85 protein-coding genes, 2 tRNA genes and 2 pseudogenes (1 of these 89 cut by a window edge) are annotated in these 115,343 nt (G+C 57.2%); 38 read left to right on the plus strand and 51 right to left on the minus strand.

Features of this window, described 5'->3' with window-relative positions; genetic code table 11:
* Positions 1 to 63: 63 nt before the first annotated feature.
* The 4 genes from O77CONTIG1_RS18695 to O77CONTIG1_RS24875 form a co-directional block, all read right to left on the minus strand.
* Positions 64 to 897 (minus strand): DUF2232 domain-containing protein, encoded by an 834-nt coding sequence (locus O77CONTIG1_RS18695; RefSeq protein WP_084782837.1) that lies wholly within the window; start codon positions 895 to 897, stop codon positions 64 to 66.
* A gap of 478 nt (positions 898 to 1,375) precedes the next feature.
* Entirely contained in the window at positions 1,376 to 2,440 is a 1,065-nt protein-coding gene (locus O77CONTIG1_RS18700; protein WP_068513693.1) for a polysaccharide biosynthesis/export family protein, read from the minus strand.
* Positions 2,441 to 2,637: 197 nt separating this feature from the next.
* A complete protein-coding gene (locus tag O77CONTIG1_RS18705; protein WP_068513696.1) occupies positions 2,638 to 5,496 on the minus strand; it encodes an EAL domain-containing protein in 2,859 nt (952 codons plus the stop codon).
* A gap of 173 nt (positions 5,497 to 5,669) precedes the next feature.
* On the minus strand, positions 5,670 to 5,948 hold the full coding sequence (locus O77CONTIG1_RS24875) for a hypothetical protein (RefSeq protein WP_156435462.1): 279 nt from the start codon (positions 5,946 to 5,948) through the stop codon (positions 5,670 to 5,672).
* Between the two features lie 923 nt (positions 5,949 to 6,871).
* On the opposite strand from O77CONTIG1_RS24875, the gene O77CONTIG1_RS18715 reads away from it, so the two are divergent.
* Positions 6,872 to 9,565 (plus strand): DEAD/DEAH box helicase, encoded by a 2,694-nt coding sequence (locus tag O77CONTIG1_RS18715; RefSeq protein WP_068513702.1) that lies wholly within the window; start codon positions 6,872 to 6,874, stop codon positions 9,563 to 9,565.
* Between the two features lie 896 nt (positions 9,566 to 10,461).
* Positions 10,462 to 12,501, plus strand: coding sequence for an elongation factor G (locus O77CONTIG1_RS18725; RefSeq protein ID WP_068513708.1), 2,040 nt, complete (start codon positions 10,462 to 10,464; stop codon positions 12,499 to 12,501).
* Positions 12,502 to 12,561: 60 nt separating this feature from the next.
* Here O77CONTIG1_RS18725 and leuS read toward each other — a convergent pair whose 3' ends face one another.
* From leuS to O77CONTIG1_RS18760, 8 genes are all read right to left on the minus strand, one after another.
* Positions 12,562 to 15,132, minus strand: a complete 2,571-nt coding sequence (gene leuS, locus O77CONTIG1_RS18730) for a leucine--tRNA ligase (RefSeq protein WP_068513712.1) — start codon at positions 15,130 to 15,132, stop codon at positions 12,562 to 12,564.
* A gap of 151 nt (positions 15,133 to 15,283) precedes the next feature.
* Positions 15,284 to 15,835 (minus strand): cyclin-dependent kinase inhibitor 3 family protein, encoded by a 552-nt coding sequence (locus O77CONTIG1_RS18735; RefSeq protein WP_068513715.1) that lies wholly within the window; start codon positions 15,833 to 15,835, stop codon positions 15,284 to 15,286.
* On the minus strand, positions 15,832 to 16,986 hold the full coding sequence (arsB, locus tag O77CONTIG1_RS18740; RefSeq protein WP_068513719.1) for an ACR3 family arsenite efflux transporter: 1,155 nt from the start codon (positions 16,984 to 16,986) through the stop codon (positions 15,832 to 15,834). Before arsB ends, O77CONTIG1_RS18735 begins: the two co-directional genes overlap by 4 nt.
* Before the next feature lie 119 nt (positions 16,987 to 17,105).
* Positions 17,106 to 18,362: an organoarsenical effux MFS transporter ArsJ gene (arsJ, locus tag O77CONTIG1_RS18745; RefSeq protein WP_068513722.1), complete on the minus strand. Its 1,257-nt coding sequence runs from the start codon at positions 18,360 to 18,362 to the stop codon at positions 17,106 to 17,108.
* 71 nt (positions 18,363 to 18,433) lie between these two features.
* Positions 18,434 to 19,465 (minus strand): ArsJ-associated glyceraldehyde-3-phosphate dehydrogenase, encoded by a 1,032-nt coding sequence (locus O77CONTIG1_RS18750; RefSeq protein ID WP_068513725.1) that lies wholly within the window; start codon positions 19,463 to 19,465, stop codon positions 18,434 to 18,436.
* A gap of 101 nt (positions 19,466 to 19,566) precedes the next feature.
* On the minus strand, positions 19,567 to 20,202 hold the full coding sequence (locus tag O77CONTIG1_RS18755) for a substrate-binding domain-containing protein (RefSeq protein WP_410503474.1): 636 nt from the start codon (positions 20,200 to 20,202) through the stop codon (positions 19,567 to 19,569).
* Positions 20,156 to 20,671 carry a substrate-binding domain-containing protein gene (locus O77CONTIG1_RS27200; RefSeq protein ID WP_286132405.1) on the minus strand — a complete coding sequence of 172 codons (516 nt, stop codon included), beginning with the start codon at positions 20,669 to 20,671 and terminating at the stop codon, positions 20,156 to 20,158. Before O77CONTIG1_RS27200 ends, O77CONTIG1_RS18755 begins: the two co-directional genes overlap by 47 nt.
* Before the next feature lie 404 nt (positions 20,672 to 21,075).
* On the minus strand, positions 21,076 to 21,396 hold the full coding sequence (locus tag O77CONTIG1_RS18760) for an ArsR/SmtB family transcription factor (protein WP_068513728.1): 321 nt from the start codon (positions 21,394 to 21,396) through the stop codon (positions 21,076 to 21,078).
* 471 nt (positions 21,397 to 21,867) lie between these two features.
* On the opposite strand from O77CONTIG1_RS18760, the gene O77CONTIG1_RS23845 reads away from it, so the two are divergent.
* A complete protein-coding gene (locus tag O77CONTIG1_RS23845; RefSeq protein ID WP_084782838.1) occupies positions 21,868 to 23,409 on the plus strand; it encodes a DEAD/DEAH box helicase in 1,542 nt (513 codons plus the stop codon).
* On the opposite strand, the gene O77CONTIG1_RS18770 is transcribed toward O77CONTIG1_RS23845, so the two are convergent.
* From O77CONTIG1_RS18770 to O77CONTIG1_RS18780, 3 genes are all read right to left on the minus strand, one after another.
* Positions 23,294 to 24,559 carry a murein hydrolase activator EnvC family protein gene (locus O77CONTIG1_RS18770; protein WP_225894618.1) on the minus strand — a complete coding sequence of 422 codons (1,266 nt, stop codon included), beginning with the start codon at positions 24,557 to 24,559 and terminating at the stop codon, positions 23,294 to 23,296. The two genes, O77CONTIG1_RS23845 and O77CONTIG1_RS18770, sit on opposite strands and share 116 nt — an antisense overlap.
* A complete protein-coding gene (locus tag O77CONTIG1_RS18775) occupies positions 24,484 to 25,119 on the minus strand; it encodes a LysE/ArgO family amino acid transporter (RefSeq protein WP_068513737.1) in 636 nt (211 codons plus the stop codon). The genes O77CONTIG1_RS18770 and O77CONTIG1_RS18775 overlap by 76 nt, the downstream gene beginning before the upstream one ends.
* 64 nt (positions 25,120 to 25,183) lie before the next feature.
* Positions 25,184 to 25,645: an Lrp/AsnC family transcriptional regulator gene (locus O77CONTIG1_RS18780; protein ID WP_068513740.1), complete on the minus strand. Its 462-nt coding sequence runs from the start codon at positions 25,643 to 25,645 to the stop codon at positions 25,184 to 25,186.
* 460 nt (positions 25,646 to 26,105) lie between these two features.
* Between O77CONTIG1_RS18780 and O77CONTIG1_RS23850 the strand changes: the two genes are divergently transcribed.
* From O77CONTIG1_RS23850 to O77CONTIG1_RS18810, 5 genes are all read left to right on the plus strand, one after another.
* Entirely contained in the window at positions 26,106 to 26,981 is an 876-nt protein-coding gene (locus O77CONTIG1_RS23850) for a M48 family metallopeptidase (RefSeq protein WP_084782839.1), read from the plus strand.
* Positions 26,960 to 27,041: transfer RNA gene (locus O77CONTIG1_RS18795), tRNA-Leu, on the plus strand. Before O77CONTIG1_RS23850 ends, O77CONTIG1_RS18795 begins: the two co-directional genes overlap by 22 nt.
* A gap of 196 nt (positions 27,042 to 27,237) precedes the next feature.
* Entirely contained in the window at positions 27,238 to 27,897 is a 660-nt protein-coding gene (locus O77CONTIG1_RS18800) for a Uma2 family endonuclease (protein ID WP_068513747.1), read from the plus strand.
* Positions 27,898 to 27,920: 23 nt separating this feature from the next.
* Positions 27,921 to 28,517: a Uma2 family endonuclease gene (locus O77CONTIG1_RS18805; protein ID WP_068513750.1), complete on the plus strand. Its 597-nt coding sequence runs from the start codon at positions 27,921 to 27,923 to the stop codon at positions 28,515 to 28,517.
* Between the two features lie 196 nt (positions 28,518 to 28,713).
* Complete coding sequence (locus O77CONTIG1_RS18810) at positions 28,714 to 28,959, plus strand: hypothetical protein (protein ID WP_068513753.1); 246 nt, start codon at positions 28,714 to 28,716, stop codon at positions 28,957 to 28,959.
* Between the two features lie 489 nt (positions 28,960 to 29,448).
* Here O77CONTIG1_RS18810 and dusB read toward each other — a convergent pair whose 3' ends face one another.
* The 9 genes from dusB to O77CONTIG1_RS18855 all read right to left on the minus strand — a co-directional run bounded on the left by dusB (position 29,449) and on the right by O77CONTIG1_RS18855 (position 37,645).
* Positions 29,449 to 30,507: a tRNA dihydrouridine synthase DusB gene (gene dusB, locus O77CONTIG1_RS18815; protein ID WP_068513756.1), complete on the minus strand. Its 1,059-nt coding sequence runs from the start codon at positions 30,505 to 30,507 to the stop codon at positions 29,449 to 29,451.
* 95 nt (positions 30,508 to 30,602) lie between these two features.
* Complete coding sequence (locus O77CONTIG1_RS26380) at positions 30,603 to 31,310, minus strand: hypothetical protein (RefSeq protein ID WP_225894619.1); 708 nt, start codon at positions 31,308 to 31,310, stop codon at positions 30,603 to 30,605.
* A gap of 55 nt (positions 31,311 to 31,365) precedes the next feature.
* Positions 31,366 to 32,820: a glutamate--tRNA ligase gene (gene gltX, locus O77CONTIG1_RS18825; RefSeq protein ID WP_068513759.1), complete on the minus strand. Its 1,455-nt coding sequence runs from the start codon at positions 32,818 to 32,820 to the stop codon at positions 31,366 to 31,368.
* Positions 32,821 to 32,992: 172 nt separating this feature from the next.
* A complete protein-coding gene (locus tag O77CONTIG1_RS18830) occupies positions 32,993 to 33,379 on the minus strand; it encodes a HEPN domain-containing protein (RefSeq protein WP_068513762.1) in 387 nt (128 codons plus the stop codon).
* Positions 33,376 to 33,729, minus strand: a complete 354-nt coding sequence (locus O77CONTIG1_RS18835; protein ID WP_068513767.1) for a nucleotidyltransferase family protein — start codon at positions 33,727 to 33,729, stop codon at positions 33,376 to 33,378. Before O77CONTIG1_RS18835 ends, O77CONTIG1_RS18830 begins: the two co-directional genes overlap by 4 nt.
* A gap of 55 nt (positions 33,730 to 33,784) precedes the next feature.
* Positions 33,785 to 33,858: transfer RNA gene (locus tag O77CONTIG1_RS18840), tRNA-Asp, on the minus strand.
* Between the two features lie 117 nt (positions 33,859 to 33,975).
* Positions 33,976 to 35,688, minus strand: coding sequence for a TM0106 family RecB-like putative nuclease (locus O77CONTIG1_RS18845; RefSeq protein ID WP_286132408.1), 1,713 nt, complete (start codon positions 35,686 to 35,688; stop codon positions 33,976 to 33,978).
* 388 nt (positions 35,689 to 36,076) lie between these two features.
* Positions 36,077 to 37,027 (minus strand): sulfotransferase, encoded by a 951-nt coding sequence (locus O77CONTIG1_RS18850; protein WP_068513769.1) that lies wholly within the window; start codon positions 37,025 to 37,027, stop codon positions 36,077 to 36,079.
* A 24-nt stretch (positions 37,028 to 37,051) separates the two neighbouring features.
* Positions 37,052 to 37,645, minus strand: a complete 594-nt coding sequence (locus O77CONTIG1_RS18855; RefSeq protein WP_068513772.1) for a DUF3177 family protein — start codon at positions 37,643 to 37,645, stop codon at positions 37,052 to 37,054.
* A 701-nt stretch (positions 37,646 to 38,346) separates the two neighbouring features.
* Here O77CONTIG1_RS18855 and O77CONTIG1_RS18860 point away from each other — a divergent pair.
* Positions 38,347 to 39,183 carry a phosphate ABC transporter permease gene (locus O77CONTIG1_RS18860; protein WP_197673242.1) on the plus strand — a complete coding sequence of 279 codons (837 nt, stop codon included), beginning with the start codon at positions 38,347 to 38,349 and terminating at the stop codon, positions 39,181 to 39,183.
* Positions 39,184 to 39,308: 125 nt separating this feature from the next.
* On the opposite strand, the gene O77CONTIG1_RS18865 is transcribed toward O77CONTIG1_RS18860, so the two are convergent.
* Entirely contained in the window at positions 39,309 to 39,608 is a 300-nt protein-coding gene (locus O77CONTIG1_RS18865) for a 30S ribosomal protein PSRP-3 (protein ID WP_068513776.1), read from the minus strand.
* 145 nt (positions 39,609 to 39,753) lie between these two features.
* Between O77CONTIG1_RS18865 and O77CONTIG1_RS18870 the strand changes: the two genes are divergently transcribed.
* Positions 39,754 to 40,572, plus strand: coding sequence for a TIGR01548 family HAD-type hydrolase (locus tag O77CONTIG1_RS18870; RefSeq protein WP_068513778.1), 819 nt, complete (start codon positions 39,754 to 39,756; stop codon positions 40,570 to 40,572).
* Here O77CONTIG1_RS18870 and O77CONTIG1_RS18875 read toward each other — a convergent pair.
* Entirely contained in the window at positions 40,554 to 41,804 is a 1,251-nt protein-coding gene (locus O77CONTIG1_RS18875; protein WP_068513783.1) for a hypothetical protein, read from the minus strand. The genes O77CONTIG1_RS18870 and O77CONTIG1_RS18875 overlap by 19 nt on opposite strands.
* 34 nt (positions 41,805 to 41,838) lie before the next feature.
* Here O77CONTIG1_RS18875 and O77CONTIG1_RS26385 point away from each other — a divergent pair, with 34 nt between their 5' ends.
* Positions 41,839 to 41,997 (plus strand): hypothetical protein, encoded by a 159-nt coding sequence (locus O77CONTIG1_RS26385; RefSeq protein ID WP_225894620.1) that lies wholly within the window; start codon positions 41,839 to 41,841, stop codon positions 41,995 to 41,997.
* A 44-nt stretch (positions 41,998 to 42,041) separates the two neighbouring features.
* Here O77CONTIG1_RS26385 and O77CONTIG1_RS18880 read toward each other — a convergent pair whose 3' ends face one another.
* The 5 genes from O77CONTIG1_RS18880 to O77CONTIG1_RS18900 all read right to left on the minus strand — a co-directional run bounded on the left by O77CONTIG1_RS18880 (position 42,042) and on the right by O77CONTIG1_RS18900 (position 48,289).
* Positions 42,042 to 43,166, minus strand: a complete 1,125-nt coding sequence (locus O77CONTIG1_RS18880) for a hypothetical protein (RefSeq protein ID WP_068513784.1) — start codon at positions 43,164 to 43,166, stop codon at positions 42,042 to 42,044.
* A gap of 180 nt (positions 43,167 to 43,346) precedes the next feature.
* The gene (locus O77CONTIG1_RS18885) at positions 43,347 to 45,062 is read right to left on the minus strand and encodes a hypothetical protein (RefSeq protein ID WP_068513787.1); all 1,716 of its coding nucleotides are present in this window, start codon (positions 45,060 to 45,062) and stop codon (positions 43,347 to 43,349) included.
* Between the two features lie 6 nt (positions 45,063 to 45,068).
* Positions 45,069 to 46,430, minus strand: coding sequence for a hypothetical protein (locus O77CONTIG1_RS18890; protein WP_197673243.1), 1,362 nt, complete (start codon positions 46,428 to 46,430; stop codon positions 45,069 to 45,071).
* Positions 46,431 to 46,508: 78 nt separating this feature from the next.
* Positions 46,509 to 47,342, minus strand: a complete 834-nt coding sequence (locus tag O77CONTIG1_RS18895; RefSeq protein ID WP_068513790.1) for a hypothetical protein — start codon at positions 47,340 to 47,342, stop codon at positions 46,509 to 46,511.
* A gap of 71 nt (positions 47,343 to 47,413) precedes the next feature.
* Complete coding sequence (locus tag O77CONTIG1_RS18900; protein WP_068513792.1) at positions 47,414 to 48,289, minus strand: hypothetical protein; 876 nt, start codon at positions 48,287 to 48,289, stop codon at positions 47,414 to 47,416.
* 425 nt (positions 48,290 to 48,714) lie between these two features.
* Between O77CONTIG1_RS18900 and O77CONTIG1_RS18905 the strand changes: the two genes are divergently transcribed.
* On the plus strand, positions 48,715 to 49,137 hold the full coding sequence (locus O77CONTIG1_RS18905; protein ID WP_084782840.1) for a response regulator transcription factor: 423 nt from the start codon (positions 48,715 to 48,717) through the stop codon (positions 49,135 to 49,137).
* A gap of 4 nt (positions 49,138 to 49,141) precedes the next feature.
* On the opposite strand, the gene mdh is transcribed toward O77CONTIG1_RS18905, so the two are convergent.
* Together mdh and O77CONTIG1_RS18915 are read right to left on the minus strand one after the other, a co-directional pair.
* Positions 49,142 to 50,107: a malate dehydrogenase gene (gene mdh / locus O77CONTIG1_RS18910; protein WP_068513795.1), complete on the minus strand. Its 966-nt coding sequence runs from the start codon at positions 50,105 to 50,107 to the stop codon at positions 49,142 to 49,144.
* A 139-nt stretch (positions 50,108 to 50,246) separates the two neighbouring features.
* Positions 50,247 to 50,462, minus strand: a complete 216-nt coding sequence (locus O77CONTIG1_RS18915; protein WP_068513798.1) for an NAD(P)H-quinone oxidoreductase subunit O — start codon at positions 50,460 to 50,462, stop codon at positions 50,247 to 50,249.
* Positions 50,463 to 51,533: 1,071 nt separating this feature from the next.
* Here O77CONTIG1_RS18915 and O77CONTIG1_RS28155 point away from each other — a divergent pair.
* The 8 genes from O77CONTIG1_RS28155 (at position 51,534) to O77CONTIG1_RS18950 (ending at position 64,540) form a co-directional block, all read left to right on the plus strand.
* Positions 51,534 to 51,779 carry a hypothetical protein gene (locus O77CONTIG1_RS28155; protein ID WP_286132409.1) on the plus strand — a complete coding sequence of 82 codons (246 nt, stop codon included), beginning with the start codon at positions 51,534 to 51,536 and terminating at the stop codon, positions 51,777 to 51,779.
* Positions 51,766 to 53,796: an FdhF/YdeP family oxidoreductase gene (locus O77CONTIG1_RS18920; protein WP_286132410.1), complete on the plus strand. Its 2,031-nt coding sequence runs from the start codon at positions 51,766 to 51,768 to the stop codon at positions 53,794 to 53,796. The genes O77CONTIG1_RS28155 and O77CONTIG1_RS18920 overlap by 14 nt, the downstream gene beginning before the upstream one ends.
* A gap of 120 nt (positions 53,797 to 53,916) precedes the next feature.
* Complete coding sequence (locus O77CONTIG1_RS18925) at positions 53,917 to 56,640, plus strand: CHAT domain-containing tetratricopeptide repeat protein (protein WP_084782841.1); 2,724 nt, start codon at positions 53,917 to 53,919, stop codon at positions 56,638 to 56,640.
* A 225-nt stretch (positions 56,641 to 56,865) separates the two neighbouring features.
* Positions 56,866 to 57,582 (plus strand): Mo-dependent nitrogenase C-terminal domain-containing protein, encoded by a 717-nt coding sequence (locus tag O77CONTIG1_RS18930; RefSeq protein WP_286132412.1) that lies wholly within the window; start codon positions 56,866 to 56,868, stop codon positions 57,580 to 57,582.
* Positions 57,583 to 57,690: 108 nt separating this feature from the next.
* Entirely contained in the window at positions 57,691 to 58,713 is a 1,023-nt protein-coding gene (purM, locus tag O77CONTIG1_RS18935; RefSeq protein WP_068513805.1) for a phosphoribosylformylglycinamidine cyclo-ligase, read from the plus strand.
* A 274-nt stretch (positions 58,714 to 58,987) separates the two neighbouring features.
* Positions 58,988 to 61,555: a mannose-1-phosphate guanyltransferase gene (locus O77CONTIG1_RS18940; RefSeq protein WP_068513808.1), complete on the plus strand. Its 2,568-nt coding sequence runs from the start codon at positions 58,988 to 58,990 to the stop codon at positions 61,553 to 61,555.
* 86 nt (positions 61,556 to 61,641) lie between these two features.
* Entirely contained in the window at positions 61,642 to 62,937 is a 1,296-nt protein-coding gene (gene purB, locus O77CONTIG1_RS18945) for an adenylosuccinate lyase (protein WP_068513811.1), read from the plus strand.
* Positions 62,938 to 63,460: 523 nt separating this feature from the next.
* Positions 63,461 to 64,540 carry a hypothetical protein gene (locus O77CONTIG1_RS18950; protein ID WP_172799727.1) on the plus strand — a complete coding sequence of 360 codons (1,080 nt, stop codon included), beginning with the start codon at positions 63,461 to 63,463 and terminating at the stop codon, positions 64,538 to 64,540.
* A gap of 144 nt (positions 64,541 to 64,684) precedes the next feature.
* Here O77CONTIG1_RS18950 and O77CONTIG1_RS18955 read toward each other — a convergent pair whose 3' ends face one another.
* Entirely contained in the window at positions 64,685 to 66,880 is a 2,196-nt protein-coding gene (locus tag O77CONTIG1_RS18955; protein WP_068513816.1) for a transketolase, read from the minus strand.
* Between the two features lie 257 nt (positions 66,881 to 67,137).
* Here O77CONTIG1_RS18955 and O77CONTIG1_RS18960 point away from each other — a divergent pair, with 257 nt between their 5' ends.
* From O77CONTIG1_RS18960 to O77CONTIG1_RS18970, 3 genes are all read left to right on the plus strand, one after another.
* The gene (locus O77CONTIG1_RS18960) at positions 67,138 to 67,356 is read left to right on the plus strand and encodes a hypothetical protein (protein ID WP_068513819.1); all 219 of its coding nucleotides are present in this window, start codon (positions 67,138 to 67,140) and stop codon (positions 67,354 to 67,356) included.
* A gap of 105 nt (positions 67,357 to 67,461) precedes the next feature.
* Entirely contained in the window at positions 67,462 to 68,121 is a 660-nt protein-coding gene (locus O77CONTIG1_RS18965) for a Uma2 family endonuclease (RefSeq protein ID WP_068513823.1), read from the plus strand.
* Positions 68,122 to 68,402: 281 nt separating this feature from the next.
* A complete protein-coding gene (locus tag O77CONTIG1_RS18970; protein ID WP_068516830.1) occupies positions 68,403 to 69,140 on the plus strand; it encodes an SIMPL domain-containing protein in 738 nt (245 codons plus the stop codon).
* Between the two features lie 248 nt (positions 69,141 to 69,388).
* Here O77CONTIG1_RS18970 and O77CONTIG1_RS18975 read toward each other — a convergent pair whose 3' ends face one another.
* The 3 genes from O77CONTIG1_RS18975 to O77CONTIG1_RS18985 form a co-directional block, all read right to left on the minus strand.
* Positions 69,389 to 70,072, minus strand: a complete 684-nt coding sequence (locus tag O77CONTIG1_RS18975) for a hypothetical protein (RefSeq protein ID WP_156435465.1) — start codon at positions 70,070 to 70,072, stop codon at positions 69,389 to 69,391.
* Between the two features lie 275 nt (positions 70,073 to 70,347).
* The gene (locus O77CONTIG1_RS18980) at positions 70,348 to 71,139 is read right to left on the minus strand and encodes a YoaK family protein (protein WP_068513829.1); all 792 of its coding nucleotides are present in this window, start codon (positions 71,137 to 71,139) and stop codon (positions 70,348 to 70,350) included.
* Positions 71,140 to 71,494: 355 nt separating this feature from the next.
* Positions 71,495 to 74,113, minus strand: a complete 2,619-nt coding sequence (locus O77CONTIG1_RS18985; RefSeq protein ID WP_068513830.1) for a PAS domain S-box protein — start codon at positions 74,111 to 74,113, stop codon at positions 71,495 to 71,497.
* Positions 74,114 to 74,432: 319 nt separating this feature from the next.
* Here O77CONTIG1_RS18985 and O77CONTIG1_RS18990 point away from each other — a divergent pair, with 319 nt between their 5' ends.
* From O77CONTIG1_RS18990 to O77CONTIG1_RS19000, 3 genes are read left to right on the plus strand one after another with little or no spacing between them, the layout of a single operon-like run.
* Positions 74,433 to 75,962, plus strand: coding sequence for a sensor histidine kinase (locus O77CONTIG1_RS18990; protein ID WP_084782843.1), 1,530 nt, complete (start codon positions 74,433 to 74,435; stop codon positions 75,960 to 75,962).
* The gene (locus tag O77CONTIG1_RS18995) at positions 75,940 to 77,262 is read left to right on the plus strand and encodes a sigma-54-dependent transcriptional regulator (RefSeq protein WP_068513834.1); all 1,323 of its coding nucleotides are present in this window, start codon (positions 75,940 to 75,942) and stop codon (positions 77,260 to 77,262) included. The genes O77CONTIG1_RS18990 and O77CONTIG1_RS18995 overlap by 23 nt, the downstream gene beginning before the upstream one ends.
* Positions 77,250 to 78,605 (plus strand): hypothetical protein, encoded by a 1,356-nt coding sequence (locus O77CONTIG1_RS19000; RefSeq protein ID WP_197673244.1) that lies wholly within the window; start codon positions 77,250 to 77,252, stop codon positions 78,603 to 78,605. Before O77CONTIG1_RS18995 ends, O77CONTIG1_RS19000 begins: the two co-directional genes overlap by 13 nt.
* A 151-nt stretch (positions 78,606 to 78,756) precedes the next feature.
* Here the strand turns inward: O77CONTIG1_RS19000 and O77CONTIG1_RS19005 are convergent, their stop codons facing one another.
* Complete coding sequence (locus O77CONTIG1_RS19005; RefSeq protein WP_156435467.1) at positions 78,757 to 79,521, minus strand: hypothetical protein; 765 nt, start codon at positions 79,519 to 79,521, stop codon at positions 78,757 to 78,759.
* Positions 79,522 to 79,789: 268 nt separating this feature from the next.
* On the opposite strand from O77CONTIG1_RS19005, the gene O77CONTIG1_RS24880 reads away from it, so the two are divergent.
* From O77CONTIG1_RS24880 to O77CONTIG1_RS19020, 5 genes are all read left to right on the plus strand, one after another.
* A complete protein-coding gene (locus O77CONTIG1_RS24880; protein WP_156435469.1) occupies positions 79,790 to 80,233 on the plus strand; it encodes a hypothetical protein in 444 nt (147 codons plus the stop codon).
* A 625-nt stretch (positions 80,234 to 80,858) separates the two neighbouring features.
* Positions 80,859 to 82,160 carry a class I SAM-dependent methyltransferase gene (locus tag O77CONTIG1_RS19010; protein WP_068513840.1) on the plus strand — a complete coding sequence of 434 codons (1,302 nt, stop codon included), beginning with the start codon at positions 80,859 to 80,861 and terminating at the stop codon, positions 82,158 to 82,160.
* A 127-nt stretch (positions 82,161 to 82,287) separates the two neighbouring features.
* Positions 82,288 to 83,442 carry a S8 family serine peptidase gene (locus O77CONTIG1_RS19015; RefSeq protein ID WP_156435471.1) on the plus strand — a complete coding sequence of 385 codons (1,155 nt, stop codon included), beginning with the start codon at positions 82,288 to 82,290 and terminating at the stop codon, positions 83,440 to 83,442.
* Positions 83,424 to 83,654 carry a S8 family serine peptidase gene (locus O77CONTIG1_RS27210; RefSeq protein WP_286132416.1) on the plus strand — a complete coding sequence of 77 codons (231 nt, stop codon included), beginning with the start codon at positions 83,424 to 83,426 and terminating at the stop codon, positions 83,652 to 83,654. The genes O77CONTIG1_RS19015 and O77CONTIG1_RS27210 overlap by 19 nt, the downstream gene beginning before the upstream one ends.
* Positions 83,655 to 84,056 carry a hypothetical protein gene (locus O77CONTIG1_RS19020; protein ID WP_068513843.1) on the plus strand — a complete coding sequence of 134 codons (402 nt, stop codon included), beginning with the start codon at positions 83,655 to 83,657 and terminating at the stop codon, positions 84,054 to 84,056.
* Between the two features lie 3 nt (positions 84,057 to 84,059).
* Here the strand turns inward: O77CONTIG1_RS19020 and O77CONTIG1_RS19025 are convergent.
* The 3 genes and pseudogenes from O77CONTIG1_RS19025 to O77CONTIG1_RS19035 all read right to left on the minus strand — a co-directional run bounded on the left by O77CONTIG1_RS19025 (position 84,060) and on the right by O77CONTIG1_RS19035 (position 87,777).
* Positions 84,060 to 85,309 (minus strand): annotated as a pseudogene (locus O77CONTIG1_RS19025) (IS256 family transposase).
* Positions 85,310 to 85,459: 150 nt separating this feature from the next.
* A complete protein-coding gene (locus O77CONTIG1_RS19030) occupies positions 85,460 to 87,493 on the minus strand; it encodes a serine/threonine-protein kinase (protein ID WP_068513847.1) in 2,034 nt (677 codons plus the stop codon).
* A 29-nt stretch (positions 87,494 to 87,522) separates the two neighbouring features.
* On the minus strand, positions 87,523 to 87,777 hold the full coding sequence (locus O77CONTIG1_RS19035) for a Ycf34 family protein (protein ID WP_068513850.1): 255 nt from the start codon (positions 87,775 to 87,777) through the stop codon (positions 87,523 to 87,525).
* Positions 87,778 to 88,068: 291 nt separating this feature from the next.
* Between O77CONTIG1_RS19035 and O77CONTIG1_RS19040 the strand changes: the two genes are divergently transcribed.
* From O77CONTIG1_RS19040 to dxs, 4 genes are all read left to right on the plus strand, one after another.
* Complete coding sequence (locus O77CONTIG1_RS19040; RefSeq protein ID WP_068516832.1) at positions 88,069 to 89,385, plus strand: CCA tRNA nucleotidyltransferase; 1,317 nt, start codon at positions 88,069 to 88,071, stop codon at positions 89,383 to 89,385.
* Positions 89,386 to 89,763: 378 nt separating this feature from the next.
* Positions 89,764 to 90,396, plus strand: coding sequence for a DUF6629 family protein (locus O77CONTIG1_RS19045; RefSeq protein ID WP_156435476.1), 633 nt, complete (start codon positions 89,764 to 89,766; stop codon positions 90,394 to 90,396).
* 147 nt (positions 90,397 to 90,543) lie between these two features.
* Positions 90,544 to 91,086, plus strand: coding sequence for a CIA30 family protein (locus O77CONTIG1_RS19050; protein WP_068513855.1), 543 nt, complete (start codon positions 90,544 to 90,546; stop codon positions 91,084 to 91,086).
* 250 nt (positions 91,087 to 91,336) lie between these two features.
* Positions 91,337 to 93,247 carry a 1-deoxy-D-xylulose-5-phosphate synthase gene (gene dxs / locus O77CONTIG1_RS19055; RefSeq protein ID WP_068513858.1) on the plus strand — a complete coding sequence of 637 codons (1,911 nt, stop codon included), beginning with the start codon at positions 91,337 to 91,339 and terminating at the stop codon, positions 93,245 to 93,247.
* Between the two features lie 344 nt (positions 93,248 to 93,591).
* Here dxs and ald read toward each other — a convergent pair whose 3' ends face one another.
* Positions 93,592 to 94,677, minus strand: coding sequence for an alanine dehydrogenase (gene ald / locus O77CONTIG1_RS19060; protein WP_068513859.1), 1,086 nt, complete (start codon positions 94,675 to 94,677; stop codon positions 93,592 to 93,594).
* A gap of 237 nt (positions 94,678 to 94,914) precedes the next feature.
* Between ald and O77CONTIG1_RS25240 the strand changes: the two genes are divergently transcribed.
* Positions 94,915 to 95,064, plus strand: a complete 150-nt coding sequence (locus O77CONTIG1_RS25240; RefSeq protein WP_172799609.1) for a hypothetical protein — start codon at positions 94,915 to 94,917, stop codon at positions 95,062 to 95,064.
* A 76-nt stretch (positions 95,065 to 95,140) separates the two neighbouring features.
* Here O77CONTIG1_RS25240 and O77CONTIG1_RS19065 read toward each other — a convergent pair whose 3' ends face one another.
* The gene (locus O77CONTIG1_RS19065; RefSeq protein WP_156435478.1) at positions 95,141 to 95,572 is read right to left on the minus strand and encodes a hypothetical protein; all 432 of its coding nucleotides are present in this window, start codon (positions 95,570 to 95,572) and stop codon (positions 95,141 to 95,143) included.
* Between the two features lie 297 nt (positions 95,573 to 95,869).
* On the opposite strand from O77CONTIG1_RS19065, the gene O77CONTIG1_RS19070 reads away from it, so the two are divergent.
* A complete protein-coding gene (locus tag O77CONTIG1_RS19070; RefSeq protein ID WP_068513866.1) occupies positions 95,870 to 97,510 on the plus strand; it encodes a 2-isopropylmalate synthase in 1,641 nt (546 codons plus the stop codon).
* 215 nt (positions 97,511 to 97,725) lie between these two features.
* On the opposite strand, the gene O77CONTIG1_RS19075 is transcribed toward O77CONTIG1_RS19070, so the two are convergent.
* The 8 genes and pseudogenes from O77CONTIG1_RS19075 to O77CONTIG1_RS26390 all read right to left on the minus strand — a co-directional run.
* On the minus strand, positions 97,726 to 100,260 hold the full coding sequence (locus O77CONTIG1_RS19075; RefSeq protein WP_084782845.1) for an AAA family ATPase: 2,535 nt from the start codon (positions 100,258 to 100,260) through the stop codon (positions 97,726 to 97,728).
* Between the two features lie 66 nt (positions 100,261 to 100,326).
* Positions 100,327 to 102,108, minus strand: a complete 1,782-nt coding sequence (locus O77CONTIG1_RS19080) for a hypothetical protein (RefSeq protein ID WP_156435480.1) — start codon at positions 102,106 to 102,108, stop codon at positions 100,327 to 100,329.
* Positions 102,105 to 102,920 carry an SDR family oxidoreductase gene (locus tag O77CONTIG1_RS19085; RefSeq protein ID WP_068513874.1) on the minus strand — a complete coding sequence of 272 codons (816 nt, stop codon included), beginning with the start codon at positions 102,918 to 102,920 and terminating at the stop codon, positions 102,105 to 102,107. Before O77CONTIG1_RS19085 ends, O77CONTIG1_RS19080 begins: the two co-directional genes overlap by 4 nt.
* Entirely contained in the window at positions 102,917 to 103,576 is a 660-nt protein-coding gene (locus O77CONTIG1_RS19090; RefSeq protein WP_068513877.1) for an SRPBCC family protein, read from the minus strand. The genes O77CONTIG1_RS19085 and O77CONTIG1_RS19090 overlap by 4 nt, the downstream gene beginning before the upstream one ends.
* A gap of 70 nt (positions 103,577 to 103,646) precedes the next feature.
* Positions 103,647 to 104,222: a ketoacyl-synthetase C-terminal extension domain-containing protein gene (locus tag O77CONTIG1_RS27215; protein WP_068513879.1), complete on the minus strand. Its 576-nt coding sequence runs from the start codon at positions 104,220 to 104,222 to the stop codon at positions 103,647 to 103,649.
* Positions 104,219 to 105,544: a type I polyketide synthase gene (locus tag O77CONTIG1_RS19100; RefSeq protein ID WP_068513882.1), complete on the minus strand. Its 1,326-nt coding sequence runs from the start codon at positions 105,542 to 105,544 to the stop codon at positions 104,219 to 104,221. The genes O77CONTIG1_RS27215 and O77CONTIG1_RS19100 overlap by 4 nt, the downstream gene beginning before the upstream one ends.
* 28 nt (positions 105,545 to 105,572) lie before the next feature.
* Complete coding sequence (locus O77CONTIG1_RS19105; protein WP_156435482.1) at positions 105,573 to 110,504, minus strand: SDR family NAD(P)-dependent oxidoreductase; 4,932 nt, start codon at positions 110,502 to 110,504, stop codon at positions 105,573 to 105,575.
* 91 nt (positions 110,505 to 110,595) lie between these two features.
* Positions 110,596 to 114,177, minus strand: a pseudogene (locus O77CONTIG1_RS26390) (beta-ketoacyl synthase N-terminal-like domain-containing protein); the annotation flags it as partial.
* A 457-nt stretch (positions 114,178 to 114,634) separates the two neighbouring features.
* Here O77CONTIG1_RS26390 and O77CONTIG1_RS19110 point away from each other — a divergent pair.
* A protein-coding gene (locus O77CONTIG1_RS19110; RefSeq protein ID WP_068513888.1) for a 2-isopropylmalate synthase crosses the window boundary here: on the plus strand, positions 114,635 to 115,343 show its 5' portion. It continues 485 nt past the right edge of the window; 709 of the gene's 1,194 nt are visible here — the first part of the coding sequence; its start codon is at positions 114,635 to 114,637; its stop codon lies beyond the right edge, outside the window.

Consider the following 115,343-nt stretch of genomic DNA (forward strand, 5'->3'; position numbering starts at 1 on the left):
GTTTAGTCAATATCAATTCTTGGTATCACTTCTGTACTACATAGCCGTGCTGTGCGCCCCTGTCTATTCCTCTTCCAGCAAGAGTCTTACCCAGCGTGGCGGTTCAGGAATGGCGTTGCCTAGTCGCCCCAGCAAGAGCCATCCCGCCAGGTGAATCGTAAACACATACACCAAATCGCTCAGCAAAAAGGCTCCTACCGTCAGCGCCTGCACAGCGGGCAGATTGATCTGTCCTAGTGCGCCTACACCCAGCAGCCCCCAATCCACGAGCCGCGTCACCAGCCACTCCAGCAAATCGGCGATGCGCCGCGTTAGATAAACCCACAGGTCTTCGCCTACAAAGGCCGACGTTAGCGCGACTCGCGCAAACAAACCCAGCGTCGCCAGCACTGCACCCATGCTAATTGAGATCGGCCAGCCCGCGCCCCGCCGCCACAAAAAGCCAAGCTGCACGCCTAGCAGGCCGTAGGGAATGATGAACAAAATGCTGAGAAATGGGCCCATCAGCACCGACAGCAGCAGCCCCGTCACCAGCAGCGACATCCAGGCAGCCCGCGCTCCCCAGCGCAAATACACCAGGGCGATTGGCAGCGGAAACACAATCCGCATCCAGGGCACCAGGCTAAGATAGTAGCTCACCAGCCACAGCAACCCCGCCGTGCTAGACAAAAACGCCGTTTCCACGAGCTTGAGCGGAGCCGGAGCCACATTGACCTGCACAGGCAGAGGCTCGGGAGAATCGGCGATCGCTAGTTCGGGTTCCTCGCCCATTGCCCGCAGTGCTGCGTCCCATTCGGTATCGCTAGACGAAGAGGGGCAATCGGAGGGCGATCGCCCTTTGCCTTGCCACCCTTGGGCATCATCTTCTGCTGGCACATCATCTCGCAAGTGGCTCATTCAAGTTTCAAACCGCAGCTTTTCTAATATACTTGTGGAGCTGCTCTAATACACTTGTAGAGCTGCCTGCTGCGCTTGTAGTCTGCCTGGGTAGCCCAAAAGGCATCAGGATGGATGGCTTACCTCTGCCATCCACCCTGACCATCGAAGCTGTCGAAACCAATTACAAGCTCAGAACTTAACAAGACTTATCTAACTAGCCACTGTCGCCCGTGTTCCCTACTGGGCACGCTTGATTGATTTCCAGCCTAAGCAGAACGACTCAAGCTAGCTCAACCATAGCAAACCTGGCTTAGGCACATTTGACTCAAGTTAGACCGTGCCGCTCGCCGAGCTTGTAGCGCCTCAGCCCTAATTGCTATCTAGCTGCTGCAATTGCAGTGTCACGGTTGAGTTTTAGGGCGATGCCTTGTCCCATAGTTAGCGCCTCAGCGCTGAAGCGCTGACTACTAGCCTAAGCTCTAGCGGTAACGTAGTACTAGTTATTATTATCGTCTTGCAGCAGTCCATCCAGCCCTTCTATGATGCCAATAATAGAACCGAGGGGATTTAGCACTCGCCCCACCATTTGTAGGAAACTGGTGTCTCGCCGTCTGGGTACAATAACCACATCGCCATCCTGAATCTCGTTGGCATCGCTGAGGTTCCGCAGGTCAAGCATGCGTCGCTCGACAATCCCCTGCTCGTTCATGCGGATAAAGGCGACGCGACTGAGGCGGGCATCTTCGGTCGGGCCCCCAGCGATCGCCACTGCACTAGACACCGAGCTACCGGGCGGCACCTGCACTTCACCGGGCTTGGTCACTTCGCCCACCACGCGCACGCGCACTGTTGCAGGCGAGAAACTAGAGCGGGCCAGCAGTTGGCGATCCAAAACTTCGCCCTGGCCGAGTGGAGGGATGTAAATGCTATCGCCATCTTGAATCAACGGGTCAGCCCCAGCACTATCACTGCTGATGGCTTCCCACAGATTGATTGTGTAAGACTGGTTGCCGCCATTGGGGCCAACGCGACGCAGATAGACTTGGCGGATATCCGCATTTCGCGTAACGCCACCCGCCGAGATCAGCGCGGCGCTGAGCGTGGGCGTGCCTTGCAGGTCTGTTCCTCGCACAGGGCCAGGGCGCATCACTTCGCCAGCGACGTTGACCACGATTGGGCGGGGAGTTAGCACGGTCACTGTGGCTGCTGGATTAACCAGAATCGCTCGCAGCCGCTCGGTCAGGTCTTGCTTAAATTGCTCTGTGGTCTTCCCCGCTGCCTGAATTGGCCCAATCAGCGGCAGGGTGATGGTGCCGTCTGGCAGGATCGAAGTAGTCAGGGTGTATTCGTCATACCCATAGACGGCAATGCTCAGTTCGTCGCCCGTGCCGAGAATGTAGGCAGGTTGCAGGAGTGGAGAGGCAGCGCTGACGGCGGTTACATTCGACACATTCTGCCCGGTCACCGTTTGGGCGGGCGTAAGGCTGGGCGAGGCGATCAGGATCGCTGCCGAGGTGACAGCCGAGTAGCCAATGCGCTTGACAATTTTCCAGGTCAGCATGGGTTGATAGAGAGTAAGAAGGACGGAAAAGCTGGCGATCGCCCCCAGCCCGCCAGGGTGCAGGAGATCCCATTCGGCAATCCAGTAAGGCTTTCAGCGGTATCTCTAGTATTGCGATCGCGCCCTTATGCTGGCTAGACCATTCAGTAAAGTTTCGGTGAGGGTTGACCGGAATTTTACGGGTTTCCAGGTCAAGATTACGTAAAGTCCTGAATTAGCTCCGTCTGGCTGAGCAGGGCCTCTGCCGCTTCCGCATCGATCGCCTTGCTAAACAAAAATCCTTGACCGCATTCGCAGTTCATCTCTTTCAGGCGGGTCACCTGTTCGGGATCTTCCACCCCCTCAGCGGTGACATCCAGCCCCAGGCTATGGGCCAGGTTGATAATCGTGCGGACGATAGCGGCGCTGTCCTTATCGGTATGCATCTTGGTGATAAAGGAGCGATCGATTTTCAGCGTGTTGATGGGAAAACGATAGAGGTAGCTGAGGGAGGAATAGCCCGTGCCAAAGTCGTCGATAGCAAGCTGGATGCCGAGCGATCGCAGTTGATAGAGCATGTCGATGACGGCTCGACCGTTTTCCATAATCGTGCCTTCCGTAATTTCCAGCTTCAGGCTGGAGGCATCCAGCCCCGTTTCGTAGAGGATGCCCTGGATTTGCTGGGTCAGGTCGGGCAGGGAAAACTGGCGGCTGGAAAGGTTGACGTTGATCGTCAGCGGCGGCAAGTCGGGAAACTGCATCTGCCAGCGGTTCATCTGGCGGCAGGCCTGGCGCAAAATCCACCAGCCGAGGGGAATGATTTGCCCGGTTTCCTCTGCCATCGGGATAAACTTTCCGGGTGGTAAAAATCCTGTGCTGGGATGATACCAGCGGATCAGCGCCTCAAAGCCCACAATGCGGCGGGTGTCGAGTTGCACCAGCGGCTGATAGTGCAAAAATAGCTCTGGTTCTGGATTATCTGCGCCGATCATGGCGTAGCGCTCTTCCTGAGCGATCGCCCGCCGCAGGTCATTTTCTAGCTTGAGCCAGGCCAACATGCGGTTGTGCATGGCCGGGTCAAACACCTGGTGGCGAGCCTTGCCGCTGGCCTTGGCGCGGTGCAACGCCGTGTCAGCATCTTGCAGCATGTGTTCTGCCTGGGTATAGCGGGCAGAGCTAATGGCAATTCCAATACTGATGGTGATATAAACCTCTTGATCGCCAACGTTGAATGGCCGAGCCAGGATTTGCTGAAGCTGTTCGGCTGTGCGCGTAGCTTCGCGCTCGTCTTCAATGTTGGGCAGCAGGATAGCAAACTCATCCCCCGGCAGCCGAGACACCACGGCTTCGCTGGGCAAAAACCCCTTCAGGCGATGCGCCGTGGCAATCAAAAGCTGGTCGCCAACGCTGTTCCCCAGGCTGTTGTTGACGACCTGAAACCGATCCAGGTCAATCAGCAGGACAGCATGAAAGCAGAGCGGATATTCCTGGGAAAAGGCGATCGCCTGCCGCAGCCGATCCAGGAAAAAGGCGCGATTGGGCAGCCCAGTCAAATCGTCGTAGTAGGCGTTGTGCCAAAGCTGGTCTTCGGCCTCTTTACGCTGGGTAATGTCGCTTTGGGAACCCGCCATGCGGTAAGCCGTGCCGTCGCGATGCTTGATAGCCACGCCCCGTGTCAGCATCCAGCGATAGCTGCCCTCGCGATGAATCATGCGATGCTCATGCTCGAAATGGGCCGTGTGCCCGTCGAGATGCTCTTGGAGGGCGGCCTTAAGCGAATCTAGGTCATCGGGATGCACCCGCTCGTACCATTCCTCAAGGCGATCGCCCACCTCCGACTCCTCCCAGCCCAGCATCTCCTTCCACCGAGGAGAATAGTAGACCTGATTCGTCATCAGGTTCCAGTCCCACAGACCCTCGTTCGACCCCTGCACTGCCAGGGCATAGCGCTCCTCGCTCTGACGCAGCAGCAGATTCGTTCGCGACTGTTCCCGCAGCGCCACTGCCGCACCCGTCAGCGTCACCAGCAGCACGGGCATTGCCACCGGAATCCAATACTGGTAATGAAACAACAGCACCGACAGCCCCAGCCAGCCCAAACACAGCCCCAGCCACGCCATCAGCCGCCGCTCAAACGACCACCCCATCAGCCCAAAGCTCAGCACCGGCCCGCCCAAAAGCAGCAGCAATCCCTGCCAACCGCTGCCCAACCGCCGCAGATCATTCTGCTGAAGCAGGTTGCTAATCGCAGCCGCTTGCAGATACATATCGCTCACCGGAACAGCCCGGTCAAACGGCGTTTGCAGCGAGTTCATCGGAGAGGTGGTAATGCCCACCAGCACGATCTTGTCTCGGAAAAACTGGAGCGGCACCTGCCCCCGCACTACATCTGCGTAGGAGTAGTGAGTCAATTCGCGGGCGGCAGCGGGCCAGTTGATCCAGAGTTCCTGGTTAGGATTTTCAACCACAATTCGCTCGCCCAGCGGACGCAGGTGGAGATTGGCCGCCACCAGCGACAGCGCTGGCACTCCATAGCGTCGCAGGCGAATCTGGCGCACCAATCCATCCAGATCTTCACGCGAAAAGACGTGTCCGATATCAACTGCAACGGCTCGTAGGGGCAAAGCAGGCACGATCGCCGAGTCCGCATCAGTCCAGGACTGACCCAACACAACTTTGCCAGACTCTCTCATTGCTGCTACCAGGGCCATGTCCTGGGGATCATTTTCCGACAAGAGCGGGTTGAGGACGATGACGCTGGGCTGGGCGGGGCTGAGCTGGTTGATTAGGTCTGCGTAGCGATCGCGCGTCCACACAGTTTGCCCAGCACTCCGCTGACTCTCTTCGTCAATTTCGACCACGACGATATCTTTGCTCCAGGCAATCGGCCCGCGCAGTGAGAACAGGGCGTTATATCCCAGGTGTTCCAAAGACTGCACCAGACCCAGATGAATCAGTCCCAGCACCAGCAACCCCGCCAACACCCCCGGCAAAATCCGATCCCAAACCGTCTTCACCAGCGGCAAGCGCTGAATCGCAAACGGCAGCTTAGCGGGCGGTTTTAACCAATGGAGCATGATAGGGGCGTGTATCCAGCGACTATAGGCATTCTTGGAAGTTTCGTGGCAGCATTTTGAGGCGGTCGTTCTGGCGGCTTTTGGAGGTTGTTTCAGGCAGCTTTTCCTTTCGTGAACGTTTGAGTTCCGAGTTCGGGACGTTGCCAAGAGAATGTTACGCCAACTTTAACGCTTTACCGCCCGACGGCTGAGGCGAGTTGCCCTGGCGCAAACTGCCTCGCCCCTGGAGAGTCGTTCGCCTGGGCCGAGCGTGTTCCAGCACGACTCGAAAGGGGTAGGCTGCTGACATTGTGAAACGGGTGAAACGGCGCAGTGCATTGCGCTGGGTGGCACCTGTCTAGCACTGAATTGGGCAAAATAGCCAGTTGAGTCAGCAGGATTGTAGGGAAAGAAAAGTGGTTGGAATGGGTGATGCAGGTAGACGGCAGAGCTATCTGGCGAAATGTCCTCATGGGGCGGCAGGGTGGGGCGCTGCAAAGACCTTGAGGCATCGTTTCCTTGAGACATTGTTTCACAAACCGAACCCAGCTTTAGTGCTCCGGCAGATCGTGCTGGACTGAAGATGTCGTCAGAATTACAGGGCAATCCCCGTGATAACCATAGCATCAACCGCAAAAGGGGGAATGACATCTCTGGCAGTGACACTTTGGGCGATCGCCCTTCGCTGCACCCTTCGCCGCACTCTTCCCAGGCTCCAATCACCCGCTGGTTTTAGACTTGTTCCTAAGATGGTCAGAACTTGCCTATCCAGTTGTTTTAACGCTAGACACGCGCCAGCAACCCCTGTGCCTTTACCTAAGTGGGTCATCATACTGCATGGTCGGGGCAATGTCTTGGAGGCTTTCACCCTGTCTTTGCCCTCCTGATGCAAGCTGGCAGAGTTCTGAAGCCTGCACACGACACGGTATCTTGTTGGGAATGGCAGAATTGGGAAATAGATTGAGTGGAACGCTTGAGCAGGCAAATTGAGCAGGACTATAAATTGAGCAATTAAGCTGAACAATTTAAGCTAGGACAACGTTTACAAGGGTGTTCAGAGAGTGCTCTAGAGGCGATCGCGCTGGTGGCAGCGGCCGCCCCAGAGCAGCAAACCCTAAGGGAGCAATGTTGGATGGTTGTGCGTCTGGTTGGTCGTCTGGATCTTTGGGCAAGCCACTCCCCCCGACAAGGCGGCAGCAGTGCCTCGAACAACGCTTATCCTGCGGTAGTGACCCCTGTTTCCTGAACCGCTTAGAAAGCTCATCCGGAGCCGGCTGAAGTTAGGCAAATCCACAATTTCCTTAAGATATTCCCCAAGATACCGGAACTGTTCGATGAAATAGTCGATACAATTGTTTCCCATCCTAGACCCACCCTAAGTTCCCAGACAAAACCCGTGGATGTTTCTTCTGCACCATTTCAGCTTGACTTAGATCGAGTATTCCCATTTGAGCTGGATGCCTTTCAACGGGAAGCGATCGCCGCCCTGGATGCAGGAAAATCTGTGGTGGTTTGTGCGCCCACGGGTTCGGGCAAAACGCTGATTGGCGAATATGCAATTATTCGGGCACTGGCGCAAAATGAGGAACTGGCGGCTCAAGGCAGTAGATCGTGCCCCCGTCGCGTGTTCTACACCACGCCGCTGAAGGCGCTATCCAACCAAAAATTGCGCGATTTTCGCGATCGCTTTGGCGAGCAAAACATTGGCCTGCTCACAGGCGACGTGTCGATTAACCGCGACGCGCCGATTTTGGTGATGACGACGGAAATTTTCCGAAACATGCTCTATGGCACGCCCATCGGCGAAGTAGGCACCTCGATGGAAGGCGTGGATGCCGTCGTGCTGGACGAGTGCCATTACATGAACGATCGCCAGCGAGGCACCGTCTGGGAAGAGTCCATCATCTACTGTCCCAAAGAGGTGCAGCTTGTGGCGCTGTCGGCCACCGTCGCCAACAGCGACCAACTCACCGACTGGATCGACCGAGTTCACGGCCCCACCGCGCTGATCTATTCCGACTTTCGCCCCGTGCCCCTGGAGTTTTACTTTGGGTCGCCCAAGGGTCTGTTTCCCCTGCTCAATGACGAAAAAACTGCCGTTAACCCCCGCTTCAAGAAAAAGCGCGGCAAACAGCCCAGGGTTCGGCAAGAGCCAACGAAGATTTCCTTTCTAGTCAGTCAGCTTCAGCAGCGCGACATGCTGCCTGCTATCTACTTCATCTTTAGCCGCCGGGGCTGCGACCAGGCAGTGCAGGAAATCGAAACCCTATCGCTGGTGAATGAAGCCGAAAAAGCCCAGCTAAAAGCTTTCATTGACCTGTTTCTGGAGCGCAACCCAGAGGCAGTCCGCGCCAGCCAGATCGAGCCGTTGTATCGGGGGATTGCGGCTCACCACGCGGGCATTCTGCCGGCCTGGAAGGTGTTGGTGGAGGAACTATTTCAGCAGGGACTGATCAAGGTCGTGTTTGCCACTGAAACGCTGGCCGCTGGGATCAACATGCCTGCCCGCACCACGGTCATTTCCAGCCTGTCGAAGCGGACAGATCGGGGGCATCGCCTGCTAACGGCCTCAGAATTTTTGCAGATGGCGGGGCGGGCCGGGCGGCGCGGCATGGACGACCGGGGCTATGTGGTGACGGTGCAAACGCCCTTTGAAGGGGCAACGGAGGCGGCGTACCTGGCGACGCAGGGCGCAGATCCGCTGGTGAGCCAGTTTACCCCTAGCTACGGCATGGTGCTGAATCTGCTGCAAACGCACTCGGAGGAGGAGGCGCGGGATCTGATCGAGCGCAGCTTTGGGCAGTATCTGTCTACGCTGTATCTGCGGCCGCAGCAATTGGCGATCGCCGATCTGGAGGCCGAAGTCGAGCAGCAGCAGGCGCAAATCGCCCATGTCGATGCTGACATTCTCAACAGCTACGAAAAGCTGCACGACCGGATCAAAGAAGAGCGCCGCATTTTGAAATATCTCCAGCAGCAGGCGCAAGAGTTGCAAGTGAAAGACATGCACGCGGCGCTGCCGTTTGCGATTGCCGGAAGTATTCTCTCGCTCAAAGGAAAATACGTACCCGTTGCCAAGCCCTTGCCTGCGGTACTGGTGGCAAAGACGCAGGGCGGCGGGCAGTTGCCCTATTTTGTTTGCCTGGGGCAAGACAACCGCTGGCGCGTGGTGACGGCAAACGACGTGGTGGGCCTTCATGCCGAGCTGCCCCGCATGGCGCAGGTGGATCATTTAACCGTGCCGCCAGAACTGCCGCCAAAGCCGGGGCAAGTCCGCTCTGGCTCAGAAGAATCGGCGGCGATCGCCCAGCAGATTCCCTCCATCCCCGCCCCGACCGAGCAGGCTCCCGAAGTTATAGAACAGCAGGCAAAAGTGCGGGAGCTAGACCTAGAGCTACAGCGACACCCGGCGCGTCAGTTTGGCAATCCGGGACAAATTTTGAAGCGGCGCAAGCAGGTCGAGCGGCTGTTGGAGGAGTTGGGCGATCGCCGCGCCAAGCTAGAGCGCCACACCCATCGCTACTGGCAGGAATTCGTCAATTTGATGGAAATTTTGCGGCGGTTTGGCTGTCTGGATGGCGTGGTGCCAACGGAATTGGGACAGATCGCCGCCGCCATCCGGGGCGACAATGAACTCTGGCTGGGGCTGGCGATGGCATCGGGCGAGCTAGACGATCTCGATCCTCATGAACTGGTGACGGTCTGTGCGGCGCTGACGACGGAGGTGTCTCGCCCAGATGTGTGGACGAGCTATCAGGTGTCTGCTGGGGTAGAGTCGGCGCTGGAAGGACTCCGCAGCACGCGCCGCCAGCTCATCAAGCTCCAGCATCAGTATCAGGTGGCGCTGCCCGTGTGGATGGAGTATGACTTTATTCCGCTGGTAGAGCAGTGGGCGCTGGGGGTGGAATGGCCGGAACTGTGCGCCAATACGAGCCTGGATGAGGGGGATATTGTTCGGGTTCTGCGACGGACGCTGGATTTTATGTCGCAGATTCCTCATGTGCCGTATTTGCCGTCTACCTTAAGGGATAATGCTCGTCGGGCGATCGCCCTGATCGATCGCTTCCCGGTGAATGAAGGGATTGAGTAAGGGCACGACCCCTGATCCCTGACCTCTGCTCTGTATCCGAGCCAACAGCCTTGGGGGATATCCCCCCAAACCCCCCTTTTGCAGGGGACGAAGCGTCCCCCACACCCCCTCCTAAGGGCGTGTCGGTGAGTGTCAGAGGTCGCTTTGCATTGCAGGAGTGGCGGGGGCGATCGCTCTCATTACCCAAAGCCCCTCCGTCGGCCCGCCACCTTGCCCCCCCCACCCGTCATATCCGCACCACCCGTCGCACCCAGCACAGCGAGAAGCTTAAACACCCACTGAGAAACGAGGTCGGAGGGGGTTTGGGGGACGAAGCGCGTCCCCCAAGCGGGGGTTTGGGGGGAAAGCTTCCCCCCAAGGCTGTCGGTTCGGACGAGACAATCTTTCCCCAGGACTGTTGGCTCAGACAAAGCTAATGCAAACTGTTACCGTCAGTGAATTTTTTTAACTGGGGATCATCGCCAGATTATGGCCAGGTTAATCTGAAGCTATGCAGTTGGGATCACTCATTAATCTTCATTGATCAAGGATTCCTGCCCGAACATATCTGCAAAGTGCCAATGCGAAATGCCAGCAAAGTCTTTGGAGTAGGTTTAGTCAAAATGGGGCGATCGCCCTCGCGCTTCTCTACATAAGCGTGAGTCGTTTTATACCGCTTCTTGATACCCGAAGTGCCGCTTGAAAAATCTGTGGGAACGGTTGATTCTTGACCCTCTCCAATTCAACTCATCGAGAGTTAATCGAGAGATTAATCAAGACTAAAGCGCTTCTGCTCTTAATAAAACGCCCGGCCCGTCGTCTCAAAACTTCTCAACCACATCGGCAGAAATCCTGTGTTCTCAACTGCTTGACCCCCGTAGGGGAGCATCAAGCTGAAACATCAGGAGGAATTTTCCATGTCTGAAACTGTTGGCAAAAATGCGGAAAGCCGTACTAGAACTGTGGCGATCGTGGGGCCCTATCTCAGTGGCAAAACGACGCTTCTCGAAAGTCTACTCTTTGTCACTGGAGCCATTTCCCGCAAGGGCAGTGTAAATGACAAAAACACGGTCGGGGATGCGTCACCCGAAGCCCGCGATCGCCAGATGACCGTTGAAATTAATGCCGCCAGCACTCAGCATGGCGGCATTTTATTTACCTTTCTCGACAGCCCCGGCTCGGTCGAATTCGCCCAGGAAACCTGCAACGCCCTGATCGGTGTCGATGCCGCCGTAGTGGTCTGCGAACCAGACCAGGCGCGAGTGCTGACGCTGGCTCCGCTGTTTCAATTCCTCGACGACTGGGAAATTCCCCACCTCGTTTTTATCAACAAGATGGATCGAGCCAACGACAGCTTTGCCGACATCCTGAACGCGCTAAAGCAAGTGTCGAGTCGTCCCTTGGTGCTGCATCAGTATCCCATCGGTCAGGGCGAACATTTGCAGGGTTTTATCGACTTGGTGACGGAGCAGGCGTATCACTATCATCCCGGTGCGCCCGCAGACCCCGTGCCGCTGCCGGAGGAACTGCGCGATGCCGAACACGCCGCCCGCGTCGAAATGCTGGAAACGCTGGCAGATTTTGACGATCATCTGCTAGAAGAACTGCTGGAGGAAGTTGAGCCGCCTGAGGAAGAAATCCTCACCGACTTGAAGATGGAGCTGGGTGCAGACCTCATTGTGCCCGTGTTCATCGGCGTAGCCGAAAAAGACTTTGGCGTGCGCCCGCTGCTGGCGGCGCTCCAGCGGGAATGCCCCGAACCCAGCGTGATGGCGCAACATCGCGGCATCCCCGCAGGCGACGAGCCGCTGGCCCAGGTGCTAAAGACCTACTACACGCCCCAGGGCGGCAAGCTGTCGCTGGTGCGCGTGTGGCGCGGCACGCTGACCGATGGCATGACGCTCAACGGGGTGCGGATGGGCGGTATGTATCGTCTAATGGGGCAGCAGCAGCAAAGCGTGCAGCGGGCCGATGCGGGCTGCGTGGTGGCGCTGGCACGGATGGAAGGGGTGAAAACGGGAGAGACGCTAAGCACGAATGGCGTAGCCGCTGATGCATTGCCCAAAGCAGAGGCGATCGCCCCCGTCTACGCGCTTGCCCTCACTGCCGAAAACCGCAACGACGAAGTGAAGCTGAGCAGTGCCCTGACGAAACTGCTGGAAGAAGACCCGTCGCTCTATTGGGAGCAGCATGGCGACACGCGGGAAGTCATCCTCTGGGGCCAGGGCGACATTCACCTGAAGGTGGCCCTCGATCGCCTGCGCCGCAAGTACGGCCTGCCCATGAGTACCCACCTGCCGCAAATTCCCTACAAAGAAACGATTCGCCGTGCTGGCAAGAATGTCCACGGCCGCTACAAGCACCAGACGGGCGGCCACGGTCAGTTTGGCGATGTGTATATCGACATCAAGCCGCTGCCCCGTGGCGAGGGCTTCCAGTTCAGCGAGAAGATTGTGGGCGGCGTGGTGCCCCGACAATACATTCCCGGCGTGGAAATTGGCGTGCGGGAATACCTGGCTCACGGGCCGCTGGGCTTTCCGGTGGTAGATGTGGCCGTCACGCTAACGAACGGCTCCTACCACAGCGTCGATAGCTCGGAGCAAGCGTTTAAGCAGGCGGCGCGGCTGGCGATGCAGGAGGGACTGCCCAAATGCGAACCGCAGTTGCTGGAACCCATTTTGGCGATCGCCATCTCGATTCCTGCTGAGTTTACCTCCAAGGTGCTGCGGCTGGTGAGCGGGCGGCGCGGTCAGGTACTCGGCTACGACGCGAAGGAAAACTGGCGCGGCTGGGATGAGGTATCGGCCTACCTGCCCCAGGCGGAAATGCACGACCTGATTGTGGAACTGCGATCGCTCACGATGGGGGTCGGCTTCTTCCGCTGGCAGTTCGACCACCTGCAAGAAGTGCCCGATAAAGTCGCAGAGCGCGTCCTCGCCCGCACAAACGGCGGCTAGATGGGTCGCCCGTGTTTCAGATCTTCCTGAATCCCCCTTTTAGGGGGGATTTTTTTGGGGTTATTGCACAACGAAGTTGACCAGCTTACCCGGCACCACAATTACCTTCTTGATCGTCTTGCCCTCGATATAGCGCTGCGCCAGTTCTGATTCCGTCGCCAGTTTCTCCAGCGTTTGGGCATCGGCTCCCGCAGGCACCTGAATCGTGCCCCTCGTCTTGCCCATAATCTGGATGACCAGCGGGATCTCATCCACCACCAGCGCCTCTGGGTCGGCCACGGGCCAGCCGTGGTGATGCACCGAATCAGCATGTCCCAGCAGATGCCACAGTTCCTCAGCAATGTGCGGCGCAAACGGAGCCAGCAGCGCCAGCAGCGTTTCGATGCCCTCCGCATAAACCGGAGACTCCTTGCAGGGAGCATCATTCAGCGCATTGCTCAGCTTCATTAGCTCCGACACTGCCGTATTAAACTGATAGTCGCCCTCCAGGTCTTCAGTGATTTCCTGAATTGCTGTATGAATCGCCCGCCGCAGGTCTTTTTCGGGCTTGGTCAGTTCCTCAGAACCTTGCGGCTTCGCCCCCGATGCCTGGAATTCCGCAACCAAGCGCCAGACGCGATTCAAAAAGCGGAACTGCCCTTCCACATCGGCATCGTCCCATTCCAGATCCTTCTCTGGTGGCGCTTTGAACAGAATGAACATGCGGGCGGTGTCTGCGCCGTATTTTTCCAGCACATCCTTCGGGTCGATGCCGTTGTATTTCGACTTCGACATTTTCTCGAAGACAACCTCCAGCTTGTCGCCCGTGGCAGGATCGCGGGGATCAGACAGGTCGGCAATATCTGCTGGAGCGATGTATTTGCCCGTGATTGGGTTCTTGTAGGCGGCCGCCTGCACCATGCCCTGCGTCAGCAGGCGCTTAAACGGCTCATCAAAATTGAGCAGGCCGCGATCGCGCAATACCTTGGTAAAGAACCGCGAATACAGCAGGTGCAAAATCGCGTGTTCAATGCCGCCGACATATTGATCCACCGGCATCCAGTCGTTCGTCTTGGCCGGGTCAAAGGCGGCATTCTCGTTTCGCGCATCGGGATAGCGCAGGAAATACCACGACGAACAGATAAACGTGTCCATCGTGTCGGTTTCGCGCTTCGCAGGCGTGCCGCAAGTCGGACAGGGCACATTCACCCAGTCCTCCAGCTTCGCCAGGGGCGACGGCCCCCGCCCCGAAAACTCCACCTGTTCTGGCAGCGTTACGGGAAGCTGGTCATCGGGAACGGGCACCGTGCCGCAACTTGGGCAATGCACCACCGGAATCGGGCAGCCCCAATAGCGCTGCCGCGAAATCAGCCAGTCGCGCAGGCGATAGTTGACCGTGCCCTTGCCTTTGCCGTTGGCTTCCAGCCATTTCACCGCCGCCTCTACGCTTTGCCCCGCGCCCTTGCCCACCGGGATGCCGTCCAGCGGGCCAGAATGAACCATCACACCCTCGCCCACATGGGCGACAGTCATCGTGTCGCCGTCCAGCGCCTCGCCCTCCGGCTGCACCACGACCTTCACCTTTAGCCCAAACTTACGGGCAAACTCAAAGTCGCGCTGGTCGTGGGCCGGAACGGCCATAATCGCGCCTGTGCCGTAGCCCATCAGCACATAGTCGGCAATCCAGACGGGAATTTTTTCGTCATTGACCGGATTAATGGCGTAGCTGCCTGTCCACACGCCCGTTTTCTCGCGATCTTCCGTCGTGCGATCGATTTCGCTCTTGCCCGCGGCGGCGGTTTTGTATGCCGCGACTTCGGCAGCCTGGGCCTCGGTCGTCAGCTTGTCCACCAGGGGATGCTCTGGCGACAGCACCATAAAGGTCGCCCCCCACAACGTATCGGGGCGCGTGGTGTAAACCGTCAGGTCGTCGCCCGCTTCGGTCTTGAACACAACCTCTGCACCCGTGGACTTGCCGATCCAGTTTTCTTGCATGAGGCGCACGCGCTCGGGCCAGCCATCGAGCTGGTTCAGGTCTTGCAGCAGTTGTTCGGCGTAGTCGGTGATTTTGAGAAACCACTGCTTTAACAAACGCCGCTCCACCTTTGCGCCCGATCGCCAGGATTTGCCCTCGCTATCGACCTGCTCATTGGCCAGCACGGTTTGGTCGATGGGGTCCCAATTCACCGCCGCCTCTTTTTGGTAGGCCAGCCCAGCCTCCAGAAATTGCAGAAAAATCCACTGCGTCCATTTGTAATAATCCGGCGAACAGGTGGTGACTTCGCGGCTCCAGTCGTAGGACAGGCCCAGCCGTTTCAACTGGGCCCGCATTTGGGCGATGTTTTGATACGTCCATTTGGCAGGCGCAACGCCGCGATCGATCGCCGCATTTTCTGCTGGCAAGCCAAACGCATCCCAGCCCATCGGGTGCAGCACGCGATAGCCGCGCATCCGCTGCACGCGGGCGATCACGTCGGTAATGGTGTAGTTGCGGACGTGGCCCATGTGCAGGTTGCCCGACGGATAGGGAAACATGGACAGCGCGTAAAACTTGGGCTTGCTGGGGTCTTCCAGCGTTTGGTCTAGCCCTTGCGCGTCCCAGGCGGTTTGCCATTTTTCCTCAATCTCGGCGGGGTTGTATCGGGACTCCACGAACGCAACTCCTTTGCTTATGCGGCTGGATAACGGAAAGTATTCTCCATTTTAGGCCTTAAACGCAGCCTGGATCGGCGGAATTGAGGGGCCGTTATCTGGAGGGCGATCGCCGCCTTTCCCAGCGCTGCACAAACTAGCGCTGCACAAACTAGCGCTGCGCGAACTGATGCACGAATTCCCGCTGTGCCGCCACCGACAGCGCCCCCAACCGCACTGCTTGTACGGTGGCGATCGCCGCCTCCGCGTCATAGCCCAGCTTCACCAGGCAGGCCGCAGCCAGCGTGCCTGTGCGCCCGCTGCCACCCCGACAGTGAATCGCCACCGTTTCGCCCGCCGCCACCGCCGCCAGCACCCGCTCTACCAGCGCCGAAAACTCGTCCAGTGAGGTGGGCAGCGCCTCGTCTTCAATTGGCAAATTTTCCGTCACCATGCCCAGCGCCGCTGCATCCTCAAGCAGGGTAGGAATGCCCAGAAACTCGCGTTCTTCTGCATCCAGCAGACACACCAGCCGATTTACGCCGTAATGCTCCTTTAGCCGCCGCAGGTCGGTCTGCAAGTCCCGCTGCCAGACTGCTTTGGCATCTTCGTCGCAGCGTCCAGGAGCAATCATCAAGCCGATCTGTCCAGGCTGCTGCAACTGTTCGGCAGTCAAAAAATCCACTTTGATCGGCAGCGATTTGGAGGTGTGGGTCGGCTTCATGGCAGGTTTTTAATACATCGAGGGTCGAGCAGCGTTGCCTTTTCCGGCTCACGCGGAAACCAGAAAGCCGTGCGCTTGCAAACTTCCACCAGCATCAGCATCACGGGCACCTCAATCAGCACACCCACCACGGTCGCCAGCGCTGCACCAGAGTTGAGGCCAAAGAGCGTGACAGCCGTGGCGATCGCCACTTCAAAGTGATTACTCGCGCCAATCATGGCTGCGGGAGCTGCGTCTTCGTAGGAAAGTCCCAGCTTTTGCGCCGCCACGTAAGAAATTAGAAAAATAAAGTTCGTCTGCACAAACAGCGGCACTGCAATTAGCAAGATGTGCAGCGGATTTTGTACAATCAGGTCGCCTTTGAAAGCAAACAGCAGCACCAGCGTCGTCAGCAGCGCCACCACCGCCACCGGGCTGAGATAGCGCAAAAACACCTGCTCAAACCAGGCTTTGCCCTTGTGCTGCAAAATCCAGCTGCGCGACATCGCCCCCGCCAACAGCGGCAGCCCCACATAAATCAGCACCGATAGCACAATGGTTTCCCAGGGCACTGCGAGATTGTTCGCCGCCAGCAGCCAGCGTCCCAGCGGCGCATATAGAAATAGCATCGCAAGGGAATTGACCGCCACCATTACCAGTGTCAAGCCCTGATTGCCAAAGGACAGGTAGCCCCACATCAGCACCATCGCCGTACAGGGCGCAATGCCCAGCAAAATTGTCCCGGCGATGTAGGAGTTTGCCAGCGAGATTTCGTTTCCCCGGATGACTTCTGTTCCAGTAATCAGCGAACGGAATAGATATCCTAAAAAGAATTGGGCAAAGGCGACCATTGTGAACGGCTTGATGAACCAGTTCACCACCAGCGTCAGCAGCACTGGGCGGGGCGTTCGAGCGGCTCTCTTAGCCTGCGAAAAATCAATCTTCACCATGATGGGATACATCATGAAGAACAGGCAAATGGCAATGGGAATGGAAACCTGATAAACACTCATGCGATCTAGGGCGATCGCCACATTGGGAAACAATCGACCCAACGCAATGCCTGCCAAAATGCACAGAAACACCCACAGCGTCAGGTATCGCTCAAAGAAGCTGAGATGTCCTCCTGCCTGCACGTGCTGAGGAGGGGATGGAGATTTATCGAAAGACATAAGATTTATCGAAAGACATAAACAATCACGGTAAGCGGAAAGCCGTTCAACAGATCGTGAAACGGGTGGCGGCAGTCGTCCAGCATCTCACGCAGCCTACATTCTAGCGATCGCCCTCCCTAGTCTCCATCTCCCCCTTTCCAAGCGACGGACGGAAGCGGCTTGGGATCGGGCAGCTTTAGCTCGATCAGCCAGGCCGCCAGCACAAACAGGCTCGACACCCAGAGGCAGCCCACTAGCCCAAAAAGCTGATAGACCAGCCCCGACAGCACCGTTCCCGCCAGGCGACCCGCCGAGTTTGCCATGTAATAAAACCCCACGTTGAGCGCTACTTTGTCATCATCGGTGAACGCCAGTACAAGATAGGAATGCACCGCTGAGTTGAACGCAAAGATGAGGCCAAAGATCGCCAAACCAATCACGATCACTGCATCATGGGGAAGACTGCTGATGAGTCCGAGGGCGATCGCCGCTGGAACGGCTGTCAGAATCAGCGTCCAAAACTGAATCGTCGCAGCGCGGGGCGGCTGTCCGCCATTAAAGCGACGCAACAGAGTCGGCGCGAGGAATTGAATGATCCCATAGCCAATCACCCAGCAGGCCAGGAAACCGCCCGCCTGAAAGAACGACCAGCCCAACACACTCCGCAGGAAAACCGGAAGCCCCACGACAAACCATACATCACGCGAGCCAAACAGGAAGAACCGCGCCAGCGACAGGATATTAATCTCCCGGCTCTTAGAAAAAAGCTGCGTAAACTTCACCTTAGACTTGATCTTGCCCATGCCGCTGGGCAGGAAAAAGCCTGTTAGCAAAATCAGCGCCAGACCCGCCGCCATGATCCAGAGCGATCGCTCAAACCCAAACAGCGCCAGCAGCGCCGCCCCCAAAAAGAAACCCACACCCTTCAGCGCGTTTTTGGAACCCGTCAGCACTGCCACCCACTTAAACAGCGACGACTGCGCCTCCTGCGGCACGACTAGCCGAATCGCGCTCTTGGAACTCATCTTGGTCAGGTCTTTGGCGATACCTGACAACGCCTGCGACACCATCACATATAGCACCGCCAACCACTGCGCCCAGTCGCGATTCAGCCACGACAGCATTAGCAGCGCCACCACCTGAAGCGCAATCCCCGCATACAGCGTCACCCTTAGACCCAGTTGCGACCCGATCCACCCGCCCAAAAAGTTCGTAACAATGCCAAAGATCTCGTAAAACAGAAACAGAAACGCGATTTCCAGCGGCGTATAGCCAATTTCGTTGAAATACAGCAGCACCAGCATCCGCAGCGCCCCGTCTGTAAGCGTAAAGCCCCAATAGGCCAAGGTGACAAGGGCGTAGTTTTTGACGTTAGCAGCTTGGGTGACAGTCATAGAAAGGTTGGGGAAAGGTTGGGGTGACGGGGTGTGGGGAGTGAGGCTGACGATGGGTTTGGGACGCTCGATCATGTCCGCAGAACCGCTACCTTCCTTGCCAGTTCTACCATCCGGTTCGCGTAGCCCCACTCGTTGTCGTACCACGCCAGAATTTTGACCTGCGTGTCGTCGATGACCATCGTGGAGAGCGCGTCGATGATGCTGGAGCGGGGATCGTCTTTGTAGTCGATAGAGACGAGGGGGCGCTCTTCGTAGCCGAGGATGCCTTTTAGTGGGGTGGTTTCGGCAGCAGTTTTGAGAAGCTGGTTCACCTCTTCAACGGTCGTAGGGCGAGCGACTTCAAATACGCAGTCGGTAAGGGAGGCGTTGAGCAGGGGGACACGGACAGCGAGACCGTTGAGTTTGCCCTGGAGTTCGGGATAGATGAGGGCGATCGCCGTTGCAGAACCCGTCGTCGTGGGAATCAGCGACATCCCCGTAGCGCGGGCGCGGCGCAGGTCTTTGTGGGGCGCGTCTACGATCGTCTGCGTGTTGGTGTGGTCGTGAATCGTGGTGATCAAACCATGCTTAATGCCGATGCCTTCGTGAATCACCTTCACTACGGGCGCAAGACAGTTCGTGGTGCAAGAAGCCGCCGTTAGCAGGTGATGCTCAGCCGGATTGTAGCGGTGGTCATTCACGCCCATTACCACATTCAGCGCCCCCGTTTTCACCGGAGCCGCCACAATCACCTTCTGCACACCACGCTTGAAATATGGCTCCAGCGTTTCCACTGTGCGGAACTTGCCCGACGCTTCTAGCACCAGCTCTACGCCGGTCTCTTCCCAGGGCACCTCGCCAGGGCTGCTGTATTCGCTAAAGCTGAGGGTGTGGTCATCAATGCGGAGGCGATCGCCCTCTGCCGCCACCTCATGTCCCCAGCGCCCATGCACCGAGTCAAAGGTCAGCAGGTGCGCCGCGCATTCCGCCCCGCCTTTGATCTCGTTAATGTGGACAAATTCCAGCTCAGGAACAGCCCAGCCCGCCCGCAGCACTAGCCGTCCGATTCGTCCAAAGCCGTTGATCCCAACTCGAATGGGGGAGGTGTGTGTAATGGCCATGCGGGATCAGAGGGTAGGAGATTGCAGAGTAAGACTTGAAATCAAGCAGACAAAGTTTAGCCATGAGACTAAAACTTTGCCTGCGTTTTGTCGAGTGCTGCTTAGAAGGCGGCTTCTTTTTGCAGCAGGTCTTCCAGTTTCAGGTTGGTGGGGGCTGATCCAGCAAATACGGTTCCCACCTTGCCCGTTTGGAAGTGGGTCAGGGCAATGTTGTAGACCTCGTCGGGTAGGGGGATATAACCGACAACCCTTGCCAAAAATCGGCCGTTGTTAAGGTAGTACTCCACAAACTCTTTGAGCTTGGGATTCTTCTCAGCAGAATCAGCGTTGACGTAGATAAAGAGCGGGCGTGCCAGGGGTTGATAAATTCCTTCTCGAACTGCCTCTGCGGAGGGTTCGACTGGGCCCGCGCCATTGTCGATTGGCACGGCTCGCAGCAGGGTGCGACTTTCTTCAAAGTAGGCAAGACCAAAATAGCCCAGCGCATTGGGGTTGTTGCGAACGCCACGCACCAAGTCGTAGTCATTTTCGCTGGCGTTGTAGTCTTTGCGGCTCGCACCAGAGCGACCGACGATCGCCTCGGTGAAATAGTCAAAGGTGCCCGAGTCGCTGCCCGCGCCATAGAGTTCTAAGGGGCGATCGGGGAAGCTAGGGCGCACCTGATTCCAGCGCGTGATCCGGCCTTCGGCGCTAGGTTCCCAAATCTTTTTCAGCTCTGCCACTGTCAGCGCATCCACCCCAGGTATTGTCTCGATGAACTGCGACGGTGAGGGCATCAAAAGGCAACAGGCAGTTCGTAATACCGAAACACCCGCAGACTTGCATGCCGCCCATCTCGCTCTGGGTGATGGGGCGAGAGGCATTGCTAATGTCTGTTTCGCCCGCACAGAATTTGCGAAATCCGCCGGAGGTTCCTGAAAACTCAACCTTGATCTCTGGTTCATCTTCGCGCTCAAAGGCATATTCCTTAACGACTTCATCGGTAATGGGATAGACCGTACTGGAGCCATCGATGGTGATTGTCTCTTCGGCAGGGGCGATCGCCACGCCCTGAGCATTGGTAGCCGCAGGCACGCCCGGCGATTCTGTAACAATGGGCGGTGTCGGCACGCTGCACGCCACCGCCATGATTCCAGCGGCGATCGCCACTCCTGAATATCGAATCCACGAATACCGAGTCCAATTTTTAGCTGAAACCTTATTCATTACTTTCATGGCTTTCATGAGTATCCTTACCTCTTTGAAGCACCAGGATTCCAAAGTGACACCAGCATTGTGCGATCGCGCCACTCCACAACCCACGTCAACCGGAACACAGATGCCTTAAGTTTATTTTTCGTAGTCGCTAAAAAATCTAGAGAGCCGTTCTGCCAGATCTACTAAGCTCCTTAAGCCATGCCAGCCCTCGCTAGCTCGTCAAAGTAAGTTTTCAAACTTAAATTCTTCAAACCTAGACAGCTTGCCTGATTAAACTAGACAAGCTAAGAAGCCAAACTAAGAAATATTGATACATCAATCAAACTTGATAAGTCAAGCGTAGCTGTGTCCTAAAACACAGAATTTGCCAACGTTTTGTAAATTTGGAATCGCCATCCGCTAAAGCGATTTCCTTAAGCGCAGGGCCGCCCCGGTCGTGCTGGGTTACAGCGTCTCAACTCAGCCAAAAACTGCTCCAGCAATTCAAACTGCGGCAAATTCAGACTGTAATAGGTCCAGCGTCCTTCTTGCCGAGCTATCACGAGTTCGGCGTCGCGCAGCGCCTTCAGATGAAACGACAGCTTAGACTGCGACACCTCCAGCACATCGCACAGATCGCACACGCACATTTCCTGAGTCCGCAGCGCGTCGATCACTTGCAGCCGCAGCGGCTCAGACAGGGCGTGAAATCCGGCAAGGGTTTGGGCAGGAGTGAGGGCGATCGCTTCAGTCATTCTGCCTGTTGAAAAAATCTTGGGTGCAATCTTGGGTACAATCTTGGGTGCAAAGAAGCGCTATGAGCAGGCAACGAACTAAATGCGCCAGCCGCTGGGGAACTACCGCCAATCGCCGCAATGCTCAAGTATTTCCATTCTACGGGTCGTCTGGCAGATGCTGCGCCTCCAGACTCCGGTTTTGAGAGCTACAAGTCTCTCGATATCAGGCTTTGATCATTGCCGCCGGGCCACAACTTTCAGCCTGCACATAGAATAGATCTGCTAAGATGCAGATTCGTGGCATGATATCCGGTCTGGGTGCCGCGCTGGGCAATTCTTTAACGCAACTGGCTTCAAAGTAGGTTGCAGACTCAAACTTGCTAGCTCAAGGCAGTTTGTCAGGAATCGGGCCTAACAATTGACCCTTTTTCGATCTGCGGCAGGCCGGCGTTTCAAACGGCGCGGATCGACCCTACTTCTGGAGTTTTAATGTCCTTTTCTGAACTCGGACTGGCCGATGAGATTGTCCGCGCCGTAGCTGCACGCGGCTACACCACCCCTACCCCAATCCAGGCGAAAGCCATCCCCGCAGTGCTGGCCGGGCATGACCTACTCGCCAGCGCCCAAACCGGAACCGGAAAAACCGCCGGTTTTACACTACCCATTCTGCACCTGCTGGCGGCCGCAGGACTCAGCGCCTCCCCCGGCAAGCCCATGCCGCGCGTTCCCGTGCGATCGCTCGTCCTCACGCCCACCCGCGAACTAGCCGCCCAAGTCGAAGAAAGTATCCGCGAATATGGTCAGTTTTTGCCCCTGCGCTCCACCGTCGTCTATGGCGGTGTGGGAATGCAGCCCCAGGTGCAGCGGCTGCGCGGCCGGATAGACATCCTGGTGGCCACGCCAGGGCGGCTGCTGGATCATGTGCAGCAGGGCACGGTGGATTTGTCGCGGGTGGAAATCCTGGTGCTGGATGAAGCCGATCGAATGCTGGATATGGGCTTTTTGCCCGACATTCGCCGCATCCTGGCGCAACTGCCCAAGCAGCGCCAAAACCTGCTGTTTTCTGCCACATTTTCGAGCGACATCAAGAAGCTGGCGGCCGGTCTGCTGCACAACCCTGTCACCATCGAAGTCGCTCCGCCCAACGCCACCGCCGATCTGGTGGAGCAAAAGGTTTACCCGGTCGATCGAGACAAAAAGCGCCAACTGCTGACCCACCTGATCCAGGAAAACAACTGGTTTCAGGTGCTGGTGTTTACGCGCACCAAGCATGGCGCAGATCATTTAGTGAAACACCTGACCACGCACCGCATTGCCGCTATGGCAATCCACGGCAACAAGAGCCAGGCCGCCCGCACCCGCGCCCTGGCCCAGTTCAAAGACGGCAGCCTGCAAGTGCTGGTGGCGACGGACATCGCCTCTCGCGGCATCGACATCAGCGAACTGCCGCACGTCATTAACTTTGACCTGCCCCATGTTCCCGAAGACTATGTGCATCGCATCGGGCGCACCGGGCGGGCCGGCACCGAGGGCGAGGCGGCCTCGCTAGTCTGCGTAGACGAGCTAAAGCTGCTGGCAGATATCGAAAAACTGATCCGGCGATCGCTCCCTCAGGAAATCGTCCCTGGCTTTGAACCCGACCTGAACGCCAAGCCAGAACCCATCCCCAAACGGGCGCAACCGTCAGGCGGGCGGGGCGCGGGCGATCGGGTGGCGGGTCGGGCGGCGGGTCGTCGCGCTCACATTCTGACAAAGCGCCGGGTCGCGCTGCTGCGAAAACTGCCTCGCCGGGCCGGGGCGATCGCCCTAAACCCAGTAGCAACACAGACAGCACCGATCCCAGCCGCCGTCGATCTCGCCCTGGCTCTCCGGGTTCCCGTCGCTCTGCCCGTCGCCCCGCTAGCTAAGGTCGGGATTACAAATAATTCAGCGGGTCAACGGGTTCACCGTTTTTGCGGACTTCAAAATGTAGGTGCGGCCCGGTGGAAAAGCCCGTGGAACCCACAGCGGCGATCGCCTCTCCCCGGCTGACCGCCTGCCCTTCAGACACATATACACGGCTGGCGTGGGCATAGAGCGTGGTGATACCGTTGCCATGATCGACAATCACTGATCGCCCGTAGCCGCCATACCAGCCAGAGTAAATCACCACGCCGCTATTGGCAGCGCGAATCGGAGTGCCCGTCGGTGCGCCAAAGTCGATGCCCGCGTGGAAGCGGCGATAGCCCAGAATCGGATGGACGCGATAGCCAAAGCCACTGGTTAGCCGCCCATCAGCAGGAATGCTCATAATACCGTTGCCGCGAATCACAATCCGGCTGCGCGACGCGGCGGCGAGGCGCTGGCGAATCAGGTTTGCCAGACTGGCAGAATCGCGAGCCAACTGCTCTTCGGCTTCTTCTAGCGCCTGCTGATCCTGCTTGAGCCGGGTAATCAGTTCTTCCTGGGTAGCCGCCTGCTGCTGATATTCCGCCCTCTGAGACTGGAGTTCCTGGGTAATTAGGGCAATCTCATTTTTCTGGCGCTCGACAGCGCGATGCCGGGCCACTAGCTCGTCCGACTGTCGCTTGAGATCCACCAAAAACTGGTTGTCTGCCTGATAAACCCGCCGGAGTTGATAGCGCCGTTCTAGAAATTCGTTCAGGTTTTGGCTTTGCAGCAGCACGGCCCAGCCGCTGCTGTCCTTTTGTCGCTGCAAGAAGCGCAGCCGCGCCACAGTGGCAAACTGCTGCTGCTGATAACGTTCCTCTGCTTGGGCCAATTCTTCCTGAAGCTGAACCAGGCGCGTGTTGGCATCTTTTAGCTTCTTTTCGTTTTGTTGAATCTGGGCAGTCGTCGTGTTGATGCGGTCTTCCAGCGAGTCGAGCTTCTGCTGGGCAGAGTTTTCCAGATTTTCGAGCTGGTTGCGCTGCTGATTTAGGGTCGATCGCTTTTGCTCGACCTGCTGCCGCTGTTGCCGGAGAGTATCCACTGAGGGCGAGGCCTGAGCAAGGACTGTGGGCAGGGCGATCGCCCCCGATTGAACCGTCCCCGATTGAAGCACCGCAGATTGTGCCAAAACTCGCATTCCCACACTTCCCAGCAGCAGCACCGCCAGCACCAGCGCTATCCCCGCAGAAGAGCGACCAGCGCGACGCTGCCAAAGGCGATTAAGACGATTCCAGACCCTCGATTGACCCACTGTAAGCTGTTGGTTTTAGAAAAGGATGCTCGAAACAGACTGACACCGCCGCTCAGCAGCAGCCACCACAGCGCCGACCCCAAAAACACACCCAGCACCGTTACCGTAGCCGCCAACAGGTCACCGCTAGAACTCGCCAGCCCCAGCCCAGCAAACACCGCCGCAAAGGACATGATAGTTGCTGGATTTGTCAGCGTTAACAAAATTGTCGAAAGATAGGCACCCCATAGCCCAGCGGCCCGAATTTTGCCGTCGCTCGAAGCGGCCGCTGTGGCTGGCTGGGCGAGGAAGGTCTGCACCCCAAGGTAAATCAGAAACAGCCCGCCGACGAGACGAAACCACCCAGCTTGACCAATCAGGATAGCAGAGATCAGGGTCAATCCGTACGCGGCGATCGCCCCATATATAGCGTCTGCTGTGGCCGCGCCCAAACCCGATAATAACCCCGCCAGTTGCCCCTGAGTCAATGTCCGCCGAATGCACAGCACACCAATTGGGCCAACCGGAGCAGCAATCGAAAACCCTATTAGTAGACCACGGGCAAACAGGGAGAGGTTCATTGTCGTTGAGGGGTTAGGGTCATGGGCTGATAGGAAGTTGGGGTTGTTCTATCACGCCAACCCTTCATTCCGCCCGAATGGGCAAAACGCTCGTCTCTTTCACCGTGGACAGCACAATCGTTGTGCGGGTACGGAGGAGACCAGGAAGGCTCTTGAGTTCGTCGCTGACCAGGCGTTCCAGATCTTTGGTGTGCTGGCAGCGGACTTTCAGCCAGTAGTCATCCTCTCCGGCGATGTGGTGGCATTCCTGCACTTCGGCGAGTTGAAGGACTTTCTCCAGGAAGGGGGCGCGGTGTTCGGGACGCTCCAGCGTAACGGCAATGAAGGCAGTGAGGTGACAGCCTGCCGCTTCCGGATCAACCCGCGCGGTGTAGCCCAAAATCACGCCGCGTTCCTCTAGCCGCCGGACACGATCGCCCGCTGCCGGGGCCGACAGTTGCAGCACCGTCGCCAGTTCGGCCCAGGTCATGCGGCCGTTCTGCATCAGGTGTCGAATCACTTTGGAATCGAGGTCATCCAGGGTCATGTAGTTAACATAGCAAAGTTATCCTATAAAAAACTTTCTTTTCCAAGGTTTTCTATGGCTCAAGTTTTTGATACCAGCACGAAATTTAGCCACCTAGGGCTTGTCTTGCTTTTGCGCTTCTCTAGCGGGGAACTTCTCAGCCTTCAGCACTCGTCCTCTATAGCTGGAGACTCTTGCGCTCCAGGCCTGGGAGGTTGGGGGGCTAGCCTTCCAGGCAAAAAATTTTCGCCCGCTAATCTGCATAGGGCAAATCGCATAGGGCAAATCGCACAGGCCAATTTGCATAGGGCAAATCGCACAGGCCAATTTGCACGGGCCAATTTGCACAGGACAATTTACATAGGCTAAAGTCCGCCGAGCCAGCAGTCTACAGGCGGGCTTGTCGCTAGAATGAAGAGAACCCGTGCGATCGCCCCATTCAGCGAAGATTTGCGCGGAATATTGCTCTCTGCCTGTTGCCATGCCTGCCAAAACACCGCTCATTGGTCTGCAATCCGCCCACTTTCGCCACCCGCTCGATTTGCAAGCAACTCAGGCATTGCAGCAGCTTCCGGGGCTGGATTTAGCGATTCGTGGGCTGCTGGGGCCCGTAGCAGAGCAGTTTTTTCAGCTAGAAAACCTGGCCTCGGGGATTTTGGTGAGCGATCGCCAGTTGCCCCAGCTTCATGAACTCCTGCTAGAGGCGTGCAAGATCCTCGACCTAGAGCCACCCCAACTCTACGTGCGGCAAAACCCCACACCCAACGCCTACACCTTTGCCATGCGCGGCAAGCAGCCGTTTGTGGTGATTCACACCTCGCTGATTGACCTGCTGACCCCGGAAGAAATCCAGGCGGTGATTGCCCACGAACTGGGGCATTTGAAATGCGAACACAGCGTCTATCTGACGATGGCGAATATTGCGGTGCTGGCGGCGGGGCAACTGGGGCTGCCGCTGGGGCCGCTGGTGGCGCAGGGCTTGCAAGAGCGGCTGCTGGAATGGGTGCGCTGTGCCGAATTTACGTGCGATCGCGCTGCGTTATTGGTCGCGCAAGATGCCCGCGTAGTAGCCTCAGTGCTGATGAAGCTGACGGGCGGTTCCCCCACACTCGCCAGCCAGCTTAACCTGGACGCATTTTTGGAACAGGCCCGCACCTACGATGACCTCAGCCTCAGCGACATGGGCAAAATGCTGCGCGAAACCCAGACCGCCCAGCGCACCCATCCGGTTCCCGTGCTGCGGGCCCGAGAAATCGATCGCTGGGCCAGCAGCCAAGATTATGAAAAGCTGTTGCATCAGCGCCCAATCCCGTATAATGAAAAGGCCAAATCCCAGGGCGGGTGGCGAAACTGGTAGACGCACCACACTCAAAATGTGGCACCTTCGGGTATGCGAGTTCGATTCTCGCCCCGCCCATCTTAAAAACTCTGAAAGCGTCTGAAGAACAGTCTGAGGAGCAGAGAGTCTGAAACGCTGAATGTCTGCTAGCCTGAGCGCAACTACGTGGCTCAGTTCATTGGTCTTGACTTGATTTAAAACAATTCTCCCGACCCCATTCGATACACTGGAGGTCAGGAGATGAAGTTTCAGAGAAAATCCTCAGAGTCAATTCATGGTTGATGCGCTGTCGTCTTCGCCACGCCTGATCTCGAATGCCTGGGTGCCTGCGACCTGGGAGGTGTTTTTGGCAAGCTGCGATCGCCCAGAGGTTGAAAACGCCCATTGCTATTACGATGCAGGCTGGATGAGGATTGAAACGATGCCAACGGGATCGGCACACGGGCAAGACAATTCGATTCTGGCGGCAGTCATTACGCTATATGGCACCCTGCGTGACCTTGCCTATACTGCTTTAATCCACACCAACTTCCGGCAGCCGGGAGAGCGGGAGTGTCAGCCAGACTTGGCGTATTACATTGGTACAGATACTACCCGCCCACCCAAAAATAATCAGCCTGTGGATGTAACCGTTTGGGGTGCACCGACCCTAGCGATTGAAATTTCCTCCAGCACGCTCAGCGATGACTTGGGGCAGAAGCGGCTGCTGTATGAGCGACTGGGTGTACGGGAATATTGGGTGGTGAATGTGGAAGCAGGCACAATCATCGCGTTTGAAATTGTGAGTGGTGGAAGTCGCCAGATCCAAGTTTCAACTGTGCTGCCAGACCTATCGCTGGCAATCGTGGAGGAGGCACTACGCCGCAGCCAAACGGAAGATCACGGTGCAGTAAATCGCTGGCTGTTGCACCAGTTTCAAGCCTTGAAGCGCTGACATTCAATTTGTAGGAACTTGCCATGACCCAGGCCAGAGCCACGTTTGCCAGCTTTGAGGAATACCTCACCTACAGCGATGCAGCGCCGCTGGAGGGTCGCTATGAGTTAATCGATGGGGAGCTAATCGAGTTGCCGCCAGAATCAGAGCTGAATAACTGGATTGCAGACAACTTGCAGTTTTTGCTGGCGATCGCCCATCTCTTTCCCCGTCGGTTGATTAAGACCCACGCTCTAGAACTCCAAGTGCCTGTGCTGCAACCCAAAGACGCAGCTAATCGCTATCCCGACCTAGTGATACTGCGTCCCGAACATCTGGAGCTAACGCAACGACGGCTGACGATTACGCTGGAAATGCCCCCACCGCGCCTAGTGGTGGAAGTCCTCAGCCCTGGTAAAACAAACCGCGATCGCGATGATGTGCGAAAGCGGCTGCAATACGCAGCAGTCGGTATTCCCGAATATTGGCTAATTGACCCGATCGCGCAGACGGTGACAGTGCTGTCGTTGGAAGGAACCGCCTATCGAGAAGTCGGTACCTTTGGCACAGGTGAGGCGATCGCCTCCGTTGAGTTTCCTGAACTGGCGATCGCCGTAGATCGTCTCTGGGACGAGGGTTAGGGGGATTCACCCCTGATTTACCCAGGTATTTGCATCAAGGTTTGTTAACTTATCGGCATCAGACCAGCGCTGGCATCTGTAATTTGTAAAAATGAATACAGAAATTTTTTCTGCTTTTTCTCGCTTCGGCGCGGAAAGAGCGCTTCTGTGTTGATTTTTTCTGCACTGATTTTTCATTAAGCCGGAGTCTGAAACTATGTCTCTTTACCCGACCGACACGGCGCGGCTGACGCTAGACCTAGAGCAGGCGATCGCCCAGGGTTGGAACCCAGTCTGTCGCATCACCTACAACCGGGATACGTGGGTCAATCTGCTGCAACCGCTCAGTGCCTACAGCTTCAATGAAGCCAAGCTGCTGTGCCAGGAGGCTTCTGGGAGCTGGGTGGCGTGGGTGCCAGATTATGGTGAGGTCGTGTTAGACCGAAGCGATTTCTACTGCTAGGGCGATCGCCGCTGAATCTGGTTTGAATCTGAATGCTTGAACCAGAGCCGTAGACCGTTACGAATACCAACGATGAACACCGACTCTGTGATTAACTGGGATGAGGATTAACTGGGATGAGCTATTCGAGTAGCTACCAGGAACGATGGTAGAACTCAAGGAAAAACCTGGCGTTTTATATCAAATTGAATCCTACGAAGCGCTCATGGTTCCCCCGATTTGGCTGGTGGGCGATCCACGACCGCGCTATCCCAGCGATCTGAACGTCGGATCTGAACGTCGTCTCACGGCGAGCGGTTCAGGTCTGTGAACTGGAGCCTCAGTCTGCGCTGGGCTAGAATTGCCCTGCCGCGGCACTTCGTTGCTTTACTTTTTATTACCTTTTTTTACTTTATTTATTACCTCATTGCGTCGCGCCTGCGCTTTCCAGCAGGCGGACAACCTTGGGGATAGCCCATCTGGTTCGCTTTTTCTAGAGCCGATGTCGATCTAAACTTCGACCAGTTCTGGTGCAGCGCCGGGCAGGTCGCTCCAATCATACTCAGACAATCGGGCGATCGCCCAGTCCAGCAGTTCCAGCCCTTGCTCCAGATTTTCGATGACGGCCAGCTTGCCGCGCAGCACCGCCGCATCGGGAAACCCCTTGGCATACCAGGTCATGTGTTTGCGGGCCTGACGAATGCCGCGATCGCCCTTATACTCCCACAGCATTTCCAAATGGTCGCGGGCACACTGCATCCGCTCCACCGGATTCGGCGGCCGACGCAACTCGCCCGTTTTCAGGAAATGATCCACCTCGCCCACTAGAAACGGATAGCCCAGCGTCCCCCGCGAACACATCACGCCGTCTGCGCCCGTTTCCTCCAGGCAGCGCACCGCCGCCTCCACCGAAAAAATATCCCCATTGGCAATCACCGGAATCGACAGCGCCGATTTCACTTTGCCGATCCACTCCCAGCGGGCGGGGCCGTTGTAGCCCTGGGCGCGAGTGCGGCCGTGCAGCGTCAGCATTTGTGCGCCTGCATCTTCCATCCGGCGGGCAAATTCCACCGCGTTGATTTCCTGATCGCTCCAGCCAATGCGCGTCTTCACCGTCACGGGCACGTTCACCGCCTGCACCACAGACCGCACAATTTCTGCCGCCAGATCTGGCTGCCGCAGCAAGGAGGAGCCGCCGCCGTTTTTGGTGATTTTATTCACCGGGCAGCCCATGTTGATGTCTACGGTGTCTGCGCCTTCGTCTACGGCCTTTTGCGCGGCTTCGGCCAAAAAGTCGGGGCGACAGTCAAAAAGCTGAATGCTAATGGGGCGTTCACTGGGGTCTACTTCCATAATTTTAGGAAGCTGCTTAACGTAGTGCAGCCCCGTCGCGTTGACCATTTCGGTGTACATCATGGAGGCAGGCGCATACCGCCGCACCAGCCGCCGAAACACCAGATCGGTCACGCCCGACAGCGGCGACTGCAACACGCGACTATTCACCTCAAAATTGCCGATCTTGAGCGGTGAGGCGAGGCGTTGCTGGAGTTCTGGCGATAGCGTAATCATGGGCGGTTGACGGGCGGTTGAGAGGGCACTCTACCCAACGACGGGCGATCGCCCGACTTTTCCCATTATGGCAGGTGAATTGCCCCAACGCGCCCTCACTCCGGCTGCTGCAAGACCCGAATCAAATAGGGAAAGTACCCGTTATTGCGATGAGAGCCGATCCAGATTTCGTAGCGACCGGGGAGCCACTGTCCGGCGATGCCGGGGTTGAGGCTTAGGTAATTATCGTTGCACCAGCTTCCGCCCGGCCCTTTGACGACCAGTGTAGTATCTTCGGCGCTTTGCACCTGGAGGCTGAGAAACTCAAAGGGAGCCGTGAGCGTCAGAATATGGTCAGGCTGGGTGTCTACGAAACCGAGGCAGGGCCCCGTGGCGGTTTCGGGGCGGCCGGCCACGTCGCTGGCTGGAAGGGGTCCGCCGCTGATGCCGCGAATCGTTTTGGGGCTAGGGTCTGCGCCGGGGGTGAGGGTGAGGTTTTCAAAAATCGTGCTGCCGCTGAACGGAGCGGGCGATCGCCGCTGGGTGCTGCGGGGAAAATGGGATGCGGGGCTAGGGGGCGCTGGCACAGACTGCACAGGTGCTTCAGGCCGTACCCCAGGACTGGGTGATGCTGCGGGGGGTTCGACGGGCGCGGATTCACCCGGCTCTGGCTCTTCCGTCGGAAATGGCACCGCAGGCTGCAACGGGTCGGGCAGGGTGGGCTGAGCCTGGGCGATCGCCCCAGATGCAGAACCGAGAGCGGCGATCGCCAGCGGCAGCGCAGTCCAGACGAGAACCCGACGCAACGTTGCAGAATAAGGCATGGCAATTTGAGCGTTGAATAGCAAAGAGTCCAGGTGATTCAGGGCAGAGCGCAGGTTAGACAGGGGACTGGGCGATCGCCAGCGCTTGCGTCAGGCGGGCTTTGTCAATCTGCCGCTGGTGCAGCAGCAGCCAGGATTGCACCAGGTCTGGTCCTTGCAGGTCGCCCGTCAGCGCTGCCCGCAGCGACTTCATCACCACGCCCTTTTTCACACCCGCCGCCTGCACGCCCTGCTGAATCACGTCCTGCACGGTATCTGGTGTAACAGCGGTCGTGTCTAGCGCCGTCAGGATGCCCTGAAGCGCCGTGCCCACGCTGGGCTGCTGGAGCTGCTGTGTCGCCGCATCGGTAAAGCCCACATCGGGCACGAACAGGTAGCGGGTCATCTCCACTGCGTCGTTTAGCTTTACCAGGCTGGGGCCGACGAGAGCAGCGACTTGTTCTAGCCAGGGGCGATCGCCCGTCGGGTCAAGCTCGTAGCCCGCCGCCTGCCACAGGGGAATGAGCAGGTCGGTCAGTTCACCAATGGGCTTATGATGCAGGTATTGGCTGTTGATCCAGTTGAGCTTGTCCCAGTCGAACTTGGCACCAGCTTTGTTGACTCGATCAAAGCTAAATTGTTTCGCGGCTTCTTCAAGGGTAAAGATTTCTGACATCCCCTCCGGCGGCGACCAGCCCAGCAGCGTCATATAGTTGGCGATCGCCTCTGGCGTATAGCCCATGTCGCGAAAATCAGAAATCGACGTAACACCATCTCGCTTCGACAGCTTCGCGCCTGCCTGATTCAAGATCAGCGGCGTGTGCCCAAATTCTGGCACCGTTGCACCCAGCGCTTCGTACAACAAGATTTGCTTGGGCGTGTTGCCGATGTGGTCTTCGCCGCGAATCACCTGGGTAATGCCCATGTCGATGTCATCCACCACCACCACAAAGTTGTAGAGCGGTGCGCCGATCTCGCCTGCTGCCGAAGCGCGGGCAATCACCATGTCGCCACCCAGGTCGCGCCCCTTCCAGGTCACCGTGCCACGCACCAGATCAGTCCAGGAAATTTCCCGGTCGTCGTCGATTTTGAACCGAATCACAGGCTGACGACCTTCGGCTATAAAGGCGGCTTCTTGCTCCGGAGTTAAATCGCGGTGGCGGTTGTCATAGCGGGGCGCTTCGTTGCGAGCTTTTTGGGCTTCGCGCATCGCGTCCAGTTCTGCGGGTGTGTCGTAGGCGCGATAGGCTAGCCCTTTATCCAGCAATTCCTGAATTTTTTGGCGATATAGCTCGGTGCGCTGGGTTTGAAACACTGGGCCTTCGTCCCAATTCAGCCCCAGCCATGTCAGCCCATCGAGGATGTTGTCGGTAAACTCGGAGCGCGATCGCTCCAAATCGGTGTCTTCAATCCGCAGCACAAACTGGCCGCCATTGTGACGGGCAAATAGCCAGTTAAACACGGCAGTACGAGCGGTGCCGATGTGGAGCTTTCCGGTGGGACTGGGCGCAATGCGAACGCGAACGGACATGTTTTAGGGGTTAGGGTTTAGGGATTGGGGGTTAGGTAGGCGACAAGGGATGGCGTGAGGGAATTAACGGCGATCGCCTCAGAACCACCCGACGACGCACAGCAAACCAACCTTAAAGATTCTAGCGATTCATGGAACCTTGTATGAGCAGGAGTTGTGTACATCCCACTTTTCAGGTGCTTCTCAAGATTTCTTGAACCTGTATGACAAAGCGCTCAGCGCAGGCGATCGCCGCTTTAGCCACTGATGTATCAATCGTTTTCAATTCGCCATAGTCTGCAATCTGTCGTATCTCGGCTAACCAATTCAGGTCGCGCCCATACTGCCTGTTCAAAATTCCCGATTTCACAAAATGCAAGCTAACAGCACGCAGCACACCAGTATGACTACCAAATGCCAGATCTTGAGAGAGAAGCAGGGCTGATGCAGCATAGAAAGCCGCGTAGTAGGCTCTTGATGCCGCCTCGTTTAAGAAGCCAGCATTTTGCAGCATCTTTGCCGCCTCCAACGATGAGTCAGCACGACCTAAATTTGCCTGAACTTCTTCAGAATGGCTCACAACACGATGCCTTCTCGCAAAATGTTGCGGTAGAAGTGGCTCACGCCTTGCTCAAACTCGGTAGCATCGGCTGGCTTTGCAGAAATCCAGTATGGTGCTTCTAGCTGAAGCGGATAGAGCAAATCCACAACGGCGCGCAGTTCTTGAAAGTAGTTGATGGGTGGAGCCAGCAGTACCAACAGATCAACATCACTAGTTGGGGTCAACTCATTTCTAACGGCAGAACCAAAGACAATCAGAGACCTTAACCTCTCGCCATAATGCTGGCTCAGCAGTTGTTGACACTTGTCCAGCGTCGCTTGCAAATCTGCACTTGGGTCTGAACTTGGGGTTGCTTGATTGGACAGCATAGCACTTGCCTACATTGCCTCTCAAACACCGCCTGCTCAAATCAAAATCCTAAAACGGGACCGACGGGGCTCGAACCCGCAACTTCCGCCGTGACAGGGCGGTGCTCTAACCGATTGAACTACGGTCCCTTGCGCTTTGTGCGCCCTTTGAAAGACGCAATCTCTATTGTGTAGATCTGGGAGCCTTTTGTCAAATGTTTTGAGAAATTTTTGGATATTTTTTGGGAAACAGGTTGAGTCCAATTCTCAATGACTTTGATGTGCCTGAATTTCCTGCACTTTTTCAGTAATGAATGCCACCAGCCAATCTTTGACGCGATGCGTGGCGCGGCAGTCGTCTTCGTTGTAGCGCAAGATTGATTCGAGAAACGCGCGATCGCCCGTTTGCAGCCATTGCGCGTACCAGAAAATCGACTGTGCGCCGTTGGCCTCGGCATCGCGCCAGTTAAACCCCAGCCAGCGGGCGATCGCCTTCAGCGCATAGCTCTCGACGGGCAGCAGCGCCACCTGCGTCACCCAGTCGTGCAAATCTACAAACCGCATCAGTACACTTTCGACCTGGTCTGGCGCAGCGCCAAACGCCTCTCCCAATCGGCGCACCGTCTGCACTTCGTAGGGGCAAAAATGAAAAATGGGCGCATCGGGATATCGCCCAAACAAGTCCATCAACTGGTTCCAGACCAGGCGCTCGTCTTCTGGCGTTTCGGCCAGCAGCGCATAAAACTGGTTGTGCCCCTGCGCCCGATCCACCACCAGCACGCCGTGCAGGTACACGACGTTTTGCTCTGGAGCCGACTCAATATCAAAATACAGCTCGACCTCGGCGGTCGGCAGGCTGCGGTGCTTGACCAGTTCCATCAGCGCCCCGTAAGACAGAGACGGATTCAGCAGCGCCTCCTGATTCAGCGTTGCCTGGGCCTGATACACCAACTTGTGCGCCACGGCCGGCCCAAAGCCAGGAAGCATTTCCAACTCCCGGACGGGCGTAGCCGCCAGCGCCTCCAGCGTGGTGATCTGCATCTGCTTGAGATAAACGTAGCGGCTGGGCGTAACGCCGGGAAGCAGAGAGAGATGGCGATCGCTCGTCGCCAGCCCATAGCAAAAGCTAGACCAGTGGCAGAGATCGCAGCGGTTGTGGGCAATAAACACTTCTGGTTCGCGCTGATTGATCAGCATCTCAGCGCAGGCATAGAGAATTTCTTCCATGCGTGGCAGCAGGTCAACCAGATCCACTGCGTAGGGGCCGCGCTGCCGCAGCATCAGCCAGCTCGTATCGCACCACGCCCCCTGCACCGCCGCCAGCACATAAGCATGAAACGCCGCCATCACCTGATAGTCCAGCTTGGGGCGCTTGCCCAGGCGGATATCCGTCGGCACATACATCCAGTCGCCAAAGACCGACTCTCCCGGCTGTCGCACCAGCAGATCAGGACAGCTCACCAGCATCACGCCGTCGCGATATTCCGTCAGCAGCACGCCGCGAGAAATCCGCTCCACCCCCTGCTGCATCAGCGTCAGAGTCTTCTCCGCACCCGCCGCCCAGTTCGAGCGGGGATAATCCGCTTCGTGAATCACCGCATCCTGCAAAATTTCGCGGCGATGAGCCAGGCTGTCTTGCCGCAGCTTGAGCAAATAATCGCTGGGAGCATCGCAATGGTTTAGATCGCCATAACGGTCAAGGTAGGCGCGGCGATGGCAGCGCTGAAAGCTAAACAGCAGCTCGTCAGTGAGCCAGATGGTGTGCGGACTGTGAGCGGCGTGAAATGCAGCGGGTTCTTCCTGTTCTGGCAACACCGGCTGCTTGCGGTAGGTGCTAGACGGGCGATCGCCCGCATATTGTGCCGTGTATGACCCGGTATACGACCCGGTACATGACCCGTTACATTGCCCCGGATATTGCTTGCTATAGGCCTCCGCAGACGGTCGAAAACTCGCGTCAGATTTAACACTTTCAGGCACCGAAACCAGCGAGGCAGAGTATTCGCTCTCCGCCTCTGATCGTTCAAATCGCGGCGGATTAGCGGACACACTCCTCCAGACTGAGCAAGCAAACCAGCGGTCGCTGCTTCAGCCTTGTGGAAACCTGGGAGTGGATCAATCGACTCGATAGCATCATGCGGGATAGCCTGTGAACCAGGCGCAACGAGCGCAAAAAACAAAAGCTCTGACAGCGGACAGAGGATTCACCCAAACTGAAAAAAATCTCCGCCACAGTCCGGCAACCCTGAGAATTTTTTCCTATCTTCCATGACTCTACCCTGATCTGGAAAAATCTGCATCAAAAATCCGCATCGTGTTTGCCAGTAACCTTTAGACCGCAGCCAGAAGCGAATCACTGCACCACTCTTCACCACTCTTCAGCGCGATAGAACCGATCCGACCAATCGCCCACCCGTTCTCGAATAAACGCAATTTCTTCTGCCGAAAGCTTTTCCTTCCAGGTGTAGGCATTGGCTTTGCTGTTGCGCTTGAGGGCAAACAGCGACGGCTCCACCGAGGGATTTTTTTCGTTGCTATAGTCTGTGATTTTGCGCTGCACGGTGTCGCTAAAATCCAGCCCCAATTGGTCAAAGATTTGCTGAAAGCCCGCCAGCGGCTCTAGCGACAGGTCTTCGTGCCGCACGAACTGCCAGTGGGGAAACTGCTCCCGGTAGGTGGCAATGCGATAGTGAATCAGCTTCCACAGCAGCGCCGCGTGTTCCAGAATCGATCGCCCGTGCCCACCACCGGGTACTTCGTCTCCGGCGACGAATTCTTCGATTTCTGCGGCAAAGGGATGCAGATGATCGCGCATCAGCAAGGGCTGGTCGAGAAAATGTCGGAAGTTGTGGAACCAGCCCGCTTTTTTGAGGCTGTAGGCAAAGGCCGCGGGATGGCGAATCATCACCACCACGTCCATGTTAAAGCGGGTCGCCAGCCAGTCGGCAGAGAAGAGGGCGATCGGGTCTTTCAGCAGGGGACGACGGCCCGCCGCACGGCTTTTGGCAAAAAACGCGCGATCGCCCCGCACTTTGCGGCGATATTCTGCATCATTCACCAGCTTCCAACTGGGAATCAGATTGTATTGCAGCCGCACCGTTTTCTCAAAAAACCGCCGATACTGAGCCTCGTTGTCGGCACAGATATATTGAAACCAATAGTCCCACTGTGCGCCGCAAAAACCCAGGTTGTGATTCAGGTGAAACGGCTCGTGAATATAGGCGACTTGGGGCGATGCGCCAATCATCCGCCCGACCCAGGTCGAGCCAGAGCGATGGGAACCCGTCACCAGAATTGGTTTTTGCAAGACTTTGCCCATAGCGCTATGCACTGGCGGTACGGGCTATTGCTCGATGGCAGAACGACCCTGCCGCCCCAGCCGCACAATGACAAAGTGCCCAAAGTAAATTAGATAAATCACCAGCCCGACAATGCCCAAAAAGCCCAGGAAAGGCGGGCGATAGTTTGCATGGAGGACATCCTTGTAAATCAGCGGGGCTTCGCGCCACACCTGGCAAAAGGGCGTTTGGTAGCTTGCTTCCGAAAAGGCGCATTGCAAAAAGGGAATCGTGGCGATCGCCCCCAGTGTGCTGTAGATCGTCAGCGCCCAGCGCCAGGCAGTGAACAAAAACTTGAGTGGGGTAGAGCGCTGGTCGTCAATTTCTTCGTTCAAATCCACCCAAAACCACAGCCCGATGGGAATCAAAATCCGCGCCAAAAACGATGCCAAAAACCCGATCTTCAAGTCGCCAATTAGTAGATAAACCGTGATCGCCAGCAGGCTGGAGACGCGCCAGTAAATAATCAGCAGCCGCTGCATGGCTTCAGCCTGTTTCACCGTTGCCCAGATCAGCAAAATCAGCGGCAGCACGACGGCAAATAGCACCGCCAAACGATAGTCCATCCAAACCAGAGAGCGCAGAAGATCGGGAGACATGAATCCAAGGGTGGAAATGATTGGAAATGAGTTGCAACGTACAGAAGGATTGGGGTCAAACCCTGTTTTAGCCTAAGAACATCTGAGAGCCTTATCCAGTGTAAGACTTTACCGGACTTGTCCCGCAGATTTCTGCTGTGGCTCACGGTACATCGACCAGGATCGTGTCGCAGATTCAGAGGGTCAGTCTGATGGCTGCTAAATTGTAACCAGACTTTTAGCCAAACTTTAAAAAGAAAAATGCCTGACCTTATAAGCCCCCAAGGTCAGGCAGTTCACCTGTAAGGACGCCTTCTGAGCAGGAACCCTAACGATTCAATTGCCCCCTAATCGCTAGCGTTCCGAATGCGTTCTCCAGAGTTATCCCTATTCTGCAATTTCTTGAATTCAATTTCCCTGAGATTTTTACTGAACTCTGTGGGGCAGTTTTGCGAAAAGGTGCCGTCGGATACGGGAATTTCCATTGACAATTCTGTGATTTGTCGGGTAGTCAATCAGCCGTTTTCCGATGGGGGGGTTAGAAATGAGCCTGACGCACTCAGGAGTCTAAAAAATTTGAACCAATCTGCTCCTGCTTGGATGACCATTCTAGACGGACAAATGCTAGGCTCGAAAAAATGCTGCTTGTCAGGGCTTTGAGGTGCTGTGTTAAGGATAACACTGTGCCAGAAGACTGCTGAGGGCGATCGCCCCGTTCAACTATGCTTACCCCCATCACCGAAGACGTTTTTAAGCAACTGATTCCCGCTGTCGCCACAGCGCAGCAGTATCGCTACTACTGGGGAAAGTTTCAGGACGTGCTAAGTCGCGTGCTGATTTCGGTCGTGGGGGCGCTGCTGGGGCTGGTGCTGCGGGCAATTTTGCCGCCCAACTTTTGGTTTGAGATTCTGGAATTCAGCGTGGCGATTATCGCAGGTCTGTACTGGTTGTGGGGGCCCGCCTACCAAGCTGGCCGCCGCAATGCGGAATATCGTCGCTATCCCTATGCTGGCTTTTGGCAGGGCGAGGTGTCCGATGTCTACATTACCGAAGATCTGGTCGGCACTGAGGAGCGGGTCAACAAGCAGGGCGAACTGGTAGTCGTGGAAAATCGGGAACGACGGCTGAACCTGGAATTAGCCGATGAAGCGGGCTATCTGGGCAAGGTGAAAGTGCCTCTGGTGCGCGACCATCGGGTGATTCGTCCGGGCGATCGCGCTCAACTCGTGGCCATCTCCAATCGCCCCGACCTCGACCCAATCTTGGAGCTATCCGACGTGTATATGGCAGATTATGGGCTGTGGGTTAGCGACTATCCCTACTTGAACCGGGAGGTGTTTGCCGGTGTAAGCAAGCAGCTCGGTCGCCGCACCAGCGAACCCAGCCCAAAGCGCCGCCGCGACCGTGCCACCGACCCTGCCTACGACCCTGGCTTTTATGAAGCGCCGCCGCGTCCGACCGAGGAGCGTCCTGACCGCCCCCGCCAAACAAGCCGCTTTCGCCAAGCGCCGCCCCGCAGCCGCACGCCCAAGCGCCGCACGCCCCGCCGCGAGTTCTAAGATTCGGTCTTAGCCATGCAAAACCCTACAAAACAAAACCTACAAAAATATACAAAAACAAAGGGGACTGCCCTAGTCTAGCCGTGCAGCCCCCCTGAAATGGTTTATGAAATAGTGGTAGATGGTCAGGCGCTGCCCGTAAAGGCAACTTCTGGAAACTTACTTTGCGCTTCGGCCATGGACTTTTTCTTGCCTTCTTCTTGCCAGTAGTTGATGACTTCCGTGGCTTTGTTGAGCAGTTCCACTCGATCGGCTTCAGCGATCCAGTGCTTCGCCTCTAGCTCGGTCTTGAGCTGTTCCCACGCATCATTGCGCGGCCAAAAGAAATAGGATGTCAGCGGGCTGGTTCCCTTTCCGACGACTTGGTCTACTGCCAGAGCCACGTTGTTATCTAGCCAGAGAACCTTGAGAATAAACTTGGACAATCGCACCTCCAGGACAGTCCGGGCTGCCTTCAAAAACTCTACAATCCTCTATGGTAAATTACGAACTGGCGCGATCGCCAATATTTTTTGGTTAGATTTGTCCTGAGCTAATTTTTTCTCTAGAATTTTTTCCCAAACGATTCCTATGCAGCAGGCGATCGCCCTTCTAGTGTTTGATATTGACGGCGTGATCCGCGACGTGGGCAATTCCTACCGCCGCGCCCTAGCGGACACCGTAGAAGCCTTTACCGATGGTCGCTTTCGCCCCTCCCAGGCAGACATTGACCAGCTCAAAGGGGAGGGACGGTGGAACAACGACTGGGAAGCATCTCAAGAATTGATCTATCGCTACTACGAACGGCAGGGAACCGGGCGATCGCAGCTTGATTTGTCCTATGAAAAAGTGGTGGATTTCTTTCAGCGGCGCTATCGTGGAGCCATTCTAGACGATCCCGATCGGTGGGATGGCTATATCACGCAAGAGCCACTGCTGGTCGATGCGGCCCATTTGCTCGAACTGCAAACCAGCGCGATTCCCTGGGGATTTTTTAGCGGAGCGACGCGGGGATCGGCGACCTACGTTTTGCAGCGTCGATTGGGATTGCAAGATCCCATCCTGGTGGCGATGGAAGATGCCCCTGGCAAGCCCGACCCGACGGGGTTGCTGCAAACGGTGGCGCAAATCGAGGCTCGGTTTGGGTTATCTAACCTGCTGCCAGTGGTGTACGTGGGCGATACGGTGGCGGATATGCAGACGGTGACGGCGGCGAAAGCTGTGGCGGGCGATCGCCCCTGGATTGGCGTTGGCGTGCTGCCGCCCCATGCCCAGTCCCCCGCCGACTACGCCGCTGCCTACACCGACAAGCTCCACACCGCAGGCGCAGTCCGCGTGGTGAACACTGTCCGAGAACTGACCCCGCCCTCCGTTGCCGAACTGCTAAACTCTCACGGGCACCTGGGATAGAGCGACTTGGTGGGCGTGCGGCGAGGACTCAGCACCAGCACTGAATCCATAAACTGCCTTAGCTCGGTCTGATGGGCAGCAGAACTGACCGCTGCTTGCAAATGTCGCAGCACCAGTTGGATAAAGCGGCGACTGGCGGCGATCGCCGCACGGGTCGGCGTACTGCTCAGGTTAATATAATCCCGCGGATCACCAAAGAAAACCCGCCCGTTGGGTTGACGCATCGGCATGACGCGATGTTCGTGCGGATAAGATAGCCCGCCCAGACCAAAATAGCGGATAAACCGGATGGCTCCTGCTCCCCCATTTTCGCGCTCCGTGTGGGCAGATGAGTAAGAATCCTGAATCAGGTGCAGCGCCTCGCCCAGCCACTCGAAGGCAGCTTCGCGGGTAGGAGCCGCCATAATCTGACGGTAAATAGCGACCAACTGCTGCCGAGCTTCGGCGAGAGCTTCCTCTAGCGACTGGCACTTGTGGCGACGCAGCATATGGCGGCGCTGTTGCGAGGGCTTAAAGTGGTTTGTGATTTTTTCAATATCTACTCGGCGCACACCCCGATTCATGGCGCTGAGTTCAGCCGGGGTGACAGGTAGCCCCTTGGCCGCTTCTCGGTTTAGGGTTTCGTGCCCTGGCGGAATACGACGCTTAATGTCTTCCACCACAAACGGATCGGCTTCACGTTCGGCCGACATTTCTTGCAGCGTTTCCAGATATTGCTGCTGCACCCGCGCATCGAATGAGCGTGGCGTATTAGATTCAGTTATCTGTTCCAGCTTGGATTCAAATTCCCATTCAAATTTAGCTTCCAGTTCCCATTCTGCTTCGCGCTGTCTGGGTGGAGCAGTGCGGGCAACAGGTGGCAAATCTGCCCCCTGCTCTAGCGTCGTCACCAGCACAATCCGATTGCCGTTTTCGCCGCCGGGCCGATAGACGATCGGCACGCTCCGCACCACGGCTAGGCGGGTGTTGTAGCCGGGGCGGGTTTGGCGATAGTGCTTGGCTGCACGAAACTCGCGGACGAAGGTGCGCGGATCGAACCGCACGCCTTTGGAGGCAAGCCGTTGCAAAAATCGCTGGGTGAAGTGGAGGGTGGGCAAAAAGCCCTGGCGCTTGAGATAGGCGGCAAACCGCTGAGCGATATTGCGTCCGGCTTGCCCCCGGCGGCCAAATTCATCTTCAAACTCCGGAGCGGCCGAGCCGTTCTGGAGCGCTTTAGTTGAAAACGAGTTCATAGTTATCGAGGGGGAATGGTGCTGATTTTGGATTTTGGGTTGGCGATTTTGGGTTGGCGATTTTGGATTGGCGATTTTGGATTGGCGATTTTGGATTGGCGATTTTGGCTGGGTCTTTTGGATTGGCGATTTTGGATTGCGATCGCTCAGTCTGTTTCAATCCACAATCCAAAATCTAAAATCCAAAATCTAAAATCCAACCCGATCGAAGCGGCGCATAATAAGGGCGATCGCCCGCTAGCCCTGGCTGGCCCTGAGCGGCGCGACGTTGCCATTGCGGCTGGCGTTGATGGGGACGACGCGCTGGGTGTGCCCGCGAAACGCAATGCCCAGCACCTCGGCGCTGGTCAGCCACTCTTCGGACACATCGGCGATTTCGCGCAGCAGCGCTTCAAATTCTGCTCGCGAGCTGTTGAGGATATACTTTTGCGCCAGCCAGCGAATGATGGCTCGCCCGGAGGTGGCCATGCGGTGTCGCTGGGAGGCGTTGACCTGTTTGTTAAAGTAGCGCAGCATCACCTCTTCCGCCACGTCCCAGGCGTTGTCTGCGCCAAACAGCTTGCGAACGTCTTCGGCTCCCAGAATGCGGAAGGCTTCGTCCAGCAGTTGCAGCGTCTCAATGCGAAATACATTAACGTGTCCGTAAGAATTCCACTTTAAGTTATTTCGCAGGTCTAACCCCGCGCGGCGCACGGTGGCGATGCTGCCAAAGCTGGGGTCGTAGGCGCGTTCGCGAATCACGTCGGAAATACGCTTGTCGCGCCAGAAGGCAGCCACACTGTTGATGAACTGCGTGAACATACCGTGGAACTGGGCGTTTGGCTTGGCGCTGGGCATGGGCGGCGTAGTGGTATAGCCAAACACGCGGCGATAGGTCTGCATTCGGTTGCGTTCGGCGTAGCGGAGGATGCTGCGGCGATCAAACCGATACAGCCCGTAAGCGCCTTCACCCGTCGAAAGGCGCACTGCGCCTGCGTCAAACAGTTCTTGCAGCTTGCGGATGGCGCGGAAGATGCCGACGGTTTCCATCTGATAGAGATAGTAAAGATCGGCGACGGATAAGATGCGATCGCTCGCAACTTGCTCGTCATAATCTTCCACGCCTTGCGGCAGGCGCGTTTCGTCGATGCCCTTGGCAGCATCCTTACCGATGCCGATCAGATCAGCGAGTCCGCCATCGGCAGGAATTGGCGCAGCAGCATTGGCGGCGATCGCCTGCGCTAACATATCTTCGATGCGCTGGGTTAGCGCGTCCGCAAGCTGGGGATTTTGAATCAGTTGCGGGCCAAGCTGATCGACCAGCGTTTCTTTTAGCGCGGCAATGCGGTCGAGTAAACTTTGGTTTTCTCCGGTGGTGGTCATGGGAATTTCTCCTCGAACAAGGGCTTAGTCAGGGTTAGTGGGTTAAGGATTGCGGTTTGCCAGCCTAGATTTTGCAGGTTTTGGCTGTCGCTATCGACTTGGCTGGCGATTCATTCTTACCGAGCGATTCGCCATTGCGTTTGCTGTTGCGTTTTCTGTCATCGGAGATCGCATCTGAGATCAATCGCGATCGTCGGGCGTATCGCCAGAGGGCAATGTTACTTGCTCCGCCAGTTGGCGCACCTGATAGAGCTGGTAAGCCAAATCACGCAGCGCCCGAATCACCCCTTCGCGGCGGAAAGCGGCGTTGGGAATCGGCGCATAGGTGGCGGCTTGGGTCAGCACCATGAGGCGATCGCTCGTCTCGGAAATTACTCGAATGCCCAGCTTGCCGCCTGATTTCGCTAACATCGGCCCTTCCTCGCTGGCAAATCGCCAGACCCAATTCAGCAGCCCCTCCACGCTCATCGAATCACCCAATTTAGCCGTTTCCTCAAATGGATATCCAGTGTCATCTGGTAGTGGAAAGGCAGGGCGAGGAGATCCGTAAGGAATTTCCATATCTTCTACATCGGCTTCAGCACGAGTGAAGTCGATGTAGACCGACAGCCGCTCCTCTGGCCCCAAGAAAAATAGCTCCATGATCCGGTAGACTTCCTGCACCGACTCGGCCACCACCGCCAGTGCTTGCGACAGCCGTACCAACTGTGTGCCAATGTAGGCTCCAGCGCTGGATTGCTGAGTGTGCTTGTAGTCCACCCAACTCCGCCGCAGCGATTGCAGATAATCCTTCAGCGTCAGGAAGTTGCTATAGTTTTGCTCCTCTTCGACGGTGTTGATCTGTCCGCGCACCAGCCCAAAATATTCCGCCAGTTTCTTAAGCTGGCCGCCGAGGCGCTGATTGCCACTATCCACGTCTTCGCCCAGCAGCAGTTGAAACAGGTTGTCTACTCGCAAGATGCGCGGGCCGCCCCGTGCGCCCAGTTCTGCCAGGAGTTCCTGCATCTCGGTGCGGATGATGGCGCGGGTGGCTTCCATGTTTTCGCGGTCGGCAGAGGGCTTCAGCGGCGTAAGTGCATTGAGCAATCGAATGCCGTCTTGAATTGCGGTTTTTGCCCGGTGGTAGAGGCTGGCCTGCGCCCCGGTAACACCGCCGCCCAAGTCGGAGGCGCGGACGCTGGCGGTTTGCGGATTCCAGTCATACACCGTGCGTCCGTCTACCTGACGAGCGGTGAAGGTTTGCGTCAGCGTGTTCACCAGGGTTTTGGGGTCGTCGGTTCGCTGGGTATGGCCCAAAATGCTGCCCAGGGCGCTTTCCACAATGCCTTGCAGGTCGCCACCCCCGGCATTGCTGGACGAGGAAACCGATGCCATTCTGCCCGTCCGGTGGATTTGATCCAGGCTGGGCAGCACGTCTACGATTTGTAGCTGCCCAGGAGGATCTTTGGGAGGCTGGGCCGGGGGGCGCTCAGGTTGCTGGTCATCCGGCTCTATCAGCCTCAGCAGTTCGACTTGATAGCTTGTTTGCTTCCCTTCTTGCTGAACTGCATATGGGTCAGGAACCTCTCCAACATTTTCATCACCAGAATTGTTGGGATCAGCCTTAGAAAATGGCTCTAGGGAGAAATTGGGTTGAACTTCTGTTTCTCCCAAGAACTCACTGTCCCGAAAGAGTTTGAAATACACATCGGGTGTTGGTTCCGTTTCTCCCGGATCTTGGCGAAAGTCTTCCTCTGTGAAGGAGATTTCAAAGTAGCCCTGGGTATCCGTTCGAGAAATGCCAATCAGATCGTCGTATTGCCGATCTTTGTCGTGGAGTTCTACGCGGATGCCAGCTTCGTATTGGTTTTGGTTTTTGACCACACGCCCGCGAAGCGTGTATCTATCTCGGTTCATGCTGCGCTATCTCCTTGCTAAAGCTTTATAGAAGTTTTCAGTAATAACGCCCGGTGCGGCCAGCCGCCGATCCAGCGCGTGGCGGCTGGCACAGATCAGGAAGCGCTCGGGGACGATGCCCGGATCGTTGCCTTTGGCCAACCGCTGTCCGGCTTCTTCGATGATTTGCTGGTGGTGCGGTTTGAAGCCGGTGACCTCCGCCAGCGATCGCCCGCCCAGTTCGGCATAAGGCGTGTAGCAAATCGTATCGACCACCAGCTTGTGGGCCCGGTCGAAGGTTTGCAGCACGGCCGGCGGAATCGTGCCCGCGTGGGGGTTGGGATACAGGCGCTTCCAGATGCGGTTGTAGTCGTCCGCCATTTGCGGAAAGCCCATCCGCCGCAGCAGTTCCGTACTGATGAACACGCGCAGGTAGGGCGTGGGATGGGGCGCACCGGGATGAAAGAACAGCGTGCTTTGGGGCGATCGCGAGGCAATGTCCATCAGCGAGGCGACGATGTAGGGGCCGCCCAGCAGCAGCCCCGACATATCGGCAAAGGTTTCGCTGTGCCATTTTGTCCACACGGCTGCCACCTCCGGGGATAACCCCGCCTTCAGCAACCGATGGGCGATCGCCTTGGGCAGGGTTTGCCGCAGGCCCAGATCGGTTTGCAAGTTGTGGGCGACTTCGTGCAAAATCGCCCCCAGGGTCCAGGGATTCACCAAACGATGGTAGGGCAGTTGGATCAGCGGAAACGGATTGAGCTGCTGGCTCAGCTTGGTGAGGGGAATGCCGCGCCGGAAGGTGGCGGGCGAAAATCCCGTCTTGACGTACGAGAAGGGCGGCGGAGCCGGGATCGACTTCGCTTTGCCCAGGCCCATATACACGTCCTGATAGCAGTCGAGAGCGATGCGATCGCACCCCAACAGCCACGGCGCAAACTGGCTTTGCCGCTGCCCAAACAGCTCAAAGTAAAAGTCCCAGATTTGCTCGATCTTCCGCACCAGATCATGAGCCTGATCCTTGCGGGCGATCATCTGCTGTAGATGAGCTGTAGCGGGCTGGGCGATCGCCGCCTGAGCGCTGCCAGAGACCGTTTTGGACACGCCCTGGAGGTGCGATCGCAATCGGGCAATAAGCTGGTTTACTGCGTCAATATGGGCATCGCTGGGACTGGCCGCATCAGAGCCAAACTCGCCCTGGCGAAACGGACGCAGCGCTTCCACATGGCGCACCACGTTCACCGCCTGCGCCCGCAGCCAGGGGTCGAGGTTGGGCGGCTCCACTGCGCGAGCGGTTGGATAATCAGGCGTGGTTTCCTGATATAGCTCGGCGAGTGCCAGCCGCGTTGCCCGATACGGGTCTATCCCGCTCCTTGATCCATTCATGAATCCATTCATGCCAAAACTCCCCGTTGCATTCCCATCAACTGCACGCTGATATCCCTGAACCCGCAAGCCTTCCGCCTATACGCGGGCCCGTCGGCGTGCGCCGCAGGTGCATTGGCGGCTGTGAATCTGGCGCGATCGCTTCATCACAGCAGAGGCCCGGCGCGGATTGCCCAACACCTGCGCCACGTTGCCAGCCACCGTCCGTGCTGCCACACGGGCATTTACGGGCTGTCCTTTGGCGACGCGCTGCGCCAGGGTTGCCATGCTGTTGCGGGCGATCGTGGGAAAGGTGCGAACCAGTTGGCGAGTCTTGGGATCTTGCAACAGCGCTCGACCCGCCTGAGCCAAGGGACGAATCACCTGGGGAACCACACGAGAGATGACGGGTGCGGCTGCGCTGATTCCCCTTGCCACCAGCGGAATCAATGCACCGATAAAGGCTTCGGCCTCGGCTTCGCTCTGGCTGTTGGCAGCCATGTGGGCCAGGTGTTCTGCCATCACTTCATACTCGCTAGCAGGCGCAGTTTCAAATTCGGGCAGCGCTTCCGGATGCTGCTCGTATTCATACTCAAACTCGCCATCGCCACCAAAAGCGCTGCCCAATCCCCGCAGCAGATTGCCGATAAAGGGATCGCCTTCGTATTCGCCTTCCAGTTCAAACTCATTCAGGGGTGTTTCGTACTCCATCTCAAATTCGCGCTGTCCTGGCTTGCGCCGCCGCCGCCGAAATAGTCCGCCGATCGCCCTGATGGCCATCGGTGCAGCCAATTTTAGCGCTGGAGCGAGCAGTGGCAAAAACTCTTCGCTTTCATATTCGTACTCGTATTCGCGATCGCTTTCACCCAGCACAGCCGATTCAAATTCCGATTCCAGTTCCCGATCCAGGGTTTCAAATTCGTACTGATACATGAGTGTGGTCTCCTTTTTCAGTGATGTTTAGTTGAGGTATTGGGTTGAAAACAAGCAAGGCTCCAGCAGAACTAGCCCCGCACTTTTTTGCGGGCGACTGGAGCAGGCTGTGTCACTTTCTGCGCGACCTTGGCAGAATTGGCCACAATTCGAGCAGCGGTCATGGGATTTTTGAGTGCTTTGCGAGTCTGGGCGGCCATCACCTGGGCCACGACCGGGCGGGTAATCTGTTGACCCTGCGCGGCTTTCTGGGTCAGCACTTGCCCCGTCCGCATCGCCACCGTCGGCAAAATTCGCACTAGCGGGCGGGTCGTCGGGTTTTGGCGTAGCCCCCGTGTCAGTTGGGCGCTGGCTTTGACAATCGTCGGAATCTGCTTTTGCACCGCAGCAGACTTGGTGGGCAATACGCGAGTCACAGCGGCTCCAGCAAAGGCTTCGGCTTCGGCTTCGTTTTGGGCTTTGGCCGCAGCACCAGCCAGCGCTTCGGCCACGGCTTCTGTTTGCGGTGTGGCAGCGGATTCAAATTCTCCTGCCCACCCCCCTTCAAATTCCATTTGTCCAGCCGTTTCGTACTCAAATTCATACTCGCTTTCGCGCATCATCTGCCCCAGCGCTGCGCCAAGCTGCGGCCCACCGATGGCATTGCCGATCAGACGAGTGGCATGAGGAATCACTTTCGGCAGAATCGGTTTGAGCCGTCCAGCGAGACGACGCACCGTACTCAAAAAGGCTTCGCTTTCATACTCACTTTCATACTCACCTTCGTATTCACCTTCGTATTCACCTTCGCCCAGTCCAAGGGCGTTCATTGCGCCGCCGATAAGTCCACCCAAAAATTCTTCACCTTCGTATTCATGCTGAACTTCGTATTCGTTTTGCAGCTCATATTCAAATTCGCTTTCAAACTCATTCGTGAGTTCCTGTTGCAGAGTTTCACCGTCCAACATTGCATCACTCCAATCGAAATGCAGTTCATCTCTAGCTATAGCTTGAGGCGAATCGCTTGAGCAGTCACACGTTTTGATGACATCCATGCAGGGTCATTGAAATAGATGTCATCGATTTGAATGACATTTTGAATGCGGTTAAGCATGATGCAATTCCAAACAAAACTTTAGAAAAGGCTTTGGATGACAAATTTGGAGACGCAGAGAGTCCTGGGGCTGCATCTTTTCCGCACTGTCAGTACCCGCTGGGGGAATGGCGATCGCCCTTTGAAGCCGGTTAAATAAAAGCTAATTGCACGCAATTCTGATTTCATCCTGTGCCGCTTCGGAGTCTCAGCAAAGCCACTTCAGCCACAAGAGCAGAGTCCACCCAGTCTTAGCGCTCAGTCTCTTTCCTGAAATTCCTGTCCAAGCTTTATGTAGATATGATCAACACTCAAGGGACAACTAAAACCTTTTCAGAATCCCTCGATCTGAATCGCCTAGAGCAGGAAGTATTGGTTCGCCTGCTTAGCAATACAGCCATATTGTGGAAACCTATTAAAGTCTTTCAGGAAGCAAAAGAAACCGTTAACGAAGTAATTTTTGAACTAAAGGTTGACGAAACAGAGTTTTATATCGTTCGTCGCAAGCAAACGGAAGCCAAGGCAATTTGCCTTAGCCCGCGAGAACTGGCGATCGCCCGTCTGATTGCCCAGGGGTTACCCAACAAAACCATCGGCAGCACGCTTAAAATTAGCCCCTGCACGGTTTCTACTTATCTACGCCGCATTTTTGGCAAGCTGGGTGTTTCGTCTCGCGCCGCGATGGTCGCTCGTCTGATGCAGGATAATGTGCTGCAAAATTAAAGTGCTAAAGCAGTGCCATTGCCCGATCGATGCCCTGGCGCACCACCGCCGCCGAACTGTGGAGTTCCTTCAGTTCCGAGTCGCTCAGCTGTAGCTCTAGTACGCTCTCTGCACCGCCGCAGCCGAGTCGCGTGGGCACACCGATAAAGATATCCCTGAGCCGATATTCACCCCGCAGATAGGAGGCGATCGGCAGCAGACGCGACTTGTTCAGCAAAATCGTTTCCACCATGACGCAGGTCGAAGACGCAGGCGCATAATATGCACCGCCCGTTTGCATTAGCTCCACAATTTCTGCGCCACCGTTGCGCGTGCGGTGAACCAGACGGGCGATGGTGTCTGCGTCTAGCAGTTCTGTAATGGGAATGCCGTTGACAGTAGAATAGCGCGGCAGTGGCACCATCAGGTCGCCGTGGCTGCCCATCACCATTGCGCTTACGTCGGCAGTAGACACCCCCAGTTCCAGCGCAATGAAGGTCTGAAAGCGGGCCGAATCGAGAATCCCCGCCATGCCCATGACCCGCTCCGGCGGCAGCCCGGTCGCCTTCCAGGCCAGATAGGTCATCACATCCAGCGGGTTCGTAACCACGATGAAAATGGCGTTGGGGGATTGGGCGATCGCCTTTTGGGCCGCCTCCATCACGATCGCGGCGTTGGTCTTCAGCAGGTCGTCGCGGCTCATGCCAGGGCGACGGGGCAGCCCAGCGGTAATCACCACCACATCGGAACCCGCCGTCATCGCATAGTCTGTCGTGCCGACAATCTGGCGATCGTGTCCCTCGATGCCGCGAGCCTCCAGCAAATCCAGCGCCACGCCCTGGGGTCGCCCATCCACAATATCCAGCAGCACCACATTAGCCAGGTTTCGCTCTGCAATTCGCTGGGCTAGCGTACTGCCGACGTTGCCAGAGCCAATGATGGCAACACGGGTGGGGGTGCAGGCGTTGGGCGCGTGGGACGTGGTAGACATTGCTTTGGGACTCGCTAAGAGAGCGGCCTAGGCGAGACTGGTGAAGTGCGTTTGGCGTTGCCGTCTCGTAGAGAATCGCCCGGTTCCGCTGGGGTTCTATTGTGTAGGGTATGCGATCCCCTCTGCCAACCCTGCGAATCTACTCAAATTTTTCCAATTGATCGGCCCGCAGCCACATATTCGGCGTCGGCACATGGCCAAACTGCACCAGCAGGTAGTCGCCCCGTGCGTCCAGCACTTCACCCTTGGTCTCAAAAATGTAGGACGGAAAGCGCGTGTCGCTCGCCGCTGCTTCCAGACTGTTTTCCAGCTTTTCGCGCACTACGCGCACCACATCGCCCTTCTTGACTGCCATCGTTGCCCGTCCTGTGTTTAATCTTGTGACTTTCTTGGGATTATACTTACGATGCCTTGCGGCTTGTATCAAACCTTTCACTATAATGCCCTTCACAGGGTATTGCAGCAAGGGTCGGTAGATTAGGGCTAGTACTCCGAGGCAGAAGTTCTGCCCCTAGTTTGTAGTACAGGCTTTAGCCTGCCTCTGAGGGGCTAGCCATGAATAGAGCGACTGAAGTCGCCACTACAAATAGGGTTTGTAGTACAGGCTTTAGCCTGCCTCTAAGGGACTAGCCATGAATAGAGCGACTGAAGTCGCCACTACAAATAGGGTTTGTAGTACAGGCTTTAGCCTGCCTCTGAGGGACTAGCCATGAATAGAGCGACTGAAGTCGCCACTACAAATAGGGTTTGTAGTACAGGCTTTAGCCTGCCTCTAAGGGACTAGCCATGAATAGAGCGACTGAAGTCGCCACTACAAATAGGGTTTGTAGTACAAGCTTTAGCCTGCCTCTGAGGGGCTAGCCATGAATAGAGCGACTGAAGTCGCCACTACAAATAGGGTTTGTAGTACAGGCTTTAGCCTGCCTCTAAGGGACTAGCCATGAATAGAGCGACTGAAGTCGCCACTACAAATAGGGTTTGTAGTACAGGCTTTAGTCTGCCTCTAAGGGACTAGCCATGAATAGAGCGACTGAAGTCGCCACTACAAATAGGGTTTGTAGTACAGGCTTTAGCCTGCCTCTGAGGGACTAGCCATGAATAGAGCGACTGAAGTCGCCACTACAAATAGGGTTTGTAGTACAGGCTTTAGCCTGCCTCTGAGGGACTAGCCATGAATAGAGCGACTGAAGTCGCCACTACAAATAGGGTTTGTAGTACAGGCTTTAGCCTGCCTCTGAGGGACTAGCCATGAATAGAGCGACTGAAGTCGCCACTACGAACAGTGGGTTCGCCCTAAACTTTTTGGTAAGAACCAATGACTCCTTCTGTAGAGGCATCCTCTGCAACCAGTCCTGCGGTAGCCTTTTGTTAAGGATTAGAAATACCACTCCATTGCAATTCGTCACCCCGCTCCTCACAACGGCTCATGTCTCCAACTCCCCAGCCCAAGCCGCCCCACAGCCAGACCAATGCCGACACGCCCGACCAGGGTGGTGGGCTTTCCGTGGTGCAATATTGGGCAGAGCAAACGCTGACACCCGAAGGGCCGCAGCTTTGGCAAACGCTAATGCACAAGAGCGCTGTTTATCTTGTGCGTGGGCACGGGTGGGCAAAAGGGTGGCTTTCGCAACGAGCTAGACGAGTCGATGCAGCGCTGCATGAAAAGCGTTGAGTCGATCATGGCGGAGCTAATGCCAGCCGTGCCGCCGCAGTTTTTTGAGACGCAGAGCATCGCAGAACTCCAGCAACTTTCGTCAATGGAGGCAGATCGGCTGGGGCGGCTGAGTGTGCCGATGATCTTGCGGGCGGGGCGATCGCACTATGAGCGCGTCAGTTGGGATGAGGTGTATGCGTTCGCCACTGCTGCCTTCCAAAAATCACCTGAGCGGATTGCGTCCTATAGTTCGGGGCGCAGTTCCAACGAAGCTGCATTCCTCCTGCAACTCCTGTTGCGGACGCTGGGATCGAATAATCTCGCCGACTGTTCTGACCTGTGTCATGCTCCTTCCACCGTGGGGTTAAAAGAAGTGCTGGGAACCAGTACCTCGACCGTCAGCTTGGAGGGGCTGAAGCAGTCCGATTGCGTTGTGCTGATGGGTTCCAATGCGCCCTACAACCATCCGCGCCTAATGAATGAGCTAATCAAATTGCGCGATCGCGGCGGTTCCGTAATTGTGATCAACCCCATCATGGAGGTGGGGCTGGTCAAGTTCGGTTCGCCAGCCTTTCCGCTGAAATCGCTCATTCCCGGCTCAGACATTTCCTCCCACTACTTGCAGCCCATTCCTGGCAGCGACGTGACGCTGCTGACGGGCATCCAAAAGGCGCTGCTGGAGCGCAATCAGGTGGACTGGGACTTTCTCAAGGCGCACACCGAAGGCTGGGAAGCGGTCGTGGAACAGGCCCGCAGCACAAGTTGGGAAGCGATCGCCCAGGGATGCGGCGTGTCTCAGCCGGAAATTGAAGCGGCGGCGGCGATGATTGGCAATGCAAAGCGCGTCGTGTTTGCCTGGGCGATGGGCATTACGCACCACGCGAACAGTGTGGACAACGTGTGGAATATTGTGAACACGGCTCTGATGACGGGGAATTTGGGCAAACCCGGCGCGGGGGTGATGCCGATTCGCGGACATTCCAACGTTCAGGGCTTTGGCTCCATGGGCGTGACGGTGAAGCTGAAGCAGGAGATTCAGCAGGCGCTAGAAAAGCTGCTGGGGCGATCGCTCAACTTGCCACCGGGTTATCATACTCGCGATCTGATCGAAGCCGCAGAGGCAGGTCAGGTCGATACGCTATTGGCGCTGGGCGGCAACCTCTACGGCGCAAACCCCGACACCGCCCAGGCAAAACGCGCCCTCGGCAACATCGACACGATTATTTATCTGGCGACCAAGCCTAATCCGGGACACTTTCACGGGCTGGCCAAAACGAATACGATTGTGATTCCAGTCTTCAACCGCTTTGAAAATCCGCACAAAACCACGGTGGAGTCGGGCAACAACTTTGTGCGAATGAATGATCCGGGTCAGACCCATCTGAAGCAGGCAGATCTGATTGCCGAAGTTACATTTCTCACAGAACTAGCGCATCGGCTGCTGGGCAACGCCCCGGTAGACTGGCGCAAGCTGCAAGATACGCGCTACATTCGCCAACTGATTGCCAAAACGATTCCTGGCTACGAAAAGATTGCTGCTTTGGACGACGGCGGTGAAGAGTTCACCATTTCGGGGCGGATCTTGACCCAGCCCCAGTTCAAAACGCCCTCTGGCAAAGCGCAGATGAAGCTGACACCGCTGCCCGATCTGTCGCTGCCCGACCCCAGTCACTTTGGCGCGGCCGATGGCACAACCGGGCTGGTGCTGGCGCTAATCACCGCCCGCAGCTATTCGCAGCACAATACGGTGGTCTACAAGGAGGGCGATCGCTATCGAGGGATGCCCCATCGCCACTGCATTTTGCTGAATCCGCTAGACGCGGCCCGCGCTGGGCTTGCAGAACACCAGAGGGTGACGGTGCGGGGCGAGGCGGGTCAGCTAGACGGCGTGGAAGTAATTTTCGGGGCGGTGCGTCCCGGTGCGGCGCTGATGTTTTATCCCGAAGTGAACGCAATTTTTCATGCCAAAACGGACAAGCGCTGCGGCACGCCGGGCTACAAGCGAGTGCCCGTGTGGGTTGAGGGCAACAGGTAAGGCAGCAGCAAACGTCTTTCATGGGATGGTTTGAGCCTTGGGCAAAATCTGGGAATCCTGCTGGATAGCGTTTTCATCGGCCGTAATCTGCTACAGCCCTTCCCACGAAATTCCTGCCCTATGCCGCGTTCATTGTTTGCACGCTGCTCGTCTGGCTCAAATCGAGCGCAGTGGCTCAGCCTGCTGCTGGTGTTGCCGCTGGCGGCACTGCCGGCCCGTGCTGCTGCGGAGCCGTTGCCCCGTTTGGCCCAAGCGGTTCCCTCTGCTCAGGCCCGTTTGACAGAACAAGCGGATGAGCGGCTGCAACAGGGCGCAAGCCAGTTTCAGCGCCGCCAGTGGGATACGGCCGAACACCTGTGGCAGGAGGCGTTGCGGCTCTATCGGCAAGCAGGCAATCGGGTGGGTGAGGGGCGCGTCTTGGGCAACCTGGCGGCGATTCAGGAGGCGATTGGGCGGCCGCAGGCAGCACTGCGTCTGTTTCAGCAAAGTCTGGCAGTGGCAGAAGCAATGGGCGATCGCCGGGGTGTCAGTTTTGCGCTGTCTAATCTGGGGTTCCTGTATACGCGGCTAGGGCAATATGACGAGGCGATCGCCCGTCTTCAGGCAGCCCTGCCGCTGACGCAGCAAATGGGCGATCGCGAAGGTGAGTACGACGTACTCAATCAGTTGGGCATTGTGCATCGGGCGCAGGGACGCTACGACGAGGCGATCGCCGCCTTTCAGCAAAGTTTGGCGATCGCCCAGGCGGAGAATAGCCGTCGCGGTCAGGCGAATGTGCTGGGCAACCTGGGCAATACCTACACTGAGCAGGGCAACTATCCGGCTGCACTGGAAAGCTATCAAAAAACGCTGGAACTGGCACAGCAGGGGCAAGACCGGGTCATGCAGGCGGGTGTGTTGCAGCGCTTGGGGCAACTGTATACCCGCCTGGGCAACCTGTCGCGGGCGGTGGCCGTGCTGGAGGAGGGGCTGGCGCTGGCGCGGGGTGTGGGCGATCGCCGCCTACAAGCCTACACGCTGGGCAGCCTGGGCACCGTCTACGCCCGCACCACAGAACCCGACCGGGCCGTGCCGCTGCTGCAATCGGCAATTGAAATCACCGCGCAACTGGAAGATCGCCCCAATGAGGGCGCACTGCGGCAGGTGTTGGGCAGCGCCTACGCCGCAATGGGCAATCTGCGGGCGGCTCGTCAGCAGTATGAACAAGCGCTAGCGATCGCCCGGTCGATTGGCGATCGCGCGGGCGAAGGGCAAGCCCTCGGCGAACTAGGTCAGTTGCTCACCGACGAGGGCAAGCCAGCCGAAGCCGTCGCGCACTATCAGCGGGCGCTGGCGATTTTGCGAGAGATTGGCGATCGCCCTAATCAGGGACGGGCGCTATCGCTGCTGGGGGAAGCGCTGGTCGATCAGGGCAACCTAGAAGCAGCAGCCGATGCTCTGACCGAAGCAGTGGATATCTGGGAATCCCTGCGGCCAGGGCTGAGCGATGCCGACCAGGTGTCTCTGTTTGAAACGCAAGCTTCCACCTATCGCCTGCTTCAGCAAGTGCTAATCGACCTGGGCAAAACCCAGGAAGCGCTGCTGATTGCCGAACGGGGTCGGTCTCGCGCCTTTTTAGAACTGGTGGCGCAGCGGCTCTCGGCACAGGCCGCCCTCCGACTGCAAACGCCGCCCCCCTCGCTGTCCGAAATTCGCCAAATTGCCCGACAGCAAGAGGCAACGCTAGTGCAATATACCCTGCTGAATCGCAATCGTCTGGGCATTTGGGTGATTCGCCCTGATGGAGACATTCAGTTTCGCCAGACCACCCTGCCCGAAACGACGCTTTCGATCGAAGACACCGCTGAGCAAACTCGTGTCGCCGCCGCCCTCGGACGGGGCGCAACTGCGACCGAAGTGCAGGTTGCCAGCCTGGTGTCGCAGACCCGCAGCGACCTGCGGGATAGCCGTGCCCTCCCAAACACGCCAGCGCCCGCCGCCCCCACCCGCCGCATCAGCCGCAAGTTGCAAACCCTGCATCAGCTATTGATTGAGCCGATCGCCGATTTGCTGCCCCGCGACCCAACGGCGCAGGTGGTGTTCATTCCGCAAGGACAGCTTTATCTTGTCCCCTTTGCAACACTGCAAGGCGCAGACGGTTCATTTCTGATCGAGCGACACACCATCCGCACGGCTCCGGCGATTCAGATTCTAGGGCTAACCCATGCGCGACAGGGCCAACGGCGGGGTCCAGCTTCTTCCCTGATCGTGGGCAACCCCACCATGCCCAGCGTTGGGGAGCCACCGCAGCCCCTCGGCAGCCTGCCCTATGCTGAGCAGGAAGCCCAGGCGATCGCCCAAATCCTCGACACGCAGGCGATTACTGGGAGCCAGGCTAGCGAAACGGCGATCGCCCAGCGCATGGCCAACGCCCGCATTATTCACCTGGCAACGCATGGTCTACTGGATGACGTAGCCGGACTGGGCGTACCAGGGGCGCTGGCGCTAGCTCCTACTGCGGAGTCGGACGGACTGCTCACGACCAATGAGATTCTCGGCCTGTCATTGCCCAATGCAGATCTAGTCGTCCTCAGCGCCTGCGATACAGGGCGCGGCAAGATTACGGGCGATGGTGTGATTGGGCTGTCGCGCTCCTTTATTTCGGCGGGTGCATCCAGCGTCGTCGTGTCGCTGTGGGCAGTGCCCGATGACTCCACTGCTGCGCTGATGACCGCCTTTTACCAAAGCCTGAAGCAAAACCCCAATCGGGCCCAAGCGCTGCGTCAGGCGATGCTGACTGTGATGCAGCAATACCCTAGTTCCCGCGACTGGGGCGCGTTTGTGCTGATGGGTGAAGCAGAGTAGTGAAGCAGCGTAACAGGCATCAGGGCCAGGCTCTCGAAATTTGGTAAAGTGATGCCGTGCGGGATGGATCATATGGATCATATTGGCTACGTAGGCGACAGATTGCAAGTCTGTCATTTCCACCATGCAGGTTCGGGATTTCCCATCGAGGAGGCAGCCTTACACGGGCGATCGCCCCGTTAGCATAGAGCTAATGTATGGAGCCAATGTGATGGATTTCGCCCCATGACCCTCACACTCTCTCTTCCGTTTTCTCTTCGTATGACTGGCGCAGTGCCATCTCCTTACAGCAATCAGCAGATTTCGGTCTGGCTGCGCGGCCTGCTCGCCCTCGCCTGGGCCGACGGCAATTTTGATGAACAAGAAAAAGCGCTGATTTCTGACCTGACCGAGATCGAGCTAGCGCCCAAGACCGAGTTAGAAGGCGCAGCCCACATCATGCCGGAAGCCGTCGCCGAAGGTCTGGGAAACGACCCGAAAACGGCCGAAAACTTTTTGCGGACGGCGGTGATGGTGGCGATCGCCGATGGCACTTACTCTGCCGCCGAAGACCGCCTGCTTCAGGAATACTGCACCGCGCTGAACCTCCAGCCCGCCGTGCTAGATTCGCTGCGCCACACGTTGACCGAAGCCAGCGAGAGCGGCACTGTGGAGCAGTTCGCCGATTTTGACGATGAACACTATCTCCCCGTGCTGGCCCCTGTGCAGGAGTGGCTAGACGGGCTGGAAGTGCAAGATCCCCGACTGGCCCGCTTCCTGTGCAAAATGATCCCGCCGCAGTGCCCCTTCGAGCGCGATGTGGTGCTGTTTGGCCACAAGATCGTCCACATCCCCGCCATGTGCAAGCTCAATCCGCTGTATGAGCAGTTGGTTGGGCTGCGGTTTCGGGCGCTATCTTATCTGGCAGACGACTGCGGCGAGGATGTAACGCCGTATTGCTGACAGAGGGATGGGAAGGCAGGGAGTGATTTGGGGGTTAGAGTTCTGTTCTCTGACCCCTGACCCCCGATCCCTGTAAAATACTCCCTTGCACTCCACACGTGGGAACTCATGGACTATCGGCAGGCAGGGGTAGATGTAGAGGCAGGACGGGCCTTCGTGCGGCGAATCAGGGACATGGTCGCTAGTACGCATCGCCCAGAGGTGATGGGCGGCATTGGTGGATTTAGCGGGCTATTTCAACTGCCGACGGGCTATCGAGAACCCGTGCTGGTGTCGGGGACAGACGGCGTGGGCACAAAGCTGAAGCTAGCGCACCAGTGCGATCGCCATGACACCGTAGGCATTGATCTAGTGGCCATGTGCGTGAATGACGTGCTGACCTGCGGCGCGGAACCGCTGTTTTTTCTGGACTACCTGGCGACGGGCAAGCTGGATGAAGACCAGCTCGCGGCCGTGGTGGCGGGTATCACCAACGGCTGCAAGCAGGCGGGCTGTGCGCTGCTGGGCGGCGAAACGGCGGAGATGCCGGGGTTTTACCTGCCGGGGGAATACGACCTAGCGGGCTTTTGCGTGGGCATTGTGGAAAAGAGCCAGATCCTCGACGGGTCGCAGGTGCAAATCGGCGATGTGGCGATCGCTCTTCCCAGCAGCGGGATTCATAGCAACGGCTTCAGCTTGGTTCGCAAAATTGTGGAACAGGCCGGTCTGGATCTGAGCGAATCTCTGCCAGAACTGGGAAATGCATCCCTCGGCGAGGTCTTGCTCATGCCGACCCGCATTTACGTCGCGCCCGTGCTGGCGGCGCTGCGGGCTGGGCTGCCGATCCACGGCATGGCCCACATCACGGGGGGCGGCCTGCCTGAAAACCTGCCCCGTGTTCTGGGCGAGGGCCAGAGCGTGCGCGTAGACTCCACAAGCTGGACGATTCCACCCATATTCACCTGGCTGGAATCGGCGGGATCGGTTCCTCGCGCTGAGATGTTCAACACCTTTAATATGGGCGTTGGCTTTGTGGTGCTGGTTCCGGGCGATCGCGCTGACGAAACCTGCCGCTTTTTTCAAACCCAGGGATTAGCAGCGTGGGCCCTGGGCAAAGTTGTTGCAGGACAAGGAGCAGTGCTGATTGAATGATTTGTGATTGCTGATTGAGGATTGCTGATCGAGGATTGCTGATTGAGGATTGCTGATTGAGGATTGCTGATTGAGGATTGCTGATTGAGGATTGCTGATTCAGCTCCGATGTCTGCGATTGCTGGATTTACTGCTGACGATCCGGGGAGGGCTGCGCTGGGAATTTAACAAAACGAAATCTTTTTCGGCTGCCTTCTCATCATCTGAATCTGTCACAGTAAGAGCTATAGCCCGCGACTGAGGATCGCTGCAATAACGGGCTAATGGAGGCGTTATGCGAGCAGTGCTAATGGCAGGGGGTTCGGGCACGCGGCTGCGACCGTTGACTTGCGATTTGCCCAAACCGATGGTGCCCATTTTGAATCGCCCAATCGCCGAGCATATTATTAACTTGCTGCGGCGGCACGGGATTACAGAAATCATCGCCACGCTGCACTATCTGCCCGACGTGATGCGGGATTACTTTCAGGACGGCAGCGATTTTGGCGTGCAGATGACCTATGCCGTAGAGGAAGACGAGCCGCTGGGAACGGCGGGCTGCGTCAAAAACGTAGCGGATTTGCTGGATGAAACTTTCCTGGTAATCAGCGGCGACAGCATTACGGACATTAACCTCAGCGAGGCGATCGCCTTTCACAAACAAAAGGGCGCAAAAGCAACGCTGGTGCTGGCTCACATTGCCAACCCGCTAGAGTTTGGCGTGGTGATCACCGATGAGGACGGGCGTATCCGGCGTTTTTTGGAAAAGCCCTCCAGTAGCGAAATCTTCTCCGACACAGTGAACACGGGCACCTACATCCTGGAGCCGGAGGTGCTGGATTACCTGCCCGCCAACGAAGAATCGGACTTTTCCAAAGATCTATTTCCGCTGCTGCTAGAAAAAGACCTGCCGCTCTACGGCTACGCTGCTAAGGGCTATTGGTGCGATGTGGGGCATCTGGATGCCTACCGGGAGGCACAATATGCCGCGCTTTATCGGCGCGTAAAGCTAGAGTTTGAAGGCGAAGAGCGATCGCCCAATCTCTGGGTTGGGCAAAACACCCACATCGACCCCACGGCCCACATCGACACGCCTGCGATTATTGGCAGCAATTGTCGGATTGGCCCCAGAGCGGCGATCGCCGCTGGCACGATTATTGGCGACAATGTGACCGTCGGAGCCGATGCCGACCTGAAGCGCCCGATTCTGTGGAACGGCGTTACGGTGGGCGACGAAGCGCACCTGCGGGCCTGCGTAGCCGCCAGAGGAACGCGGGTCGATCGCCGCGCCCATGTGCTAGAGGGCGCAGTCGTCGGCTCTCTCTCGGTGATTGGCGAAGAGGCACTGGTGAATCCCGATGTCCGCATCTGGCCCAGCAAGCGCATCGAACCCGGTGCCATTCTCAACATGAACCTGATCTGGGGCCATGCCGCCCACCGCAATTTGTTTGGACAGCGGGGCGTGTCGGGACTGGCAAATGTAGACATCACGCCAGAATTTGCCGTGCGGCTGGGCGCGGCCTTTGGCTCCACGCTAAAGCCAGGAAGCCAGGTGACGGTCTCCCGCGACCAGCGCAACATTTCGCGCATGGTGTCGCGATCGCTCATTGCGGGCCTGATGTCCGTCGGCATTCATGTGCAAAACCTGGAGGCCACTGCCATCCCCGTGGCCCGCGCCGTCGCCCCCAGCCGCAATGTCGCCGCCGGGATTCACGTCCGCGTCCACCCAGAGCGCTCGGATCACATCCTGATCGAATTTTTCAACCACAAGGGCATTAATTTATCAAAAGCTCAGGAGAAAAAGATCGAGGGAGCCTATTTCAAAGAAGACTTTCGCCGCGCCCAGATTCAAGAGATTGGCAATGTGGTGACGGTGCATCAGGCCAGCGATATCTATTGCGACAGCTTTGAGCGACACCTGCGGCTGGATGCCATTCGCAGCAACAGTTCCAAGGTGGTGATCGACTACGCCTATGCGGTGTCGGGCGCAGTGCTGCCGCAAATGCTGTCGAAATTTGGCTGCGACGCGGTGGTGCTAAACGCCAGCCTCAATCCCACCGTGCCCAGCGCCCAAGACCGAGAGGCGCTGCTGAGCCAGTTGGGGCATGTCGTCGAGGCGCTGAAGGCAAACTTTGGCGTGCAGGTCTCGGCCAACGGTGAGCAGTTGATTTTGGTCGATGAAGCGGGCAGCCCGATTCGCGGCGAGCTGCTGACGGCGCTGATGATTCACATGGTGCTGACGCAGCATCCGCGTGGCTCTGTTGTGGTGCCGGTCAACGCTTCTAGCGCCGCCGAGCAAATCGCCCGTCGCCACGGCGGACAGATTCTCCGCACCCGCGCCAACCCCACCGCCCTGATGGAAGCCTGCTACACCAACCCCAACGTGGTGATGGGCGGCAGCGGCGAGATGGGCTTCATCTTTCCGCAACTGCATCCTGGGTTCGACGCGATGTTCTGCATTGCCAAGATCATTGAAATGCTCAGCCTGCGATCGCAAGACATTGCCAGCAGCGCCCCCCGCACCCTGGGCCAAATTCGCCTCGACCTACCCCGCGTCTGCCACAAGATGATCACCGTCCGCTGTCCCTGGACGGCCAAGGGTTCCCTCATGCGGCATCTGGTAGAGACGCATCCTGCCCAGCAGCTTGAGCTGATCGACGGCGTGAAGATTTTCAACCCGCAGCATGATAGCTGGATTCTGGTCTTGCCCGACGCAGGCGAACCGCTGGTGCATCTCTACGCCGACAGTAGCGATCGCGGCTGGGTCGATGAAACCCTGCGGGAATATCGCGCCGCCGTCCTCGCCTTTGTGGAGCGCGACGTGGGGCTAGACGACCATTCCACCGATTGGCAAATGGGTTAGGAACGCGACGTGGATTTTTCGCGCAGGACGCACGAAAGACTAGCGCTTTCCCATACAATAAATGGGTTGTACTCAGCGGCAGAGCCTTGATCGAGCGCTATACTTTGCCCGAAATGGGCAACCTTTGGACGGACGAATATAAGTTTAAGACGTGGCTCCAGGTGGAGATTGCGGTCTGCGAAGCGCAGGCGGAATTGGGCTATATTCCGGCAGACGCAGTGGAGACAATCAAGGCCAAGGCGCAGTTTGATCCGAAGCGGATTTTGGAAATCGAGGCGGAAGTGCGGCACGACGTGATCGCCTTCCTGACGAACGTGAATGAGTATGTCGGCGATGCGGGACGCTACATTCACCTGGGCATGACCAGTTCCGACGTGCTGGATACGGCGCTGGCGCTGCAACTGGTGGCCAGCCTGGAGGTGCTGCAATCCCACGTAGACAAGCTGGCCCAGGCGATTCGCTTCCAGGCGCAGCAGCACCGCGAAACGGTGATGATTGGGCGATCGCACGGCATTCATGCGGAACCCATCACCTTTGGCTTCAAGCTGGCGGGCTGGCTGGCGGAGGTGCTGCGCGGGCGCGATCGCCTCTGTCAGCTCCATCAAGAAATCGCCGTCGGCAAAATCTCTGGCGCAGTGGGCACCTACGCCAACCTCGACCCGCAAATCGAGGCGATCGCCTGTCAGAAGCTCGGTTTGCAGCCGGATACTGCCTCAACGCAGGTCATTTCGCGCGATCGCCATGCCCAGTTCTTCAACGTGCTGGCGCTGCTGGCGGCCTCCATCGAGCGCTTTGCCGTAGAAATCCGCAACCTCCAGCGCACCGACGTACTGGAAGTGGAAGAATTCTTCTCCAAAGGGCAAAAAGGCTCCTCCGCCATGCCCCACAAGCGCAACCCGATCCGCTCGGAGCGGCTGACGGGGATGGCCCGCCTGATTCGCGGCTATGCCATGACGGGTCTAGAAAACGTGGCCCTCTGGCACGAACGCGACATTTCCCACAGCTCCGTCGAGCGCGTCGCCCTGCCCGATGCCTGCATCCTCACCCACTTCATGCTGGTGGAAATCACCGACTTGGTAAAAAATCTCCAGGTCTATCCCGAAAATATGCAGCGCAACATGAACGTCTACGGTGGCGTTGTGTTTAGCCAGCGCGTAATGCTGACGCTGGTAGAAAAGGGTCTGGCCCGCGAAGCCGCCTACGCCGTGGTGCAGAGCTGCGCCCACCAAGCCTGGAACACGCCCGATGGGGACTTTCATGCGCTAATTGCCGCCGATGCCACGGTCAAATCCCACCTGTCCCCAGAAGAAATCGAAGCCTGCTTTGACCCTAACTATCACCTGAGAAATCTGGACGTGATCTACCAGCGGCTGAATATTTAAGACTGAATGCTGAAGGATCAAAGATTGCAAAAGAGTGCTGCTGCTACAAGATGCAATCATCGCGGAAGAAAAGCTAACCCGTTACTTGCTAGTGTCATTGCCCAAGGACGACAAATCGAAGTTTCTAGCACAAGTAGGTTACGCTTTGGACAACTGGCGGCAGCTAGAGGAAGACTTGCGAGCTCAAGTGCGAGGCAGTGCTTTAAAGCTTCCTAGGTCGTTGAATGCCTTGGTCTCATCTCTTCTCATTTGTATTCTTTCGGGTAGAGAATCAACCCTACCCCAGACATATTCTTTGGAGTTCCATTTAATAAGTTTTGTAAGAACTTAATGAAAAGTCATTGATCCTCTGAGGCAGTGTTGCTAAAAAGCTTGAGCAAGATGTTCAATTAATCTCTGAAAAAAAACATAAGTTGCTGAACCTTCCTGATTGATATACAACATTAGAGACTGCTGTCGCGCAAGGTTTACGTAGCTCATGCAGAAATGGGTAGCCGATGGACTGGTTGTTGGGCTGGCAACAATGGTTCTGGGTGGCACAGCCTCAGCCCTATTCCCCAGAAACTCTATTGCCAGCATCGCCAGCAGCGGTTTAGGAGCAGTCTCCAGTTCAATGGTTCTGGCTCGGCGTAGAACTCGCCTATTACCTGAATCAGAGGAACCGGAAGAAAATGCCTATCCTCAGTTGCCTGAATTGTCAGAAAAACACGTTTCAGACGTACTAGAGGAATCAGATTCAGCAGAACATACGCCCTTTAGCGAACCCGTCTTAGATAGGAATTCAAAAGCAAGCCTAATAGAAAATCCTGCTACAGAAGACACGACCGAAGAGGCTGAGAATCTTCAGCCTTTAGATGGACGCTTCAGTGAAGAGGTTGCCATCAAATGGCTGGCGAATAGAGGCGTTTCTGTCATGGATCAACCTGAGCTTGACCCTCACACAGAAGAAATTTTTAATAAGCACGCCGTTAGATTAGGCAATAAGTATAAGGACGAAGATGGTCAGCCCCAGCTATCTCGCTTATTAGGACAAATCAAGTGGTCAATCACAAATGAGAGAAATCTGACCTGTCACCTCAGTAGAGCCTCCCAAAAGCAAATTGGAACGATTACCCAATTTGGTAAGGACTTGGACAAAGACACCCTATTCTTTTCTCGATACAAGTATTTTCCGGGCGAAAAGATCATTCGTGCAAGTGTGCGGAATAGACCAGATACGCGGAGCTTTTTCACAGGGGGCTGGTTTGAGAGATTTATAGAATACAAAGTTTCTGATTTTCTGCAACGCTCAAACTTATCCTATTCTCGTCTAATGAATCGGCTGATTCAATTCTCAAACGGGGACAGTTTTGAACTGGATTTATTCTATGTGGTTGAAGGCAAGCCATTGCTGATTGAGTGCAAAACAGGAAGAGATCGAGATGCTTATCAGAAGTTTTCCGATCGTCGAAAACGTCTCTCTATTTCACCAGAGAGAGCTTTTCTAGTGATTCTTGACTTCGATCCTGATGAAACTGAGCGGCTCAGTGCGGTTTGGAAGTTTAATATCGTTGGACAGGACAACCTAATTCCCCAGATGGAAGCAGCGCTGGGTTCCAATTAGGACAGCCATTCTTCTGCCAGGATTTCATTGTTCCTAGAGCCAAGTAGTTCTTGCAGTCCGCCACAACGGTACTTCTGGCGCTAACGGGTGATGGTTGAGGTATTACGTTCCAGTTATTGCGCTGAGACTATTGGACTAGCGCGATTACACTAGCGCGATCGCCCGTGCAGCCAGCGCTTCGGCCGTAATGCCGTTGAGCGCCATCAGTTCCCCAGCGCTGGCAGTGGTTTCGCCGCGCTTCCAGGCAAACACATCGCGCTTGCTGGTTGAGCGCAGCATGAGTGGCTCCAGCATGGCACTGGCTCCACCCGTCACGCCGATCAGCGCGTCGCCGCCAAACAGTTGCTCGAACCCAGCATCATCCAGGAAGTCGCCGTCTGGTTCTGAGCAAATGTCCCATAGCGTATCGCTGGGGCGGTAGAGGCGACGGGGACTGATGACCGACACGATCCGCACCCCCAAGCCTTGGGCTTCTAAAAGCTTGGCTGCATCGAACACGGGCAAAAGGATCATGTCGCCTACCACCGCAAACACGACGGTTTTAGAGCCTGTGCTGTCGTGAAGGGCGATCGCCCCCTGTTCCAATGCCCGCCGCGTCTGGTCAAACGTCGTGCGAATCGGCAGCGGCGACTTGCTGGCGGTAATCACCACACCTTTGTTGCTCTGCGACAGCGCCCATTCGTAGCAAGCCTGCACGCTGTTAGCATCGGGCGGAAACAGCGGAAATACATTCCCATTCCGCATCATGGCGGCAAAGTAAGCCTCAATTTCTGGGCGCTGGTGCGTCCAGCCGTTGCGCCCCTGCTCTAGCGCCCCTGCCGTAAACAGCGTAATGGTCGCGGGCGTTTTGCGGCGTAGCTCGGCCATCGCCTGCGTGACCGTCTGCCAGATCGGCAACCCGTTAATGGCAAACGATTCATAGGAACACCACAGCGTCCGCCCGCCAAACAGCGACAGCCCAGCTGCCAGCCCCGCGCAGGCATCTTCGCTCAGCGGCTCATAGACCTGACCCGTGGGAGCCTGGTTATAAAGCGGGTCTTCGGTGGGGTGAATGATCTTTAGCGCCTGGTTGATGTTGGCGATGCCCGATGCCTCGTTGCCATCAGCGTTGGTGACCAGAAACGTGCGATCGCTCGTTCCCACATGCCCCACCAGCTTGCCCATTGCCGTAGTCGAAACCTTGGGGTCGCCCCCTACCGGATATTCCTCTAGCGGCAGCGGCCCCAGATCCGGCAGGGGACGCTCAAACTCGGTGACCACGGTTTTCGATGCCGGGCCGCCGCCCGCCCGCTCGCAGTTCGTCCGCACGATTGCCCAAGCTTCAGGAGAGAGCGATCGCGCCTTCAGTGCATCCATTATGTGGGGCGCGTCTAGCGTATCTTTGGGGTACAGATTGTGGGACTTTGCACCGCGGGCATGAACCCCTGCGCCCTTGAGCTGTTTGATGATAAACGCGGTTAGCTTGCCGCTGAGGGCAGAGCGTGCCGCTTCATCCACGCCCACCAGCACGCTCTGGGTAAAGGCGAGGCGCTGTTTCAAGGAGAAAGCCGTGCTATCGACGTAATCTCCCGGCTGATCCTGGTCGTCGAAGTCCTTCGCATCCACCAGCACCACTTCGTCAAAGCCGTGCCCATGCCAATAGGCCAGCATTTGCTCGTTAGTCTTCAGCGACACCATGCTGTGGTGTTCTTGCGAAAAGCCATTCCACACCAGCACGGGCAAAAAGTTGGTAGAACCGGGGAAGGCTGTGTGGAAGTGCATAAACGAACTCATGATGTAGGGTTCGCCTAGCCCGCCGTCGCCAATCGTAAAGGGAAATAGCGTGTCGGGATACAGCAACGCCCCGGCCATTGCAAAATGCTGCCCCTGGCCCAGGGGCCCCGCCGGAGCCAGCAGACCGGGAATGAAGCCAGACAGGTGACCCAACAGTCCGTGCCGCTCCCGGAAGCGATCGCGCATTTGCTGCACGGTGGTAATGCCCATATCCTCTAGAGAGCGATCGAGGAACATGGCGCTATAGAATCCAGGGGCATGGTGGCCGACCTCCGTCACGATGTTCTTATAGCCCAGCATGACCAGGGCAGCGTAGGCTTCGGCCTGACTGGCAAAGCCGCCGGGGTGCCCAGACCCCTTGCTGCCGCAGATTTGCATCGTCAGGTAGCGCAGCGCGTCGGCATAGAGCAGCGTTTGGAAGACAGCAGCGGGGTCTGTTGGCGTGGCGATCGCCCTTGCCCCTTCCGCGATGGCAGGTGTAGCCCCGTAGGTCTCGAATCCTGGCAGCGTTTCACCAAAATACTGAATCCCTTCACAAAACCCCGGAGCCATCTGGGTTGCCGTCATGCTACATCCCCCGCTGAGATAAACGCTAGAAACTGCGAAACACAATACATCATCGTATCTTAGGTGGGGAGCCAGATTGGTATTCAGGTTTCGATGATTGCCATCAGGAGTTTTGGATTTTGGGTTCTAGATTTTAGAGTTTGGGGTGAGCGAGGGGATGCGGAACGATCGCACGTCTGGACAGAGTTGCCATTTCCAACTCCGTGTCTGAGTATGGTGGAAGCAGCAGACACACAGCGCCAGGAGGCTAAAACGACGTGGAGACGTTAATCACGGCGGCGATCGCCGTTCTCATTTTGATGCTGGTGTTTTCGTTGATCACCAAGGCGATCCGGCTTGCCATTAATGTGGCGATTCTCCTGGTGCTGCTGTTTGTGCTGGTGCGAATTACTGGAGTCAGCTTGGGCGAAGCCATGCAGCCTGTGTTCGCCCTCTGGGAGTGGCTGCGGCAGATGTTTCAAAATTCTCAGCGATAATTCGCGATAATGCTTGATAATTACCAATCCAGGGCGATCGCCCTGCAAAATCCAAAATCCAAAATCTAAAATCCAAAATCTAAAATCCAAAATCGCAACTCCGCCATGCAACTCCTCGACGACCTGGCAGCCCATTGGCAAATCGAAGATCCGGAAGAACAGCGGCTCATCTCCAACGTCTCTTGGGCGCAATATGAAACGCTGCTGGCAGAACGGGGCGACAGCCTTGCCTACCGGGTGAACTATTTAGATGGAGTGTTGGAAATTGTGGCACCGAGCCGTCGGCATGAGTCCAGAAAAACTCGCATTGGGGATTTGATGTTGATCTATTTCTTGGAAGCAGAAATTGAATATTTCCCCACCGGGTTTACCACCTTTCGCCAGGCACAGCAACAGGTTGGGCTAGAGCTAGACGAGAGCTATTGCATTGGCAGCGAGAAGGAGATTCCAGATTTGGCGATCGAAGTCATCGTCACCAGTGGCGGGATGAACCGACTAGAACGGTTTCGGCGGCTGGGCATTTCAGAAGTCTGGTTTTGGCAGGGCGATCGCTTTTCGATTTACCATCTCCGCGAACAGGCTCCTAAATCGTTTTTGCAAACGGCTGGCTATGAGCTAGTTCAGCACAGTGAATTGCTGCCTGAACTGGATGTAGAATTCCTGAGTGAATGCGTTCGCAATGCCAATCCGCTGGCAGCCGCGAAGACATTTCGTCAGAGCGTGCGTCAGCAAATGGGACTGAACAAGGGCGGTCGCCCATCTTAATGTTATGTTCCTCTATCTCTGCCCAAAGGCGAAGCGCCAAACTTGCAGTAGTCCAACTCACCAATCGACTCCGGTGGCTTCATTTCTGCCAGCAGACGTGGCGATGCTGCTTCCGCCTCGATCAGGTCGATCGGCTAGGTTTCAAAAGATGGGGTATCAAAAAGTGTAACTGAACGTACCGTCTCTCCTGGGCAGTGCCAAAGTAGGAGCATCCTTAAATTCATTCCTATGAGGAGATGATAGCAATGAAACCCGCGATGCCTTCTATGATAAAAACGGCAATGAAACCAAGCAGACTGACGCGCACAGCCTTTGGGCTGAGTTCGGCGGTGCTGTTGGCGGTGGGTGGGCTGAGCCTGATGCCGATAAACCCCGATCCAGTAATGGCGAACGAAGTGATGACGCGCGTGTTGACGGTAACGGGAACCGGGAACGAGTTTATCCCCACCACGCTGAGCCAGGTCAACCTGGGGGTAGAAGTGCGGGGGGCAACCGCAGAAGCCGCCCAGCAAGACGCAGCGCGTCGATCCAATGCAGTTGTGCAATTGCTGCGATCGCGCCAGGTTGATAAGCTGCAAACCACAGGCATCAACCTCACCCCAGTCTACAACTACAACAACAACGAGCAGCGGCTGGTAGGCTATACAGCCACGAACACCGTCAGCTTCCGTGTGCCGACGGAGCAGGCTGGTGGGCTGCTGGATGAAGCCGTGAAAGCAGGGGCCAGCCGCATCGATAGCGTTAGCTTTGTAGCGTCGGATGAGGCGATCGCCCAGGCCCAACAGGTCGCGCTCCGCGAAGCCGTGCAGCAGGCCCAGTCCCAGGCGGATACTGTCCTGGCAGCGTTAGGTCTGCGCCGTCAAGAAATTGTCGGTGTGCAGATCAACTATGCCTCCGCGCCCCCGCCGATGCCGGTCTTGCGCCAGTCTATGGCAATGGAGGCTGCTGCTCCCCCCACCCCTGTCATTGGAGGGGAACAGGAAGTGCAAACAACCGTCACGCTCCAAATTCGCTATTAGTCTCGTTCGTCAATCTTTGGCACGATACAGCAGTTTTGAAGTTGGGGCGGTATGCAGAGGGTTACGAAATCCTTGTTTCTCGCAGGCAGCGCGTCCCTCACCACAAAAGCAAGTGCTAAGCAAGGATTGGAGCAGTCCATACCCAGCATCAAACGTAACTAACGTAACTAAAGCAAAAGGCTGCATGGCGGAAATTTTCGAACCATGCAGCCTCTATGAAGTTTGAAAGAAACAAATCGGAGCAAAAGTTATTCGGAAACCGCCTCAATCTTCTGCTTGATCTCCTCCGTAATCGTTTCTAGAGAAGGTGCAAACTCTTCTTTCTTCTTCAGACCAATCTTGATTTTTTCGGCGATTTCGTCTGCCGTCGGTGCAACGCCATCTTTGCCGGGTGTGATGCCTTTTGCCTTCACTTTCTCGGCAATTTCTTCAGCAGTCGGAGCAAACATCTCCTTCTTCTTCAGACCGAATTTGATCTTTTCAGTGATCTCTTCAATAGATGGCTTGAATAGCCCCTTCTTTCGCATGAAAAACTCGGTGCGCTGCTCTGGGGTCAGGGTGGCAAAGAAGTCGCTCTTGGGCAGGCCCTTGATTAGGCTGGCAAGCTCAGACTTTTGTTCTGGTGTCAAGGTTAGTGACTTGAATGCCTTGCGGAGACTGTCGCCGCCTGCAATTTCGGCGGCAAACTGATCAATCTGGTCAGGGCGCAAAACAGCAGCGAGTTGAGGGAGCACTTCTTCATTGAGCTGTTGCAGAAGCTCTTTTTGCGACTCGGTCAAATCCAGGTCGCTGGTTTGCGTTAGACCCGGAAACGCTTTTAATAAATCAGAAATGGAAAACTGGGAAATCGGAAAGGCATGGGCAGCAGTTCCCAATAAAAGGTTCAACCCCATGATTAGGGAAACTACTAAAGACAGAAACGCACGTCTCATCGGATATGTCCTTCTTGTTTGAGAGAATCAGGCTGATTTAGTTTTTCGATGTCAATCAACTTGAAGTCAGTTAACTTTAAGTCAATCAGCTTTAAGTCAATCAGCTCTAAATTAAATCAGCTTTAAACTTAAATCAGCTTTAATCAACATTGTGCTGGTGATGGAAAACACTCTTCTTCACCCATCAGCATTACACCAGTGTATGAAGCTGTGTGTATCCGTAAATGCGAGAAAGCGATCAAGTAGGGTTCAGGTTTAGATGGTGCAGGTTCAGATTATGCAGGGGAAGAGGCTTGGGCATGTTCTTTGAAGGCGGCGATCGCCATCACAGAAATGATCATCAGCGGAATGATCAAACTCCACCAAGTTTCGGAAACCATGACAAAATAAACCGCCGACGCGCCGCCCAGCGCAAACCCCAGGATGACGGGAAAAACGCGGCCTATCCGTTCAACCGCTTCGGCAACCTCCTGGCTGGCCTGGGGGTTTTTGTGCATCGTCAGCTTGCCCACGACATACTGCACCATGTCGATGGTGAGCTGTGTGGTGTTGCCCGTCATCACGGTGGTTGGGATGTAGCTTTTAAACACGCCTTTTGCTTCTTTCATCAGCGCGTTTTGAATTGCCATTGCCACCACGCCGGTCATCGCGATGGGGAAAATCAGATCTTCCTGCACGTCTACAAGCAGGGAGGGGGAGAGACTCGTCGCCACGACGAGAAACACCGCCAAGGCGATCGCCTCTAGGGTCAGCAGCACTGCAAACACCGGCCACTTCTTGCCCCGTGCAAACCGAGCGACCAGTGACGTGATGGCCACCGTCAGCATAAAGATGGGCAGCATCAGCAGCCGCGTCACCGTGCTGCCTTCGTCCGATGCCACAAAGGACGACCCTGCCAGCGCAATGTTGCCTGTGACATGGGCGGTGAAAATGCCAAACAGAATAATAAATGCTGAGGTATCCACAAACCCTGCCACCCAACTCAGCAGAAACCCTGCGGGCCCGTCGCTGAGCAAAAATGAACTTAATCGAAACGTTTCACCGTCTGCCCTCGAAGTCGCAACCATGAACGCCAGTGCTCCTAGTAACAGTGATTGCAGGGGTCTATTGCAGGTCTATTTCAGAGATTATTGAATAACACAGAAGCGCAAGAGCTTTGCCCCCGCGCCCAGATAAATAACAGCGAAGCACGAACAATGGATCGCTGGATCGCCAACAGCAGAGATCAGCAACTCGTGTCCCTAAACCTAGTCAGCCTTGGAAACCCCCTTGCGCGTAGCATATTATCCCCAAGGGGGAGGGTGTTTTGTGTTTTTTGATACGGTTCGGGGCGAACGAGGTGGACGGGGTGTGAGGGGAGCGGGAAGAACGAAGAGGGAAGAAGGAAGAAGGAAGAAGGAAGAAGGAAGAGAGAGGAATGGGTTAGGAGAGTTCTGCGATCGCCTGAGAGATTGGGATTTGAATCACAAATTCGGTGCCTTGTCCCGGTTCTGAGAAACATTCCAGGGTACCGCCGTGCTTTTCGGTCACGATTTGATAGCTGATAGACATGCCCATGCCGGTGCCTTTGCCGACGGGCTTGGTGGTAAAAAACGGGTCAAAGATGCGCTGCTTGACGCTGGGTAGCATTCCGGCGCCGTTATCGATGATGTGAATGCTGACTCGATGATTGGGCAAGACCTGAGTTTTGATGCAGATAGTGCTGGGTTGAGCCTGCTGGTCGGCGATCGCCCGCTGCTGGTCACGTTCTTCTAGCGCGTCGATGGCGTTTGACAGGATGTTCATAAACACCTGATTTAGCTGACCTGCATAGCACTCGACGGGCGGCAGCGAGCCGTATTCCTTGATCACCCGAATCTCTTCGCGGCCAGGGCGCGTCTTCAGGCGATTGTGCAAGATCATCAGCGTGCTGTCGATGCCGTCGTGGAGGTCTACAGGCTTAGACTCGGCTTCGTCTAGCCGGGAGAAAATGCGGAGCGATCGCACAATTTCATGAATCCGCTCGGTGCCCACCCGCATGGAGTTGAGCAGCTTGGGCAAATCTTCGCGCAGAAACTCTAGATCAATCTCTTCGGCATAGTGGGCAATTTGGGGTGTGGGTTCATGATACTCCTGCTGATACAAGTCCATCAGAGTCAGCAAATCGCGGACATAGTTGCGGGCGTGGGCCAGGTTGCCGTGGATAAAGTTCACTGGGTTGTTGATTTCATGGGCAATGCCGGCCACTAGTTGCCCCAAGCTCGACATTTTTTCACTTTGCACCATCTGCGCCTGGGTGCGCTGAAGCTCTTGCAGCGCGTGTTGCAGTTCCTCGCTCTGGGCGCGGCTCTGGGCGTAGAGTTCGGCCTGGTCAATGGCGATCGCCAATTGGGTCGCCACCAATTGCAGCAAATCGCGCTCTCGCTCGGCCCACGGGCGCACCTGCTGAAAGTGATTGCCAATCAAGCAGCCAATTCGTCCTGAATGGGTTTGCAGTGGCACTAGCACCACCGACTGCACCCTCGATTCTGTCAGCAGCCCCTTGAAAATGGGATCGGCACACTGGCTAATATTGTCAATCCACACCAATTGCTGCTGAAGCAATTGCTGCGTTATAAAATCGCCCACCAGTCGCAGCGGATAGTCTCCCAGCAAGCTCGGAGCGCAGTGACTCCGGGCTTCTTGCACAATCTGCCAATGGGGCACTTTGGCATTTGGGACAATCCAACAAAACCCGCAATAGTCGATTTCCAGCAGGTTCCGCACGGCCTGGATCGCGGTTTCTAGAACCGTTTCCAGGTGGAGAGAATTGCGGATCTGGTTGGCAAGCTGGTTCAGTAGGGTTTGGCGATCGGCATAGTCCTGAATCGCTTCTTCTGCCCGCTTGCGATCGGTGATGTCGATGGCGATGCCGCCTACCACCTGTTGTCCTGAGCCGTCCGACATGGGAAATTTGTAGACCAGCGAATCGCCAATCGTGCCATCCGGCAGCGGAATCGGCTCGATCGTAGCCAGCAGACGACGGTTGTGAATGACGGTTTGAACGTTGTGCAAAAATTCTGCCGCGACCTCTTTGGGGTATAGATCAAATAGCGACTTGCCCACCACGTCCGGCGTGGGCAGGGTGAACATTTTCAAATAGGTTTGGTTGATGTAGAGCATTTGCCCGTCGTAGCTGACCATCCAGGCAGCCGTTGGGCTGTGATCCATAAATGCCTGGAAACGCTCCTCGCTGCGGCGGCGGGCCTCTTCTGCTTCCTTGCGCGGCGTGATGTCTAGCACGGTGCCCACCATTGACAGGGGCTTGCCATCTTCGCTCCATAGAACATCGCCCCGACCCGCCAGCCAGTGAACCGATCCGTCGGGCCAGATCACTCGATAATCCGCAGCATAGGCAGTTTTGCCTGCAATTGCTGATTCGATTGCCCGGTTAACCCGCACAACATCCTCAGGGTGAATTGACTTTGCACAGGTTGCCCAGGTGCCATCGAAGGTTTCATCCGTCAGTCCAAACAGATGCTTCGCTTCGTCGCTGAAGTGTTCCAGATGATCCGTTGCAATATTCCATTCCCAGATGCCTGTTTGCGCTGCCTTGAGCGCCAGCCGCATCCGCTGTTCACTTCGTTGCCATGCCTTCTCGACCTCCTGACGCTGAGCCTCTAGCTGGAGGCGATCGCCAATATCTCGCCATGTCGTATGCAGAATGGTGCGCCCCTGCCACTCGATCGCCGTCAGCAATACCTCCACCCACAAGTCTTCCCCATTCATGCGGTGGTGCATCCATTCAAATCGGTGACTGCCCCGCCGCAGGGCGATCGCCATCATCTCGTTTGCCTTCTCAAAGGAAGGGAACCCGTCGGGCTGCACCGCAGGCGAGAGCATGGCTGGATGCAGCGATTGCACCTGCGCTTTGTCCGTACAGCCCAGCAGGGCGATCGCCGCTGGATTGCAATCAATGAATACGTTGTCATCAATCAGCAAAATAGCGTCGGCAGAGCGCTCAAAAAGCTGGCGAAAACAGTCTTCGGATGGGGGGAAACCGAAACCAGCAGGTTCAATCATGAGGTTCTAGAGCAAGAAAAGGGGCCGAGTCTATATCATGCAAGGCAATTGAGGTGGGGGTTGACGGAGCATTACTTCACAACACCCAGGTAAACACCATGTTGGGAAAACGCTAATCTAAAAACGCTAATCTATAAAGCAGTTGGGGGCTGGGGAAGCTGCAAATGCCGTCCCACGGGCGATCGCCCCTAACAGTCATCAGGCTACACCCCGACTGAATCCTTATCCAGAGTGCCCTATCTCTATTACCTTGCCAACACCTGCTAACCGCTAAACAGCCCATCTAAATCGTAGAGTTCTACGGTAATGCTAATCCTTAATGACAAAACTTCAGAGAGATTGGACAGCTTTTTTTCCACGGCTCACGCTCCAGCGGCAGTTGACCCTGTTGCTCATGGTGTTTATCGGGCTGGGGGGAGCTGCGATGGGGCTACTGGCAGAGGTTTATCACCGCCGCGAAAGTACACTTACAGCTCGCACTCAAGCCGAACTCTCTCAGGCGAATGCGCTGCTCATCCAAAAATTTTTGGAATCCGATTTGGTCAATTCTCAAACGTTTGGCAAGTCGGAAGACGACGTCCTCTGGCAGCGGTCGAGTCAGGCTTTGGCAGATTTCCCGCGTGTCGAGGGCGGCTTTTACCTGCATCAGGTCGATCAACTCCTGGGCTATGCCTTTCCAACTCACGGGGGAAAAGTGCCCAAGCGGGATGTCCCGCCCACCGAGCGGGGAATTATCTTAGACTTGGTGCGGCAAACCACGGCGCTGCGAGTGCCCCAGGAAAAAGTGCTGCACGCAGGCATTGATACAGTGATTTTGCGAGCAGAACCGCTGCCCTTTCGCGGTGCGGTGTGGACGATGAAGCGGATTCCTCAGGCTCAGGATCACCAGTCTCGGCTCCTAACCCTGTTGCTGGTGTGTTTGATGCTACTGGCCATCGCATGGACGCTGTTGATTCTGGTGCAGTTGCGTCATGGCGTGCGATCGCTTCAGCACGGCATCAAGGAAATCGAAGAAGGGCGAGCTGATGAGATTGTGCCGCTGGCCCTGGAGATGGGGCAAGTTGGCGCAGCTATCACCTCCATGCACCAGCGGCGACGAGAACTGGAAAACCGCCTCCAGCGCGTTGAGCGCTTGGCCTCTTTGGGACAACTGGTGGCAGGGGTTGCCCACGAGGTGCGGAACCCGCTAGCAAGTTTGCGGCTGAACTTAGAATATTTGGCTCGCCAGGCCCAGCGACAGGGTAATGTTTTGTCGATCGACCATCTCACCGAGCAAATCGATCGCCTAGAGGCACTGGTGCGACAATTGCTGTATTTTGACAAACGCCAGCAGGATGAGGCATGGGTTCCAGAATCTCTAGAAAAAATTGTGCAAGAGGCAGTTTCTCTGCTCCGTCTAGAGGCTCAACAGCAAGGCATCGAGTTGGTCTATCAACCACCGGGGCGATCGCTCCTGCCAATTCCACTGCGCTGTCGCAGCCTCAATCAAATGATGGTGAATCTCATTCTCAATGCTATTCAGGCGAGCCAAGCGGGGCAAACCATCACGGTGGGAGTGGAGGAGGAGGGCGATTATCTCGTGGCCTGGGTCGAAGATGCAGGGAAGGGGGTGCCTCCTGAACTGAAGGAGCAGATTTTCAATCCCTTCGTATCGACCAAACCTGATGGAACCGGGCTTGGATTATCCATTAGTCATGAAATTGTCGTGCAACACGGCGGCTATATCGATCTACAATCTCGCCCTGGCTGCACGCGGTTCAGCGCGTATCTTCCCAAACAGCCTAAACCTGGCATAAGCAGTCTAGAGCTAGCAAAACGAGGGCGAAATGGCAAAAATTCTGATCATTGATGATGAGAAGGCCATGCGTCAGGCAATGGTGCAAATCTTGCGCGATGAGGGACATGAAACCCTAGAAGCCGCCGATGGCAGCCAGGGGCTAAAACTGATTCAAGCCTGTGAAGTAGGCGATCGCCCCGACCTAGTCTTTCTCGACCTAAAAATGCCCCGCACCCAAGGCATGACGGTACTCAAGACCCTGGGTTCACAACTGCTAGAGTTGCCTGTGATTGTGATGACTGCCTACGGCACAGGACGCACCGCCATAGAGGCCATGCAGCTCGGAGCCTATGACTACATCACCAAGCCCTTTCCGCTAAAAACCCTTCTGAGTTTGACCGAAAAGGCCCTCGCCCATGCCCAAACATCGGTGTCGGTTAGCCAAACTAACACCCTGCAAGACCTCGACACAGAGGAACTGTTGGGGCAGTCTGCTGCGATGGCAGAGGTGTTTAAGCTCATCGGCCGCGTGTCCCAAACCGACGCTACCGTGCTGATTTTAGGCGAATCGGGTACCGGCAAAGAATTGGTGGCTCAAATGCTGCACAGCAACAGCCGCCGCAGCCGTAGCCCACTGGTCAAGGTCAACTGTGCAGCCCTACCCGAACATTTGCTAGAGGCAGAACTGTTCGGCCATGAAAAGGGTGCGTTTACTGGGGCCGACCATCTCCGCATTGGACGGTTTGAGCAGGCTAATGGGGGCACCATTTTCCTGGATGAGATTGGAGAACTGAGTCTCGGCATTCAAGCAAAACTGCTGCGGGTGCTACAAGACCGATCATTTGAACGACTCGGCAGCAATCAAACTCGTACAGTCGATGTTCGCATTTTGGCGGCGACCAATCGCAATCTGGAAACGATGGTGCAGCGTCAGCAGTTTCGAGAGGACTTGTACTATCGGCTCAATGTGCTGCGGATTGACTTGCCTCCCCTGCGCGATCGCCTAGAAGATTTGGATCTGCTCACCCAACATTTCCTCAAGCGGCTCGCCATTCAGCACAATTTCCCAAAACTCAGCATGTCAGAAGCCGCGTTTCAGAAACTTCAGTCTCACGCCTGGCCGGGCAATGTGCGAGAGCTACAAAACACGCTAGAACGTGCTGTCATTCTATCTGGAGGGCGAATTTTGCTGCCTGATCATCTCTCCTTTGGCCAGATGCCAAAGCCCGATCTGAACTTGGACAATGCGATCGCCCAACTTGAGCAAGACCTTATCCGACGCGCTTTGACGCTATACCCTCACTGCGCTCACGAAGCGCTCGGTCTCAGCCTTGAAGCCTTCCATCAAAAGCGAGAGCAGTGGAACCTCTGAGCTTCTCTTCCAAACCCGCGCTACACCTCCAGGTTAAGCTCCAGCCCGTTCTGTATCCCAGCTTGCGGCAACTCGTACAACTGCTGCCCCTTGATTATCGGCGGGTGCTGCATCGACTCCAATCCGAGGCACTGCGGAACCCATTTCTCATCGATGCCCAACTCGGCGGGCGATCGGCAGAAACCCTTTTAGGCGATATCTCTCCTGATTGGTACGAACCCATCGCTACGCCAGAAACCCTACAGGATCACCTAGAGTCCCAAATTTCGGTTCTACCTGTATCGCAACAGCAAAAGCTGCGAGCCTTGCTGCCGTGGGTTGCGCCGTCCGGTTATCTAGAAGAATCCCCTGATGTCTGGGCTAGGGGAACGTCTTGGACTCCGCTAGAGTTGGCGGCAATGGTACCCGTGTTGCAGTCCCTTGACCCACCAGGCGTGGGAGCGCGATCGCTGCGGGAATGTCTCCTGCTTCAGAGCGACCCGACGGACTCTTTGATCACGCATATTATTCGCAACTATTTGGATGAGCTAGCCACAGGACTGGCGACATCGGCGGGTCTGCAACCACTGCTGCATACCCTAAGACACGATGCGCCGGAATTTGCCTCAATTTCTATGTCTGAATTGCAGGCGGCCGTCCGCAGAATCCAGGCGCTAGAGCCGCGACCGGGGCGAAATTTTAGCTATGCACCAGTTGCAACTGTAGTGCCCGATCTGGCCGTTCAGCCAGCAGGTGGTGCGACTGACGAACCGTGGGAGGTTACTCTGGTGCGGGCCGTAGAGTCGCGGTTTGGGCTGAACGCCGAGGCGATCGCCCTGCTAGACACTCCCCTGCCCCCCGCAAAACGCCAGCAGCTAGAAGCCCTATTCCACCAAGCCCAGAGTTTGCTCACTGCCCTCAGCCAGTGGCAAGAAAACCTGCTGAAGGTAGGGCAGTTCCTTTGCGATCGCCAGCAAGCTTTTCTCCGCAGCCGCAATCCGCTCGACCTATTGCCCACCTCCCAGCAGCTTGTGGCCCAAGCGGTAAGCCTGTCAGACGCAACGGTGAGTCGAATTGTGCGCGATCGCTATTTGCTGCTCAACACATCGCCTCAGCAAATTTTGCCGCTCTCGTGTCTGTGCCCAGCAGCGGCCGTTGGCGGGCGAACTCCCCAGCAAATCCAGCAGATCATCCAGGAATTAATCCAGACAGAACCACCCCACAAGCCTTACAGTGATGCTCAACTCGCTCACCTACTGAAGCTGCGGTTTGGACTGGCGATCGCCCGTCGCACCGTAGCCAAGTACCGCCACCAGCTTGGGATTGCCAATACTGCCCAGCGCCGCAAGCTTGCCGCTCTGTGAACTCGTGGGATTGTCTGCCTAAATCTTCTCAACCTCAATCTTTAAGGGGCTACAGTCCGCAAAGTGCCACAACACACTCCAGCATGGTCTTATGCCGGGATTGTTAGGATGTCCAGCCTTCTGTCTCGGGGCGGAATTGGTATAAATGAACTTAGTGCAGACGACGCGGCATCCCCGGTGCAAATCCCCGAATGGCGATCGCCTGCCCATCCACCGTCAGCGAAAACGCCTCAATCACTCGTCCGTAGGGGGTTTCTGCCCCATATCCCTCAGCCTGCACAGCACTTCCCTCACGAGCCAGTCCCTCAAGCTGATATCCTACATGGGGCGGAAACTTAATTTGCTCCCCTGATTCCAGCACAATGCCCTTAATATCGCCGCGCCGACTTACGAGCCAGCGATAGACCCTGCCCGACACCGAAAACGTTCCGTAGCGAGCCGCTGACTGCATAGGCTGCAAGTGGGGCGGGTAGGCCGGTGGTCGATCGACCACCACTTGTTGGGTACGAGGATTAGCTAACTGATAAGCTCGCACCTCTAGCCCTAAATTGGTTGGCACGCCCGGATAACCAGCGATCGTCACGGTGTCTCCCGGTCGAAAAACTTGTACCAAATCATCTCCTAAATGAGGCGGAAACTTCACCTGCACCCGGTTTGTCAGCAGCAGCCCATCAACCTGACCTTGTGGATTGAGCAAATAGCGATCGACCGTACCCGCTAATGGATTGTCATAAAGATTGCCATTAATTTCTAAGGTCTGTGCAGTCAGGATATTTGCTGCTTGGGCATCCTCAGGCTGCAACGCTGTCGCCAGCATAGTGGGGAGAGACTGCGACGGGGCTTCGGCTCCCAAACCCCCAATAACTACGGTTGCAAAACCAATGACCACTGACCCTCGAATCGTTAGAACTTTCACGTCGCTATCCTCTTGTTGAAAATCGGTTTACCCAAAAACATCTGTGCAAATCTCGTGCCAATTCTGGGCCTACTGACGCTTGCCTCCAAGGGTTGCCGTTCTCAACCCTTGAGGGGATTTGGCATGAATTTTGCACAACGACAAGCAGGTAGCTACTGGTCACTACTTCACCGATTTTTGGCAAGAGCTAGTCCAGGCAAGCTGTCTGACTGAGCCAGTTTCCCACCAGAGTCGGTGTGTCTCTTTCAACAATGCGAGGATCATCATCATGAACATGAGCCGATCTAGCCCAATCCTGATACTCCGCTGGGGAACAGGTGCAATATTCACCGTTGTGTTGGCATCCCTGTTTGCCGAGTCTGCGGCGGCTACGATTCAACAACTAAACCGAGCTTCTGCAATGGAGGAAGCAGGCTCTTATTACGCCCAAGTCAAACGGCCCAGGGGAGGAGCAGTCTTACCCAAGGGCACAGTTGCGCCACCTCCCAAGGGCACAGTTGCGCCACCTCCCAAGGGCACAGTTGCGCCACCTCCCAAGGGCACAGTTGCGCCACCTCCCAAGGGCACAGTTGCGCCACCTCCCAAGGGCACAGTTGCGCCACCTCCCAAGGGCACGGTTGCGCCACCTCCCAAGGGCACAGTTGCGCCACCTCCCAAGGGCACGGTTGCGCCACCTCCCAAGGGCACGGTTGCGCCACCCTTTGCCTTCTAAACGAGTCTTAATGACTCCAGTTGCGGGCGGAAGGCTGAAGTAAGTGAAGCAATCGCTAAATGGTTGCTCGTCTTACCCAGGTCTCGTCAAGAAACACATTGGAAGCGAACTTTTCATGCTGAGTATGGCGGAAAATGCCATGCTCAGCTTCGTGACCTAAGCGATTCGAGTTTTGTCAGTCAAGCAGGCTTCGTGACTCAGCTTTTATCGAGTAAATAAATCATCTTTGCCCACATCATCCTTATCTAGACTAGAGATCTCCACTAGAGATCTCCACTAGATATACCAAAACGTTATGAAGCCGAACAAACCCTAAAAAGCTGAGATCCTTGAATAGTGGACTTTCTATGTCCTGGGCTATGCTCAGCCTAATATCTGATTGATTCTGATTGATATAGATGCTGAGTGCTGTTTGATGAAACAATCTGCAATTGAACCTCATTAGTTTTAGGGGAGTAGGATACTTGTGGATATGAATGCTTCTCCTATCTTGCAGGCTTCTGACAAAGCCGGAGACAACTCCAAAGTACAACCCATGAAACAGACAGACCCATTACAGCCTCAGGAGTCGAGCGAGATAGCACCCTCAAATCAGAAAGCGCCGCTTCAAGAACGAACAAGTGCTTTGCTTCAGCAGTATGAAGCCGCTCCTTATCCAGAAATGCTGGTTGATCAACCTGTTCAGCTAGACGCTGTGACACTCTATCAACACAACCTCACTACACCCTACTATTTGCTGCATCGTCGGGTCGTGTCTTTGCAAGATAAGGTGATTTTGGATGTGGGCTGTGGCAGTGGATATACGTCGCTGCGATTGGCGATCGCCAATCCAGGAGCAAAAGTCATTGGAGTAGACATATCACCTACTTCGATTATGATGGCTAGGGAGCGCCTCGCCCAGGCTCAACACCTGCCAGTTGAGTTCCACGTCTTGTCTATCGAAGAACTGCAAACCCTAGAAATGCAGTTCGATTATATTAACTGCGACGAGGTGCTTTATATCTTACCTGACCCTGCCGCCGCTTTGCGCGTCATGAAGAGAATGCTCAAGCCTTGTGGCATCCTGCGAGCCAACTTGCACAGCGCAATTCAGCGGCAGCACTTTTATCGGGCACAGCAGATGTTGTCTCTCCTGGGCGTGTTTCATGAAAAGGCCGGAGCCACAGAGACGAATTTGGTGCGGGAGGTGATGACGGCAATGCCAGACTGGGTAGACCTTAAGGAAAAAACCTGGACTCCAGATGTCAGCGGACAGGTGAGCGACCAAATGATTCGAATGAACTACCTGCTGCAAGGTGACAAAGGCTACACCATTCCTGAACTCTTTGCCCTGCTGAACTCGGTGGGCTTGCGATTTGTAGACATGGTGAACTGGCAACAGTGGAATCTGCCGCTCTTATTTGGCTCCCTAGAAGAGATGCCAGCATGGATTGGAATCATGTTGCCCCAGTTTTCCTATGAAACACAGTTGCAGCTCTATGAGCTAATTCATCCCATCCATCGGCTGCTCGATTTTTGGTGTACTCATGCAGAAACCCAGCCAGCAGGACCACTGCCATTTCACTGGTGCCTTCCCAGTCTCAAGCGGAGCGATCGCATTTTTCTGCATCCCCAGTTGCAACCAGTAACGGTGCGAGCAGCCCTAGAAGACTGCATAGTCCACCATCGCCCCTTCGCGCTGGAGCCACATCTGCCTATTTTAGGTGCCAAGCCGATTCTTCTCGATAGCAGCCTGGCAGCTTGCCTGTTGCCCTTGTGGGATGGTTCACACACCATAGAGGCGATCGCCCGACTTTGGCAACATCTTCACCCCCTACACCCCTGCACCCTATCCCCGATTTCCTTAGATAACGCCCTAAAAACGGTCAGCGACCTATTAGAGACACTCTTACCAGACCTGTATGTCATGGTTGAGCCTCATGATTAGGGGAATGTCAATGATTTAGCAATTTCGCCCTTCTCTGTGGAATCGTTAAGAAGATCCGGAGGCCTCCGAAATCCTCAAACCTAGCGGCGTAGACTTCAAGGTAGCTGTGACATGAGACATCAACCCTATGACGACACCCGGAAACAGCCCCTATTCCTCGTCAGGACAGCCCGAAACCACTGGCAGGTATCTTGTCCTTCTAGATACCGACAATATCGATGACGGACTCCGCACGATGGACGATTCGGCGGGGATTCGCCATTTTGCCCATTCTGCGGACTTTCGCGACCATTCTCCCAGTGGCGAGCAGCTAGCCAGCGAAGACTCGCTCGTCTTTGATGAGCTGGGCGTGGCGGTTGTGACAATGGAGCCAGGTCAGGCGCAAGCGCTGAATGCGGCGACGATGCGCGGTGGCGCGGTGATTGCGGTAGAGCCAGAGCGGGTCGTGCGGGCGATTGAGGAGCCAGACCCCGATGCCTATTTGCCTGCTCCACCCAGATTTACAGACAAGGAAATCATGACTATCCCCGTGGACTACCTCAAGGGCTATCGGGATGCGGTAAATCATCTGGTCGATCGGCTACTGCCGAAAGAGCAGGAGGCAGAGTCGGTGCTGGGTCGCGGCGGGGCCGTTGCCGATGGCTCCATCACCTGGGGGCTGGATGTGACGAAAGCCAGCACCTCGCAATATAGCGGGCTGGGGCTAAAGGTTGCCGTGCTGGATACGGGCTTTGATCTGACCCATCCCGATTTTGTGGGGCGGGCGGTGTCTAGCAAGTCCTTTATTGAGGGCGAAGAGGTGCAGGACGGCAACGGCCACGGGACACACTGCATTGGCACGGCCTGCGGATCGAAACTGCCGGAGATTTTGCCGCGCTATGGCGTTGCCTATAATTCCGAAATCTATGCAGGCAAGGTGCTGAGCAATGAGGGCAGCGGCGCAGACGGCGGCATTTTGGCGGGTATCAACTGGGCGATCGCCAGTGGATGTCAGATTATCTCCATGTCGCTGGGGGCAATGGTGCTGCCTGGTCAGAGCCATTCTGCGGTATACGAAAATGTGGGTCGGCGAGCCCTGCGGCGCGGCAGTTTAATCATTGCGGCAGCGGGTAATGACAGCTTTCGGCAGTTTGGCGTGATTGTCCCCGTCAGCCATCCGGCCAATTGCCCCTCGATTATGGCGATCGCCGCCCTGCGCCCCCAACCTAAAGATGGGCCCCCTTCTCCAACGGCGGCATCAACCGCAACGGTGGGCAGATCGACTTGGCGGCTCCTGGCGTAGACGTATACTCTAGCTGGCCCATGCCCACCCGCTACAGCACCATCAGCGGCACCAGCATGGCCACGCCCCACGTCGCCGGACTGGCCGCCCTCCACGCCGAAGCCACGGGCGCACGCGGCCGGGAACTGTGGGCCCAATTGACTCAGCGGGCCTGGCGTTTGTCGCTGCCGTCGCGGGACGTAGGCAGTGGCCTGGCGCAAGCGCCGGATTGAGTGAGGGAAGAGAGGAGAACGAAGAGAGAAGAACGAAGAGAGGAGAACGAAGAGAGAAGAACGAAGAGAGAAGAACGAAGAGAGGAGAACGAAGAGAGAAGAACGAAGAGAGAAGAACGAAGAGAGGAGAACGAAGAGAGGAGAACGAAGAGAGAAGAACGAAGAGAGAAGAACGAAGAGAGAAGAACGAAGAGAGGAGAACGAAGAGAGAAGAACGAAGAGAGAAGAACGAAGAGAGAAGAACGAAGAAGAAGAACGAAGAGAGAAGAACGAAGAGAGAAGAACGAAGAGAGAAGAACGAAGAGAGAAGAACGAAGAGAGAAGAACGAAGAGAGAAGAACGAAGAGAGGAGAACGAAGAGAGAAGAACGAAGAGAGAGAGAGTGTCAATTTTTTTGTGTAAGGCTTAGAACTGAGGAAAGCGATCGGGGAACTCAATGGCAAAACGCATGAGTGCTGCTTTCCAATCGCGGATCGGCATCGTCCACTTTTTGGCAATATTGTTAAGCGCCAAGTAGAGCAGCTTGTAGACCGATTCCTCATTGGGGAAGCATCCCTTTGTCTTGAGCACCTTACGCAACGAGCGATTGAGCGACTCGATTGCATTGGTGGTGTAAATCACTTTGCGAATGTCTGGTGGATAGTCAAAGAGGGGATGATGTTGTTCCAGTGACGCAACCAGATCTGGGAAATCGTGGGATAGAGCCTGTCCCACTTATCAGCGAAGTTTTCTAGTGCGGTCTCAGCCTCCTCTACCGTGGCCGCTTGATAAATCGGCTTGAGGTCGGCAATGACTTCGGCTTGGCTGCCCCAGGGCACATAGCGCAAAGAGTTGCGAATCAGATGCACGATACACAACTGCACTCGTGTTTTGGGAAAGACCGCTGCAATCGCATCGGGGAAGCCTTTGAGTCCATCTACACAGGCGATGAAAATGTCTTCTACGCCGCGATTCTTGAGGTCGGTCAGCACTTTGAGCCAAAACTTTGCCCCTTCATTGGCAGACATCCATAGCCCTAGGACTTCCTTAATCCCGTCAAGCGTTACACCTAAGACAACGTAAACGGCATGATTGCTCACCCGCCCGTCTTCTCGCACATGAACGTGAATGGCATCGAGGTAAACAATCGGATACAGCTTAGCCAGCGGGCGGTTCTGCCACTGACGCACCTCGTCACTGACCGCATCGGTGACTTGGCTAATCAACGTGGGAGAAACCTCCACCCCATAGAGTTCCTCCAGTTGCGCTTGAATATCTCGAGTGCTCAAGCCTCGGGCATACATTGCCATGATTTTGTCATCCAGCCCACTCAAGCGTCGCTCTCCTTTGGGCACCAAAATCGGCTCAAAGGTGCTGTTACGGTCGCGGGGAATCGAGAGTGCCAATTCTCCACAGTCTGCTTTGACGGTTTTAGAGGAGTACCCGTTACGACTATTGCGACGCTTGCTGGAACTGGTTTCTTCAGGAGGCGGAGCTTGGACTTCGGTTTCCAGGTGATGGCTCAATTCTGCTTGCAGTGCTCGTTCCACCAGTCGTTTGGTCAGTTGTTTGAGCAGTCCTTGTTCTCCCAGGATTTGCTCGGGGGTGGAGTAATCGGCAAGCAGCTCATCCAGCAGGTGGTCTACTTTATCTTGGGGGCGACGACGGCGAGGCATGGGCGGTCTCCTGATGTTTGAACTAATTTTGACCGCTTACACAAAATAATTTACAGTCTCACGAAAAACGGAACTTCACGGGAAAAACGAAAAACAGAACTTCTTCTCTCTTGGGAGCGATCAGAACTTTGTGTGTCCCAGGTCTGGAAACTAGAAATCAAGGGATTCAGCCCTGTCATCCGCGTTTTTCTGACCACTCCCTTTTTCATTCTTCGTTCTTCGTTCTTCGTTTTTTCTATCTCTCACCCCGGCACTCCCAATCCCCTCCTCCCATATCCTCACCACCTCGTCGGCCCCGCCGCTGACGAGGCTTTTTCCGTCTGGGCTAAAGACAAGAGCGGCGATCGCCCAGGCTCCGCGCAAGGCAGTAGGTCGATGGGCGACGGTCAGTCCAATTTCGGGATGGTGGGTGAGCGGCCAGAGCTTGATCGTGTTGTCGTCACTGCCGCTGGCCAGGAGGGTTCCCTGAGGGCTGAGGGCAAGGGTGGTGATGGTGTCTTTGTGGGCGACAATGGGACGCATCTGGGCCATGCGGTTGAGATCCCAAAATCGCAGCGTCTTGTCGGCTCCGGCGCTGATCAGGCTTTGCCAGTCGGGGGTGATGGCCAGCGAGGTGATGCGGTCGGTGTGGGCCCGCAGCGTGCCAATCAGCCCGTCGGTTCGCAGGTTCCACAGGCGAATCGTTTTGTCGTAGCTGGCGCTGATTAGCGTGTGCCCGTCGGGGCTGAGCAGCAGGGCGCTAATGCGATCGCGGTGTTTGCCCAAGCTGGCGATTTGCTCGCCCGTTTCCAGACTCCACAGGTTGATCCGCCCGTCGCCGCCACCCGTGGCGAATATTGGCGCGTGCTGGCTAAGGGCGATCGCCGACACCAGCCAGTCGTGTCCGTCAATCGTCCGCATCAGCTTTTGCGTGGCCATGTCCCACTGCTTGATCGTGCCGTCATCGCTGGCGCTGAGCAGTTCGATGCTGTCGGGGGTAAAGGTGAGGGCACTGAGGCGATCGCCATGCCCATTGCCAAACAAGCCACCATTGCCCAGTGTATGCAGCAGGTCGCCCGTCTCCAGGCTCCACAGCCGGATGGTTTTATCGGTGCTGCCGCTGGCAATCCACAGACCGTCGGGGCTGGTGGCGAGGGTGGTGATGGGGCCAGTGTGGGCAGAGAGGGTGCGGATACAATGCCATTGGGAGAGCAGAGGCGAGGGAGAGGAGGAAAGAGACTGACGAGATGCTGATTGACGGAGACCGGGGGCGACGGGTTGACGAGGGGCAAGGACAGGAAATTTTGGGAGGGGACAGCCGAGGTCTTTGAGGACGGCGGCGGCGGTTTTGTAACGGCTACTGACGGGGCGCTGGAGTAGCTTATTCAGGACGCGAGTGAGGCGATCGCCAATCGGCTCTGGCAAATACTGCCGCCACACCCAGGTATCCTGCATGGGCGAATACAGGTCAAAGGGGTGCATCCCGGTTAGCAAGTGAATGCAGGTCACGCCCAGGCTATAAAGGTCGCTGGCAAATTCGGCCCGCCCCATCACCTGCTCTGGTGCAGCATAGCCCGCACTGCCGATCATGGTCCCCGTTTTCCCCAGCGCCGTCTGCGTGGCATATTTCGACGCGCCAAAATCCACCAGCACCAGCAGTCCGTCGCCCTGTCGCTGAATGATATTTTCGGGTTTCAAATCTCGGTGGATCACGCGCTGGCTATGGATAAAGGCCAGCACGGGCAGCAGGCTTTTAAGCAAATCCAAAATCTGCCCTTCGTGAAACACCTTCTGCTCGTGCAGCAACGCCTCCAGGTTTTTCCCCGGAATGTACTCCTGCACCAGATATTGCCCGTCTTCATCTTCCAGATGGGCCAGCAGCCGGGGAATTTGGGGATGCTGCCCCAGCAATCGCAGCCGCTCCGCCTCTTGCCGGAATAGCTCGGCCGCTCGGCGCGAGTTGCCCCGCTGGAGGGGGAAGAATTGCTTGATGACGCAGTAGCGAGGCAGGTGGGGGGAGGAGGAGCGCTGAGCAGGAGGCTTACGCTCGTCGATGGCTAAGAAGGTACGCCCAAAGCCGCCCTGCCCCAGCAGCTTGACCGCCCGAAAGCGATCGCCCAACAGCAGACCTGCCCCGCAGTGCTGGCACGTCTCTCCGGCTCCGGGATCTTGCGGCTGCGGACAGGCGAGATTCAGGCAATGCATTCGATTTAGACGATAGGGTCAAAGCGCGATCAAGTGGGAACTAGCTCACCCGGACGCAGCTTCGCCCACTTGCCGGTTTCTTCGACAAAGCTGAGGCAGCCAACCACATCCCATTCCATTTCGATGATGTCATCCGCGTCGCCCTGACGGATATTGACATTAATTGTCGGTTCGGTGGCTTCAAAGTCTGGAAACTCTGTCAGATGGGGCTGCTGGTGCTGGTGTTCAACCGCGTGATACGTCGTGCAGCGATCCACGTAATGGCAGTTAACGCAAATACACATCTTAAAAGTTCTCCCGCCGCCAGGCCAGTGGGGATTTAGAGTCGTCTGCTTTTATGCTACTCTAGCTCAGTTTGCGAAAAAACGGCGATCGCCCCTGACAGATGTAGCAGAATGGAGGTATTCGGTTTCAGGGGTTAGAGGTCAGGGGTCAATAGCTGCGGGTTGGCGGACGGGTGCAGGGTTTGAACCTTGCCTCTCCCCTCCAGAAAGCACTGTTCTAACCTTTGACCCGTCACCTCCGAGCCATCGTCTGTGAATCCCCGCTCCCTGACCCCTTGACCCTTGCCTGCCTTGACCTACCTCACCCTGCCCAAAGACACGCTCACCACGGCTTCCGCCCTGTCGCCCCACACCTGGCCCTTTAGCCTGGAATGGCTGCCGTCGGATGCCTATTTGGTGGGCGGCAGCGTGCGGGATGCACTGCTGGGGCGGCAGGCGGAATATTTGGATCTGGATTTTGTGCTGCCGGAGGGGGCGGTGGCCACGGCGCGGGCGATCGCCAATCACTATCGCACGGGCTATGTGCTGCTGGATGCGGAGCGGCAGATTGCGCGGGCGGTGTTTGAGCGGGCCACGGTGGACTTTGCTCAGCAGGTGGGGCCGACGCTGGAAGCAGATTTGCAGCGGCGCGATTTTACGGTGAATGCAATCGCCTACGACCCACACACCGAGCAGATCTTTGACCCGCTGAACGGCTACAGCGACTTGCAGCAGCAACTCATCCGCATGGTCGCCCCAGAGAACCTGAAGGAAGATCCCCTGCGGCTGCTGCGGGCCTATCGGCAGGCGGCGCAGCTTGGCTTTGAGCTAGAGCCAGACACGCAGACCACGATTCAGCGATTGGCAGATTTGCTAGCGGGCATTGCGCCAGAGCGGGTGCAAGCGGAATTGAACTACCTGTTGGGCACGGCACGGGGCACCCGCTTTTTGCAGATGGCCTGGGAGGACGGGCTGTTTTGCACCTGGCTGCCCCACGCAACGGCGACGGGGATGGATCGGGTGGCGCGGATGGACGAGGCGGCGATCGCCCTGGAAACGCGCTGGCCCGCGCTGGCAGCAGAGCTTTCCGGCTGGCTACGAGATCAGCAAAAGGTGTCGGGGCTGGGGCGAAGCTGGATGCGGATTGCCAAACTAACGGCGCTGGTGTCGCCGGAGGCGGCCGAAGCCGAAGCGGAACTGCGAACCCTGAAGTATAGCCGCAACGAAATCCAGGCGGTGCAGACGGTGCTGCGCTATTTGCCGCAGGTGCCTGCCATTGTGCAGCCCACCGCCACCGCTACTGAGCAATACTTTTTCTTTCAGGGCGTGGGTGCGGCCTTTGGGGCGCTGAGCGTGGTGGCGCTGGCATCGGGTATTTCTGAAGCGGCGATCGCCCCTCTCATTGTTCGCTTTCTCGATCCCAACGATGCGATCGCCCATCCCCACCCGCTCGTGACCGGGCGCGACCTGATGACGCAGTTGCACCTGCCGCCTGGCCCCAAGATTGGGCAACTGCTTGAAGTTTTGCAACTCGCTCGCGCCGAAGGAAAAATTGCCACACCTGCTGAAGCACTAGATTTGGCGGCACGTTGGGCACAGGTGGATACAAGTATCCGCCAGTCCTGCTAGAGCAGTCGCCAGACGGTTTGAAAACTTTAGCGCTATAACGGCAATAGGAGGAACCAGTTTTAGGTGCTAAGTTTTAGGCGCAAAGCTTGGCGGGGGAAGCTTCGGACGCGAATCTCATGCCGCCAAGCGGCGAGTGCCTGGTTTTAGGGATCAAGCTGCAACTGCAAGCTTGGATAATTTGTGTTGCCTTTGTGTTGCCTGCGAGACTTGCTCCCTCTCCAAAAAAACTGATCCTCCCTGACCCGCAGTTCATCTCGCAGCTCATTTCATCGAGCCATTGGCATCGAATTGCATCAAATCGAATTGCGTCAAAAAGACTTAAAGCCTATGTGTTTCTCTGCAACTGCTAGTTTTAGTTTGGGTGCGACGTTAATTCCAGTGGGTATTGCTTGTATTAAGCAGGCACAGGAGCAAGACAAGCGCTATTTGCCGCTGGCGGCGTTTCCGCTGGCATTTGGCATTCAGCAGGTTATCGAAGGGCTAGTGTGGGTGGGGTTAGGAGCGAACGATGCTCGGCTGGTGGCGCTGGCGGCGACCGGGTTTGTGTTCTTTTCTCACGGGTTTTGGCTGGTGTGGACCCCGCTGGCGGCGGCGAGCGTGGAGGGCGATCGCCCTCGCTGCCAAGTATGGCGGGCGCTAGCAGGCTTGGGGCTTCTGTACGGTCTCTATTTCAACCTACCCATCTGGCTCGATCCACAGCGGCTTTCGGTAAGCGTTCACAATCATTCGTTGGTTTACCACCTTCAACTCTTGGTGGAACCCACACGAGCGCTTTCGCTATTCGGCTATACGCTGTACGTTCTGACGATTTTGGCACCGCTGGTGCTGAGTGGCGATCGCTACATTCAGCGGCTAGGCGGGCTAGTGCTGCTGGCGCTGCTGCTCACTGCCAACTTTTTTAGCGCTGGATTTATTTCAGTGTGGTGCTTTTTTGCAGCGCTCGTTTCGCTGTATGTTGGCTATGTGTTTTTGCAAGGACTGGAACCCCGCTCCCAGCCGCCCCTCGCCTAGTGCAGTGTCACAGTTTAGCTTCACAGTTTAGCTTTAGGGTGATGCCTTGGCTCGTAGTAAGTGCTTCAGCGCTAAAGCGCTGACTACCAACCCAAGTTCTAGCTGTGATATGGCACTAGGGCCAAAGCCCAATCTTGCAGCCTGACTATGCCCACAACGCTGACCCTGTTTGACTTTAGCCAGCCCCAGCCAACCCTTGCAGCAGTGTGGGGGCCGCTCAACGATGGCGTGATGGGCGGACTCAGCCAGAGCCAGTTTCGCCAGGTGGGTACGTCGGGCGTGTTCTCTGGGCGGGTGTCTACGGAAAATTCGGGCGGCTTTGCCTCGGTGCGGACGCGGGATTTTGAGCCGCCGCTGGATCTGTCGAGCTATATCGGCATCGAACTGCGGGTGCGGGGCGACGGCAACCGCTACAAGTTCTTTTTGCGGCCCGAAAACCGCTGGGACGGGCTGGCGTTTTGCAGCAGCTTCGATACGCTGAGCGATTCGTGGATCACCGTGCAACTGCCCTTTGTTCAGTTTGCGCCCGTGATCCGCGCCAAGACGGTTTCTGGCGTGTCGCTGGATTTATCGCGGATCTATTCCCTGCAACTCATGCTCAGCAAGTTTGAACTAGACGGACGGCTCAATCCCCAGTTCACCGCTGGCCCGTTCCAGTTGCAAATCGGGGCGATCGCCGCCTACCGCTAGTTCGATATCTCCGGTTCCGCAACTGCGTCGAGCCGCCGCTGCCCGCATCCGTTTGTCGCTGATCATCCTAAACCAATGCCCAATTTCTCTACTCGCATTGCGAAACCAACCCCTCGCCTAGCACAAATAGGGCAAAACTCTGGCTAAATCTTGTGAATTTCGCTTATCAAAGCGCACCAATTTTATCTGCCCATTTGCTTTAGATTGAGAAGAGTAACCCGATCTTCATCTAGGCTTAACGGGGTAAATTATGCATTTGAGCGAAATCACCCACCCCAACCAACTCCACGGACTCTCGACGCATCAGCTAGAGCAAATCGCCCGCCAAATTCGAGAAAAGCATCTGGAAACCGTGGCGGCAAGTGGGGGGCATCTGGGTCCCGGTTTGGGAGTGGTGGAACTGACCCTGGCGCTCTACCAAACGCTGGATCTCGACCATGACAAGGTGGTGTGGGATGTGGGGCACCAGGCCTATCCCCACAAGCTAATTACCGGACGCTACAACAATTTCCACACGCTGCGCCAAAAAGACGGCGTGGCAGGCTATCTGAAGCGCTGCGAAAGCAAGTTCGACCACTTCGGCGCGGGCCACGCCTCCACCAGCATCTCAGCGGCGCTGGGCATGGCGCTGGCGCGAGATCTAAAGGGCGAAAAGTACAAAGTTGTGGCGGTGATTGGCGACGGGGCGCTGACGGGCGGCATGGCGCTGGAGGCCATCAACCACGCCGGACACCTGCCCAAAACCAACCTGATGGTGGTGCTGAACGACAACGAAATGTCGATTTCGCCCAACGTTGGCGCGATTCCTCGCTACCTCAACAAAATGCGCCTCAGCCCGCCGATGCAGTTCCTCTCTGACAATCTGGAGGAGCAGTTCAAGCATTTGCCGTTTGTGGGCGAGTCGCTCACGCCGGAGCTTCAGCGGGTAAAGGAAGGCATGAAGCGGCTGGCAGTGCCCAAGGTGGGTGCGGTGTTTGAGGAACTGGGTTTTACCTACATGGGCCCGGTGGACGGGCACAATCTGGAGGAACTGATTCACACCTTCACTCAGGCGCACAAGATTCAGGGGCCAGTGCTGGTGCATGTAGCGACAATCAAGGGCAAGGGCTATGCGATCGCCGAAAAAGATCAGGTCGGCTATCATGCCCAGTCGCCGTTTGACCTGGCCACGGGCAAAGCCAAGCCATCGAACAAGCCCAAGCCCGCCGACTATTCCAAGGTGTTTGCCCATACGCTGGTGAAGCTGGCGGAAAATGACCCCAAAATCGTCGGCATCACCGCTGCCATGGCCACAGGCACCGGGCTAGACAAACTCCAGCAAAAGCTGCCCAAGCAATACATCGACGTAGGCATTGCCGAACAGCACGCCGTAACGCTGGCAGCGGGGCTGGCCTGCGAGGGAATGCGCCCGGTGGTGGCGATTTATTCCACCTTCTTGCAGCGTGCGTTTGACCAGATCGTGCATGACGTGTGCATCCAGAAGCTGCCTGTGTTTTTCTGTCTGGATCGGGCGGGCATCGTGGGGGCAGACGGCCCGACACACCAGGGGATGTACGACATTGCGTATCTGCGCTGCATTCCCAATATGGTGCTGATGGCTCCGAAGGACGAAGCCGAGTTTCAGCGGATGATCGTGACCGGGGTGAACTATACCGACGGGGCGATCGCCCTCCGCTATCCCCGTGGCAGTGGCCAGGGCGTGCCACTCATGGAAGAGGGCTGGGAGCCACTGCCCATCGGCAAAGCCGAGATTCTGCGCCAGGGCGATGATGTCTTGCTACTGGGCTACGGCACGATGGTCTATCCCGCCATGCAGGCCGCCGAAATCCTCAGCGAACACGGCATCGAGGCGACCGTGGTCAACGCCCGCTTTGCCAAACCGCTGGATACGGAGCTGATTGTGCCGCTGGCCCAGCAGATCGGGCGCGTGGTGACGCTCGAAGAGGGCTGCTTGATGGGTGGTTTTGGCTCGGCGGTGGCCGAGGCGCTGCTGGATGCCGATGTGGCCGTGCCGATCAAGCGGCTGGGTGTGCCGGATGTGCTGGTGGATCATGCCAAGCCAGAACAGTCCCTCAGCAGCCTGGGGCTGACGGGCCCGCAGATCGCAGATACCATCCGCGAATGGGTGGCTCCGGTCGCAGTCGAAGCCGTCCGCCCCTAGAAGCCTGCTTCTAGAAACTAGTGCTATGTCACAGCTAGAACTTAGGTTGGTAGTCAGCGCTTTAGCGCTGAAGCGCTGACTACGAGCCGAGGCATCACCCTAAAACTAAACCGTGACACTGCACTAGGGCGATATCGTGCCCAGGTTTGAATCCTCAGGTTTGAACTCTCAGGTTTGAACCTGCCGTGTTCGAGTTCCTGGGCACGTAACCGCCTCCCTACCTCTAGCCATCCAGCTTCCTGCCGATTCTCCTGAACGGAGCGGCGAATGAAACTGCTGGAAGCCCTCTAGACGTTTGACCGGCAATCCAAAATCGCAAACCCAAAATCGAAAATCGATATAACCTAAGCCAGATCGGGGAAAACCTGCTGCACTGCGGGATGCACCAAGCGATGGGCCTGGACATTTAGCCCCTTGGCCAGCGCGTCATCAGTTTCGAGCGCCTGGAGTCCCTGGTTGGCCAGCTCCACCACGTAGGGCAGGGTGCTGTTGTTGAGTGCCTGCGTCGCTGTCCAGGGAACGGCTCCGGGCATATTCGGCACGCCATAGTGAACCACGCCAAACACCTCGTAGGTGGGCTGCGTGTGGGAAGTTGGGTGCAGCGTCTCTACGCAGCCGCCCTGATCCACCGCCACGTCTACGATCACCGAGCCTGTCCGCATTTGCTCCACCAAGCTGGCAGGCACTAGGATGGGCGCACGTCGGCCCGGTACCAGCACTGCACCAATGAGCAAATCAGCCTCGGCGACCGCAGTCTCGATCTCGGCGGAATTGCTGTAGAGCAACTCGACCCGCGAGCCAAACAGGGTTTCCAGGTAAGACAGTCGCTCTACGTTGATGTCAAAAATTTGCACCTGAGCGCCCAGCCCGACGGCCATCTTGGCAGCTTCGGTGCCCACCACACCGCCGCCCAAGATCACGACTTTGCCTGGTTTTACCCCCGGCACGCCGCCTAGCAGCACGCCGCGCCCACCCTGCTGTCGTTCCAAAAAGCGGGCCCCAAACTGAACCGAGAGCCGCCCAGCGATGATGCTCATGGGAGTCAGCAGGGGCAGGCTGCGGTTGGGCAGTTCGACGGTTTCATAGGCGATCGCCGTCAGCCCCACCCGCATCAGTTGCTCCGTCAGTTCTCTTGCCGCCGCCAGGTGCAGGTAGGTAAACAGCAATTGATCTTTTTGCATCAGGTCATATTCCGCAGGCAGCGGTTCCTTGACCTTCACCACCATCTCTCGGCTCCAGGCATCCTTTGCAGAAGGCACGACCTGAGCGCCAGCTTGAACATAGTCCTGATCGGCAAATCCTGCGCCGATGCCCGCCTGGGTTTCGACAAATACTGTGTGTCCTGCTTCGACCAGCGTGCGGACGCTGCTGGGACTCAGCCCCACCCGAAATTCCTGATCCTTAATCTCTTTGGGAACGCCGATTTCCATACCAACACCTCAAAAGCTCCCCCACCCATTGCGGAGGCGGTAAATTCTTAGATACTTCCAAGGTAAATCCCTTTTGCGAGAGAGTCTTCGCCCGGATGGATCGACCTACGCCGTTTATAGCAGGAGTTTGAGGCTGGGGGGTTGATTTTGGATTGACGAATAGGCTGCACTCTCTACAATGAAGAGGACGAGTAAAGAATTGTAAAAGCCATGACTCAAACTCCGCCACAACCAACCGTGACTCCGAAGCTCCAGGAACCGAAGTTTGGCTTTAATGAATACGCTGAGCGCCTGAATGGGCGGGCGGCAATGGTGGGATTTTTGATTACGCTGGCGATCGAATACCTGACGGGTCAGGGCTTGCTGTCCTGGTTGGGTCTTTATTAGTCTGAAGTTAGTCTGAGTACTCGCGTTGGTACTTCGATGAGTTGAATGGGCTTGGTGTTGATGAGCTAATCGGGCACTAGGCCCGTTTTTTCAGTAAATCCCCCACTGCCTGTGCTGTTTCTAGTTGCGCCCAGGTGGTGGGGATAAACGTAATGCGCCGCAGCTTGTGGCTGGGAATTGGGCGGGGCAGCGATCGCACGTCTCCTAGCATGAGCTTGTAATACCAGTCTTGATCTTTGGGGCCAGGAGCCGCTTGGGGAAACAAATCGCAGCGCTGCACTTTAGCGATCTCAGTCACAGCGGCATAGTAGCGAATTGCGTAGGCTTCTGCGCCAAAGGCTTTGGTTTGGTAGAAGGCGATCCAGGCAGGCGGCCAGTGAGGCTGGAGTGATTGTTCGACACTGGCGACGGGAATGCGATACCAGCGCTGTTCCTGGGCGATCGCCCAATCCGCCACATCCTTCAAAATCGCCACCAGCACCCGGTCGTTTGCCGCCTGTTCTATCATGGCCTCCTCGGGCGATCGCCCCCTTACCATATTCCTTCCACCGGTCTTTCGTTGACCAGTTCTAGAATGCCCGCCTGTGTATTTTGAAACCGTGCCACCCCCAATCACCCGATCAGGGGGTTAGAAGGGGAGACTCGCCCACTAGAATGATTCAGTATGATGGTTAAGTCGGCATCAGTTCGACTTGCCAGATTCGACCCTGGTTTCGGCGCGGTCGGTGCATTGCCTGATGACCGTTGCCGCTCGAAACCGCGTTGTGAACCTGCATTCATCCATTCACATGCCTAGATTTGTGCCATGAGTACTTCATCGAACGCCCAGTCCGGTATTGGTCAGCCCGATCGCATTTTGATTTTCGACACCACGCTGCGCGACGGCGAACAGTCGCCTGGCGCAACGCTGAACGTGGATGAGAAGCTGACAATCGCCCGGCAACTGGCACGACTGGGTGTGGATGTGATTGAAGCGGGCTTTCCCTTTGCCAGTCCTGGTGATTTTGAAGCGGTGAGCAAGATTGCCGCCGAAGTGGGCACCGAAGACGGCCCGATTATTTGTGGCCTCGCCCGCGCCACTCAGCAGGATATCAAAGCAGCGGCCGACGCGCTGAAGCCTGCTGCCAAGCCCCGGATTCACACCTTCATTGCCGCCTCGGATATTCACCTGGAATATAAGCTGAAAAAGACGCGGGCGGAAGTGCTGGACATCGTGCCCGAAATGGTGAGCTACGCCAAGTCGTTTGTGAACGATGTAGAGTTTTCCCCAGAAGATGCGGGTCGCTCTGATCCGGAGTTTTTGTACGAAATGCTGGAGCGGGCGATCGCCGCTGGAGCTACCACCGTCAACATTCCCGACACTGTTGGTTATCTTACTCCGAGCGAGTTTGGCGGATTGATCAAGGGCATTAAAGAGAACGTGCCGAATATTGATCAAGCCATCATTTCGGTTCATGGTCACAACGACTTGGGCATGGCCGTAGCCAACTTTTTGGAAGCCGTGAAGAACGGAGCGCGGCAGCTTGAATGCACGATTAACGGCATTGGCGAACGCGCCGGAAATGCAGCGCTCGAAGAACTGGTGATGGCGCTGTATGTGCGTCGTCAATATTTCAACCCGTTTTTGGGTCGCCCGGCCGACTCTGAAGCGCCCCTGACCAATATCGACACGCGCCAGCTTTACAAAACCTCGCGCCTGGTGTCGAACCTGACGGGGATGCTGGTGCAGCCCAACAAGGCGATCGTTGGTGCAAACGCCTTTGCCCACGAGTCTGGCATTCACCAGGACGGCGTGCTGAAGCACAAGCGCACCTACGAAATCATGGATGCCCAATCCATCGGTCTGACCGACAACCAGATTGTGTTGGGCAAGCATTCGGGACGAAACGCCTTCCGCACGCGCCTACGGGAACTGGGCTATGAACTGTCGGAGCAGGAGCTAAACCGCGCTTTCCTGCGGTTTAAGGACGTGGCGGATAAGAAAAAGGAAATCACCGATTGGGATCTGGAGGCGATCGCCAATGACGAAACCCAGCAGGTGCCGGAACTGTTCAAACTAGAGCATGTGCAGGTGTCTTGCGGCGACCACTCGCGCCCCACGGCCACCGTCACCATCCGCACGCCCGCCGGGGAGGAACTCACCGATGCCGCCATCGGTACGGGCCCCGTGGATGCTGTTTACAAAGCGATCAACCGCGTCGTTAGCATTCCTAACCAGCTCATCGAGTTCTCGGTGCAGTCTGTCACCGCAGGCATCGACGCGATGGGCGAAGTCACGATCCGTCTGCAATATGGCGATCGCATCTTCTCCGGCCACGGCGCAAACACCGATATCATCGTCGCCTCCGCCCAGGCCTACCTCAACGCGCTCAACCGCCTGTCGGCCTCCCTGCAACAAGGCGAAGCGCTGCATCCGCAGCATAGCGATGTGCAGCCAGTGAGTTAGGAGTGGTGGCTCAACGGAGGAATAGGGAGATGGGGTGGCGGAATTTCCAAAAAGCCATTCCCCCTCTCAAGTTCCGTCGTAATCGCAGGCTTTCGGAATGTGTGTCAGGTAGGGGGATAGTACCAGGCTCAGGGCAAGTCATATTTAGAAACTTTAGAAACGGACTAATTTTTTGGCTTTTTTGCAAGATGTCGAACGATTTGAGTCGGTAGCGTTTACAAGTTGTTCAAAAATGCCTGTGTTTCTTCGGCTTCGTAGGGCATTCCGAGCTGCTCAAACAGCGCCAGGGCTTCCCGCGCCCAGCGCTGTGCTTCGGAGGCATTGCCCCGCGCCCGCACGAGTTCCGCAAAGGATCGTTTGACATAGGCGCTGCGGGTCGGGTCGTCTTGCTGCTCTGCCACCCGCAGCCCTTCCACCAAAAGTTGCTCTGCCTCGTCGAGCTTGCCCTCGCGCACAGCGATGTCGGCCAGCCAGTTTTCCGTCATGCGGACGGCGCGTTCCCAGTCGACCTCGCGGGCCTGGGCGCGGGCGGTTTCAAAGACCTGCTTGGCGGCGGCAATCTGGCCGGCTTTGAAATGGGTCATGCCTCGATAGTAAAGAAGCTGCACCCGTTGGCGGGCATACTTTCCGGCAGACCAGTCGGCCGGGTTGAGCAGGGCTTCTGCTTCGTCTAGCAACTGATGGGCCTCGTCAAACTGCTGCTGCTGGGTTCGCAGGACAGACATTTTTTTCGCCCATTCGGTCTGGAACGGCTGGTCTTGATAGTCGCGCAGGGTTTGAATTTGCTCGAATAGCTGCTCGGCTTCTTCTAGCGCCCTGGGCTTGCGGGTGGCGGTCAGCGTCCAGGCGCGGTCGAGCATTACCTCTGCCAGGGTGCGCCATTGGCTGCGCTGGGTGGCCTGAGCAATCAGCCATTCTGTCCACCGCAGGCGATCGCCCCAATAGTCTGTCCGTCCCTTGCGCCGCCCCATGCTATAGGTATAAGCCTTGACGTGGTTCCAGAGCCGCAGCAGTTCGTCATACCAGCCCTCGGTCATACAAAAATCGGCGATCGCCCGCAGGGTTTGCCATTCCTCTTGCAGCCCGTCAAACGATAAGTGCCAGGTTTTTACTTCCTGATTGGCATAGGGTTCAGAAAATTGCAGCGCCCAGGCGACCCACCGCCGCCGCGCCGCCTCGGCAAAGTCGAAATGCGCCTTTAGCTCTGCCAGGGCGTATTCTTGCGTCAGGGGCAGCATTCCATAGCGATGATCCTGCTGGTTCACCAGCGACAATTGACAAAGCTGTGCCAGCGCTTCTTGCAGCGCATCGGGCGAGGCTGCTTCATCCGCCACCTGAAACAGGGTTTCGCGCAAGACCGGGGTCGGAAACAGGGCCAGCGCCATCAGCAGGCGATGAGAGGGCTGGCCGTGCAAACCATTCACCGTGGTCTCAAAGCAAAAGCGGGCCACGTCGCCCGTCGGGTTCGACATCCCCTGCAACACCGTCGCTAGGTCAAAGCCGTTGGCAAGCTGCCCGATGGCGTAGTGTATGGCTACGGGTAGGCCGCCGGTGGCCCGCAGCAGGGCCCGCCGTTCCGTGGGGTTCAGTGCCACGCCTTTTTCCTGGGCTTCATGCTGAATCAGGCTCAGCGCCTCGTCGGTGGGCATCGCCACCAGCCGCACGGGGACGAAGACCGACTGCTCGCGGGTGGTCACCAGGCTTTTGACCGATGGCGGCAGATCGTGGAGGAAACTCAGCACCATCTGCGGATTTTCCATCGTTTCCAGATTGTCGATGATGAGCAGCGTCCGGCGTGGTGCGTGGCTCGCTGAGGAACTGCCGTGCAGCGATCGCCGAATCATCTGAATTTGCTCGTTCAGGCTGGCCCCAGCAAGCTCCGTTTCGCCTAATACGTCGGCAATTTGCTGCAAAATGTCTTGGAGCGATCGCATCGGGTCAAAGCGTTGCAGCAGCCCAAAGGATTGCAGATAGCACAGCTTGGCCGACACGAAAATTAGCGCATCGAAGGTAGGTACATTCGGATAGGACTGGGGGTTGCGGCTAGCCGCCAAACAGCGCCGCGCACACTCTACCGCCAGCGAGGTTTTGCCCACGCCGCCAATGCCCGCAATGCTGATCAGATGGGCGGCGTGGTCGGGCGAGAGGAGGTGCAGCAAGCGCTCGATCTCGGCCTCACGCCCAATAAAGGCCGTGCTGGTGGGTGCAGGCAGGTTCTCTAAAATAGACGGTTGAGCAGGCGATTCGCGAAGCGTTCGCGCAAGCGGTGCAGCGCACTTTCCCTGCGGGAATCGCCCCCCCGAACTGATCCCATTGGGCGAATCCTGCGGCCCTGGTGTCGCAGCCTCATCGGCCCGATGGAGTGCGTTTTCTAAGGAATCTGAGCCAACAGATAGACTATTGGGCTGCACCTGCTGGCTGTAGTCTTCCAAGATCAGCCGCAGACTTTTGATGCCGACTTTTTGTGAACAGGCTTGCGACAGCAGCTTCCACAGACGCGGCGCAAAGACTCGCTCGACGGTGCCCTGGGCGTAGCCCACCACCTGAATATCCTTGAGCTTGCTGCCCCTTAGCGCTTGCTCCAGCACGATCTTGTCTACATCGGTGAGGGACTGATGCAGGCGATCGCCCACCAGCCGATCGGCTACGGCAATTAGCTCCGTAATTTTGGCTTTTTCCGTCGTCACCGTCCGCAGCGCCATGTCGCCACCTCTCCCCAGTCCGCTGAAATGCCAGCCTGCGACTAGCATAGAGGATTTGCTACCGGCGCGATCGCCACGGGTTCTACGAGAACTTCAGCAATTTCTTCAGTTTCTTCAGCGAGCCACAACGCTCCTGACATCAACGCAGGCTGCATCGATCAGGCGCGATCGCCCAGCGCGGACGGCGGTACAGCGGTCGAGCAAAGGAACAATGGCCGGAGTCTTGCCCTGTTCTAGCGTGGCGATCGCCTCGTCTACCGCAGATTTGAAGGAGCTATGCACCAGCCAATCTTTCTGGCGCAGGTATTCGGGTTGGAATGCGGCATCTTCGATCCAGATCCAGTCAATGCCGTAGTTTTGAATAACTTGCTGAACGGTTTGTGGATTGGGGCTGTATTGCAACTGCAACAGGGCGATCGCTCTATTCTGAATCTCTTGGTAATAGTCGGGGTGATAGGCCAGCGCAAACTCCCGACCCACCAGCGTAGACCGCAGCGCGAACGCGGGCACATTGTCGGCCTCGTCGGCCAAAGAGGCCACCAGCGCAGACTTGGGCTGCTCTACCAAAAACTGATGGATGGCAGGTGTTTGGGCAATTTGCCAGTTTTGCAGGACGTAGATCAACGGCGGTACGAGCGGCACGAGCGTCACCACGGCGGCAAGACAGCCAAGCAGACCAATCAGCGTGCGATCGCCCTTTGCCAGAGGCACTTCGCCGCGCAGCTTGGGGCCAAATGTTTGCCAGAACTGGCTGATCAGCACCGTGAACACGATCGCCGCACTCAGCGGCAGCACAATCCGAAAGCTGTGGTAGTTGTAGCGGCTGGGTAGATAGAGGCGCGGCAAGAACAGGTGCGCCAGCATAAACCAGCCCATCGAGGCCAGCACCACGTCCACCAGCACCCGCACCTTGGGCGTGAGGTGCTGCATAGCGGCAAAGCGCGATTCGCGAAGCGATCTCCGCGGGAATCGCCCCAGCAGTGGCAGCGCCAGCCCCACCAAGCTGAGGGAGGGAAACAACTGGAGCCGGATGCCGCTGCGCCCGTTAAACCAAAAGTTGAGCGGCGGCACGCCAAAGTATTCGTTGCGTCCCATTCGCCCGTGTTCGGGCATGGAGCGCATCAGGTCGTAGGTGAGAGGATTGCCCAGCGAATCCATTGCCTGACTGAAGGGCAAAATCACCAGCAGCGCCACCCCCAGCCCCGCTGCCCAAAACAGGTAATCGCGGCGGTCTTGGGACAAGCGGATGCGGTTGCCGCGCCATTTCACCAGCGCCACGGTCAATACGCCCACGCCCACCAGCATCAGATGCGGAAAAAAGAGTCCCTGTAGCCCTAGCGCCAAAATACACGGCAGGAGCGATCGCCGCAGCAGGTAATACAAAAATGCGGTGAAAATTGGATAAACAAACGCTCTGGGCGTGCCAGAAACCAAATCATCGTTGAGCCACAGCAGTTGATTGGTAATCAGCGTGCTGAGGAATGCGCCGAAGGGTGAGGGAAACAGTTCCAGGAAAATTAAGAACAGGTAGACTGTTGTGCCCAAACTGAGCAGCAGCGGCAGGATTTTGACGAAGGTGAGGGCGGGCAGTCCCAGCTTGGCGGCTGCGGCAAAGACGGCTTTGAAGCCCAGCGGCGCAACGGATTGGAAGTAGTTAGCGATCCAGTCGTTGGGAAATAGCTCTGGATCGGTGAAGCGCTGCATCCAGACGACATGCTGACGAACATCATCCTGCACGAGATAGGGATGGCTAAAGGCATAGGCAATCGTCACCAGGCCGTAGTACAGCGTGAACAGCAGGCTGATGCCCAGCCAGAATGCAAAGGGCGATCGCACAAATATGCGAGACGCTGATGAGCCGGAGGATGAGTCGGATGCAGGCTGGAATAGAATCATTGCAAGTTTCTGACCTTGGCAGTGATTTGGTCAAAGGATTGGTTGAGCATGGGCAGCAACACGCTATGCAGACGGTTTAATACGCCCATTTCAAAGCCAGGAGTAATCGCAAAGGCGTGGCGCTGCACACCTGCCAGGATCACCTCGGCAACGCCGTCAGCACTCCAGGTTTTGGCAGTGGCGGTAATTTTTTGAGTGACGAGGGGCTTGGTTTTGTTTTCCTCGGCGAGTTGCGGCGTGTCGGTGTCGGGCGGATAGACGATAGACACGCCAATCCCCTTGGGTTTAAGTTCACCCCGCAGGGACTCGGCCAGGCCGCGCAGGGCAAACTTGCTGGGGCTGTAGGCGGTATAGCCGTAGAGTCCGATCAGCCCTGCCCCTGAGGACACGCAGACAATTTGCCCGTGCCGCTGCTGCTCCATTGCAGGCAGGGCCGCGCGGATGCAGTACAGCGTGCCAAAGTAGTTCACCGCCATCGTCCGCTCGAACACCTCGATAGGAATTTCTAGAAACTCGCCCGGTCGTGCAATTCCAGCGCAGGTGACGAGCCAATCCGGTGGGCCCAACTGGGCGATCGCCCGCTGCACGGCCTGTTCTGCCTGCGTTCGGTCAGCTACGTCAGCAGCAACGGTATACACCTGTTGGTCGGGCAAGCGCCGCTTGACCTCAAGCTGTGCCCGCGCCGCCTCCAGCTTTTCGGGGGTGCGGGCAATCAGCGAGAGGGCGGTTCCCTGGGCGGCCAATCGGTGGGCGATCGCCAGCCCGATGCCGCTAGATCCGCCCGTGATAATGGCGTGTTTGGGTGGGTTCATCGGCTACGGCGCTCAATTTCTCGACGCAGGGAGACAAGGGTAGTTTCCAACTCGCCGCGATAGACTCGCGAGTAGACATCGCGCATCAGGTCAGATCGAGGGGAAATAACCACCTGATGGGTCAACACCAACTGGCGGGCCGAGGCTTGCTGAAGCTGCCAAACGCCCTGCATGATCGGCTCGTTGCCGTCCATCACCACAAACTGAATCTGCGAAGGTCGCTGCTCGGACGAGGCCACGGTAACGCGGTTTCGCACGGGCACCGAGGCCACCCGCAGCACGTTCACCTGCTCGAACGTAACCTGATTACCATTGCGGCTCAGCAGGCGGCTAGATTCAACATTGGGCAAAAACGACGCAAAGTTGTTGTAGTCGGTCAACACGGCCCAGGCGGCAGCAGCGGAGCCGTTGATTACCACCTGTCCTACAAACCGCCCGTTTTCGCCTGAAATCGTCACCCCTGGAGCAGTTGCGACCGCATCCGGCAACCGCAGTGACGCTGCTGGAGCGTTGCTCGATGCCTCAGCAGCAGGCAGGCTTTGGCGGGCAATCGTTGGCGCGGCAGCTAGCCCCGTCCCCAGCGCTGAGGTCAAGACAGCAGACGCACTCAGAAGCGCTGTCAACCGAGTCCAACCGAACTGAAGTGAAATTTTCATAGGCAACCAGAGTTCAGAAAAACCAACTCCCCCGCATTGTATAGCAGGTGCCAGTTCCAGGGGAGACGGATTAGGGGGCAGGAATCGGGCCACAGGGCTGGCGCTGGAAGGGGTAGGTGGGCAGGGCGACGGTTTGCTGGAAATAGCGGCGATCGCCATCGTGCCAGGTCAATTCGCTGCCCTCGACAAAGGCGGCGGCGAGGCCAGGAAGCTGGGCGGCGGCGGTGTCAGGCGCGAGGAAGAGAGTGGATACAGTAGACGGCTGGGGAACGGCAGTGTAGTGAATCTGGAGGGCGGGCGCGGTGGGCTGGGCGCGTCCTTGGTAGATGCCGGGTGTGGGTGTGCCTTGAAGAACAGAGCGCAGTTTTTGCAGCAGGTCTGGCAGGGAATCGGTCAGGATGGCAAGGCGATAGGGCAGGGGCGATCGCCCGGTGTTGGCCGTCCAGCAGAGGTCGGCGATGGGGGAATCGGGATGCCGCTGCAAGTGCTGCACATAGCGCTCGACCAGTTGGCGCAGGGCGGGTTCGCTGCGGGCAGAGAGGGTCAGCAGGTGCAGCGGATAGGGGAGCAGGGGGGCGGATTCGGGCGCAGGCGCTTCCGTCAGAACCACATGGGCATTGGCTCCGCTAAAGCCGAAGGCATTCACCCCGGCAATGCGGCGCGGCCCCGTTCCAGGGGGTGGGGGGCAGTGGGCACTTTTAGCGGCAGTTGGGCCCAGTTGATTTGCGGGTTGGGCTGGTGCAGGTGCAGATGAGGCGGCAGGGTTTGATGCTGGAGCGCAAGCACCACTTTGATCAGCCCAGCTATGCCAGAGGCGGCTTCCAGATGCCCGATGTTGGGTTTGACAGAGCCGATCCAGAGCGGGTCGGGGCGATTCACGGCGCGATCTGTTCCAGAAGCACCAAACACCTGCCCCAGCGCCTCTAGCTCGATGGAGTCGCCCAGCACTGTGCCCGTGCCGTGGGCTTCTAGATAGCTAATTTGCGACGGCTCCAGGCGGCTCTGGCGCAGGGCTTGGCGAATGACGGCCTGCTGCGCCAGTCCGTTGGGCACGGTCAGCCCGCTGGAGCGGCCGTCGTGATTGGTGGCGGAACCAAGGATCACCGCTTGCACAAAGTTGCGATCGCCCAATGCCTCGTCCAGCCGCTTTAGCACCACCACGCCGCAGCCTTCGGAGCGGACAAAGCCGTTGGCGCTGGCATCGAAACTGTGGCAGCGTCCCGTGGCGGAGAGCATCTTTGCCTTGCAAAAGTTCACCATCATCTCTGGCGACAAAATTCGGTTCACGCCGCCGACGATCGCCAGGTCGCATTCCCGCTGGCGTAAGCTCTGGCAGGCGAGATGCACGGCGACGAGGGAAGAGGCGCAGGCCGCGTCGATCGCCATGCTCGGCCCCGTGCTGCCTAGCAGATAAGATAACCGTCCGGCGGCGGTGCTGTGGGTGTTGCCCGTGGTCAGGTAAGCGTCGATGGTGTTGGGATCTTGCTGCAAAAGCTGGTGCCAGTAGTCGATGCCGCAGATGCCGACAAACACGCCAACGGCTTGCCCCATCAGACAGTGGGGCGCAATGCCGGCCTGCTCCAGCGCTTCCCAACTGACTTCCAGCAGGAGGCGCTGCTGCGGGTCGAGGCTGGCGGCTTCTCGCGGCGCAATGCGGAAAAAGGCAGCGTCAAAGTCGTACAGATGCGGCACAAACCCGCCGTGGCGCGTGTACATCTTACCGGGGACGCTGGGGTCTGGACTGTAGTATTGGTCAAGGTTCCAGCGATCGCCCGGAATTTCGGTAATCGCGTCTTTGCCCGCGTGCAGCAGCGCCCAAAAGTCGTCCGGCGTGTCTGCGCCCGGAAAGCGACAGCCCATGCCGACAATGGCGATCGGCTGGTGCTTTTCTGCCTCCAGCGCCTCTAGCTTTGCCTGGAGTTGCTGAATCGCCAGGAGGGCGCGTTTGGTGGGGGAGGCTTCGGTCATCTAGGGGTTAGGGGTTGGGGGTTAGGGGTTAGGGGTTGAGGCGATCGAGTTCGCGCAGAAGGAGAGCTTCGGCTTCGGCTTCCGTAAGTTGGGCGATCGCCGCTTCGGGATCGTTCGCCAGACGATTCGCGAAGCTGTTCGGGGTTTCGCGTGAAGAGTCATTCTTGCTTCCGTTCGCTGCCGCGTTCTTTTGAGTTGACGATGCAGATGATTCGGCACTGTCAGAGTTTGGTTCAAGCAGATGCAGCAGGTATTCCGTAAGGGTGGCGATCGTGGGATAGCTGTAGAGCAGCGCGTTGGGCAGCGGCTGGGACACTTGCTGTTGCAACTGGTGGGTTAGCTCGATGGTGGTGAGGGAGTCGAGGCCGAGATCGGTGAAGCCCTGGTGGGGGTCGAGGCTGGCAGCGGGGCAACCCAGCAGTTTAGCGACAACTTGCTGGAGGCGGGCGGCCAGGGCGGACGGGCGATCGCCCGCTGGCAGTTGGCGAAGTTCGTCAAACCAGGTCGGGGCGGGAACGGGGGCGGGCGAGTCGGGAACTCGTGGTTTGGCGTAGGGCAGCACAGCGACTTGGGGCGTGGCTTCTGAGAGCAGCGCTTTGAGAATGGTCACGCCCGTTTTGGGGGCGAGCAGCTCCATGCCCTGGGTTTGGAAGCCGTCGGCGCGGCGGGCGGCCATCCCTACGGTTGCCCAGGGGCCCCAGTTGATGCTGAGGGCGGGCAGGCCGAGCGATCGCCGCAGGTGAGCCAGCGCGTCCAGTCCGGCGTTGGCGGCGGCGTAGTTGGCTTGTCCGGCTGACCCCAGCACTGAGGCGGCGGAGGAAAACAGTACGAAGCAGTCCAGCGTCCAGTCCTGGCTGAGGTGATGCAGCGTCCACGCGCCCCGCAGTTTGGCCGCCATCACCCGCTCAAACCGCTGTGGGGTCTGGTTGGCGATCGCCCCGTCGTCCAGCACGCCCGCTGCATGAAACACACCGCGAATTGGCAAGTCGGCAAAGGGGCGCTGGGCCTGGAAAAAGTTCGTCACGGCGGCATCGTCCGCCAAGTCGAGTTGGGCAGTGGCGACGGTTGCGCCGGATTGCTCCCAGGTTGCCAACTCTGCGGCGATCGCCGGACTGGGGGCGGTTCGCCCCAGCAGCAACAGGTGCGTTGCGCCCCATTTGATTAGAGCCTTCGCCACCTGCAAGCCCAATCCGCCCAGCCCGCCTGTGATGACGTACACACTATTGGGACGCGGCGCAAAGGATGGTTTAGCGAACTCGATCGCCACTTTGCCGATGTGCTGCGCCTGCTGCATATAGCGGAAGGCATCGATCGGGCGATCACGCTGAAACTGCGTGTGGGGCAGCGGCTGAAGCTGACCCGCCTCTATTTGCGCTATCACCCGTCGCAGCATGGTCTGAATCTGGTCGGGCTGCTGCGTGGTCACCTGCATCAGGTCGATGGCGGTGTACTGCACGTCAGGGCGGAGTTGTCGCAGTTGCCAGACCAATGCCGGATCGGGCTTGCCGATTTCCACAAAGCGGCCACCAGGAGCCAGCAGCGCCGCGCTTTTGAGCATAAAGTCGCCCGTGAGGGAATTTAGCACCAGGTCGATGGGCTGGCTGCCCGCATCGCGGACGATCTCGGCGGCAAAATCGAGCGATCGCGAACTGTAAAGCCGAGTCACGCCCCGCTGTTGCAATGCCGACCACTTGCTGGGGGAAGCAGTGGCGAAAATCTCCGCGCCGATCTGTTGCGCCAGTTGCACCGCCGCCAGCCCCACGCCGCCCGCCGCCGCGTGAATCAGCACCCGTTCGCCTGATTGCAGATTGCCGATGGTTCGCAGCGCGTAGTCGGCGGTGAGCATTGCCGTGGGGAGGGTAGCGGCTTCGACAAGGGTCAGCGTCGCGGGTTTGGGAACGGCTAGCCTTGCCGAAATGGTGACAAACTGGCTGAAGCAACCGGGGGCGATCGCCACCACTACGTCACCCGGTGCAACGTCTCGCACTGCCGCGCCGACGCGCACGACTTCCCCCACGCACTCCAGCCCCAGGGGGCCCGCCTCGCCGGGATAGCGCCCCAGCGCATTTAGCACATCGCGAAAGTTCAGCCCCGCCGCCAGCACTCGCAGTTCGATTTCGTCGGCTGCGGGCGATCGCCGCTCGACCGTTTCCCAGGTGAGCCGATCAAGACTGCCTCGTTCTGCTATCTGGAGTTGCAAAGCGCGATCGCCCCCCAGCAGAGCGGCTGTATAGGGCTGAATCTGAGCAACATAGCGCTGTCCCCCGTGAATCGCTACGCAGGCATCCGCCGCGCCAGACCGCATTTCTACCCACAGCGCTGCCCCTGCGTCGGAGGCTGCACCCGGCTCCAGATCGAGGCAGCGGCACTGGAGGGCAGGATATTCCAGGGCGATCGCCCGGCCCAGCCCCCACAGCGGAGCTTGCGCCACGCCTGCCGCCTGGGTTTCAGCAGTGATGTTGGGCGACTGGCTGCCCTGCGTCACCAGCCACAGCGGAGCCTGAATGCCCTTCTGAATCAGCGCTTGCGTCAGGTGGAGCGCTCCGGCGTAGGCGGCTGTGGTGTCTGCGATCGCGGCCGCATCCAGTCCCCAGAGGTAAACGACACCGCGTATCGCCGGGTTATCCTGCAAAACCTGCTGGATGAGCGCCAGGAATTCGTCGGGGCGATCGCCCTTTACCCGCTGTGCTGCGGGCAGAGCCGATGGGCGATCGCTCGAAACCGCAACGGTGTAGGTCTGCTGCGCTGCATCCAGACATTCGATCAACTGCTGCGCCACGCCCTGAGCGTCGGCAAAGATGAGCCAGTGCCCTGCGGATGTGGAGTCGAGCAATGCGGGACGAGACGCGGGCTGCCACGCCAGTTCGTAGAGCCAGCGAGAAGCGTCGGGCGTGCGGCCCCATGCCTGCGGCGAAACGGCTTTGGCGGTCAATCCGGCGATCGCCAGCACGGGGTTTCCCTGCTTGTCGAACAGGAAAACATCAGCCGTCAGCACGTCAGCAGTCCGCTGAGTAACGGTCGCATAACTCCAGAGATGAATAGAGGAATGATTGCAAAACTGTAAGCAATCGAGACTGATGGGAACATAGGGAAACGAATGCTCAGGGGCAAGCGCCAGAACAATCTGAAAGCAGGAATCGAGCAAAGCAGGATGAATCTTGTAGTGTTCTGCTTGAGGCTTCAGAGAATCAGGAATCTGCACATACGCCAGAACGCTTTCAGGAAACTCTTGCGCCTGTTGCCAGACTCGTTTTACGCCGTGAAACTGTGGCCCGTAGTCCACACTGGGAAAGGAGTCCAGCAGTGCGGCCCAGTCGATTTCGGCCGTGTGGGTTTGCTGGAGTTGGGAGAGATTGGGGGTGGGAATCGGGGCCACAGATCCGCTGAGGGTGCCGTGAGCGTGCAGCGTCCACTCGCCATCGTCGCAGCAACTATGGATTTCGACAGTGTATCCGGTTCCGTTGGGGGAAAGGCTGGTCTGGAGCGATATTGCTCCGCAACGCTGGCGCGATCGCCCTGCGCCCGTTTCCTCATCCAGCACCAGCGGTTGCGACAGCACCATGTTTGCAAGCTGAAGCGGTGCAGATGGCAGCAGCTTTGCCCCGGCCGCCAGCGCCATTTCCAGATAGGCTGCGCCGGGAAAGGCGATCGCGCCATGAATCCGGTGATCAGCCAAAAACGGCAGGGCATCTAGCCGAAGCTGCGTATCAAATAGCGTGGTGCGGGGCGTGGCAATTTTTTGACCCAGCAGCGGATGCTCCGATGTGGAACGTGGTCGAAGCGTGACGCTTGTAGGCTGGACATCCAGCCAGTAGCGCTGCCGCTGGAAGGGATAGGTGGGCAGCGACAGGCGCTGTCGGATATAGGGCTGATCGAATCCGCGCCAGTCGATCGGGACCCCATTGCAGTAAAGCTGCTGGAGGCTGTAGATCAGCGAAGTCCAATTGTCCTGAGTGGGAGACAGGCTAGTGATCCACTGAATTTCTGAATGGTTTTGAGTATAGTTTTTAGAATGATTTGAGAATGATTCTGAGCTGCCATTAAGAATCTCTGTAGAACGATTTTGAGAATGCGCCTTAGATTCAGATTTTTCATCGTTCTGCCAGGCTTTTTGAATGGCTTTGCCCATGCCAACTAGTACGGGTTTGGGGCCACATTCCAACGCAATCGTGCAGCCAAGTTGATGCAACTGCTCCACGCTGGCGGCAAACTGCACGGGCTGGCGCAACTGCTGACACCAGTAGTCCGGTGTCGTTATTTCCTCGCCGCAAACCGTTCCCGTGAGGTTGGAGATGAGCGGGAGGCGGGGGCTAGTGAATGGAACCTGGCTGGCAACGGCCCGAAATTCGTCCACCATCGGCTCCATCATTTGGGAGTGGAAGGCGTGGGACACGGGCAGCGGCTTCACGGCGAAGTGCTGCTGCTGAACGTGGGCGATCGCTCGCTCAATCTGTGCCGTTTCACCGGAAATCACCGTATGCTGCGGGCCGTTGAGGGCGGCGATCGCCACGGTGATTCCGGCAGATTGCAGGGTGGATTGGACGGCTTCGGCGCTGGCAAACACCGCTGCCATTGCGCCGGGAGGCTGCGCTTGCATCAGCCGCCCCCGGTGCGCCACCAGCGTCAGCGCGTCTGCCAGGCTGAACACGCCCGCCACGCAGGCCGCCACATATTCGCCAATGCTGTGCCCCAAGACGACATCGGGCTGCACGCCCCAGGATCGCCACAGTTCATACAGGGCATACTCGACGGCAAACAGCGCGGGCTGGGCATAGCGGGTCTGCTGGAGGCGGTCGGCCTGCGCGTCGTCGTAGAGCAGTTCCGGCAGCGACAAGCCCAGCAGCGGCTGCAAAATTTCGTTGCACTGGGCGATCGCCTGCCGAAACACGGGCTGCGCGTCGTAGAGCGATCGCCCCATTTGGGAATACTGCGACCCTTGCCCGGTGAACAAAAACGCCACAACGGACGTGAGGCGCGGCGGTGCTGGGGGCCTCCAGCCAGCTTTTCAACTGCGCCTGGGCCTCGGCGGCGGTGGCAGCGGCGATCGCCAGTCGGTGGGCAAAGGGCGATCGCCCTGAGTTTGCCGTAAAGCACACATCGGCGAAGGGTGCGTCGGGCTGGGCGGCGAAGAACTGGACGTAGCGACGGGCCAGGGCTTGCAGGGCGGCGGGCGTTTTGGCGGAGAGCGCCAGCAGGTGCAGCGGGCGATCGGCCACGGGAGACAGCGGGCGGGAAACAGCGGGCGCTTCTTCCAGAACCACATGGGCATTGGTGCCGCCAATGCCGAGAGAATTGACACTGGCGCGGCGCGGCAAACCCTCGGTTTCCCAGTCGCGCAGCGTCGTATTCACAAAAAACGGGCTGTTGGCAAAGTCGATCTGCGGGTTGGGCTGCTGGAAATGCAGGCTGGGCGGCAGTTGGTGGTGATGCAGACAGAGGACGGTTTTAATGAAGCCGACGATGCCAGAGGCGACGTTGAGATGGCCGACGTTGGTTTTGACGGAGCCAAGGGCGCAAAACTGCGAGCGACGAGTGCCGCTGCGAAACGCTTGGGTCAGTGCAGCAACTTCGATGGGGTCGCCCAGTTCCGTGCCTGTGCCGTGCGCTTCGACGTAGGTAATGCTGTCTGGGTCAACGCCTGCCACGGCCAGGCTCTCACGGATCACGGCGGCCTGTCCATCGGCACGGGGCGCGAGGTAGCCCGCCTTTTGGCTGCCGTCGTTGCCGATGGCGGAACCCTTGACCACGGCGTAAATCTGGTCGCCATCGGCGATCGCCTCTTGCAGCCGCTTCAGCACCACCACACCCGCGCCACTGCCAAAAATCGTGCCCCGCGCCTGGGCATCGAAGGCGCGACAGTGGCCGTCTGGCGATAGGATCATTCCCTCTTGGTAAAGATGCCCCGCCCGCTGCGGCGTTTCCACCGACACGCCCCCCGCCAGCGCCAGGTCGCACTCGCCGCGCAGGAGCGACTGGCAGGCCAGATGCACCGCCACCAGCGAGGTGGAGCAGGCAGTCTGCACGTTGACACTGGGCCCCGTCAGGTTGAGCTTGTAGGATACGCGGGTGGTGAGGTAGTCCTTATCGTTGGCGATCGCCATCTGAAAGCCGCCCATCGAGCTGAGCGTCACCACGTCCAGCGAGTCGTTGGCATCCAGCCGATGGCGATTGGGATAGACATGGTTCAGCAGGTAGCTGTTCATGGATGCGCCTGCATAGAGGGCGATTCGTGAAACGATCCCTGCGGGAATCGCCCCACCGTCGGCCGCGTAGGCAAAGGGGTCGTAGCCCGCGTCTTCCAGGGCTTCCCAGGCGCACTCCAGCATCAGCCGCTGCTGTGGGTCGAGCAGTTCCGCCTCGCGGGGGGTGTAGCCAAAGAAATCGGCATCGAACTGTTCTACGTCGTCCAAAATTGGACTGGCTTTGACGTAATTGGGATGGCGCACCAGATCAGGGTCTATGCCCGTTGCCAGGATTTCTTCATCGCTGAAGAAAGTAATCGACTCCACGCCGTCTTGCAGGTTTTGCCAAAATTCCGCAGGCGAAGCGGCTCCAGGAAAACGACAGGCCAGCCCAATCACCGCGATGTCGTTGTCATTTGAATGTCTGAACTGACGGCGCTGCGACCGCTGCTGGCCCTGCTGCACGACCTTATCTGCCGGAGAACGCGCCAAAAACTGCGCCAGACTGGCGATCGTGGAATGCTGAAACAAGTCAACCGCCGACACCGCATAACCCTGCTGATGAAGCTGGTTTAGCACCTGCATCAGTTGCAGCGAACTGCCCCCCAGTTCAAAAAACTGCTCGTCGGGGGCGATCGCCGTCAGTCCCAGCACCGACTGCCAGATTTCCAACAGCGATCGCTCTAGCTGGCTGCGCGGCGGCGCGGCGGGTGGAGCCTGCTGGAATGCGTCGGCAATGGACTGGAGTTGTCCGTCAAATTCCCCTGCCTGAAAGCGGCGGCTGAGTTCGCTGCGCTGGATTTTGCCGAGGGCAGTTTTGGGAATGTCGGCCCGCGCCACAGGCATTACATAGTCAGGACTGACACCCAGCCGCGTCGCCACCTGTCGCCGCACGGCTTTCACCAGTTCCCGCAAACTAGCGGCATCCGTCAGTTCAGCGGTGGGATGCAGAAAAATGGCGAGGCGATCGCTCGTCTCATCGTCCCGGCGCACGGCGCAGGCGGCAGTGAAGGACACTTCCACACCGGGCAATTCTTCGACCACGGCTTCGATTTCGTGGCTATACACATTTGCGCCGTTGAGGATGATCAGGTCTTTTTGGCGGCCGGTGAGGGTGAGCCGCCCGTTTTGCAGGCGGGCCAGGTCGCCCGTGACAAACCAGCCGTCGGGCGTGAAGCATTCGGCATTCAAATCGGGGCGGTTGTAATAGCCGGGGGTGACGGTCAAGCCGCGCACTTGCAGGCTGCCCACCTCGCCTTGGGGCACGACCTGCTGCTGCTCGTCCACAATCCGCAGCGACACGCCGGGAATCGGCTGGCCGACCTCGACAAACGTATCCGCATCGCTGGTGGTGGCGAGGAAAAAGTCGTGGGAATGCACAATGCCAGAGGTGGTTTCCGACATGCCATAGCCGGGGCTGACCACGCCATCGCGCAGGCCGCAGGGCGCGAGAAGCTGCAAAAAGCTGCGGGTGGTTTTGGCGACGACGGCTTCGGCTCCGTTGCCCATCCACGCCAGGCAGGACAAGTCCCACGGGCGCTGGGCCACCTCCTGCGGGCGATCGCAAATCAGCCCATAGGCAAAGTTGGGGGCCCAGGTGGCGGTGACGCGATGGCGATCGCACAAATCCAGCCACCGCAGCGGGTCTTGCAGAATATAGTCATTGCTGACCTGAATTTGCGAACAGCCGACAAAAACCTGCGTCAGGTGAAACATCACCAGGCTGGCGACGTGTTCCAGCGGCATCCAGTTGAGGCTGAGGCTGCGCTCGGTAATGCGGTTCACAGTCGCCATGCCAAAGGCACTCACCAGCAGGTTTTGCTCGGTCAGCATCACGCCTTTGGGCTGCCCCGTGCTGCCAGAGGTAAACAGGATCAGCGCCAGTCGGTCGGTCGCCAATGCGGTGTCGGAAGGCGTTTCGAGCGGCGGATCGGACTCAGCAGCGAGCAGCGCTGGCAGGGGCAGCAGGCGGCTGGGGTCGCAGCGAAATTCGGCAGAACCGTCTGTGCAAAAGGCTTGCAGGGCAGGAGCGATCGCCCCACTGACCAGCACCCACGGGTGATCGAGCTGTCCCAAAATGGCGCGGAGCTGGAGCGCTTTGCTCTGCGACTCGGCATAGGCGGGCGGCACGGCCAGCGGCACAACAACCAGCCCGCCCAGCCAGCCCGCCCAGATTGCCGCCAGAAAATCGTCTGGCTCGGAGACTTGCAGCACAAGGCGATCGCCCACCCGTGCCCCCGCCGCGTGCAGCCCGACTACAATCTGCTGTGCCTGCCGCGCCAACGCCCGATAAGACTGGCGGCGTTCGACACCTTCTGCCGAAATGTGGAGAATCGTCCCGGCTCCCGCCGCCGCACGATGTAAAACCCTTGACAGATCTGGTAGAGAGCAGAGATCTGGAACCTCACCACCATCAAATACGGACAAAAACTCGGAATGAGCATCCATCATGCTGTGGTCTGTAGACAGCGCTTGAGAAAGCGATGACTCGCTGCTCAGCCCCCTCAGTTTCAGAGCTAATTATACAGCACGGGTCTAGGGGGACATGGCTCTGGGTGTATGTTTATTATGTTGTGACTGGTGGCATCCTGCGGTATAACTTGCGTACCTGCGGGTAATACGTTTGGGTTACGTAGAACCCTTAGCAGCCAATGACAACATTCCGGCAACATCTCCAGGGGCGATCGCGTCTTCCTGGATGGCAGGTTTTCACAGATCCTCACTCGAATCTTCACCTTCATCAAACCCTGACTGACCATAATTACCTGTTCGCTGGGTGCTGCATCCTCAACTGTCCTGTGATAAATAACCCTTAGTGGTAGATAAAATTCTCTAACCTTATAAGCCTCTGATGCGGACTTTGTCGCCGTAGCTGTTGTTTCTTGAGACTGAGTCCGACTGCAATCCTATGGAGACCATTCACCTGACGATCGCCGACGAAACGCTCCGCGACGGAGAGCAGCAGGTCGGAGTCTGTTTTAGCAAAGAAACAAAGCGCAGGCTGGCCCACGAAATCGCCAGCACGGGGGTTCACTCGCTCGCCCTGATGCCCGCCGTTCACCCGGTCGAGGAACAGTTGGTGAAGACGCTGGTGGCAGACGGGCTGGTGCCCCAACTGGCAGCCTCCACAATGATGAACAAAGCCTGCATTCGGCAGTCCCAGGAGACGGGGGTGCAGCACATTATCCTGTTTCATGCGGTGTCGGATCGGCTGCTGCTGCTGCGCGACCCGGAAATGCAGGTCGCAGAAGGTGTCCACACACGAGATGCTGCCCTGATGAATGGCGTAAAGGCAACGCCAGCCCAGGTGCAGATGGTGCGGTCGAATATGTGTCGCCGGGTGCGCCAGCATTTGGAATATGCGGCTCAGCTTGGGCTGCGGATTAGCTTTGCAGCGGAGGATGCCAGCCGCGCCGATTTTGATTTTTTGGTGGAGTGCATCAACCAGTTTTCGCCCTACGTGGAGCAGTTTTTGCTGTGCGACACGGTCGGCTGTTTGACTCCAGAAAAATCCTACATCTGGATTCAAGACCTGCTGGCATCGGCCCGCTGTGCGCCACTGATTGTGCATTTCCATAACGACATGGGGCTGGCACTGGAGAACACGATCCAGGCGG

It is taken from the genome of Leptolyngbya sp. O-77, assembly GCF_001548395.1.
Taxonomy (GTDB): Bacteria; Cyanobacteriota; Cyanobacteriia; order Elainellales; family Elainellaceae; genus Thermoleptolyngbya.

Bases quoted from the DNA above. Each gene is read 5' to 3' on its own strand.
- gltX (WP_068513759.1), bottom strand. From the start codon at position 32,820: ATGTCCGTTCGCGTTCGCATTGCGCCCAGTCCCACCGGAAAGCTCCAC.
- dxs (WP_068513858.1), top strand. From the start codon at position 91,337: ATGCATTTGAGCGAAATCACCCACCCCAACCAACTCCACGGACTCTCG.
- O77CONTIG1_RS18925 (WP_084782841.1), top strand. From the start codon at position 53,917: ATGCCGCGTTCATTGTTTGCACGCTGCTCGTCTGGCTCAAATCGAGCG.
- O77CONTIG1_RS23845 (WP_084782838.1), top strand. From the start codon at position 21,868: ATGTCCTTTTCTGAACTCGGACTGGCCGATGAGATTGTCCGCGCCGTA.
- arsB (WP_068513719.1), bottom strand. From the start codon at position 16,986: ATGTCTTTCGATAAATCTCCATCCCCTCCTCAGCACGTGCAGGCAGGA.
- O77CONTIG1_RS18905 (WP_084782840.1), top strand. From the start codon at position 48,715: ATGATCAACACTCAAGGGACAACTAAAACCTTTTCAGAATCCCTCGAT.
- O77CONTIG1_RS18920 (WP_286132410.1), top strand. From the start codon at position 51,766: ATGAAAAGCGTTGAGTCGATCATGGCGGAGCTAATGCCAGCCGTGCCG.
- O77CONTIG1_RS18930 (WP_286132412.1), top strand. From the start codon at position 56,866: ATGACCCTCACACTCTCTCTTCCGTTTTCTCTTCGTATGACTGGCGCA.
- arsJ (WP_068513722.1), bottom strand. From the start codon at position 18,362: ATGACTGTCACCCAAGCTGCTAACGTCAAAAACTACGCCCTTGTCACC.
- purM (WP_068513805.1), top strand. From the start codon at position 57,691: ATGGACTATCGGCAGGCAGGGGTAGATGTAGAGGCAGGACGGGCCTTC.
- O77CONTIG1_RS18985 (WP_068513830.1), bottom strand. From the start codon at position 74,113: ATGATTGAACCTGCTGGTTTCGGTTTCCCCCCATCCGAAGACTGTTTT.
- O77CONTIG1_RS19075 (WP_084782845.1), bottom strand. From the start codon at position 100,260: ATGCTAGTCGCAGGCTGGCATTTCAGCGGACTGGGGAGAGGTGGCGAC.
- O77CONTIG1_RS18780 (WP_068513740.1), bottom strand. From the start codon at position 25,645: ATGACCCTGGATGACCTCGATTCCAAAGTGATTCGACACCTGATGCAG.
- O77CONTIG1_RS19100 (WP_068513882.1), bottom strand. From the start codon at position 105,544: ATGACCGAAGCCTCCCCCACCAAACGCGCCCTCCTGGCGATTCAGCAA.
- O77CONTIG1_RS18705 (WP_068513696.1), bottom strand. From the start codon at position 5,496: ATGCTCCATTGGTTAAAACCGCCCGCTAAGCTGCCGTTTGCGATTCAG.
- O77CONTIG1_RS19070 (WP_068513866.1), top strand. From the start codon at position 95,870: ATGAGTACTTCATCGAACGCCCAGTCCGGTATTGGTCAGCCCGATCGC.
- O77CONTIG1_RS18940 (WP_068513808.1), top strand. From the start codon at position 58,988: ATGCGAGCAGTGCTAATGGCAGGGGGTTCGGGCACGCGGCTGCGACCG.
- O77CONTIG1_RS23850 (WP_084782839.1), top strand. From the start codon at position 26,106: ATGCCTGCCAAAACACCGCTCATTGGTCTGCAATCCGCCCACTTTCGC.
- O77CONTIG1_RS18970 (WP_068516830.1), top strand. From the start codon at position 68,403: ATGAAACCAAGCAGACTGACGCGCACAGCCTTTGGGCTGAGTTCGGCG.
- O77CONTIG1_RS18955 (WP_068513816.1), bottom strand. From the start codon at position 66,880: ATGACGGCAACCCAGATGGCTCCGGGGTTTTGTGAAGGGATTCAGTAT.
- O77CONTIG1_RS19050 (WP_068513855.1), top strand. From the start codon at position 90,544: ATGCCCACAACGCTGACCCTGTTTGACTTTAGCCAGCCCCAGCCAACC.
- O77CONTIG1_RS18875 (WP_068513783.1), bottom strand. From the start codon at position 41,804: ATGAACTCGTTTTCAACTAAAGCGCTCCAGAACGGCTCGGCCGCTCCG.
- O77CONTIG1_RS18760 (WP_068513728.1), bottom strand. From the start codon at position 21,396: ATGACTGAAGCGATCGCCCTCACTCCTGCCCAAACCCTTGCCGGATTT.
- O77CONTIG1_RS19080 (WP_156435480.1), bottom strand. From the start codon at position 102,108: ATGATTCTATTCCAGCCTGCATCCGACTCATCCTCCGGCTCATCAGCG.
- O77CONTIG1_RS18775 (WP_068513737.1), bottom strand. From the start codon at position 25,119: ATGAACCTCTCCCTGTTTGCCCGTGGTCTACTAATAGGGTTTTCGATT.
- O77CONTIG1_RS18965 (WP_068513823.1), top strand. From the start codon at position 67,462: ATGCAACTCCTCGACGACCTGGCAGCCCATTGGCAAATCGAAGATCCG.
- O77CONTIG1_RS24880 (WP_156435469.1), top strand. From the start codon at position 79,790: ATGAACATGAGCCGATCTAGCCCAATCCTGATACTCCGCTGGGGAACA.
- O77CONTIG1_RS19015 (WP_156435471.1), top strand. From the start codon at position 82,288: ATGACGACACCCGGAAACAGCCCCTATTCCTCGTCAGGACAGCCCGAA.
- O77CONTIG1_RS19065 (WP_156435478.1), bottom strand. From the start codon at position 95,572: ATGATAGAACAGGCGGCAAACGACCGGGTGCTGGTGGCGATTTTGAAG.
- O77CONTIG1_RS27200 (WP_286132405.1), bottom strand. From the start codon at position 20,671: ATGAATAAGGTTTCAGCTAAAAATTGGACTCGGTATTCGTGGATTCGA.
- O77CONTIG1_RS18750 (WP_068513725.1), bottom strand. From the start codon at position 19,465: ATGGCCATTACACACACCTCCCCCATTCGAGTTGGGATCAACGGCTTT.
- O77CONTIG1_RS19085 (WP_068513874.1), bottom strand. From the start codon at position 102,920: ATGAACCCACCCAAACACGCCATTATCACGGGCGGATCTAGCGGCATC.
- O77CONTIG1_RS19035 (WP_068513850.1), bottom strand. From the start codon at position 87,777: ATGTGTATTTGCGTTAACTGCCATTACGTGGATCGCTGCACGACGTAT.
- O77CONTIG1_RS18980 (WP_068513829.1), bottom strand. From the start codon at position 71,139: ATGGTTGCGACTTCGAGGGCAGACGGTGAAACGTTTCGATTAAGTTCA.
- O77CONTIG1_RS24875 (WP_156435462.1), bottom strand. From the start codon at position 5,948: ATGAGGACATTTCGCCAGATAGCTCTGCCGTCTACCTGCATCACCCAT.
- O77CONTIG1_RS18950 (WP_172799727.1), top strand. From the start codon at position 63,461: ATGGTTCTGGGTGGCACAGCCTCAGCCCTATTCCCCAGAAACTCTATT.
- O77CONTIG1_RS18890 (WP_197673243.1), bottom strand. From the start codon at position 46,430: ATGAATGGATCAAGGAGCGGGATAGACCCGTATCGGGCAACGCGGCTG.
- O77CONTIG1_RS18900 (WP_068513792.1), bottom strand. From the start codon at position 48,289: ATGTTGGACGGTGAAACTCTGCAACAGGAACTCACGAATGAGTTTGAA.
- mdh (WP_068513795.1), bottom strand. From the start codon at position 50,107: ATGTCTACCACGTCCCACGCGCCCAACGCCTGCACCCCCACCCGTGTT.
- O77CONTIG1_RS18870 (WP_068513778.1), top strand. From the start codon at position 39,754: ATGCAGCAGGCGATCGCCCTTCTAGTGTTTGATATTGACGGCGTGATC.
- O77CONTIG1_RS18975 (WP_156435465.1), bottom strand. From the start codon at position 70,072: ATGAGACGTGCGTTTCTGTCTTTAGTAGTTTCCCTAATCATGGGGTTG.
- O77CONTIG1_RS18805 (WP_068513750.1), top strand. From the start codon at position 27,921: ATGACCCAGGCCAGAGCCACGTTTGCCAGCTTTGAGGAATACCTCACC.
- O77CONTIG1_RS18810 (WP_068513753.1), top strand. From the start codon at position 28,714: ATGTCTCTTTACCCGACCGACACGGCGCGGCTGACGCTAGACCTAGAG.
- O77CONTIG1_RS18990 (WP_084782843.1), top strand. From the start codon at position 74,433: ATGACAAAACTTCAGAGAGATTGGACAGCTTTTTTTCCACGGCTCACG.
- O77CONTIG1_RS18895 (WP_068513790.1), bottom strand. From the start codon at position 47,342: ATGTATCAGTACGAATTTGAAACCCTGGATCGGGAACTGGAATCGGAA.
- ald (WP_068513859.1), bottom strand. From the start codon at position 94,677: ATGGAAATCGGCGTTCCCAAAGAGATTAAGGATCAGGAATTTCGGGTG.
- O77CONTIG1_RS18855 (WP_068513772.1), bottom strand. From the start codon at position 37,645: ATGTCTCCCGATCTTCTGCGCTCTCTGGTTTGGATGGACTATCGTTTG.
- dusB (WP_068513756.1), bottom strand. From the start codon at position 30,507: ATGATTACGCTATCGCCAGAACTCCAGCAACGCCTCGCCTCACCGCTC.
- O77CONTIG1_RS18735 (WP_068513715.1), bottom strand. From the start codon at position 15,835: ATGAAGCCGACCCACACCTCCAAATCGCTGCCGATCAAAGTGGATTTT.
- O77CONTIG1_RS19030 (WP_068513847.1), bottom strand. From the start codon at position 87,493: ATGCATTGCCTGAATCTCGCCTGTCCGCAGCCGCAAGATCCCGGAGCC.
- O77CONTIG1_RS18850 (WP_068513769.1), bottom strand. From the start codon at position 37,027: ATGGGCAAAGTCTTGCAAAAACCAATTCTGGTGACGGGTTCCCATCGC.
- O77CONTIG1_RS19090 (WP_068513877.1), bottom strand. From the start codon at position 103,576: ATGAAAATTTCACTTCAGTTCGGTTGGACTCGGTTGACAGCGCTTCTG.
- O77CONTIG1_RS18915 (WP_068513798.1), bottom strand. From the start codon at position 50,462: ATGGCAGTCAAGAAGGGCGATGTGGTGCGCGTAGTGCGCGAAAAGCTG.
- O77CONTIG1_RS18800 (WP_068513747.1), top strand. From the start codon at position 27,238: ATGGTTGATGCGCTGTCGTCTTCGCCACGCCTGATCTCGAATGCCTGG.
- O77CONTIG1_RS18880 (WP_068513784.1), bottom strand. From the start codon at position 43,166: ATGACCACCACCGGAGAAAACCAAAGTTTACTCGACCGCATTGCCGCG.
- O77CONTIG1_RS18995 (WP_068513834.1), top strand. From the start codon at position 75,940: ATGGCAAAAATTCTGATCATTGATGATGAGAAGGCCATGCGTCAGGCA.
- O77CONTIG1_RS18725 (WP_068513708.1), top strand. From the start codon at position 10,462: ATGTCTGAAACTGTTGGCAAAAATGCGGAAAGCCGTACTAGAACTGTG.
- O77CONTIG1_RS26380 (WP_225894619.1), bottom strand. From the start codon at position 31,310: ATGCCTTATTCTGCAACGTTGCGTCGGGTTCTCGTCTGGACTGCGCTG.
- O77CONTIG1_RS18695 (WP_084782837.1), bottom strand. From the start codon at position 897: ATGAGCCACTTGCGAGATGATGTGCCAGCAGAAGATGATGCCCAAGGG.
- O77CONTIG1_RS18700 (WP_068513693.1), bottom strand. From the start codon at position 2,440: ATGCTGACCTGGAAAATTGTCAAGCGCATTGGCTACTCGGCTGTCACC.
- O77CONTIG1_RS28155 (WP_286132409.1), top strand. From the start codon at position 51,534: ATGTCTCCAACTCCCCAGCCCAAGCCGCCCCACAGCCAGACCAATGCC.
- O77CONTIG1_RS18885 (WP_068513787.1), bottom strand. From the start codon at position 45,062: ATGAACCGAGATAGATACACGCTTCGCGGGCGTGTGGTCAAAAACCAA.
- O77CONTIG1_RS18860 (WP_197673242.1), top strand. From the start codon at position 38,347: ATGCTTACCCCCATCACCGAAGACGTTTTTAAGCAACTGATTCCCGCT.
- O77CONTIG1_RS18835 (WP_068513767.1), bottom strand. From the start codon at position 33,729: ATGCTGTCCAATCAAGCAACCCCAAGTTCAGACCCAAGTGCAGATTTG.